Annotated in this window: 104 protein-coding genes and 10 pseudogenes; 80 read left to right on the forward strand and 34 right to left on the reverse strand. The window is 60.5% G+C overall.

The genetic code is table 11. The features are described 5' to 3' along the window. Window positions 1-145: 145 nt before the first annotated feature. From GGD62_RS41675 to GGD62_RS20395, 8 genes are all read left to right on the forward strand, one after another. Window positions 146-796, forward strand: a complete 651-nt coding sequence (locus GGD62_RS41675; RefSeq protein WP_183709814.1) for an HNH endonuclease signature motif containing protein — start codon at window positions 146-148, stop codon at window positions 794-796. 7 nt (window positions 797-803) lie between these two features. Further along, entirely contained in the window at window positions 804-1298 is a 495-nt protein-coding gene (locus GGD62_RS20365) for a hypothetical protein (protein WP_183709816.1), read from the forward strand. A 205-nt stretch (window positions 1299-1503) separates the two neighbouring features. Beyond that, a complete protein-coding gene (locus GGD62_RS20370; RefSeq protein WP_183709818.1) occupies window positions 1504-2187 on the forward strand; it encodes a hypothetical protein in 684 nt (227 codons plus the stop codon). 147 nt (window positions 2188-2334) lie between these two features. After that, on the forward strand, window positions 2335-3279 hold the full coding sequence (locus GGD62_RS20375) for a hypothetical protein (protein ID WP_183709820.1): 945 nt from the start codon (window positions 2335-2337) through the stop codon (window positions 3277-3279). A gap of 287 nt (window positions 3280-3566) precedes the next feature. Then, entirely contained in the window at window positions 3567-4172 is a 606-nt protein-coding gene (locus tag GGD62_RS20380) for a recombinase family protein (protein WP_183709822.1), read from the forward strand. Further along, complete coding sequence (locus GGD62_RS20385) at window positions 4169-4393, forward strand: WGR domain-containing protein (RefSeq protein WP_183709824.1); 225 nt, start codon at window positions 4169-4171, stop codon at window positions 4391-4393. The genes GGD62_RS20380 and GGD62_RS20385 overlap by 4 nt, the downstream gene beginning before the upstream one ends. 86 nt (window positions 4394-4479) lie before the next feature. Beyond that, a complete protein-coding gene (locus GGD62_RS20390) occupies window positions 4480-5448 on the forward strand; it encodes a hypothetical protein (RefSeq protein WP_183709826.1) in 969 nt (322 codons plus the stop codon). 144 nt (window positions 5449-5592) lie between these two features. Beyond that, window positions 5593-7002 carry a DUF6035 family protein gene (locus GGD62_RS20395; protein ID WP_183709828.1) on the forward strand — a complete coding sequence of 470 codons (1410 nt, stop codon included), beginning with the start codon at window positions 5593-5595 and terminating at the stop codon, window positions 7000-7002. 65 nt (window positions 7003-7067) lie between these two features. Here the strand turns inward: GGD62_RS20395 and GGD62_RS20400 are convergent, their stop codons facing one another. Both GGD62_RS20400 and GGD62_RS20405 read right to left on the reverse strand, forming a co-directional pair. Continuing rightward, window positions 7068-7967 carry a hypothetical protein gene (locus tag GGD62_RS20400; protein WP_183709830.1) on the reverse strand — a complete coding sequence of 300 codons (900 nt, stop codon included), beginning with the start codon at window positions 7965-7967 and terminating at the stop codon, window positions 7068-7070. An 8-nt stretch (window positions 7968-7975) separates the two neighbouring features. Next, window positions 7976-12037, reverse strand: a complete 4062-nt coding sequence (locus GGD62_RS20405; RefSeq protein ID WP_183709832.1) for a helix-turn-helix transcriptional regulator — start codon at window positions 12035-12037, stop codon at window positions 7976-7978. A gap of 146 nt (window positions 12038-12183) precedes the next feature. Here GGD62_RS20405 and GGD62_RS20410 point away from each other — a divergent pair, with 146 nt between their 5' ends. Beyond that, the gene (locus GGD62_RS20410; RefSeq protein WP_183709834.1) at window positions 12184-13290 is read left to right on the forward strand and encodes a Fic family protein; all 1107 of its coding nucleotides are present in this window, start codon (window positions 12184-12186) and stop codon (window positions 13288-13290) included. A 32-nt stretch (window positions 13291-13322) separates the two neighbouring features. Continuing rightward, window positions 13323-14204, forward strand: coding sequence for a TIR domain-containing protein (locus tag GGD62_RS20415; RefSeq protein WP_210317890.1), 882 nt, complete (start codon window positions 13323-13325; stop codon window positions 14202-14204). 132 nt (window positions 14205-14336) lie between these two features. Here the strand turns inward: GGD62_RS20415 and GGD62_RS20420 are convergent, their stop codons facing one another. Further along, on the reverse strand, window positions 14337-17267 hold the full coding sequence (locus tag GGD62_RS20420) for a DEAD/DEAH box helicase family protein (RefSeq protein WP_183709838.1): 2931 nt from the start codon (window positions 17265-17267) through the stop codon (window positions 14337-14339). 313 nt (window positions 17268-17580) lie between these two features. Between GGD62_RS20420 and GGD62_RS20425 the strand changes: the two genes are divergently transcribed. After that, window positions 17581-17910: a DUF3768 domain-containing protein gene (locus GGD62_RS20425; RefSeq protein ID WP_183709840.1), complete on the forward strand. Its 330-nt coding sequence runs from the start codon at window positions 17581-17583 to the stop codon at window positions 17908-17910. 11 nt (window positions 17911-17921) lie between these two features. Next, window positions 17922-18191, forward strand: coding sequence for a hypothetical protein (locus GGD62_RS20430; RefSeq protein ID WP_183709842.1), 270 nt, complete (start codon window positions 17922-17924; stop codon window positions 18189-18191). Between the two features lie 31 nt (window positions 18192-18222). On the opposite strand, the gene GGD62_RS20435 is transcribed toward GGD62_RS20430, so the two are convergent. Next, window positions 18223-19035: an NYN domain-containing protein gene (locus tag GGD62_RS20435; protein WP_183709844.1), complete on the reverse strand. Its 813-nt coding sequence runs from the start codon at window positions 19033-19035 to the stop codon at window positions 18223-18225. Window positions 19036-19309: 274 nt separating this feature from the next. Between GGD62_RS20435 and GGD62_RS20440 the strand changes: the two genes are divergently transcribed. Next, window positions 19310-19783 (forward strand): hypothetical protein, encoded by a 474-nt coding sequence (locus GGD62_RS20440; RefSeq protein ID WP_183709846.1) that lies wholly within the window; start codon window positions 19310-19312, stop codon window positions 19781-19783. An 89-nt stretch (window positions 19784-19872) separates the two neighbouring features. On the opposite strand, the gene GGD62_RS20445 is transcribed toward GGD62_RS20440, so the two are convergent. From GGD62_RS20445 to GGD62_RS40860, 4 genes are all read right to left on the reverse strand, one after another. Further along, window positions 19873-21750: an FtsK/SpoIIIE domain-containing protein gene (locus GGD62_RS20445; RefSeq protein WP_183709848.1), complete on the reverse strand. Its 1878-nt coding sequence runs from the start codon at window positions 21748-21750 to the stop codon at window positions 19873-19875. A gap of 1 nt (window position 21751) precedes the next feature. Further along, entirely contained in the window at window positions 21752-22255 is a 504-nt protein-coding gene (locus GGD62_RS20450) for a hypothetical protein (protein WP_183709850.1), read from the reverse strand. Between the two features lie 339 nt (window positions 22256-22594). Further along, entirely contained in the window at window positions 22595-22957 is a 363-nt protein-coding gene (locus GGD62_RS20455) for a hypothetical protein (RefSeq protein WP_183709853.1), read from the reverse strand. 54 nt (window positions 22958-23011) lie between these two features. Beyond that, the gene (locus GGD62_RS40860; protein WP_183709855.1) at window positions 23012-24292 is read right to left on the reverse strand and encodes a protein rep; all 1281 of its coding nucleotides are present in this window, start codon (window positions 24290-24292) and stop codon (window positions 23012-23014) included. Between the two features lie 124 nt (window positions 24293-24416). Here GGD62_RS40860 and GGD62_RS20465 point away from each other — a divergent pair, with 124 nt between their 5' ends. The 4 genes from GGD62_RS20465 (at window position 24417) to GGD62_RS20480 (ending at window position 27086) form a co-directional block, all read left to right on the forward strand. After that, window positions 24417-25016: a hypothetical protein gene (locus GGD62_RS20465; protein WP_183709857.1), complete on the forward strand. Its 600-nt coding sequence runs from the start codon at window positions 24417-24419 to the stop codon at window positions 25014-25016. Window positions 25017-25127: 111 nt separating this feature from the next. After that, window positions 25128-25418: a hypothetical protein gene (locus tag GGD62_RS20470; protein ID WP_183709859.1), complete on the forward strand. Its 291-nt coding sequence runs from the start codon at window positions 25128-25130 to the stop codon at window positions 25416-25418. A gap of 92 nt (window positions 25419-25510) precedes the next feature. Continuing rightward, window positions 25511-25678 carry a hypothetical protein gene (locus GGD62_RS20475; RefSeq protein WP_183709861.1) on the forward strand — a complete coding sequence of 56 codons (168 nt, stop codon included), beginning with the start codon at window positions 25511-25513 and terminating at the stop codon, window positions 25676-25678. A 628-nt stretch (window positions 25679-26306) separates the two neighbouring features. Next, entirely contained in the window at window positions 26307-27086 is a 780-nt protein-coding gene (locus GGD62_RS20480) for a hypothetical protein (RefSeq protein ID WP_183709863.1), read from the forward strand. Between the two features lie 235 nt (window positions 27087-27321). Here GGD62_RS20480 and GGD62_RS20485 read toward each other — a convergent pair whose 3' ends face one another. The 6 genes and pseudogenes from GGD62_RS20485 to GGD62_RS20510 all read right to left on the reverse strand — a co-directional run. Beyond that, window positions 27322-27786: a hypothetical protein gene (locus GGD62_RS20485; RefSeq protein ID WP_183709865.1), complete on the reverse strand. Its 465-nt coding sequence runs from the start codon at window positions 27784-27786 to the stop codon at window positions 27322-27324. A gap of 18 nt (window positions 27787-27804) precedes the next feature. After that, on the reverse strand, window positions 27805-28611 hold the full coding sequence (locus GGD62_RS20490) for a hypothetical protein (RefSeq protein WP_183709866.1): 807 nt from the start codon (window positions 28609-28611) through the stop codon (window positions 27805-27807). Window positions 28612-28631: 20 nt separating this feature from the next. Further along, on the reverse strand, window positions 28632-30191 hold the full coding sequence (locus GGD62_RS20495) for a hypothetical protein (protein ID WP_183709867.1): 1560 nt from the start codon (window positions 30189-30191) through the stop codon (window positions 28632-28634). 42 nt (window positions 30192-30233) lie between these two features. Continuing rightward, on the reverse strand, window positions 30234-30587 hold the full coding sequence (locus GGD62_RS41865; RefSeq protein ID WP_183709868.1) for a plastocyanin/azurin family copper-binding protein: 354 nt from the start codon (window positions 30585-30587) through the stop codon (window positions 30234-30236). Between the two features lie 638 nt (window positions 30588-31225). Beyond that, window positions 31226-32270: pseudogene (locus GGD62_RS20505) on the reverse strand (IS110 family transposase). A gap of 82 nt (window positions 32271-32352) precedes the next feature. Next, a pseudogene (locus GGD62_RS20510) lies at window positions 32353-32715 on the reverse strand (transposase); the annotation flags it as partial. 16 nt (window positions 32716-32731) lie between these two features. Between GGD62_RS20510 and GGD62_RS20515 the strand changes: the two are divergent. Continuing rightward, window positions 32732-32893: a hypothetical protein gene (locus GGD62_RS20515; protein ID WP_183709869.1), complete on the forward strand. Its 162-nt coding sequence runs from the start codon at window positions 32732-32734 to the stop codon at window positions 32891-32893. Between the two features lie 38 nt (window positions 32894-32931). On the opposite strand, the gene GGD62_RS20520 is transcribed toward GGD62_RS20515, so the two are convergent. After that, entirely contained in the window at window positions 32932-33231 is a 300-nt protein-coding gene (locus GGD62_RS20520) for a hypothetical protein (protein ID WP_246800187.1), read from the reverse strand. Window positions 33232-33289: 58 nt separating this feature from the next. Between GGD62_RS20520 and GGD62_RS20525 the strand changes: the two are divergent. The 3 genes and pseudogenes from GGD62_RS20525 to GGD62_RS20535 all read left to right on the forward strand — a co-directional run bounded on the left by GGD62_RS20525 (window position 33290) and on the right by GGD62_RS20535 (window position 35458). Beyond that, a pseudogene (locus tag GGD62_RS20525) lies at window positions 33290-34211 on the forward strand (Ku protein). 282 nt (window positions 34212-34493) lie between these two features. Beyond that, a complete protein-coding gene (locus tag GGD62_RS20530) occupies window positions 34494-34997 on the forward strand; it encodes an NUDIX domain-containing protein (RefSeq protein ID WP_183710225.1) in 504 nt (167 codons plus the stop codon). Further along, window positions 34994-35458, forward strand: coding sequence for a metallophosphoesterase family protein (locus tag GGD62_RS20535; protein WP_183709870.1), 465 nt, complete (start codon window positions 34994-34996; stop codon window positions 35456-35458). Before GGD62_RS20530 ends, GGD62_RS20535 begins: the two co-directional genes overlap by 4 nt. 81 nt (window positions 35459-35539) lie before the next feature. On the opposite strand, the gene ligD (GGD62_RS20540) is transcribed toward GGD62_RS20535, so the two are convergent. Beyond that, window positions 35540-36487: a non-homologous end-joining DNA ligase gene (ligD, locus tag GGD62_RS20540; protein WP_183709871.1), complete on the reverse strand. Its 948-nt coding sequence runs from the start codon at window positions 36485-36487 to the stop codon at window positions 35540-35542. A 152-nt stretch (window positions 36488-36639) separates the two neighbouring features. On the opposite strand from ligD (GGD62_RS20540), the pseudogene GGD62_RS20545 reads away from it, so the two are divergent. After that, window positions 36640-37254 (forward strand): annotated as a pseudogene (locus GGD62_RS20545) (cell envelope biogenesis protein TolA). Between the two features lie 172 nt (window positions 37255-37426). On the opposite strand, the gene arsC reads toward GGD62_RS20545, so the two are convergent. From arsC to GGD62_RS20560, 3 genes are read right to left on the reverse strand one after another with little or no spacing between them, the layout of a single operon-like run. After that, entirely contained in the window at window positions 37427-37852 is a 426-nt protein-coding gene (arsC, locus tag GGD62_RS20550; protein WP_183709873.1) for an arsenate reductase (glutaredoxin), read from the reverse strand. Further along, the gene (locus GGD62_RS20555; protein ID WP_183710227.1) at window positions 37849-38535 is read right to left on the reverse strand and encodes an MIP/aquaporin family protein; all 687 of its coding nucleotides are present in this window, start codon (window positions 38533-38535) and stop codon (window positions 37849-37851) included. Before GGD62_RS20555 ends, arsC begins: the two co-directional genes overlap by 4 nt. Beyond that, the gene (locus tag GGD62_RS20560; protein WP_183709876.1) at window positions 38535-38891 is read right to left on the reverse strand and encodes a helix-turn-helix transcriptional regulator; all 357 of its coding nucleotides are present in this window, start codon (window positions 38889-38891) and stop codon (window positions 38535-38537) included. The genes GGD62_RS20555 and GGD62_RS20560 overlap by 1 nt, the downstream gene beginning before the upstream one ends. A 49-nt stretch (window positions 38892-38940) precedes the next feature. On the opposite strand from GGD62_RS20560, the gene GGD62_RS20565 reads away from it, so the two are divergent. Beyond that, on the forward strand, window positions 38941-39471 hold the full coding sequence (locus GGD62_RS20565; protein ID WP_409333955.1) for a DUF6428 family protein: 531 nt from the start codon (window positions 38941-38943) through the stop codon (window positions 39469-39471). Window positions 39472-39869: 398 nt separating this feature from the next. Beyond that, complete coding sequence (locus GGD62_RS20570) at window positions 39870-40037, forward strand: hypothetical protein (RefSeq protein WP_183709878.1); 168 nt, start codon at window positions 39870-39872, stop codon at window positions 40035-40037. 275 nt (window positions 40038-40312) lie between these two features. Here GGD62_RS20570 and GGD62_RS20575 read toward each other — a convergent pair whose 3' ends face one another. Together GGD62_RS20575 and ligD (GGD62_RS20580) are read right to left on the reverse strand one after the other, a co-directional pair. Further along, entirely contained in the window at window positions 40313-40492 is a 180-nt protein-coding gene (locus tag GGD62_RS20575; protein ID WP_183710253.1) for a hypothetical protein, read from the reverse strand. Further along, on the reverse strand, window positions 40489-41409 hold the full coding sequence (gene ligD, locus GGD62_RS20580) for a non-homologous end-joining DNA ligase (protein WP_183710231.1): 921 nt from the start codon (window positions 41407-41409) through the stop codon (window positions 40489-40491). Before ligD (GGD62_RS20580) ends, GGD62_RS20575 begins: the two co-directional genes overlap by 4 nt. 104 nt (window positions 41410-41513) lie before the next feature. Here ligD (GGD62_RS20580) and GGD62_RS20585 point away from each other — a divergent pair, with 104 nt between their 5' ends. Then, the gene (locus tag GGD62_RS20585; RefSeq protein ID WP_183709880.1) at window positions 41514-41702 is read left to right on the forward strand and encodes a DUF3606 domain-containing protein; all 189 of its coding nucleotides are present in this window, start codon (window positions 41514-41516) and stop codon (window positions 41700-41702) included. Between the two features lie 31 nt (window positions 41703-41733). On the opposite strand, the gene GGD62_RS20590 is transcribed toward GGD62_RS20585, so the two are convergent. Continuing rightward, window positions 41734-41997 carry a hypothetical protein gene (locus tag GGD62_RS20590; RefSeq protein ID WP_183709882.1) on the reverse strand — a complete coding sequence of 88 codons (264 nt, stop codon included), beginning with the start codon at window positions 41995-41997 and terminating at the stop codon, window positions 41734-41736. A 1387-nt stretch (window positions 41998-43384) separates the two neighbouring features. Here GGD62_RS20590 and GGD62_RS20595 point away from each other — a divergent pair. The 30 genes and pseudogenes from GGD62_RS20595 (at window position 43385) to GGD62_RS20740 (ending at window position 76095) form a co-directional block, all read left to right on the forward strand. Then, complete coding sequence (locus GGD62_RS20595; RefSeq protein WP_183709884.1) at window positions 43385-44347, forward strand: ArdC family protein; 963 nt, start codon at window positions 43385-43387, stop codon at window positions 44345-44347. 103 nt (window positions 44348-44450) lie between these two features. Next, window positions 44451-46567: pseudogene (locus GGD62_RS20600) on the forward strand (ParB/RepB/Spo0J family partition protein). A 186-nt stretch (window positions 46568-46753) separates the two neighbouring features. Beyond that, on the forward strand, window positions 46754-51076 hold the full coding sequence (locus GGD62_RS20605; RefSeq protein WP_183709886.1) for a strawberry notch-like NTP hydrolase domain-containing protein: 4323 nt from the start codon (window positions 46754-46756) through the stop codon (window positions 51074-51076). After that, a complete protein-coding gene (locus GGD62_RS20610; RefSeq protein ID WP_183709888.1) occupies window positions 51076-52137 on the forward strand; it encodes a toprim domain-containing protein in 1062 nt (353 codons plus the stop codon). The genes GGD62_RS20605 and GGD62_RS20610 overlap by 1 nt, the downstream gene beginning before the upstream one ends. Before the next feature lie 370 nt (window positions 52138-52507). Next, the gene (locus GGD62_RS20615; protein ID WP_183709890.1) at window positions 52508-53431 is read left to right on the forward strand and encodes a DUF2493 domain-containing protein; all 924 of its coding nucleotides are present in this window, start codon (window positions 52508-52510) and stop codon (window positions 53429-53431) included. Between the two features lie 131 nt (window positions 53432-53562). Then, complete coding sequence (locus tag GGD62_RS20620) at window positions 53563-54012, forward strand: hypothetical protein (RefSeq protein WP_183709892.1); 450 nt, start codon at window positions 53563-53565, stop codon at window positions 54010-54012. A 576-nt stretch (window positions 54013-54588) separates the two neighbouring features. Beyond that, the gene (locus tag GGD62_RS20625) at window positions 54589-54909 is read left to right on the forward strand and encodes a DUF736 domain-containing protein (RefSeq protein WP_179734561.1); all 321 of its coding nucleotides are present in this window, start codon (window positions 54589-54591) and stop codon (window positions 54907-54909) included. A gap of 713 nt (window positions 54910-55622) precedes the next feature. Next, window positions 55623-55898: a DUF2285 domain-containing protein gene (locus GGD62_RS20630; RefSeq protein WP_183709894.1), complete on the forward strand. Its 276-nt coding sequence runs from the start codon at window positions 55623-55625 to the stop codon at window positions 55896-55898. A gap of 165 nt (window positions 55899-56063) precedes the next feature. Further along, window positions 56064-56258: a transcriptional regulator domain-containing protein gene (locus tag GGD62_RS20635; RefSeq protein ID WP_183709897.1), complete on the forward strand. Its 195-nt coding sequence runs from the start codon at window positions 56064-56066 to the stop codon at window positions 56256-56258. A 303-nt stretch (window positions 56259-56561) separates the two neighbouring features. Further along, window positions 56562-56834 (forward strand): annotated as a pseudogene (locus GGD62_RS40865) (DUF2285 domain-containing protein). A 133-nt stretch (window positions 56835-56967) separates the two neighbouring features. Further along, entirely contained in the window at window positions 56968-57249 is a 282-nt protein-coding gene (locus tag GGD62_RS20645; RefSeq protein ID WP_092295092.1) for an AlpA family transcriptional regulator, read from the forward strand. Window positions 57250-57271: 22 nt separating this feature from the next. Continuing rightward, on the forward strand, window positions 57272-58153 hold the full coding sequence (locus tag GGD62_RS20650; protein WP_183710233.1) for a replication initiator protein A: 882 nt from the start codon (window positions 57272-57274) through the stop codon (window positions 58151-58153). Window positions 58154-58442: 289 nt separating this feature from the next. Then, on the forward strand, window positions 58443-58919 hold the full coding sequence (locus GGD62_RS20655) for a DUF2840 domain-containing protein (RefSeq protein WP_183709899.1): 477 nt from the start codon (window positions 58443-58445) through the stop codon (window positions 58917-58919). After that, window positions 58904-59416: a S26 family signal peptidase gene (locus GGD62_RS20660; RefSeq protein ID WP_183709901.1), complete on the forward strand. Its 513-nt coding sequence runs from the start codon at window positions 58904-58906 to the stop codon at window positions 59414-59416. Before GGD62_RS20655 ends, GGD62_RS20660 begins: the two co-directional genes overlap by 16 nt. Beyond that, entirely contained in the window at window positions 59413-60249 is an 837-nt protein-coding gene (locus GGD62_RS20665; protein ID WP_409333956.1) for a lytic transglycosylase domain-containing protein, read from the forward strand. The genes GGD62_RS20660 and GGD62_RS20665 overlap by 4 nt, the downstream gene beginning before the upstream one ends. Before the next feature lie 418 nt (window positions 60250-60667). After that, window positions 60668-62431, forward strand: a complete 1764-nt coding sequence (locus GGD62_RS20670; RefSeq protein WP_183709903.1) for a DUF3363 domain-containing protein — start codon at window positions 60668-60670, stop codon at window positions 62429-62431. Between the two features lie 35 nt (window positions 62432-62466). Then, a complete protein-coding gene (locus GGD62_RS20675) occupies window positions 62467-64455 on the forward strand; it encodes a conjugal transfer protein TraG (RefSeq protein ID WP_183709905.1) in 1989 nt (662 codons plus the stop codon). Between the two features lie 6 nt (window positions 64456-64461). After that, window positions 64462-64887 carry a CopG family transcriptional regulator gene (locus tag GGD62_RS20680; protein WP_183260349.1) on the forward strand — a complete coding sequence of 142 codons (426 nt, stop codon included), beginning with the start codon at window positions 64462-64464 and terminating at the stop codon, window positions 64885-64887. A 134-nt stretch (window positions 64888-65021) separates the two neighbouring features. Further along, window positions 65022-66350 carry a nitrate/nitrite transporter gene (locus GGD62_RS20685; protein WP_183709907.1) on the forward strand — a complete coding sequence of 443 codons (1329 nt, stop codon included), beginning with the start codon at window positions 65022-65024 and terminating at the stop codon, window positions 66348-66350. Between the two features lie 229 nt (window positions 66351-66579). Then, complete coding sequence (gene trbB / locus GGD62_RS20690; protein WP_183237137.1) at window positions 66580-67494, forward strand: P-type conjugative transfer ATPase TrbB; 915 nt, start codon at window positions 66580-66582, stop codon at window positions 67492-67494. A gap of 1 nt (window position 67495) precedes the next feature. Then, window positions 67496-67819, forward strand: coding sequence for a TrbC/VirB2 family protein (locus GGD62_RS20695; protein ID WP_183710237.1), 324 nt, complete (start codon window positions 67496-67498; stop codon window positions 67817-67819). Then, window positions 67819-68082, forward strand: coding sequence for a VirB3 family type IV secretion system protein (locus tag GGD62_RS20700; protein ID WP_183709909.1), 264 nt, complete (start codon window positions 67819-67821; stop codon window positions 68080-68082). The genes GGD62_RS20695 and GGD62_RS20700 overlap by 1 nt, the downstream gene beginning before the upstream one ends. Window positions 68083-68092: 10 nt before the next feature. Further along, window positions 68093-70534 (forward strand): conjugal transfer protein TrbE, encoded by a 2442-nt coding sequence (gene trbE, locus GGD62_RS20705; RefSeq protein ID WP_183709911.1) that lies wholly within the window; start codon window positions 68093-68095, stop codon window positions 70532-70534. After that, window positions 70531-71259 carry a P-type conjugative transfer protein TrbJ gene (gene trbJ / locus GGD62_RS20710; protein WP_183709913.1) on the forward strand — a complete coding sequence of 243 codons (729 nt, stop codon included), beginning with the start codon at window positions 70531-70533 and terminating at the stop codon, window positions 71257-71259. Before trbE ends, trbJ begins: the two co-directional genes overlap by 4 nt. Further along, window positions 71259-71627 carry a putative entry exclusion protein TrbK-alt gene (trbK-alt, locus tag GGD62_RS20715; RefSeq protein WP_183709915.1) on the forward strand — a complete coding sequence of 123 codons (369 nt, stop codon included), beginning with the start codon at window positions 71259-71261 and terminating at the stop codon, window positions 71625-71627. Before trbJ ends, trbK-alt begins: the two co-directional genes overlap by 1 nt. After that, the gene (gene trbL / locus GGD62_RS20720; protein ID WP_183709916.1) at window positions 71624-72835 is read left to right on the forward strand and encodes a P-type conjugative transfer protein TrbL; all 1212 of its coding nucleotides are present in this window, start codon (window positions 71624-71626) and stop codon (window positions 72833-72835) included. The genes trbK-alt and trbL overlap by 4 nt, the downstream gene beginning before the upstream one ends. A 93-nt stretch (window positions 72836-72928) precedes the next feature. Further along, window positions 72929-73612, forward strand: a complete 684-nt coding sequence (gene trbF, locus GGD62_RS20725; RefSeq protein ID WP_183260363.1) for a conjugal transfer protein TrbF — start codon at window positions 72929-72931, stop codon at window positions 73610-73612. After that, window positions 73609-74643: a P-type conjugative transfer protein TrbG gene (gene trbG / locus GGD62_RS20730; RefSeq protein WP_183709917.1), complete on the forward strand. Its 1035-nt coding sequence runs from the start codon at window positions 73609-73611 to the stop codon at window positions 74641-74643. Before trbF ends, trbG begins: the two co-directional genes overlap by 4 nt. Next, complete coding sequence (locus GGD62_RS20735) at window positions 74640-75848, forward strand: TrbI/VirB10 family protein (protein ID WP_183709918.1); 1209 nt, start codon at window positions 74640-74642, stop codon at window positions 75846-75848. The genes trbG and GGD62_RS20735 overlap by 4 nt, the downstream gene beginning before the upstream one ends. Window positions 75849-75852: 4 nt before the next feature. Next, window positions 75853-76095, forward strand: a complete 243-nt coding sequence (locus GGD62_RS20740) for a DUF2274 domain-containing protein (RefSeq protein WP_179734517.1) — start codon at window positions 75853-75855, stop codon at window positions 76093-76095. 187 nt (window positions 76096-76282) lie between these two features. Here GGD62_RS20740 and GGD62_RS20745 read toward each other — a convergent pair whose 3' ends face one another. From GGD62_RS20745 to GGD62_RS20755, 3 genes are all read right to left on the reverse strand, one after another. Continuing rightward, the gene (locus GGD62_RS20745; protein ID WP_179734515.1) at window positions 76283-77188 is read right to left on the reverse strand and encodes a TauD/TfdA family dioxygenase; all 906 of its coding nucleotides are present in this window, start codon (window positions 77186-77188) and stop codon (window positions 76283-76285) included. Window positions 77189-77241: 53 nt separating this feature from the next. Then, window positions 77242-77691 (reverse strand): hypothetical protein, encoded by a 450-nt coding sequence (locus tag GGD62_RS20750; RefSeq protein ID WP_183237008.1) that lies wholly within the window; start codon window positions 77689-77691, stop codon window positions 77242-77244. A gap of 269 nt (window positions 77692-77960) precedes the next feature. Continuing rightward, complete coding sequence (locus tag GGD62_RS20755) at window positions 77961-78590, reverse strand: FMN-binding negative transcriptional regulator (RefSeq protein WP_179734511.1); 630 nt, start codon at window positions 78588-78590, stop codon at window positions 77961-77963. Window positions 78591-79910: 1320 nt separating this feature from the next. Between GGD62_RS20755 and GGD62_RS20760 the strand changes: the two genes are divergently transcribed. From GGD62_RS20760 to GGD62_RS20800, 9 genes and pseudogenes are all read left to right on the forward strand, one after another. Then, window positions 79911-81113, forward strand: coding sequence for a cytochrome P450 (locus GGD62_RS20760; RefSeq protein WP_183709919.1), 1203 nt, complete (start codon window positions 79911-79913; stop codon window positions 81111-81113). Between the two features lie 95 nt (window positions 81114-81208). Beyond that, entirely contained in the window at window positions 81209-82807 is a 1599-nt protein-coding gene (locus tag GGD62_RS20765; protein ID WP_179734507.1) for a cytochrome P450, read from the forward strand. After that, window positions 82794-83639: an SDR family oxidoreductase gene (locus GGD62_RS20770; protein ID WP_183709920.1), complete on the forward strand. Its 846-nt coding sequence runs from the start codon at window positions 82794-82796 to the stop codon at window positions 83637-83639. The genes GGD62_RS20765 and GGD62_RS20770 overlap by 14 nt, the downstream gene beginning before the upstream one ends. After that, window positions 83639-84982 (forward strand): cytochrome P450, encoded by a 1344-nt coding sequence (locus GGD62_RS20775; RefSeq protein ID WP_183709922.1) that lies wholly within the window; start codon window positions 83639-83641, stop codon window positions 84980-84982. Before GGD62_RS20770 ends, GGD62_RS20775 begins: the two co-directional genes overlap by 1 nt. Before the next feature lie 134 nt (window positions 84983-85116). Then, a complete protein-coding gene (locus tag GGD62_RS20780) occupies window positions 85117-86109 on the forward strand; it encodes a polyprenyl synthetase family protein (RefSeq protein ID WP_183260673.1) in 993 nt (330 codons plus the stop codon). A 232-nt stretch (window positions 86110-86341) separates the two neighbouring features. After that, entirely contained in the window at window positions 86342-87889 is a 1548-nt protein-coding gene (locus tag GGD62_RS20785; protein WP_183709925.1) for a hypothetical protein, read from the forward strand. Next, a complete protein-coding gene (locus tag GGD62_RS20790) occupies window positions 87886-88788 on the forward strand; it encodes a terpene synthase family protein (protein WP_179734499.1) in 903 nt (300 codons plus the stop codon). Before GGD62_RS20785 ends, GGD62_RS20790 begins: the two co-directional genes overlap by 4 nt. Further along, window positions 88775-89199: pseudogene (locus GGD62_RS20795) on the forward strand (type 2 isopentenyl-diphosphate Delta-isomerase); the annotation flags it as partial. The gene GGD62_RS20790 and the pseudogene GGD62_RS20795, both read left to right, overlap by 14 nt. 935 nt (window positions 89200-90134) lie before the next feature. After that, a complete protein-coding gene (locus GGD62_RS20800; protein ID WP_179734497.1) occupies window positions 90135-90383 on the forward strand; it encodes a hypothetical protein in 249 nt (82 codons plus the stop codon). Window positions 90384-90426: 43 nt separating this feature from the next. On the opposite strand, the gene GGD62_RS20805 is transcribed toward GGD62_RS20800, so the two are convergent. Then, complete coding sequence (locus GGD62_RS20805; RefSeq protein WP_183709927.1) at window positions 90427-90582, reverse strand: hypothetical protein; 156 nt, start codon at window positions 90580-90582, stop codon at window positions 90427-90429. A gap of 677 nt (window positions 90583-91259) precedes the next feature. Between GGD62_RS20805 and GGD62_RS20810 the strand changes: the two genes are divergently transcribed. The 6 genes and pseudogenes from GGD62_RS20810 to GGD62_RS20840 all read left to right on the forward strand — a co-directional run bounded on the left by GGD62_RS20810 (window position 91260) and on the right by GGD62_RS20840 (window position 98625). Continuing rightward, entirely contained in the window at window positions 91260-91544 is a 285-nt protein-coding gene (locus tag GGD62_RS20810) for a hypothetical protein (protein ID WP_183709929.1), read from the forward strand. 570 nt (window positions 91545-92114) lie between these two features. Then, a complete protein-coding gene (locus GGD62_RS20815) occupies window positions 92115-92384 on the forward strand; it encodes a hypothetical protein (RefSeq protein WP_183709931.1) in 270 nt (89 codons plus the stop codon). A gap of 615 nt (window positions 92385-92999) precedes the next feature. Next, complete coding sequence (locus tag GGD62_RS20820) at window positions 93000-93500, forward strand: hypothetical protein (RefSeq protein ID WP_183709933.1); 501 nt, start codon at window positions 93000-93002, stop codon at window positions 93498-93500. Between the two features lie 1773 nt (window positions 93501-95273). After that, window positions 95274-95787, forward strand: a pseudogene (locus GGD62_RS40600) (IS3 family transposase); the annotation flags it as partial. 239 nt (window positions 95788-96026) lie between these two features. Continuing rightward, a pseudogene (locus GGD62_RS20830) lies at window positions 96027-97341 on the forward strand (IS30 family transposase). Window positions 97342-98028: 687 nt separating this feature from the next. After that, window positions 98029-98625 (forward strand): hypothetical protein, encoded by a 597-nt coding sequence (locus GGD62_RS20840; protein WP_183709937.1) that lies wholly within the window; start codon window positions 98029-98031, stop codon window positions 98623-98625. A gap of 776 nt (window positions 98626-99401) precedes the next feature. Here the strand turns inward: GGD62_RS20840 and GGD62_RS20845 are convergent. Continuing rightward, window positions 99402-99737: a hypothetical protein gene (locus GGD62_RS20845; protein ID WP_183710255.1), complete on the reverse strand. Its 336-nt coding sequence runs from the start codon at window positions 99735-99737 to the stop codon at window positions 99402-99404. Window positions 99738-99945: 208 nt separating this feature from the next. On the opposite strand from GGD62_RS20845, the gene GGD62_RS20850 reads away from it, so the two are divergent. The 3 genes from GGD62_RS20850 (at window position 99946) to GGD62_RS20860 (ending at window position 101628) form a co-directional block, all read left to right on the forward strand. After that, window positions 99946-100203, forward strand: coding sequence for a hypothetical protein (locus tag GGD62_RS20850; RefSeq protein WP_183709939.1), 258 nt, complete (start codon window positions 99946-99948; stop codon window positions 100201-100203). 591 nt (window positions 100204-100794) lie between these two features. After that, window positions 100795-101010 (forward strand): hypothetical protein, encoded by a 216-nt coding sequence (locus tag GGD62_RS20855; protein WP_183710256.1) that lies wholly within the window; start codon window positions 100795-100797, stop codon window positions 101008-101010. 459 nt (window positions 101011-101469) lie between these two features. Next, window positions 101470-101628 (forward strand): hypothetical protein, encoded by a 159-nt coding sequence (locus tag GGD62_RS20860; RefSeq protein ID WP_183709941.1) that lies wholly within the window; start codon window positions 101470-101472, stop codon window positions 101626-101628. A gap of 328 nt (window positions 101629-101956) precedes the next feature. On the opposite strand, the gene GGD62_RS20865 is transcribed toward GGD62_RS20860, so the two are convergent. Further along, entirely contained in the window at window positions 101957-102880 is a 924-nt protein-coding gene (locus GGD62_RS20865) for a hypothetical protein (RefSeq protein WP_183709943.1), read from the reverse strand. Window positions 102881-102991: 111 nt separating this feature from the next. Then, window positions 102992-103852 (reverse strand): BRO family protein, encoded by an 861-nt coding sequence (locus GGD62_RS20870; protein ID WP_183709946.1) that lies wholly within the window; start codon window positions 103850-103852, stop codon window positions 102992-102994. A 1619-nt stretch (window positions 103853-105471) separates the two neighbouring features. Between GGD62_RS20870 and GGD62_RS20875 the strand changes: the two genes are divergently transcribed. Next, window positions 105472-105657: a hypothetical protein gene (locus GGD62_RS20875; RefSeq protein WP_183709948.1), complete on the forward strand. Its 186-nt coding sequence runs from the start codon at window positions 105472-105474 to the stop codon at window positions 105655-105657. Between the two features lie 42 nt (window positions 105658-105699). Beyond that, the gene (locus GGD62_RS20880) at window positions 105700-106950 is read left to right on the forward strand and encodes an SDH family Clp fold serine proteinase (RefSeq protein ID WP_183709950.1); all 1251 of its coding nucleotides are present in this window, start codon (window positions 105700-105702) and stop codon (window positions 106948-106950) included. Between the two features lie 20 nt (window positions 106951-106970). Here the strand turns inward: GGD62_RS20880 and GGD62_RS20885 are convergent, their stop codons facing one another. From GGD62_RS20885 to GGD62_RS20900, 3 genes are all read right to left on the reverse strand, one after another. After that, window positions 106971-107147 carry a hypothetical protein gene (locus GGD62_RS20885; protein ID WP_183709952.1) on the reverse strand — a complete coding sequence of 59 codons (177 nt, stop codon included), beginning with the start codon at window positions 107145-107147 and terminating at the stop codon, window positions 106971-106973. Between the two features lie 622 nt (window positions 107148-107769). Then, window positions 107770-108393: a hypothetical protein gene (locus GGD62_RS20895; RefSeq protein ID WP_183709956.1), complete on the reverse strand. Its 624-nt coding sequence runs from the start codon at window positions 108391-108393 to the stop codon at window positions 107770-107772. 55 nt (window positions 108394-108448) lie between these two features. Beyond that, window positions 108449-108637: a hypothetical protein gene (locus GGD62_RS20900; protein WP_183710257.1), complete on the reverse strand. Its 189-nt coding sequence runs from the start codon at window positions 108635-108637 to the stop codon at window positions 108449-108451. 593 nt (window positions 108638-109230) lie between these two features. Between GGD62_RS20900 and GGD62_RS40870 the strand changes: the two genes are divergently transcribed. Next, complete coding sequence (locus GGD62_RS40870) at window positions 109231-110031, forward strand: effector protein NopP (RefSeq protein ID WP_283813310.1); 801 nt, start codon at window positions 109231-109233, stop codon at window positions 110029-110031. A 506-nt stretch (window positions 110032-110537) separates the two neighbouring features. Here the strand turns inward: GGD62_RS40870 and GGD62_RS20910 are convergent. Both GGD62_RS20910 and GGD62_RS20915 read right to left on the reverse strand, forming a co-directional pair. Then, a pseudogene (locus tag GGD62_RS20910) lies at window positions 110538-111117 on the reverse strand (IS630 family transposase); the annotation flags it as partial. A 344-nt stretch (window positions 111118-111461) separates the two neighbouring features. Beyond that, entirely contained in the window at window positions 111462-111893 is a 432-nt protein-coding gene (locus GGD62_RS20915) for a hypothetical protein (protein WP_183709958.1), read from the reverse strand. Window positions 111894-112716: 823 nt separating this feature from the next. On the opposite strand from GGD62_RS20915, the gene GGD62_RS20920 reads away from it, so the two are divergent. The 4 genes from GGD62_RS20920 (at window position 112717) to GGD62_RS41680 (ending at window position 114009) form a co-directional block, all read left to right on the forward strand. After that, a complete protein-coding gene (locus tag GGD62_RS20920; RefSeq protein ID WP_183709960.1) occupies window positions 112717-113016 on the forward strand; it encodes a hypothetical protein in 300 nt (99 codons plus the stop codon). A gap of 161 nt (window positions 113017-113177) precedes the next feature. Then, window positions 113178-113339 (forward strand): DUF2934 domain-containing protein, encoded by a 162-nt coding sequence (locus GGD62_RS20925; RefSeq protein WP_179739311.1) that lies wholly within the window; start codon window positions 113178-113180, stop codon window positions 113337-113339. Then, window positions 113336-113521, forward strand: coding sequence for a hypothetical protein (locus GGD62_RS20930; RefSeq protein WP_020508686.1), 186 nt, complete (start codon window positions 113336-113338; stop codon window positions 113519-113521). Before GGD62_RS20925 ends, GGD62_RS20930 begins: the two co-directional genes overlap by 4 nt. A 209-nt stretch (window positions 113522-113730) precedes the next feature. Beyond that, the gene (locus GGD62_RS41680) at window positions 113731-114009 is read left to right on the forward strand and encodes a DUF2934 domain-containing protein (protein WP_183236980.1); all 279 of its coding nucleotides are present in this window, start codon (window positions 113731-113733) and stop codon (window positions 114007-114009) included. The last annotated feature ends 1334 nt before the right edge of the window (window positions 114010-115343 follow it).

Raw genomic sequence — 115343 nt, forward strand, 5'->3', positions numbered from 1 at the left:
GTCGTCCGTAAATGACCGACGTTGACGTCCTTCCATCCGACACCTCCTGGCTCTTCGAGCCTACTACAGGTGTCCATCAGTTCGGAGGAGGTTCACTGCCCAAAAGCTGGGGCGCCCCAAAAGCAACGCGCGGACGGTTGCGCAGGTGTGCGACTTACTTGACGCGGCCGCAGCTCTGGCTGATGTGCCGCTTTTGGCGCTAACAACAGTTCTCACCGCCAATTTGCGCGTCAACCCGGAAGCTTGGGCCGACATCGAGCCCGAAATACGGACGGCGATCATCAATCGTTCGAAGAACCACATCTTTACTAGGACCGATATCGCGGCCATTGGTGCAGCGCTTGAACAACTAAAAGGGCTGAGTAACCGCAAGGCTTGGCCATATTTGGCGACGTTGCTCCCGCCTGGTGAGCGGCGGCTGCGTCTCGCTGGAGTTGGCACGTTCGCTTATTCTGATGCAGTTGACGATCTTGGGACGGACAGCCCTGGGGTGACGACCTATTTCGGCAAGCGGTACGCGCGGGATCCGAGGGTCAGGGCTGCCGTCATCGAGCGCGCCGGTGGCAAATGTGAGTACTGCGGTAAACTGGGATTCAAATGCGCCAACGGATCGCGGTACTTGGAGTGTCACCACATCCTGGCGCTCGCGGATGACGGTGCTGACCGTATGACCAATGTCATCGCTATTTGCCCGGGGGAGCATCGCGAGGTTCATTTTGGTGAGCGGCGAGAAAAGATGGAAGCCGAGATGATTGTGAAGGTGGCGGCGGCAGAATTGAGCCGTAGAGGCAGATAGGCGTAAAATGTCCGAGGAGGCTAATCTTTCCCCGCATGACCGTACACTCTACGAAAAGCTCTACGCGTCACACGGTGACATCACCATAGCAAGTTCCTGTGCTGCATTCATCCTCAAGAAGGGGTGGCACTCTTATTCGTTCTTTCGCCGCGGCAGCGTTGTTATCCAGCAGATCGCTTTCACGACAACGATGATCGTTGCTTATGCCCGGCCATTTGCCGGAGGACGCGGAAATATCGATTTTCCCAAGCGGCTGCTGCAATATGATGAGGATGAAAAGGCGTTGCATGCGAGGCTGCTTCAACTCAGAAATCAGGAATACGCCCACTCCGACGCATCAACGATTTCGGTGCGACCGCTCAAAGGTAGTCTAGTCACGAGCATCCATACGATGAGGGATATCTCGTTTCAGCCGCCCGAATTGAGACTGTTTCTCGAGATGACAGCTGGGTTGGGGGCGCGAATTCAGCAACGGCTCGAGGAAATACGCTTGAAGGGCTAAGGGCGCAGCTGCCGAAGCTGGCCGCGGGGACTAAGGACTCAGGCTAACGACGACGGGATCGAATAAACCGCTGAGGTGATGCGGACCAAGCGCGGATAACCCTAGATTTTTCTTGCAGCTGCAGCAGCTGTGGGCATACTCGCAAAAGTTGAGCCGATCGTTGAGGTCCGCTTCGTAGTTTTCCGTGCCTTGGGGACCGCACTCCATGAGTCCTTTCGTCAGCAATGTTTTATTCTTAAGCGTGCTTACGGCCTTACTTGTACCTGTCAAAAAATGGGCCGAAATGAACCCGTACAGAATCGAAGACGGCCCATCGTGGGTTATGGCTTCGGTCAGTGCTCTGTACACAATGGCTTTATTTGTGCTTGCGATTGCGTCCGAAGCGCAAGGAAGCACTAGGGCGGCTGCCTTTTTCGGTTCGTTTGCTTTTGGCTCCGCAATAGGCGGGTGCTTCCTAACCCAGTTCAAGCGAAGTCCTGATGAGGTGCCAAATCCGCTCCTTCGTTGGTGGATGAGCAAGCTCGATGGAATGGCAGACGGGTTGTTCAAGTCATTTTTCGTCGTCCCGGCAGGATGGCTGATCTCTTGGCTAACTCCATTTAACGGGCGCTTCTGGTCGGCGAGCGTTCTGGCCTTGGCACTGGTTTCCGCTAAAACCGGGGTGGCTATGTTGACGCTGCATAGCGAAACGTCTGATGCCTTACGCAAGGCCCGCGAGCGAATGCTAATTGGCGGCAGCATTCTGCTGACCATGGTTGTTGGAATTGTTTGTCTTCTTTTTTGGTTGGGCCTGGCCCGATCAATCATTCAGAGCTTCCCTCCGTTCGAGGCACACGATTGGATCGGACTTTTCGGCTTTGTGTTGGGCGTCATGTTTCACTCCCTATAGACGGTGATTGATCGCCAGATGTTTGGGCCGGATCCAGCTTGGCTAATTCTGAACGCTTAAGGCATGGACTTGCCGACGTCTTGCCGCCGGGAGTTCAGTCTACATCTAAACTGACAATCGGCGTGCCTGCTTGGGATGGGAGCATCAGTGGATATTACATACGCCAACACGGAAGCATTGCTTCGTTTTCACCGGTTTCATGAGCGGCTCAACAGATCAATCAAGGTACAGGTTATCGGACTACGGTTGCTCGCGGATAAAATCGAGGAGCAGAGGCCGCTCCAAGAGATTAAAGACACTCTGACCTCGCACAACGAGTTCATTGGAGCTATGCCGGACTGGACGGACCCAATTGGCCTCGTGCGGAGTGCTCGGTTTGATATCGGGCGTGCAGGGATCGTTAGTGCGTTCTCAGCATTTGACCTCTTTTTGGACGAAATCTCCGCAGCGGTTAATCGTTGGCGGGCCTTTCGCGAACTGCCATCGATTGCGGACAGGACAGCTGACAAGAAGAGCCAAGATAGCGGCGACGCCGATCGCCTTGACAAGATGTATCGTTGGCTTGGAGCAAAACTTCACACGGTTAGCTCTATGTGGCCCGTCTATAGATATTTTCGCTTGTCCAGAGATTGCATTGTACATCGTGATGGACGTGCAAGTGCCGCGTTGGCCGAACAGTCTGTCGCAAGCGATGTTCAAGCAGCAATTGGGCAGTGGGTGCTAAAAACCGGAGAGCAACTACCACCTGACATTTTGCGGCTATCCAAAGGGGACACTATCGATTTTACGAGTCGTCATGCGATCGCTGCATCATCGATCCTCCGTTTGGCAGCATTGGACCTGAACCGCCAGGTGATCCAGGAGCTTGGTAGATCAGGATTCGTCTATCTAACCGCTCACGAAGGCTTTCTTGCCCCAGAGCCGTTATTCGATCGGCAAAGAGGGGGCACAATGCTACGGGCGCTAAACTGGTTACTCGCGGATCGCTACAGGGTACGCGACGTGCGCGAAGTGGAGACTGCTAGGACCCTCCGCGCATTGGGATTGACAAAGCGTTGCAGCAAAGCGTTCGAAGAATTGCGGGCGAGCTAGGGTCGATTCCCAGCTCGCCTCTTTCATGCTGACCCTCGCCGGACTCGCCTGAGATACGGTCTGCTGCGAAGCAAATAGGGCAGGCAGCACGCCCATTCACGGCTTCGATGCGCCGCGCTTTGCTGATCATTCTAAAAATGTGTCGCCCCAGAATCGATTTAAGCGTGTATTTGGGGTGCACCCAATTGCCACCCCCCACACTGTGTCACACAGATCTTATTTCGGAATTTCTTGACACATGTTGCGCTACCTCTCAGGCTTCTTGCCACACAATGAAAGCGTAGGAGTTGACGGGGCAGGTTGTCGGCTATGTGCGAGTGAGCACACTCGATCAGAAGATCGATCGACAGCTCGTTGACATGCGTGTTGATCGCACTTTCACCGAGTTCGCCTCTGGCAAAGATACTGACCGCCCTCAACTGGCGCAGATGATTGCCTACGTCCGGGAAGGGGACACGGTCGTTGTCCACTCGATGGACCGCCTGGCCAGCAACCTTGAAGATCTTCGCCGCCTGGTCCGAGAGCTGACCGGGAAGGGTGTTCGTATTCAATTTTTGAAAGAGGGCCTGACGTTTACAGCTGAATCCTCACCGATGTCGCAGCTTCTGCTTAATGTCATGGGCTCCTTCGCAGAATTTGAGCGCGCGCTCATTCGCGAGCGGCAACGCGAGGGCATTGCGATCGCGAAGAAGAAGGGGGCGTACAAGGGGCGCAAACGAGCACTGACAGCTGAGCAGGTGGAAGAAGTTATTGCGAGCGTCAGAGACGGGGCCAAGAAGGCGGCTCTAGCGCGAAAGCTCCGCGTTAGTCGGGAGACCGTCCACCGCTACTTGCGCGAGGCTAAGGCCTCCGCGCGCGCCCCCGAAAAACAAAAAGAGGAGGAAACCGCATGACTGCACTCATGCTTACTCGTATCGACGACCGCCGCAACATGGCTCGGTTCTACAAGCTGGATATCCAGCCGACCTTGTTCGGCGAATGCTCGCTGGTGAGGGAATGGGGACGCATCGGCCGAGCCGGCACGGTTCGTATCGAAACCTACCGGAGCCGGGGTGCGGCCGACATTGCCATGGTCTCTAATTGGGCGCGAAAGCTAAAACGTGGATATCGGTAAAGACCCTAAGCTCCGAAAGCCCAATAGTATGCGCTGATTGTGCCTGGTCAGATATATTCAGCCGAGGTGATTCTTGGACATCGGACATGAGCGTTCGCCCACCGGTCATAAAGCGTCTTTTTGCGCAATCGAGTAATCGCTGCGCATTTCCAATGTGCACGGACCCCATTGTAGATGGGGAGCTAGTACTTGGCGAGATTTGCCACATCGCAGCCGCCAGTGCGCAAGGGCCGCGATACGACGCAAGGCAGAGCGACGAGGTTCGCAATGGGTTCGACAACCTGATCCTGCTCTGCCCCACGCACCATAAAGTCGTGGATGCCGATCTCGAAGCGTACACGGTCGATCGGTTGCTGAAGATGAAGGCCGACCATGAGAAAGCTGCCACAGCGGTTCCAGATCAGCAGGCTAGCGATGGCGCGCTTCTTATCCTCGACAATTCGGTGCGCAGCCATAATCAATCGGGCGGCGTGACAGCCCAGACCGTAAACGCGGGCACTATCAATCTCTCCAGCAGCTCCGCCGCTGACGATCGGACGACAAAGGCTGTGGAACGGCTATGGCAGATCATCCTTGATCTCAAGTCCGCCTTCAGCGATTTGACGTTTGTCGACAGCATTCTCACGCCTGACGAACTTAATCGGTATTTCTCCGGTGCAGATTCGCACCCGCTGTTCGATAGCGCACGCCTTTATCGGTCGCAGGATGTAATCATAGAGAAGATGAAGGGCGCGAACTTCGCCAAGGGTGAAATGGAGCGGCCGTTCGTGTCGCCGCGGCTTTGGGCGATATTCTGGTGTATCCAGGCAATCTATGGCCGCACGGCCATGCTCTACGCCTTGTCCTTTAAGAAACGAAGCTATGACGACTGGCGGAGCGATCATGGCATTGATCAGCACTTGCGCGCGGTTCTGCCCATCAAGACTGTCGATGAGGTCAGACAGCAGACGCACAGCCTGCAGTCCCTTCTCGGATTGCTGGAATCGCTTTTTACGGATGCAGCCCGACCGAGCCGGTCGCCTTGGCCGCCCAACATTCCGTTGCCCCTCAAATGAGCCATCTATCTCGGCGCAGCATGGGGCTTTCTACGCGCTGGGCGGGATTGCGGCGCACCGTCTAGACGAAGAAAATAGACCATTCTAGCGGCGAATCGGCCAAAGTCGTCGCCCGTTCGGCCTCCCGTCAGGGCATTCCGACCAATGACCTACTCCAGCCATAACGTCACCATTGATGCGCTCGACTTCGCGACGCCAGTGGATGATCCCGAGATCGCAGAGGTTATCGATCTCATCTCAGGCGAGGTACTGCGCGCAACGACATTCATTGCGTCGCACCGCTACGACGAATTCGTGAAAGTGATGCGCGTAGCCATGCGCGAAGCGATGAAAAAGGGGAAGCCAAGGCATGTATGTGCGCTTTGCAGCACGCCGGTTCACCTGGTCGGCAATAAGCAGAAGCGCTTCTTCTTTCGCCATAAGATTGAAGACGGCTCATGCCCCGCGGTAACGCGGAGTGTGTTGAGCGAGGAGGAAATCCGCGCGCGAAAATACCACGGCCTGCGCGAAAGCGACGCTCACAAGCGGATCAAGGGGCTTATCGAACGCAGCTTGCGGGCCGACCCGTCATTCGACACCGAGTCAATCGTTCAGGAGAAGCGCTGGAATGCGGCAGACGATCCTAAGACGTGGCGAAAGCCGGATGTGCAGGCCACGTCGGTCCAAGGGCGGTTTGCCTTTGAGGCGCAGCTATCGACGACATTCCTGGACGTCGTGGTCAGCCGCCGAATGTTCTATCGCGACGTTGGAGCCCACCTAATCTGGGTCTTAGCGAATTTCTCGGAAGACTACAGGCGCATGACCACTGATGACCTGTTGTTCTCCAACAATTCGAACGTGTTTGTCGTCGACCAGGAAACGGTTCGCCTATCGGAGGAAACCAAACAATTCCACCTGCGGTGCCATTATCGCATTCCGTTCGACGACGCGGGCACGATTAGGGACAAATGGCAGGAAACCATCGTTCCCTTTAGCGCGGTCAAAAAGGAAATCGAGCAGCAACGCGCCTATTTCTTTGACTACGAGGCGGAAGAAGCGAAGATCTCAGACAGGTTATTGCGTGACGAAGTTATTGCCTATTGGGCGGAGAATATGACCCGGCAGAGGGAAGGGAGCCCGGACCATCAGGATCGTTGGCTCGCTCTCAAGAAAAACCTGGCGGCGAGGAATATCGCTGTCCCAGACCGTCCGGCATGGGATAGCGGCTTCAGGGGCATGATGCATGCCGTTTTGAGTGCCTTGAAAGGCTACGGTGTCGGATGGCAGTTCGATACGTTGATCCAGTGCGCGCACCAGACGGCCCAAGTTCATCCGGAAAGCATGCTGGCGTTCGGCTTTGCTGTCGAGGTGGCGGGGCACAAGGAGTTGCTGAAGAGCCAGGACTCGACGGGGAAATGGGCTTCTCGGTGCGAGGTGATGCGTAGCCAGTTGCGCAAGGGTGATCCAAAATACACGCCGCCCCAGGAATGGATGCCCGCGTTGTCGTTTTTGTTTCCTGAAGTAGGTGCGCGCCTTGCAGAGTTCGTGCGGCGCAACAGCATGCCAACGGGTTAGCTCAATTGTCGCACAATCGCATTGCGATTTTTCAGAGTGCTAAATCCTGGAGAAACTGTCGTCGATTACAGATAGCTTTCCCGCTTCCGAGAGGGCGTCAGTTCGACGATATCCAGGAAGTCGCTGAAATGCTTGCTCGCTTTGTCGAGCTGCCCCACGAGAAGCCTTACTTCCTCATCCGGCTCCCGCGGTCGAAGCTTTTCTCGATGGGCGGCGTCGAGATGGTTGAACTGTGATTTGAATACGCCTTCATCCTCCGTGCCGATCGGGTGCAGGTGAAGGCTGTGTACGACGAGATTTCGACGTTGGAGTAGCCATTTTAATCCGTCTTCTTTCTCGGACGTTTGAAAGGAGCGCAGCCGCTTCCAGCTGGTGCTGAATTTAAGCCGATTATTCATCGGGATCGCATTTGTGTGTATGCGATCCATCACAGCCGTAAAGCCGTTCTGGTCGAATTTGCGGATATTGAAGAACGTGAAGTCTAGCACCTGGCCGATCCGGTCCCAAAACGAGTAGAGCCGTATGTAGGCTGCCTCCGCATGTTCCCAGAAGGCGCTCTGTGCCTTCTTGAGGAATATAGCTTTTGCTTCTTCGTTCGCATCGATCAGGTCCGGTTGCTCGGCGAGAAGTGAAGAACCGGCCATGAACAGGTGTGCCCGCAGCACCGATGTTCTAGCCCGGTAAAATACTTCGAAGGCCTCTCGCAGAACCGCCTCGGGGTAATTATCCGCAGGAGGCGGCTCCTGGTCATTTCGCAACAAATAGAATTCAGGCGGCCCACCCAGATGTTCAACAACCCGGTTCATCCGTTTCTCAAAGGCGTCGCCGTCACCTGTCGGCACCAGCCTGCCGAATTCCTGCTGTAGGACCGCCTCATACCTTATGAGCAGGTGAGTCTCTTTGAATACGAAAGAGACCACATCGGTTAATACGGAATCCAGGGAGTTCGGGGACGGCTCGCTCATGTCTTAGGTTATCGCCAATCCAGCCGCTCTGCATCCTCATCGTGAGCCTTTGCCTCACGCTCATAGTCTTTCGCAAGGTTTTCCAGGATTCCTGAGGTGCGGTGCCAGTCGAACGCGGTAGCCTTCGACCACTCACGATACCGCTTGGCCAATTGTCGCTCCTGCTCACCGCCGGCGCCGTAGGCCCGCGATGTCACACCGCGCCGGTTGAGCTTTCCGATCAGGACGCCGGTTTCTAGATCACGGCTGCGGACCGCCTCGATGACCTCCCGAACCTGCACGGCTGGCCAGATGCCGTCTGCATCGACCTTGGAAGCGGAGAGCAGCTCGCCGATTTTCTGGTCGGCGACGCTATCCCGGCCTTTTTCATGGGCGAGCTTGCGTGCTTCCACGATCCAAGCCTCAAGCTCGGCGCCGTCGATCGTTCCGTCGCTGCGCGTGCCTGGGATAACATCCCACAGCCGGAGCAACCTATACGCTTGATTCGCAACGTTCCGGGCCTGGTCCTCATTCTCAACGGGTGGATCAGTCACGCCGCTGTCTGGGCTGGGCTTATAGACCGCACAAAGCATCTCAACGAAGAGCCCGGGCTTCGAGGTGAGCTCCTTTATGATCGCTGTCGCCTTACGCTCTGAATGTTCGAAAAGCGGCAGGTACTGCCATTCAAGCTGGGCGAGCGTAACGGTCGGGAAGTCTTCCGCAGCATCAAGCTGGCCGAAAATCTCTTGCGCATAGTGCTGGAACATCGTGCGCTCATTCATCTCCAGCTCACCTTGAACCGGTTGCCGCGCAGCCTCAAGCAAAGCCCTGGAGAGCAGATCGGGGGCGAACTTCGTGCCCCCATGTAGGTACATACCGATCAGGTTGATGCTCGCTCGGGCGCGTCCGGCCTTGATGAGCTGCTCCACGGCATACGCTGGTTCAAAATCCGGCTCGCGGGGCCACTGGAGGTGCGTACGCTTCCAGTAGGCACTCTCTGTGTTATCACCAGCGTGCCGGGCCAGCTCCCAGACCCATCCAGACCAGGGAAGCGCCAGCAGGATAGTCAATAGCGCCTTCTCGCCCCAGGCGTCGCGCAGTGCCTCATCAAACAGCTTTTCAGCCCATTCGCGGCCTGCGCTGCCGTGCCAAGTCGCGACAAGACCGCGGGCAAACAGCTGATGCTTGTCATCCTCACTCTTGAGCGCCCGCACAAGGAGCTGTTTGCGAATGTCTTCGGAGAGATTGGACTCGGCGACCGATCGCCCCAAATAGCCGGGTTCACGGACAGCGTCGATGAGCTCGAATAGCTTTTCAGGGCCATGATCCCGCAGGAATGCTTCCGCAGCGGATGTGCGCTCCGACTGCAGTAAGTCTTCGTCCCCGTCCCAATCGCCTGTGGGGTTGGGTAAGGAGACCGATGTCTCAAAGAGCCATGCGATGCTTTCAATTGGATCCAGGGGAGCCAAAGTGTCGTAGATGCGTTGGAGAAGGGCGATGTCCTCAGCAGGCAGCGCCCAATCGGCGTCGCTATAGCTGCGGTGATGGTGCAACACGTTTCTGAGCTTGGCCCGAAGCTGCTCCCGGTCCTGCCTGATGAGTTTACCTTGAGCGACCAGCTCCAGCTGGCCCGCGGCCTTCTCGCGCCTGTCGCCAAGATCACTCCAGCGGTCCAACAAGGTGATCCAACGATCTGTGTCGCTGCCAACGTCTTCCAGGAGGCGATCGAGTAACGCTTCAGCGCCTTTGCCGATCAGCTGATAGGTGACGACTTCTTTCTTGTCCGTGGAAAAGTCTCGCCAGCGCGTGGAGGGAGTAGGCGAGAAGGAATCATGGCCAGAGGGCAAGATTCCGAGCATCAGCTTCCACGCAGGCTTCGGGTACCTCTTCCTAACCCGGTCCAGAACTTTGAGACGCTGGCCATATGTAGCGTTGGTTTGCGGGTTCCAGAGCAGAAATGCGGTGCGGAGGCTGGCAGCCGGTCGGTTCAGATAGCGGCCGCCGCGGTCAAGCTCGTCGAGACGGGCGAGCACGAGAGAAACGTGGGGCAGGAGCTGCGGTGACCAAGCGAGTGATTCCAGAGCCCAGAGAAGGTCGGAGAGATGTTCGCTACTGCCGAAGATCGGGTTTTCATCGGGCTTGAACAGCGCCGCGATCGCCGGATCGTCGTTATCGAGACTGTCGTCTACCGCCGACAGGAATTCATCAGGGGAGGCTTCGGCAAGCAGCTGGAAATCCCGCGACAGCGACCACCAGCGTTGGCTGTCAGCACCGCGAAGCACTTTCCGGACGACCATGTCGGGATATTGCGTGGCATTAGGCACCATTGCCGCCTTGTCGCCGAACAGCGCAAGAAGGATCAGTGTCTCGCCGAGACCATGACGCAAGTAGGCTGAGTATTCCGGCTCTATGCCCAGTATCGACGCATTCCAGCGCTCTTCCGGGCTTAACGTGTACCGGGGATCAGCAGCGCTCAACACATCGATCACGGCGGCGCGGTACCGCTCGATATCCGCAACCGTAAAATGGGGCGCGATAAGCAGCCACGCATCCCGAGGGGACGCCACCTTCCAGACCGGGCCCACTTTACGAAGCGGGCTATCGAACTCCCCAACATAGGGCGCGATGCTGGCGACGAAGGCCTCATACGGCATATCCGACAGCCGCGACAGGACTGCCTTGTCGGCTTCCTTGCCGTCATCCCACATGCCGGCCAGCAGCGCGGCCAGTAACGATCTTGAAATCGTGCCTTGCGCCCAATGCGGCAGCCGGCTCGCAACCCCGGGCATCAACCGGCGCAGAATGGCTAGGCTGCGTGCTGAATCCCGCGCAAAGGCCTTGGCCTTCTCCTCCGGAAGGCCGCTGTCGATCAGGGCTGCTTCGATTCCTTCACGAGACGGGCGGCTCAGCTTCCGCATTTGGCCGAGTGAGCCCGGGTTCTGGCCGAACGCGGCAAGGACATGATGGCCTTTTGCTGCGATGGACTCGGCGACCCCTGCTTCCGGTTCAAGGATGACGATGATCAGTGGCGTGCGGCTGCCGGCAAGCTCCCTCGCCGCCTCCGAATTGGAGGCAACAACGCAGCGTGCGAAATAATGCTCGGCGACGTCGGGCGGTAACTGGCTGATCGTGGCGTAAGCGAACGCTGCCACTTCCTCAGAGCTTTCGCCCTGGAAGGCGATCGCTGCATGGCCATCCCGCAGCCACTGAAGCAAGACCGCGCTGTCTTCACTGCGGTCACTGAGAACCAGGTCCGGAGGAAGTGGCCACTGCGTGGCCAGCGACCATTCCTCCCACACTTCCTCCAGCTGGCGCACACCCGCTGGACGCTTGCCCAGCGCCGTCGCTAACCATTGGCCCACTGCCGGGTACTGCTCGATCCAATGTACCAAGTCGGTACCGTCGTAGGCCTTGACCTCTTTCCAGATGCCTTCAGCCCGCTTTTGCTGAGCCCATTCATCTTTCTTGGGCCAGGGGCGCGGAGTGACGAACACAAAGGTGGTGTCGCTTTGCGGAAGGCCGAGCGCGTCTTTGCTCCGCTTCGCGTAATCTCCGTCTGCCTTGCCGGCAATTCCCTCGCGCTGTGTACCAATCTCCCATCCCGCTGATCCGGCCGGAACGTATTCAGACGCGGTGGCCGCCTGCGTTGTGCCGTCCCAACCTGCGAACTGGACGCCCTCATCGGAGGGGAAATGCAGCGAGGCGCCACCGCTGGCCCGGACCAGCTTGGCGATCAGGGTTGGCATCGAGGCTTGTCCGTGACGGCGCTCCGCCCATTGGGCGAGATCGGTGCCGTTCACATATCGAATGGGCGCCCCACTCTTAGTAAGATCAGCGAGCTTCGGAAGGGCGGGTCCGCGCACAGCACCACCCGTCGGGAACGAGATGCCGGCGCGCTCAAAGGCTGCCCGCATGGCCTGGGCGTTCTGCGGCACTGGCGTTCGGCGGCCCCGCTCGAAGTCAGCGACGGTCGAGGTGGCAATGTTGGCGTGGGTGGCCAAGTCCTGTTGCGACCATGCCAAAAGAGCCCTAGCGGCCCGGGCTTGGGCAGCGCTGAGATCGGTCGAAGCGGTTGGGCTTGGCTTTTTCATGTCATATGTTTTATATGACCTCGCTTGTAAAAACGCAAGACCTTGATCATGAAGAGAAAAATGCCCCTATTCCGATCATGAAATGATTGGAATGGCTTGAAGATGAAGAGATTAGCCCCATACTCCGGTCAAGAGGAGTGGCGGCTATGGTTTATATTCATGAAAGGGCGGAGTGGCCGGAATTCGAGTGGAACTCCGAAAAGCTAGCCGAAGCCCTTATCCAGGTCCGCCACCAGCAGGGGCGGCTGTTAGGACGGATGGAAAGCCTGGGCTTCCAGCTTAAGGCGGAAGCATCGCTCCAGACCCTGACCGAGGAGGTCGTTAAGTCCAGCGAGATCGAGGGGGAGATCCTCGACCGGGACCAGGTGCGTTCGTCCATCGCTCGGCGGCTCGGGATTGAAATCGGCGCCTTGACGCCTGCCGAAAGAAACGTGGAGGGCGTGGTTGAGCTCATGCTCGACGCCACCCAGAAATACGACCAGGCCTTGACGGCGGATCGGCTGTTTGGCTGGCACGCGGCTCTTTTCCCAACGGGACGCAGCGGCATGCAGAAGATCACTGTCGGCGGTTGGCGCACCGAGGAGGCTGGCCCTATGCAGGTGATATCGGGGGCGTTCGGGCGGGAAAAGGTTCACTTCGAAGCACCCGCCGCGAAGCGGCTCTCGGCTGAGATGAAGGCATTTCTGGATTGGTTCAACGCCGACCGGGAAAAGGACCCCGTCATCAAGGCTGCCCTTGCGCACTTGTGGTTCGTGACCATCCATCCGTTCGAAGATGGCAACGGACGTATCGCGCGTGCCATCGCCGACCTGGCGCTCGCGCGGTCCGAGCATAGCCCGCAACGCTTCTACAGCATGTCCGCGCAAATCCGAAAGGAACGCAAGGCCTACTACGACATCCTGGAGCGCACGCAACGCGGTACGCTCGACATCACCAATTGGCTCGACTGGTTTCTCGGTTGTCTCGGGCGCGCCTTCGAAGGAGCTGACGCCATCATCGGCAACGTTCTGCAGAAGGCGGCATTCTGGGAAAAGCATGGCGCGAGTGATCTCAACGATCGCCAGAGACTTATGTTGAATCGCCTGCTCGAAGGCTTCGAGGGAAAGCTGACTTCATCGAAGTGGGAAAAGATCGCCAAGACCTCGCAGCCGACTGCAACGCGCGACATCAATGACTTGATCAAACGCGGCATTCTGCAAAAGGATGCTGCTGGCGGCCGCAGCACCAGCTATTCACTCATACTAAGCGAATGAGCGCACTTGAAAGAGTCTTGGAGAACCCTGCAATGGCTGTCGCAAATCGGCATGTTGACCTTGTGAGCGCCTTCAAGGAGGCTCGAGCTTTGGTCGAAGCGGCTGGCAATCTCGAGTGGGTCAGTGCTGCCTCCGCAATAGCTCGCCTGAAGCCGCATTTTAAGAACTCGGCTCGCGCGGCGCAGATGCAGATTTGTGAGCATGCCTATGCCAAACTAGTCCGCGCCAAAGCGCGCCGGTATATGGTGGGAGAAAAATCCCACGACGATTCTGTCGTTCCGCACATCTTGTGGTGGGCCAAAGGACACGCAGCCCTAAACCAGGATTGGATGACCGGTAGCTTCAGTACCTACATCAATGACATCGAACACAGAGCTTTCGGTGTCTCTTTTGTACGAGAGGATATTGATCTCATGATCCCCGCCGACGCCCCGTCCGATGCGCCCCAGCCGGCCTCTGACAGCAAGAAAATCTTTTTGGTTCACGGTCGCAATGAGGGGGCTAAAAATCAGGTCGAGCTTTTTCTCCGCGCTATCGGGTTGGAGCCGATCATCTTACACAAACGGCCTAACGCCGGCCGGCATCTTTTGACCAAGTTCAGGGAGGAGTCGGAGGGAGCAAATTTTGCAATCGTCTTGATGACGCCGGATGATATGGGAAGGGTTGACGACGAAGACGCAGATTTTCAACCCCGGGCTCGTCAAAACGTTGTATTCGAACTTGGCTTCTTCATCGGAAAGCTGGGACCCGCCAACGTAGTCGCGTTGATGGCGCCAGAAGTGGAAAAGCCCTCCGACTTCGACGGTATTGCCTATGTTCCTTACAGCCTTGGCGGTTCATGGAAAACGGAGTTGGCGCGCGAATTACATCACGCCAAGGTTCGTTTTGATGCTGCGGCCGTGCTGACGGCGTAAACTTTATCTAGGGCCCTGTTTAAAGAACGTTTCGACATCTTGGCACTGGGTCAGTCCTCTGGGGCAAAATCGAGACGCTCGGCGACTTCTCAGCCGCGGTGACATTGCGCCAGCGTAATCTGAAACAATTGCTTAGGCGCTGGCCCAAACTTCCAGCTCTGCGTGTCCGGCTCGCACCAGGTGATAGTTGGCTGCAGCAAGCACTTCGGCCAAACGAGCCTCTAAAGCTCCTTTGGTAACCCCCCGCTGAACTACGACCATGCCGAACCTAACGGGACGGCACTTCGCCAGTTCGTACATGGTGTCAACGTCGCCCCGCACAAGCTTTGCGACGCCCTTCCTTCGCTGCAGCCGATCGACAAGCCTATCGACGAGACGGGGCAGATCGCACCAGATTATGGACTTTACTGCCTGCGCGCAAACCTCGTACACGTCCCCAACGCGATTGCCGGGAGCGTCGCCACCTGCGCCCTTGCAGTGATACAACGTAACGCTCGCGCCGCCATCCGCGGTCTGCTGTATCACTATAAAATCAGCGGCTTCTCCGCTTCCGTGATCCCAAAACACGACGGTATGCTCGTCGATATTGAGTTCCCGCTCCAGGAAAGCCTGAATCGAACTCGGCACCACCCGCCCGCCTTCGACAGCATACTCGATGTTTATATCGACCCCGCCGCCCAGCCAGTCGATCGCTTTGATACGATCGCGATTGAACGGATCATAAGGCTCAGCAGGGGCACGATAATGCTCCTCACCGCAAATCCTGGACCAGTCGGCCAGCATTAGATTCAAGGGATTGTCGTTCAGATAATCGACAATGTCTTCACCGCTGCGGCCGAAGGTCAGCTCAACCCGCGTTTCATTGTCTGACGCGTAAGAGAACTGGGGGCTTTCGGCGATCTTGAACAATATCCTCGTCTCCAGGCTGGACCCTTCCAGCACGAACCGGGCGCCGCGTTCGTCGGAGTGCTCGACGAGAAGGTCGAACTGGGTCAAGGCGTCACTATAAAGCCGCCCCCCGATCTCGTATTTCGCTGCCGGCGGGTCGATATAGATGTCCTTGTCCCACTCTGCCCACAGCGCCTTTGCTGGGATTCGGTCAACAATCTCTCCCATCTGAAGGAGATCGAGATTGCTGCCTGTTATGGCTGCCCGATCATCAAGGATTTTACCCGCCAAGCTTTTGCACCAGGCCAGGAGCTCCGGCAGGCTAAGCGACGTGTTGCTCCAGATCTTCGAGGCGCTGCTCAAGCCAATGGTGATTTCATTGCCGTTCTCCAGGGCGCTGCCGAAGCAATGGCCCCGGTGAAACAGCCGCGCATCTTCGGCACGTATTGCCTCATCGACATGAGAGCCCGTGAGCATCCGATAAGATTCGACCAGGCTCGAATGCTGGCGGTTCCGCATGCCAACGTTGAAGAAACGCGCTTGTTCAAGTCCTTTGAGAGCCCGATTAATCTCTGAAAGCCCCAATATTTTCGGATCATAGCCAACCAGATCACGAACGATTCGCCGATAAAGGCCATCGCCGCGAGACGACGCGCATATGAAAAGCAATGATGAGGCCGGATCGAAGTAGAAAATAAAAAGATCGTACTCGACGTCGACGAGGGCGTCATCGGTTGACCATGGTACGGGCGAGACCATCCGCGTCACGTAGACGCTTGAATCCTTGTCCTCACTTACCCGCCCGAAGATCAATTCTCGGGTGGGTCCGAAGTTTGGTGTAGCAGTGATGTCAAAAGCCTCGCGCAGGCGGTAGATCTTCACATGCGCATAAGGCGACAGCGAATACAGCGACATATCCGACAGATCTGGAATCGTACAGACATCGCGCTCAAAGGTCTCGATAAACTCGCGGGTCTCGACCTCGCGTTGAACGCGCGCGGCGCTTAGGTTAGGAATGATCTCCGCCCACACGGCGCCTGCCGAATAAAGCTTCTCCGCTTCGACCTTCACGCCAGATGCTGTTGATAAAAAGGTCGCTTCGCCAAGCCGTTCTCCCGCTGTCCTTGCAAAACGACCAATGAACTGCAAGGTGACCGCTAAAGAGCGGTGCGGGGAATGCACGGCAGCGACTTTCAGGCGAGGCATGTCAAAGCCCTCGCCAAGCATGTTTACGCAAATAATCCCATCAAGTTCGTTCGCAGCTAGTGCCCCAAGAACTTTGCGGACGTGCGTTAGGGAGTGTGTTCCCTGGACGAGCCTGAGCCGCAGCCCGGTATTGTTCTTGTAAAGTTCAACAAGTTCGCCCGCCCGCTTCTTGCTGTCCGTTCGGACCATGAGCAAGTGGTCAAAGCCGGCAGCTCTATCGGCAACTAGCTTACGCTCGGCTGCCCGCGCGATCGCAATATCTTCCAGCTCCTGTCTGTTTTCGCCGTCCTGGATATCGTCCACAAGTTCAAACTGGATGTGTCCGAATATCCCGTCTTGGTAAGCTCGCTTCAGATCGTAAGTGTAAGCAAACCGCCCCAGAATCTCGCGATCATCGCGCCGGAAAGGTGTTGCCGTAAACAACACCCTGCGCGCATTCGGAAACATATTGAGTGTGGCTGTCCAGGTCACCGCAGGGCTGTGGTGCGCCTCGTCAACGAGTATCAGATCAAACAGGTCTTCCGGCGGTTCGGGCACCTGATCCAGGTGTGGGCTGACACTAGGCACGGTGGCGACAACGACGTCGAACTCCCTTAGCCCCTCCCACTGGAGAGGGTCTGTGATACGACTCGCAGTAGCCGTGACGCGGGGCTCCGGCAGATCAGCGGGGAGCGCGCCAAGCCGCTTTAAGACGCCTAGCTTCTGGAAGTCCTCGGCTATTTGCTCGCGTACCAGTCGGCTGGGTGTCAGAACGAGCACACGACCGGCTTGCAGGAGAAATGCGCTAGCTTGGAGAACGGCAGTTTTGCCCGTGCCCGTAGGCATGGTGATGATCGCTGCATCCTTGCGGCCGCTGAAATGCGAACCGATCGCGAAGAGCGCGCCCCGTTGCGCTTCGCGAAATCCAGGCCTTTCACCGATCGCAAGCGGAAATGTCAGCCTTAGATAATTGTCCGAGAAATACGACACGATTCTCCCCCGGCGCAGTTTGCGGCAAATGCCGGGGCAACTCAACCAGCGGATGCGAGGTGATTGGTCGTCCCTTGGTTGCAGTGCGGGAAGTCATTGGATCAAGACCGGTGCGCCGCTTTGAGCCATCTCCCGGTTGATGGCCCGCGACCACCCGGCCGGCAAGGTCGGGTGAATAGGTCAGCAGCGCAACCCGTCAAGGCATCCACGCGGCGTTGCACGCGGAGCCTCCTTGACTGGTCGCTCAGGCCTGCTGCCCTCGAATTCTCCCGACCGGCCGCGAATGGCGCAGCCGAAAAAAGGGAGATCTCACATGACCGACACCATCAAAATCCGCAGCTTGAACGACAGCTTCCGCCAGATACTGGTCTTCGGTGGCACAGTCCTTCTCACGCCCGGTGTCACCAGCCTGCCGATTGAGCGCCAGGCTCAGTTGCTAGAGCTGGTTCGCAAGTTCGACCGGTTCACCTTGGGCAACGATCCTCACGGTGAGCACGACTTCGGGAGCATTGAGCTAGACGCGACCAGGTACTTCTTTAGGCTCGACTATTACGATGAGACCGGCAGATTTGCATCGCCCGATCCGGCTGATCCGACCGTGACCCAGCGCGTGATGACGATCATGCGGGCCGACGAGTACTAGGAGGCCGTGACATGACCAAAATACTCGACGTCAACGACCTTTGCAGCGCAATCGTAGGGTCAACGCTCGACGAGACCAGGCAGCGTGCCCTGATCGATGATCTGGAAAGCGCCGTAGCGCGTGTCAGCAAGGTTCTGGCCGACCATTACGGTATCCTCTCTGACCACGCCGAGTACGAACAGGACTGCGGCGGGCTGTGCGTGAATTTCCGACCCGCTTACGATGGCCAGGAATGCCCTGGCGTCATCGACGAAGGCGATGAGGGTGGGGACTGGCCGTGAGCCAGCGCCCCCCGTTCAATTGGATTCGCCCCTATTCCTTCCAAGCCAGCGTACGGTTCTCTATCGGCTCGACCTTCAGCTTGCAGACCTTTTTCAGGAGCTGACTTAGCGAAGGCGAACCAAGCCAGCCGGGCGCAATGCCCGGAAACTGTTTGATCAGCATGTGGCCCAGTGTCGCGACATTCACGCGGTGACCGGGCTCCGACTCCGCGAAATACTGATTGATTACATCGAGGACTTTTTCCGGAGTTGCCTGCGCACTGCTAATGGCGGGCGCCGCTGATACTTCCTCGCCTGCCGGCTCGTCATCCTGCTCCAGGATTTCCAGCAGCGACCGCTCATCGATGATGGAATCGCAGGCCGCGCGGTAGGCCACCGACGTCGCCATGGCAGCGTAGACGACGGTGATTTTCAGGTGTTTGCGAAGCCTGATGACGAGCGGCGTGTAATCAGCGTCCGCTGCCATGATCACGTACTCTTCGACGTGAGGGTAGTGGGCTACGGAATCCAGCACATCCATGACGATATGCGTGTCTGCGCTGGTCTTGCCCTGATTGGTCAGCGGCGGCGTGTCAATGACCTCCCAACCGTCGCGGACGAACGATTGACGATACGTCGAAAAATATTCGCTGCCTGCAATCCTGCCCGACGGGTTCATGTAGCACCGCCGGATGACGAAGTTGTGCGAGGTCTCTTCGGTCTCCGAGCCTCGCATTCCCTGAAAGGCCCCCAGCCAGCGGGCTGGGTCCGACGCGAATTCTTTGGCTGCCTCGCGGGACTGCTTGAAGAGCGAGCTGAAGACGTTGTCAAAATCGAGGAAGATGCCCGAGATGTATTTTGGCACGGTGGCCTCCAAAGAGATTGCTTATGATTGCTGCCGAAAACGGGAGCTGAAGTGCAAAGTGGGTGCGACCAAAACAAAGCCCCGCTCAGGGCGGGGCTCGCGGTTCTGCCACAACGCAAAACCTGTCCGAAGCATATGCCACTTCCCGAAGGTCGCCAAGACCGATGTTCGCGCCATCATCGAGTGAAATGCCGCCGCGTGCGTGCGTGCGCTTACGCGCCCGCCCACCCGCACGGCTGACCTCGCGACCATAACCAACGAAAGACACCGCGCCATGAACCACAACACATGGACGACCCGCCTGACCCTGACCACCGACGAGCAAACCTTCGCGGATGTCCGGGACTGGCTCCAAGAGCACGACACCGGCAGTATCCCGCCACGCCGCAACGATGACGCGCTGGCGAAGTACCTTCGCTGCGTCCTTATCAGCAACACCGAGTGGGACAAGGTTGGCCTTGGTGTCAGCCTTGACCGCCCGCGCCCCCAGTTGATGCCCTGGCAGTTGGGCTATCAAGCCGAAACGCCTCCACCGCCGGCTCTCATCCGCGACGAACGCGCCGCTGCACGCCGCCGACAATTCGCGGTCGATTGCTTCGCACTGCTCATAATGCTCATTGTCGGGGCTTCCGCCTTTGTTGCCCGCTCTGTGCACAACCGCCACCAGACATCGTCGCTTCCGGGCTACACTGCCAGTCACGATGTAACGGAATCGGCTCAGGCAGAGCTTGCAGGAGACGCGCATTGACCCGCTGTTTCTATACATCGAGTGAAATGGATCGCCCCTGCGCGCGGCCGCTTCGCGGCCGTGCTCGGGGCTTCGCCGGATACCCATGATCAGAAATCCTCTGCCAGTTCGAGCCCTGGCTTGATCTGGCCCTGGAGATGCTCCACCACGCCGCGGCTGGAATCGTAGTAATAGAAGCGACCAATCTGCATGTCGGAGGGGCGTACCCGGGTCTCAATGCCGTCCAGCACCGACGATGCCATGCTATTCGCCATGCGGAAGCACAGCCGCAAATTCAGGTTGGCGCGAACTGCCGATGACATCGCGTCCAAAGTCGGCTTTTGAAGAGAGCAGACCAGGACCACGCCCAGCGCCCTGGCTCGCCGCGCAATAGCTTCAAGATTCACCGAAAGCCGCTCGGCAATGGCTTTCGCTTCCTTGCTCCTGGCCGTGTCGATTTTGCCTTGGAGCTCGGCGTATTCGTCGATCACGACGAATACCCTGCCGAGCTTCCAATTTTTCCAGCGGTTCTCGCGCATAATGCGTTGGCGTTCGTCTAGAACGACCATGACGCGATCGATCAGCGCGACGACATCGTCGTATTCGCTGATGATTTCCGCCTTCGGGCAGTCGATATAATCGACGAACTCCACGCCTCCTTTCAGGTCGACGAGGAAGAGCTTCTCGACGCCTGGCATGCTCTCCAGTTGCCAGAGCAGCGAATGAAGCATGACGCTTTTCCCGCTCCCGTTAACGCCCGTCACCAGCGTGTGCTGCAAATGCCGTAATGGGACCACGAAATCAGACCCGTCCCAGACGTTGGTGCCCATCACGATCATGTTTTCGCCTTCCGGAATCGCGAGGGGGATCCCCCCTTCCAGCCGCTTCATGCGCGCCGCTTCCTCGGCTTGCTGCGCGGCGCGTTCGGCGTTGAGCCGTGCGTATTCGAGCGCTCGTTTGGCGTCCTCTTCGGCCTTTAGTGCTATCGAGCGCGCATGCTCAGCCTCCTGCGCTGCGCGATGGGCCGCTCTCTCCGTCACCTTCTTCGCCTCCACTTCCGCACGCAGGGCTTTCTCCTGGGCGACCAGAAGGGCTTCTGACGCGAGCTGGCCGGTGTAATTGGGCCAATGGGACGCGCCGAGAGCCGCAAGTACCTGCGGCTCTGGTTTCATTTCGTGCAGCCAATTGCGAAGCTGCGCATGCCGGCCGCCCTGAAGTTCAGCTACGACCCTGTTGGTGTCGGCCTCGACCGCTGTCCGGAAAGCAATCGAGAATTTTTCCAGCTGGCGCGCGGCCCAATATCGCGTGATGGCTTCGGTGATCTGGCTGGCAAATCGTTGGGCGGGGATATTGGTGACGCGGGCGAAGATCGCGTGGCGCTCTTCCCCACTTTCGTGTCCGGTGGCGCCCCGGTTCAGGGTCAGGATGACCTTTGAGCCACCCAGAGGCAGGTAGCACCGAAACTGATACGGCGGTCGTGAACCGTCGTCTGGCCATGTGAAATACGCCTGGAAGGATACTGCCGCGGGCTGCGGCGCAAAGTCTGGTGACCAATACTGATCTATGGTTACGGGGCTACCCGGCAAGGGCGGCGGTGGTACGGGTCCAGCAACGGCATGCAGGCCCTGACCGGTCTCATAGACCTTGCGCTGCCAGGACAGGATTGCATCGATCGTTTGCCTTTCGTACCGGGCTCGCGCGAAGCGCTGCGCTTCTCTGGCGGCTTCCTGAATGGCCGCTGCTGCGGTAACCTTTCCGCCACCGCCGACGCGGATTACCGAGGGGCGGTGCATCAGGAACGGCAAACAATAAAGAAACTCGATCTTGTCGTACCCCGACCGGATCGAGAAATTTTCATTGAACTCGTGATTCCCCCAAACGCTAGGGGCATCGCCGCCCTGGTCCCAATAGACGTGAGGCAGGAGAGGGTGATCCCCTGCCTCACTCCCGGTGACCCCGGCTATCCAGTTCTGGAAAGCCTTGATCATCTTAACCCCAGCGCCGCCAGGCCTTGATCAGCTCAAGCATTCGCGGTGTCGGCTTGAGGTCGCTGTCATAGTGCGGCGCCGTCCCGAGCGGCTGGGGGCGAAGCCGGTCAAGCTCCGCATCGGTCAGCTTCGCGCCGACGCCGAGCTCGTACTCGACCTTCTGCTCGAAGGTCTCGACGAGGCCGCGATGCACGAGCCGATAAAGCCAGGGCGCGCGGTCGGGGTAGTTGGTCGGCTTGGGCTCGAAAAACTCGCCAACCTCTTCGAGCTGGAAGACGGTACGTCGCGTAATCGTACCGATCTTCATTTTCGGCATCGGCGGCGGTTCGCCCTTTGCCTGGTAGTAAGACAACACACACTCGTTGTCGAACAGCCCTTGTGGTGCAAGCCGGGCGCCGATGGGGTGCTCGTTGTGCGCGTTGGCGCGGTGTACGTCGCGAAGGAACTCCTTGCGCGAGATCTCGCCGCTGCCGACCTTCGCCACATAGTCGCCGTAGTCGCTCATCTTTCAAGTCTCCTGGTTTTAATGGCAGCCGGGCGCCATCGCCCGGCCGTAATGTTTTGCCGAGGACGTCAGGTCGCGACATTGGGAGTCGCGCTGATGGCAGAGGCATCCACGGGCGCCAACGGCGCCACGCGGAAAGATATGGCCGCGCCCCCTCTCGACACTGCGCGCCGCGCTGGCAGCTTCAGCACTTTCGCGCCGGTCGTCCGGGGCAATCCGAGAGCGAGGCTCAATCTGTTCGTGACGATCCGGTCGTTCGTGGTTTTGGGCATGAGTGCTCCGTTGGGTGTGGCGGCAGGGCGTCGGCGTCCTGCCGTACCATTTGAAGAAATGGCTTACTCAGAGCTTGGTGCTGCTCCGTAGGGCGTCTTCGCTGGCTGAACGCGGCTGGCCGGCGCCAGGCCCGCTCGGTTCGGAGGACGGTACTTCGCGGTAGTAGATCCGCTTGCCGTCCTTCGAGGCGCTGACGCGCACAGGGATCTTGAGCTTGGCTCCGACCGGGTAGCGCTTCATGTCGAAGCCTTCAGCCAGGTTGATCTCGTACGTTTTGACCGAGGTCCCGTCATGCCCGACCATCTGGATCACGCCGTATGGCTCGTCCTTGCCGCCGTTCTGTCCCTTGAAGATTCCTTCGCGGCCACCCGAGCGGGTGCCCTCAAGGTAGACGATGGCGTCTGCGACGATTTGGGTTGCTTGTGGCATCGTGTTCTCCTTTGTTTGTTGAACGTTGTTGGGTCGGCTCGTCGTCGGAGGCCGTTAGCTAGGTAATGCGCTGGTCATGACCGCCTCCCTGGTTTCCGACGGTTGGCGCCAGGGCAGAAAGTCGACGAGCACGTAGCGGCTCTCCGCCGACGTCTTGCCTCGCCGCCAATGGTAGATTTCCCGGCCTTCCAGGACGGCGCCTTCAGGCAGCCGGGCGTTTACCGGAATGAATTCTTCCGGCTCGTTCTCTGGGAGGCTCTGCTCGTCCATGATTCGCTGCAGGTTGGCGGACATGCCGATGAGGCGTCGGCCATGAAGCGCGTCATGCAGTTCGATGAGCGGGAAGTCTTCGAGGTCATTGTCCTCGAAGAACATGCCGGGCTCGCAGACGTACTTGCAGGCTTCGAAGAGGGACTTTCGCCCCAGGTCATCCAGTGGTGCGCCGCCACCTACGCCCGGCATGGCGCGGATGTCGCACACGGGCGTGTAGTCGACCTGCAGGGCTTTCTTGAACATCGCGGCCCATTCGGGCTGGGTAATGAAGAGGCCCTTCGCCCGCTTGAAGTACTCGGGCGGACAGAACAGGACGATGTGCAGATGAGGGTGGAAGTCGCCGGTCTCGGCGTTTTGGGTGATCTCAGTCGTCCGGTACCAGGTCGGAACCGCGTTCTTTACGCGCTTGTAGCGCATGAGCTTCCAGAACGCCCTGAACAGCCGGCCAAGCCAGTCACGAAGTTGATCGACTGGCATATTCCTGACTGTCAGCGTGAGCAGGAGTGCCTGGTGCAGCGGGTTTGCGCGAAGGTAGTGTTCGACGGCCTTGCTGAGCCGGACATGCTGCCAAGCGCTGTTGCGCTTCATGCAGGTCGGGCATAGCCGCTCCCGACAGAAAGAGCCGTTCGCCAAAACCCGAAAGCGCTCCTCGCGATCGCCGATGCGATAGCGGTCGAAGGCGAGGGTTTTGCCGCATTCGTGCATACGCGCGGCGCGCTGCTTATGCTCCTCATGTTGGGCGTAGCGGGCGGCGATGGTGTCGCGGAGGGGGCCGAGGTGGTTCAGCTTTGAGAGGTTCGCGTGTGCTTCGCACAGCTGCGCCGGGAGCTCTTCGAAAAGCTCGGCAATCTCTAGCGATGACGGAATGGGCTCGAAGCATTCGAAGTCATGGGGTGCCGGCTTTTCAGCCCAACGCTGCTCCGCGTTCTTGAATTCGCCAAGGTCTGGGAGCGGCCAGTCCCATTCGTGGGCCCATGAAGCTGGGCTCGTGTCCTTTTTTAGACATCGCTCGATAGGGGGCTCGAAACGACCGTCGATCTTGGCTGGGTCGAGGTGGGGCACTATGCATAATTCCGGCTCGTCGGCACATTGTTGCCGATAAGCCGATCGTGCCTGCTGGTGCGCACCCGCAGAAGCCGTTATTACCTAACGCCACCCGTTATTAGATAACTAGGGAGCGTTGCGAGTGAGCGACGAGCAGAAGCAGCCTGAGATGCGCATGCGGACGGCCGAAAAGACTCAGTCTCGCGGGTCGGTCGCGATCGCTATGGAAGACTCAATTTGGAACTTCTTCGTTCAACACATGGCCGTTACTGGCCTGACTAAGAACGGTGTGATTAGGAAGGCGTTATCGTATCTAAAGCGGGCCGTTGAAGAAGAACATTCGCCGGCACATCTGGAGATCCAGTCCTCGTCAGAGGCCCGTGATCCGCTTTCCGGGTCGCCGCAAGATGCGCATACGAACGTGGACAGACATCAAAGTGTTCAAGACGTAATCGCTAAAATCGAGCGGATCAAACTCTTCAATACAATCATGACTGGCGAAAATCTTCCGCACGATGTTGTAGCGCAATACCACGCGCTGCGGATAGAGACCATCGAATCGATCATGCCGCTGCTAGATCAACTGGCGAAAGCAGGGCTGCTTGTTTCGGTAGTCGAAATTGATGAAATTGAAGATATTCAAAAATATTCCTCGGTATATGGAGACGCGACCGCCACCTTTTCACGAACCAGAATATTTATAGAAAGCAAGCATGGAGGCGGGTTTCGCTATCGCCATTGAAATTTGATGGCTTTGGCGTAGAATCGATGTCGTAACCGTTATGTTTGGCCCTCGCCGGCCGTCCAAAGTTTCGCCCTCACGGGGCGAGACCTGGGGCCAGCGAGATAAATCATGCTAATCAACGACTATTTGACGATTGCAGGTATCGCGTATCGTCGGAAGCTCGAAGTCGATTCCACAATTCAAGCAAACCCAGGTGCATTTCCCTCCGGGCCCGATGACACCCAGTGGACCGGGGAATTGTCAATCTGTGAAGCCATCATTGCAAACGTTAGGGCGCTGCTCAGCGTGCAACTGCTTCAACTTGAGTTCACCTCCGAAGGCAGAGCTCGTGCAGTAACTCCCGACGCACTAAAGGGTGGCGATTACGATCAAGGGGCTCACGACGAGCCTTTCAAATAAAGTTGAGGGACGCTTCGGCGTCCCTTGTTTGTCTATGCCCCCACGCCGAATCGGTCCTTATTAGCTCTCAGGGACTTCATGGGAGCTGCCGCATGGCACAACGGGAAAAGATCTCGGTGAGCAAGTCAGGAGTTCACGCTGAAGGGGTGCTTACCAGCCTCACAGTCGCGGTTGGTGGTATTGGCCTGTTGGCCATAGGCTTTTTCACCGGACAATGGAGCGCGCTCATCAATGCTTGCCTGGGCTTCAAATTCAAATAGCGCAGGTTCGGTTAGCCAGCCTCGAAACAACCCAAGTCCTTAAAGAACAAGGGAAATTACCAGCGCTGCTAGTCTGTGGAGGCGTCTGTTGCGGGTCCCCGCAACCAAATAAGCCTCTGATTCATGAGGTTTTTGAGAGCCGCCCTTCGGGGCGGCTTTCTTGTTTTGGGGCCGTGTCGCCACCGTGTCGCCACGCGATGAGCGTCGCATTCAAAGGTCCTAAACGGGAGATAGCGTGATTGGATGAGGTCGAGAGTCCGGCTCGCGCCGCTCGACACAAGCAGCATCAGCGCCATGCCAGTCGAGCGACGGATCATCCAAGGTCGATGCACTAATCGACGATGGCAACAGCGGCGCTCTCGACGAACCACTCCGGATCACCAGCCCGAAATACCAACCAGAGTGCTTGCTGGAAGCCTCCCATCCAGAAGAAGGGTGCTCGCGATTCACAAGCAGGCGGTCTCCGTCTCCACTGTCTTCATCAAGCGCTGCGATGATGGCGGTGGTCGATGCGCCTTGCGCGAACCTAGCAGCCGAATGTCTGGACTGGAGCGCGCCTATGAGCTTCTGTATGCGTCGAGAAATGCAGAACAAGAGATGGTGAACGGGGCAGGAGCGACTTCAACTGTTGACTGATCCGGGTCAAATCCGTGAAGCCTTCTCCATTTGGCGCAACGCGATTGAGCAGCATGGACGCAGGCGCGGTAGCATCTGGTGGCTACCCGAAGGCAAGATGTACTTCGGCATCAAAGGAAGCGATTTCAAACTCGGCTTGGACCCTACTGGAGAGAACTGGACCGTCGAGTTGAATGAGCCGGGGCAAGGAACGGAAAATCCTCTATCGGGCCTCGCGCGAGATTCAGCCGGGCGACCTTATCTGCTTAGACAGGGTATATTGCACAAGAATGCACAATCTCCCCGCATAGAGAACGACGAGTTTGGAGACCGAACCGGCCTTAAACCTGCTGACGTAACGAGAAACGGTGAGCCAGCTAGGCGCTCGTGGTTCATCGTGACGGCGCTCGACATTCCGGCAGCGGAAATTTATCAGAACACAGCAACGTTCGTGGATCGGTGCGGCCTCGCCAGGGATCGAGATGCTGCGGTGATGGCAAAGCATGACGATGAGCGCCTCACCGAACTCTTCGGCAAGCCGGAGCAAGGTGGCCAAGTCACGGGACATCCCACCATCAATCTCAATCAGCGGCGTCGTATTCAAGGCGAGGTCTGGCAAAAGCTGAATGCCCTCCTTGTGGCCGATGGACGTTGTCTCGATAAGCCCAAGCACGCCCGTGGCTATGAGGTTGATGGTGAAATCGAAACCCCAACCGAGAGGCTGCTCCTTGAAATTAAGACCGATACTACAGCCGTAGATGTCTACACTGGCATAGGCCAGCTAGTCGTTTAACCTTCACGAAAAACTTGAGTTGACGCCGGGGGCCTCATCTAAGGGACAGCTCAATGTCGTCGGACTCGGGGTAAATCCATGGGATCATGCCAGTCTTAAGGCTCTACGGTGCATCCGAGCGGCAAAGGTGCTATTTTGCGTTCCAATGCATGAGCAGTTCGTCAATTTCCATAAAGATCCCTCTGCGCGAGTATGCACTTTGGTGGCGCATTAGGTCTGCGTCCGCCCGAGCCGATTAGGGCGGATATAGTCGGATTGATGAAGAGTTCTGCCCTTCCGGAGCCGCAGCATTCGGGGGTACAAGATCGAAGCGAGTCTTGGGAGCCTTCTTGCAACTGTCGCCGTCCGGGTTCACTTCGCACAGCCTAATCGCGTCGGCCAGTTTCTTATTCTCTGCCCGCGTCGGGCACTGCTTGTTGTCTGAATCGCAAAAGCACCAGGTCCGCAACGTCATCGTGGATGCGACGTTGGAGTTCGCAATCAGCACATCCTGCGTTTTCACGCAGGTTTCAAGGGATGAAAATTCGAGCTGTGAGCTTGATTGCAATGACCATACATGCCTGCCCTCAAATCTGGGGCGGCAGTCGATGATCTTTAGGATCTGGCCGACATCCTCATACGCGAGGCAATCCCTATCCGCCTTATTTGTGACGTTGGCGGCGGGGGTAGTGAACAGCATCACGTAAAGAATCCACTTCATGACCGCCCCAATCATTAACTACTGCGTCCGCAGCTGCCGGATTGCCGTTTCGATACTCTGCAGGTCCAGGCGTATCTGCGGAGATTCGACCACTACCCTCGAAGTCACTGGTTTGGTGTATTGCTGGCTACTTGGAAGAGAAGTGACTTCGAGGGTTTGTTTGTCGGGGATGGGGGCCATGCTGATGTTCAACTGCTCATCAAGTGAATAGTAGCCGCCGAACGTCGCGAGGTCAGTTCCGGCAGGAAAGGTGTAGGTGTACGACCCGTTTGCCTGCAGCTTGATGGTGATTTGACTGTTATATGAAGGCTTGTCGGGCGAAAGGGATGAGGCAACGGACAATGCGTCGGCTGATCGGAATAACCATCGGCCCACGCCGAGATGCTGGGCAAGCACGTGGATTGATGGATAATCGGGAGGACATTGCAAGGTCCTATCCGCCATAAGGTTCCCTGAAGCAAAGTTGAAGTAGATTGCACTGCTGCGAATACCTTTATCGTCAATCTGAGCGCCTGGCCCGCTGAGAGTCCAGCTCGTGAAACGGATGGGGCTGCTCAGGCTTCTTCGTGACAAACCACCGCTTACATTGAGGTCGGCCTCGGTCCTCGGCAGGAGCGCGATGGTCACCAGCCATTGCTTTGCCTTGAATCTCTTGAATTCGGGCGCTCTGTCGAGGACGATAAATGCGTCCCGTAACTCGCAGGCGGTCTGCGCGACGATAGCTCTGACAGGAAGAGCAAAATCCGGTGGAATATCAGGGATAACTGCGCATCCGCCCAAAGCAGAGGCAAAAAGCGCAGCATAGACGCTACGTGATGCACACAAGGCGTCCTCCCCTTCAAGTCTTACGGAAACACTTTCGTCAGCAGCTGTTCAATTTCCGTCTTCTCGTTTGATGAAAGCACGCGGCCTTGGGGCATAAAATTGCCAGGTAACGGCGTTCCGTTATCCTGCAATTGTATATTCAAAAACCGAATGATCAGCTCCTTGCGGTTTGCAACCGCCTGCTTATCGAAAACGTTGTATCGGAGCGAGCTATGACATCTGAAGCAGTGATTGTCCAAAAGCCGAAGCAGTTTCATTTCATCAGGTTTAGTCGCATCCCACGAGACTGCCCCGATGCTTCGTACAGAGTATGGTTTCCGCGCATCCGATAGCTGATGCAACTCAAGCCATTTTCGCACGCCAAGAGTTTGAAACGTCGGAACGTTAGGATCAGCTTCCGCTGCAACCGATTCCCTTTCGATATTAGTATTCAATTTGCGCATAACATCGAACGCGCGAACATATGCGGAGGAACTTACGTCTCGACCGCCGTCGAACACGACGTCATTCAAACTCCCGGAAACACCGCGGTAGTCGAAATCCTTCCAGTCGTACCATTGGTCCGTATCGAGGTAGTTAGGTTTCGCAAACCGGTAGATCCCAATCGTAAAATCTTCGGTTGCCTGTCCATTCGGATCAACAGGCTGTCCTTGTAGCACTGTGCCTTTTGAATCGGTCGCTGAATGCCCGTGACATTCCGCACAGGCACGAGGAACAAAGTATTCGCTATCTTTTGCACCCGTACCTATACCAACGTGACCCGGCAAGTCGAAGTCTGCCTTCAGAAAAAGACCAATCGGATATCCGCGACTTTTTTCCCGGTAAACGCCGAAGAAAACTCGATCTCCCGCTGAGGAATCCTTCGGCACGATTATTATTTGATTATTTCCTGACTCCTTGCCCAGAAAAGGGTCCGCGTTCGGATCGGCCTCTTTGAAGTTGAACAGAATATACACATGAGCAATCTTGCCATCCCTTTGCGCTTGCGAGCCGGAGCGAGGGGTCACTCTCACCAATTTTCTCCAACCGGGGACGATATTATCAGGGTCGATTGGAGCAAATGGATCGCCCGCATTGGCTGGGTTGTAATAAGTTGCGATCTTTGGAGCAAAAAAACGACTGACCAAGATGGCGTCATTTTGGAAGTCTTGCAAAGACAATAGGGCACGGAACGAAGCTGGGTCCGCGACTGCATCGGCCAAATTATTGAACTCGGCGAAATTGCGCGGCATGAGCGCAAACGATGGTAATTCTTCAAGGTTGGTCGCGGTCAAACCCTTGAAAACAATCTTACCACCAACGACTTGCGGTTCGGTATAACCCAAATGAGAGACGAGGATATCGAGAGTAGAATTTAGGAAGTCGAAACCTAAGACCCCTCCGATCCGCTGATAGTAATCTGTAGCCTCTTTCTCCGATCCGGGTCTAATGAATATCCCAATGTCTAAACGCGATGTCTTCGGGACACCCTCAGTGTAGCTGAATAAGCCGGGCGAGAGCGAACCCTTCGCGATCCACTTTTCAGCGATGGCCACTGCGATCCCAAAATAGAAAATTGCACCGGCGACTACCCAACGCATTTGACCACTCGCCCTTAGCTCGTGGAAGCCTATTCTCCTTCGTCAGGGCCCCTTGTGCTTCCCACCAGGTGCCTGAGAGTGTTGCTCAAGCGCTGCGCTGCGCGAGTACGATGCTCGATTTGAACCGGGTAGCGTTACAATGATTTTGCCCTGCATGAATGGATGGGGTGTGCATATGTACGCAAAGCCACTGCTGTCACTTGCATCAGTGAAAACTATATCCCCGGATGGGTTACCCCCCGGAATGGGGCCAGTGTCAAAGGTTGGTGCCTGATTTCTGGTGGCCGTGTGTGGTGAAGAGTCTTTGTTGGCCCACTTGACGCTGTCCCCAACCACAATCACTAGAGTACTAGGGTTATAGGCAAAATCCTTGATTTCGACCGTATGCGCTGCCATTCCGCTCTCCCATCTCTAGGGGCATCTGCGGCTAATCGTTAGCGTGGCGAGTGTGCAAGGTAGTCGTTGAAGATCGAATTGTAACCACAAATTGAATGAAAATCGAGTTGCACCGATTGAAGGACGCTGCGTCAATTCGCAGCAGGTGTGGTTTGCATCGCACCAACCGGAAAGTGAGGCTGAATGTGGTGCCGCTTGGGAGGTAAACGTTCGATAATACCGAACGAGTCTGCACTATAATAAGGTTTTCACCCGAAGCTTATCATTCAAAGGCGTGCCAGGAGCTAAACCTATAGCGCCGCGCGGCATGTTCCTTTCATCATACCGCGCGGTGCATCAGCGCTATCGTCGGTGGCCCTGACCTTGCCCCCATATGTGGAACGGCCCGCGAGGCAAGAGCTTTTTCAGTCGATTTCACACATTGGGACGGTGCGGTCATATGTCCGGCCTTTGCGCGCGGCACAATATGGCCGCTGGCCTGGATGAGATCCGCGGAACGAGGAGCCAAATCAAGTTTACGCGCTTGAGCGCATTGGGGGCAGTAGCTTCACTCGTTTCGGGATTTCGTCCCAAGGGTTCATCACCTGTTGTTGCACCTTGCCCTCTGCCGGCCTGCGCCGGTCAGATCGTTTTGGTGGTCACTGCGTCACCGCGGTAAGCGCCAATGGGTCGGGACGCCGATAAATTCCGCCCTTGTTCAGGAGCGCCCAGATGATCCGCGCCGTCTTATTGGCCTGCGCGACGGCGGCAACCTTGAAGGGCCGTCTGGCGAGAAGGGCCTTCAGCCACGGCCGCGCCCGAGCGTCGTTTCGGACGACCCGCAAGACGGCCGTTGCCCCGACAACGAGGAGAGAGCGGAGTTCCGGATTTCCCATCTTCGATATTCGTCCCAGCCGCTCTTTGCCTCCGCTTGAATGAGACCGCGGCGTCAATCCCAGCCAGGCGGCAAAGTGGCGAGCCGACTTGAACCCGCCGGGATCCGGCACAAGCGCCTTGATGGTCGCCGCCGTAATGGCGCCGACGCCAGGGATTGTGGTCAACCGACGCATGTCCTCGCCGCGCTTGGCCTCCACGACTATTGCGCGCTCGAGCCTCTCGATCTGGTCGGCTGAAGCTTCAATCTCGTCGGCAATAGCCATCAGCGCGAAGCGCGCTGCTGCGGGCAGGCGAGCATTTGTCTCATCCCGTATGATTGCGACCAGCGCCTCAACCTTTGCCAGGCCGGCGGTGGCGATGATCCCCAATTCTGCCAGATGCGCGCGCAACGCGTTGACGCGCCTGCGTTCGCTGCCGCACTAGAAGAGCGCGGGTCTTCAGCACCATCGCGGCAGCCTGTTGCTCAGCCGTCTTAATCGGCACGAAGCGCATGGTCTTTCGTGTCACCGCTTCGCTGATGGCCTCCGCGTCCGCCGCATCCGTCTTACCACGCTTGACGAAGGGTTTGATATAAGCCGGCGGAATGAGCCGGACCTCATGACCGAGAGCTGCGATCTCGCGTGCCCAATAGTGGGCGCTACCGCATGCTTCCATTCCCACCAGGCATGGTGGCAGCTTCTCAAAGAAACGCAGAACTTCGCTGCGCCGTAGCTTCCGGTTGAACACGGGCGAGCCCTCGGCATCCGCCCCGTGAACCTGGAAAACGTGCTTGGCCAGATCGAGCCCGATGGTGATAAGCTGTTTCACGGAACGGTCCCTCCTTTGTGGCGTTCGAACAACGACCACGTTCTAGCACTTTGATGCTGTTGGAGCGGGCCGTTCCACCACATCAAGTTTTATCCAATCCTGAGTTCGCTCCGGTCGTTGGATTGCCCGGTTGGGCGGTGGGAGCGACGGGAGCTGGCGCGGAGCCTTCGGCATAGCGCAGCGCCAGATCCCGGCGCGGGTGACAGGTGAAGGCGAACTCGGAGGGCGTTTTCCATCCGAGCTGCGAGTGGGGTCGGGCATCGTTGTAATCGGCCCGCCAGCATCCGAGTGCGACGCGAGCCTGGGTCACTGACGTGAACAGCGTCTCGTTCAGCAATTCATCCCGCAGCCGGCCGTTGAAGCTCTCAATGAACGCATTCTGCATGGGCTTGCCCGGCGCAATGTAGTGCCAGGCGACGGGGCTCTGATCCGCCCATGTCAGGAGGCGTTTCCACAACCAGATGCTGGCCTTTGACCTGTCGTACCGGCTGTGCTGGGCATATGAGCCCAAACCCCGCGACTACGATTTCGGCTACCTCTACAACGTGTGCCATTACCTGAAAAAGAACCGAGACCTGACGGTCGACTCTCTTTCGATGCTGTTCCGCTCCCTGATGCACTAGGGAGCGGGTGTCCTAATCCGCCTCTGCGGGTGTCCTAATTAGGACAGCCGCTGCGCGACGTCCTTCCAGAGCGCGTTGCTGCCATACAAGCGGACGGCATCAGCGGTCTGGATTTCCACGGTCCGCTCGCAGCGGCGGCAGGAGATGCGCAGCACGTGGCCCTTGATTTCTGAAAGGCGTCGCGATCGGGCCTGGGCCACGGTCAGGCCGGCGCGAGGGTCTTTAAGGACCGATTCCCAATATTCGGCCGGGAGCGGGGCATCCGGACCCGCAGGAGACGGCGCTCCTCTACGGTCGGCTTCAGCGGCCAGTTTTTCCATCTGCTTCGGGGTCGGCATGCGCCAGCTCGCGGGTCGGTTGTTCATGCCCGGTATCAGTATCGGAGTTCCCCCCGCGATGGCCCCCCGCGCTAACCGGAAAGGCTTCCTGCGTCTTTCCCTCGTCACCTGTCCGGTCGCGCACCTCGGAATCCGAAAAGGTCTCTTTCAACCAGCTGAACCGAAAGACTGGCCATCGGATCAAGTACGCCAAGGTCGACGCCGACACCGGCGAGGAGGTCGACAACGAGGACATCGTTAAGGGCTACAAGGTTGATACCGATACCTTCATCGAGGTGACCAAGGAGGAGCTTGAGAACGTCGCGCTGGAATCGACGCGAACCATCGAGATCGACGAGTTCGTCGACCGCAGCGAGATCGATCCGCGATATCTGATCCGCCCCTATTACCTAAGCCCCGATGGCAAGGTCGGACATGACGCCTTCGCCGTCATCCGTGAAACCATCCGCGAAATGAACAAGGTTGCAATCGGCCGTGTGGTGCTGACCAATCGCGAGCACATCATCGCGCTCGAACCGCTCGATAAAGGTCTCATGGGCACGCTACTGCGCTATCCCTATGAGGTGCGTTCTGCGGATGAGTATTTCGACGACATCCAGGATGTCAAAGTGACGAAGGACATGCTCGATCTCGCCAAGCACATCGTCAATCAGAAGGCGGGCCATTTCGAGCCGGACAAGTTCGAAGACCAGTACGAGACCGCGCTTATCGATCTCATCAACCGGAAGCGCGCCGGCAAACCCATCACTGCGAAAGCGCGCCCTCGAGGCGAGAACGTCGTGGACCTGATGGACGCGCTGCGCAAGAGCATCGGAAGAGAGGGGGCGACCGCGACAGAGGCACCCAAGAAATCAGGCAAAAAGCCGCGCAAGGCCGCCGCTGGGCAGAAGGAAATGCTGATGCCGATCGCAGGCAAGAAGCCGGCGAAGGAGACCGGGGCGAAGAAGCCGGCGGCCAAGCCGCAGCGGAAGTCGGCTTAGGTGTCGTGAAGCATTCCGGTGACGCCGGACGGCCCTATTCGTCGTCCGCGGCTGGCTCTGGCGAATGGAAAATCCCATCTCGACGAGGTCACGCGAGATCTCGTCGGCCGCCTACTGGCGGCCCGGCGGGTCGGTGCGCGCGCTAGGAAGGCGGCCGACCGCAAGGCCGAAGTAACGGTGCATAGGACCGTGGACGAGGTTAAGCAGGCGCTCGGCGAGCGCGGTCCGGTATGGCGGGACGACGGCTCGCCGGCTCTCGATTGCTCTGCAAATAGGAGCGATATGACTGCGGTGAAAAAGACTTCCAGGAGATCAACCTCGAGTGCGGGCATTCTCGCATATCGCAAGGGCGCTCGGGGGCTCGAGGTTCTGCTCGTTCATCCCGGCGGTCCATTTTGGCGCAACAAGGATGATAGCGCCTGGTCCATTCCTAAGGGCGAAATCGATGCCAATGATGCTCCGGAGAACGTCGCTCGACGCGAATTTGCCGAAGAACTCGGCCCGAGCGCATCGATTGGTCCACTCAAGGCGCTGGGAGAAGTCCGACAACGAGGAGGGAAGCGCGTCATCGCATTCGCCGGCGAGGGCCACTTTGATCCGGCAGCGCTGACCAGCAATACCTTCGATATCGAATGGCCGCCTCGAAGCGGTCGACGGCAGAGCTTTCCCGAAGTCGACCGCGCGGAATGGTTTGATATCGAGCTCGCGCGGACCAAGATGCTGTCCGCTCAGGTTGAGTTTCTCGATCGTCTAGTGGCAATCTCGATTGAGAGCGCCGTCAAATGATGTTCAAGATCGGAATCATTTCGGACACGCACGGTCTGTTGAGGCCCGAGGCGGAACGAGGCCTGACAGGCGTCGATCACATCATCCATGCCGGCGACATCGGACGCCCCGAGATCGTGGATGCGCTTCGCCGCATCGCACCCGTCACGGCCATTCGTGGAAACGTGGACAATGGCGAGTGGGCTCGCGACTACCCCGACACAAACCTTGTGCGCCTAGCGGGAAAGTCGATCTACGTTCTGCACGACTTGAAGGCGCTGAAGGCCGATCCCGGCGCCGGCATCGACGTCATCGTCTCCGGGCATTCCCACGTGCCGAAGATCGACACGGTCGGTGGCGTTCTCTATTTAAATCCCGGCAGCGCGGGACCCCGGCGTTTCAAGCTGCCGATTACGCTTGCGACGCTCGAACTCACGCCTAACGGCATGCGACCGGAAATCCACGACCTTGGAGGCGACTGAGTGCCACCGCGGAGGGAATTCACACCGGAGGAGGCGAGTGCGTCAATCGTTCCGCTTGCCGGGTTACGCCGAAGGGAAGCTCTACTTGCGCGGACGTTCTCGCTCACGCACGACGTCCTTCGCCCGCTTGTCGGACCTGAGCCCGAGGTAGACGGGCTGGCGCAGTTCGCCCTTACTCGTCCACTCCGCGAATTTGACCTCGGCAACCAACGAGGGCCTGACCCAGGTCGTGGCGGCCTCGTCCTTCACTTTGGCAAGGAAGGGTGATTTAGGGGTCGTCAGCTTCACGAGCTCGGCATGGAGGTCTTCCAGGACCTTGTGGCTGAAGCCAGTGCCGACATGTCCGATATAGCGCCACGTGTCGTCTTCCCGCACGGCGAGGACCAGGGCGCCGAAGAACGGCCTGGTGCGCTTGGGCGCTGTGAAGCCCGCGATCACTACTTCCTGCCGCTGTGCCGTCTTGATCTTCAGCCAATCCGCCGTCCGGCTTCCGGACGCATACGCGCTGTCGGCGCGCTTCGCCATGATGCCTTCCAGACCCTTCCGCTCGGCCTCGGCGAAGAATTTCGTGCCGGTCGCTTTGCGGTGACGGCTGAAGGCGATCAGCCGGTGGCTCGGCAGGATCGCTTTCAGCCGCTCCTTGCGCTCGAGAAGAGGCTGTTTGCGCAAGTCAACTGCGTTCTGAAACATGAGATCGAAAGCGCAATACAGGAGCTTCGCTTCATGACGCAGCGCGTTTTGAAGCAGCTGGAAATGCGAAACGCCGTCCTTTCCGATCGCGACGAGCTCGCCGTCGATCACTGCGTCGCCCTTCACGCCCTCCAGCGCTTTGGCGACCTCGATATAGCTGCGGCTGATGATCTTGCCGTTGCGGCTGTAGAGCGCAATCTTGCCCCGCCGGATTTCCGCGATCATCCGGAAGCCATCGTACTTATCCTCGAAAACCCAGCCGGGGTCGTCGAACGGCGCGTTGGTGAGCGTCGCCAGCATCGGCTGTAAGCGCTTGGGCAGGGTCGACGCCCGGCTCATTCAAGGGCCAATCCTTCAGAGCGTGTTGCGTAATGCACGGACGTCCTTCAAGAATGAGTGAACGCTGAAAGCCATGGCATGTTCCGTCAGACGCCGCGGCAAATCCCGGGGCCCGCGGCGTTGACTATCGAACGGAAGGTCTGATTAGGCCGATGGCCAGAAAACTGAAAACCTACCAGACTTCGCTGGGTTTCTTCGATCTGGCGATAGCCGCTCCCTCCATGAAGGCGGCTGCAAGCCTGGGGCGCCGACAGCAATCTCTTTCATCAGAGCGCGGCGAAGGAAAGCGACGATCCGGACGTCATCGCAGCGGCCATGAAGAAGCCTGGCGTCGTTCTCAGGCGCCCGGTTGGATCCGACGGATCCTTCAGCGAGCATGCCGAACTGCCCACCGATCTTGGCGGCGGCAGAAGATCGACGAAAGCCGCGCGCAAATCGAAGCGCCCAATGGCGAAGAAGCCTTCCTCGCGTCCCGCCGACAAGGCGGCGGAGCGGAAGGCCGCGCGCGCTACGAACGGGAGGAGAGGCGTCGCGAGAGTGAGCGGGCGAAGGAAGAGGCCGCGAGGCAGAAAGAGCATCAACGCAGGCAGCAAGCGGTCGATCAGGCACAAGCGGCGTTGGACAAGGCCGAGCGAGAGCATGCGAAGAGGGCTGCAGCCATCCAAGCTGAGGTGGAGGCTCTCGAGAAAAGATCCCAAGCCGAAGATGCGCGCTGGGGCGAGGAGAGAGAAGCATTGAAAGCGGCGCTGCAGCGCGCGCGGAGTTAGGGCAGGCCATTCTGCCGCCGGGCACGCCTGACACCTGCCTGTCCTCCGCAAAATCGACAGCGCAAAATAATTGCAGGAGCGCGGGCTCTACGTGCCTATTACGCTCAAATTGAGTTTTGTCGAGTTTGACCCTCAGCGGAAATTGAGCGCGAGTCTGGAACGTGTAGGCGGTTCACTCAGCGTGTCTACCGGGCCTCTTAGGCGAAATGACTTGCCCGTCTTCCTTGACGAATTGGCCAATGTCGGCCACGGCGAGGAGACCCAGCACGGTCTCGGACGGCCGGCACAACTTCACGCCCTTTGGCGACACCACGATCGGCCGATTGATCAGGATCGGGTGCGCCATCATGAAATCGATCAGGTCGTCGTCGCTCCATTTTGGATTGGCAAGATTGAGCCCGACATAGGGCGTATCCTTCTGGCGGAGCAGCGCCCGAGGCGTAATCCCCATGGTAGCGATCAGCGAGATCAGCTTGTCACGCGGGGGCGGATTCTTGAGATATTCGACGATCTCCGGCTCTTCCCCGCTTTGGCGGATCATGGCTAAGGTGTTGCGCGACGTCCCGCAATCGGGATTGTGATAGATCGTTATCGTCATCGGATTGCTTTCTTTGTGGTTTCAGTGCCCCGCAGGAGCCATGTCATGAAACCCGCGGCGACCACGGCACCCAAAACTTCGGCGACGATGAAACCCGGCAGATCCGGCGCGCGGATGCCGGAAAACGTGTTGGTCAATGATCGCGCGATGGCGACCGCCGGATTGGCGAAAGACGTGGACGCGGTGAACCAGTAGGCGGCCGTGATGTAGAGCCCGACCAGCCAAGGAATTGCGGCTTCGCGAAACCGGAGGCCACCGACGATCGTTGCGACAAGACCGAACGCGGCAACGAATTCTGCAAACCACTGCGGAAATCCTGTCCTCACCTTTGCAGAGAACTCCAGGAGGGGCAGGCCGAACATGGCATGCGCAACCATCGCGCCCAGCATTCCCCCGAGCACCTGCGCCGCGATGTACTGCGCGGCGTGATGCGGACGGAGTTCGCCCCTGACCGTGAATACCAGCGTGACCGCCGGATTGAAGTGCGCGCCGGATATTGGCCCGAGGATTGTGATCAGCACCACCAGAATGGCGCCGGTCGGAAGGGTGTTGCCGAGCAGCGCCAATGCCACGTCTTTGGTCAACGTCTCGGCCATGATGCCGGAGCCAATGACGGTTGCGACCAGAAGCAGGGTGCCGAGTCCCTCTGCCACAAGGCGCCTTGGCAGGTCGAAGCCGCGCATCATGCACGCGCCTTCTTGAGTTTGGAGGGCAGGCACTGGGCGGCGACGAGCGCCGGCGCGCAGATCTCCGGGTGGCCCGCGCAGCAGTCCTTCATGAGGAAGGCGGTGAGATCGCGTAAGCCGGCGAAATCCGCCGAGTAAATGATCGAGCGCGCCTCGCGGCGCGGCACGATCATGCCCGCATGCTCGAGATCCTTCAGATGAAAGGACACGTTGGATGGCGACACCTCGACCGCCTCCGCTACTGCCCCCGCAGCCATTCCCTCGGGACCCGCCTGGACAAGCAACCGCACGATCCGCAGCCGCGTTTCCTGCGATAGCGCCGCGAAAGCGGTTCGAGCTTGACGCTCCTCCATATTTCGATAATCCTACAATTCAATGATCATTGAAATGAGGATAGCAGCCATGAACACGCTTGCCAATACCCGCTCGATGGTTGGCGCTCTCCTTCCGGTGGAAGAGCTCTCATCTGCTGCGCTCCTTTCCGGCCTCGAGGCACACAAGGACAAGTCCCTGATCTTCAATTACGACGGCAGGGACATTCGCCCCAGCTACCACGTAACCGAAGTCAAAACCGGTTCATTCAGGGCGCTCGATTGTGGCGCGAACCCGGAGAGCTGGAGCGAGACCTTCATTCAGCTCTGGGACATCGAGGAGGAAAACCGCGGCCACATGCCGGCCGGAAAATTTCTTGCGATCATCCGCAAGGTCGAAGTGGCCGTCGGCTTCGATGCGCAAGCCAGGCTGACCTTTGAGGTGAGCGACGGTGTTCGGCCGATGCAGATCTATCGGGCGGAGCGTCTGATTACAGAGGAAACCGCGGTGCGCGTTTATCTCTCAGCCCGTCCGTCAAGCTGTAAACCGCGCGATCGATGGCTTGCAGAGCAGCAATCCTGCTGCGCACCGAAGACCAAGCAGCCGTGCTGTGGATCATGACCTGTAAAGGTGCAGTCGCGCCGCACGTGGCCTGATCCTGCCTAGCTTGATTTTGCGGTCTAAGCGCCGACCGTTGCGTGTAGACCCTGAGGGGCTGGTTCACAAATCCGATTAATCCCGAACGGACGTATCTGGCGGGCGGCACTCATTGGCCAGTGGATGGAGCTCGAGTGTTGATGTCACGAACCCGTGGCATGTCCATTGCATACTGGGAAACACTGAGATTTCAGTGCTCAGTTAGAGAATATGGCGCCGCCGGGACGCTTATTTCGAGCCCGGCCGCGTTTCTTCTAACAACCATGCTGATCTCGCGTCGTCATAAATCCGTAATTTTCGGTGCCCGAACCTTGGCGCCGTCTCCCGATTTGTCTAGGAGTGGGACCGCGAGAGGACCTGTCATGACCGACAATACGCAGCACGATGCAGCCAGACGCAATCGCCTGCTTGAAGCAGCACAACAGGAGATGATCAAGTTCGAACGGAAAGAAAACGAGTTCCGCAAGATGGATCGCGCGGAAAGAGCAGCCGAACTCCATTTGCCGCTCGATAATCTCAATGGTCATTAGTTCCGACGCCGACTAGTTTCACCGGACTGTCAGGACAATTGCTGCTTTTTCCCAGATGCAACGGATCGTAAACGCTGCCGCAGCTACTAGTTGTAGGAGGGAAGATGATGTTGCCGACCCAGTTAGGCGCGTGGCGTCGTAGTCTCCAGCGCCTCACTGCTTGGAATGGTGCGTGGAAACAGAATCGAGGAGCCGTCGCGGCCGACCGTTGCAACGATGGCGTCGGCGCCGACCAGAATTGAAGCGCCGCCGCGGCAAACACCTCCGCCGCGCCCCTAGGGCCTCACTGGAAAATCCTTCTTCGCATGCGCCGCCGCATCGTTGACCTTTTCGCGGTCCCTCCGGTCATCCGGAGCGAGCTCCATGACCGCTCGATGCAGCTCGGCCGGAATCGTCAGCGGATTTTCGAGGGGTTTGTCCGCCCATTGCCAAAAGCGATCGAATGCATCCATCATAAATCCTCCCGCAGGCCCCGGAAAAACGGGTGCCTGACCTTTCCCTCGGCCGACTTCGCGCGATACTCGATCTCGGCCAGAAGCTTGGGTTCGACCCAGATGCCCTTGTGAGCGATGCGCTTGGCGTAGGGCTGAGTCCTTCGGATGAGGGGTTTAAGCCGCTTCTGCAGATCGGCGGCCGAGACCTTGTCGAAGCCGTGGTCGACTTTGCCGGCGTAGACGAGATCGTCGCCCTTGCGCCGGGCGACATAAAGCCCGTCCCACTTCGTACCATCGAGTGCGAAACCGGCAATGGTCAGCGTCTCTCGCTGCACGCAGGTCTTCTTGACCCAGTCATTCGTGCGTCCTCTCGGATAGGCACTGTCCCGTACTTTCGAGACAACGCCTTCGAGGCCGAGCTTGCAGGCGTGCGCGAACACCTCGCGGCCGTCGATCTCGAAGCTTTCGCTGAACTGGATGTCGGTGCCGCTCAGGATCTTCTTGAGTTCGGCCTTGCGCTGATAGAGCGGTAGCTTCCTTATATCTCGGCCATTCAGATAGAGCAGATCGAACGCTACAAGCACGATGCTCTCCGATTTGCCCTTGAGCTCGTTCTGCAGGACCGAGAAGTCGGTCGTGCCGTCGGCGGCCGGTACCACGATCTCGCCATCCAACACCGCCGAGCTCGCCTTGATCCGCCAGGCGTCATGAGCGACCTTCTTGAACCGATGCGTCCAATCGTGGCCGCGCCTTGTGAAGATCTTCGCCGTCTCGTTGGCCAGCTGGACCTGAACACGGTAGCCGTCAAATTTGATTTCGTGAATCCAGCGCTCTCCGGACGGCACCTTCTCGATCGAGGTGGCCAGGGCCGGTTCGATGAAGCCGGGGAGAGGCGCCTTGACGCCGATAGCGGCCGGGCTTTTACGCTGAAACGCCACTGAAGAACTCCACGCTACAGCCGATTCAAATTGGCACAGTTCGAATCGTTCCGGAACCTGCGAATCCTTGTCGCGTTGCTTCGATGTCACAACAGGAGGCACCGATGGCGGTAGCGAAGAAGAGCAAAACGGCGCGCGGACGAAAGCAGGACCGGGCGCGGGTGGCAGGTGGGCAGGACTACGAAGTGCAGTACGAGGCAAAAAAGACCGGAAGGTCGGCGCCAGCGGTGAAGAAGGCCGTCAAAAAGGTCGGCAACGCGCGCAAGCGGGTGGAGAAACGGCTGGGCCGCTGAGTCGGAGAGACGGGCTGGCGTCCGAGGGTGGCTAGTCAGAGGGGCATTCAGGGCAGGTATCACCGATCGAGTCCAGCACGTCGCGAACCGCGGCCTCCGCTGCTTGAGGGGATACGTCTGCTGGCGGATCTCGACGGGCGATGCCGAAGGCCCGCGCTCGTGCATGCGGATCGGCGCGGTCCTGCACCCAACCGTGCTCCTCGCACTCGCGGATGGCGCCCGCTTCGTTCAGCACGTTGATCGCCCAACCGCGCAGGGTGCGGGTCGCCGGCCGTCTCTGCTTGGTCATCAGCATTGAAAGGTTCTCCCGCGCTGAGACGAATCGTTTAGTCCCGCAGACGTTCCCCATCGCTAACACACGACTGGGATTCCGGATTGTGGGATCTCGGGTAGTTTCCGCCCGGCCAGGTGCTAGGGTGGGCAAGAACGAACTGAAGAAGCCGTTTTCTGATGCTTCGGACTTCCGAGCTCAGGTTGTTGCTCCTTGTCCGTTTGGCGCGTGCGGCTGTCGCCGCACCGGGCTCTCGTGAACCGAGCCGCGCAGCGTCTCGGCCTTGCGGCTTCGATCCCTCGCGCACGAGCAATCACGCCCTCGCGGGGCAGAAACGAAAAACCGGACCTTTATGCAGCAGCCACCTGCACAAAGGTCCGGCCTTATCTCAGCTTGCCGCGATACCAAACGGCTGCAAAGGACGCTTCATATCCTTTGGGAGGTCTCGCTTTTTATCCGGGTTGCGACCCGGAGGCGGCAATTTATCAGTAGCCGATACGACTACTTCTTTTTCTTTGAAGTCTTCTTTGCCACCTTCTTGGTAGCTGCCTTCGCGGTCTTCTTTGCCTTCTTCGCTTTCTTGGCCATGTCGTCCTCTGTAAGAATTGGCTCTCAGTGAACATGCCCACGCCGTGCATAGACATGCGCACGAGTGAGACGTTATCACAAAAGCAAAATTGATACCAACCAGACGTGAAGCCGCATTGAGTCGGCTCGCCGGAGGCACTCGCCCTCGGGCCCGCCGTCATTGGCATGCCGGCGTCGCTATCACTGCCCTTCGGGTCGGGTGCCTTTTTAACCGGTCTCGCGACTGCACTCGGTCCCGGGTCCCGCCGCTACGCGTCGGCGCTATGCTGACCCTCCTGCGGGTGCCTCTTTTGCTGCGTCCCGCGAGTGGTCTTCGCTTTCGGTCCGCCCACAGGCCTCTCTTCCATAATTGCGAGACTCCCTGTGAAAATGCCGCGCGGTTCTCGTATCATTGCCTGCATCCCGTTCGCTCAGGTTTTGGCGCGTGCGGCAAGAGCCGCACCGGGCTCTCGTGAACCGAGCCGCGCAGCGTCTCGGCCTTGAGGCTTCGATCCCTCGCGCTAGAGCTATGGTGCTCCTCGCCGGGGGCACTCGGGAAAGGGGCTCGCCTGCGGCGATCGCTATCACTGCCCCGTTCCCGGGTGCCGCTATTGAACCGGTCTCGTCGCTGCACTCGGACCCGCGTGCCCCTTCGGGTCGCTATGCTCGCGCTCTCCGGGTGCCATTTTCCGTTGAGGCGATGCGCCGCTGGCGCACGCCTGATCGGGCCTGCGGCCCTCAAGCAGATTGCGAAAAGGCTGAGAGTAAGAGTGCAGGCTGGGTTTTTCCGTGACGGGTTACAAGCTGCGAGAGAGGCTCGCGGTGCCCGTCGCGGAGACCCGCGATGTCAAATTCTAAGGCTTGCGCGCGCGCCGGCAAGGACCGGGCGAACCTCTATACCGAAATCACCGACAAGATCATTGCCGAGCTCGAGGCCGGCCGTATCCCTTGGGTGCAGCCATGGGGAACCGCGGCGATCAAGGCGCCGCTCGCCATGCCGCGCAATGCTTCGACGCTGCGCGGTTATTCGGGAATTAACGTGCTGATTTTATGGGGTGCCGTTATCGAGTGCGGCTTCTCCAACCAGAGCTGGCTGACCTTTTGTCAGGCGCTCTCGCTTGGCGGCCACGTTTGCAAGGGAGAGCGCGGTACTACTGTTGTTTACGCAGATCGTTTCGTGCCGAATGACGAAAAGCGCCGCGCCGCTGAAACCGGTGAAGACGCGCTGGCGATTCCATTCCTCAAACGATTTACCGTTTTCAACGTCGATCAGTGCGCAGATCTGCCTGACGAGATTACCACCGCTGCGCCACCACCGCCGGCTGGCCTCATCGAACCCAGGGTCGACGCCCTGATCAAGGCCAGCGGAATTTCATTTCGGATTGGTGGAGATCGCGCGTTCTACGCAACAGCCGAAGACTACGTTCAGGTCCCGCCGCCCCAGGCCTATTTCGAATCCATCAACTGGCACCGCACGGCTTTGCATGAACTCGGTCATGCGACCGGGCACCCCTGGCGTCTTAATCGGGACCAGAGCGGATCCTACGGTACCAAGAAATATGCCTTCGAAGAATTGGTCGCCGAGTTGAGTTCCGCGTTCAGCTGCGCGTCGCTCGGGATCGTCCCGACCGTGCGTCATGCCGACTATATCGGCTCCTGGCTTGAAGTCCTGCGCGAAGACAATCGGGCCATCGTGCGTGCAGCCTCACAGGCAAGCAAGGCCGCCGACTATTTGCTCGGCCTCGTTCCCGAACCCATTGAGCTCGCGATGCTGGACTCGGTTGTCGCCGATCACGATGCGGCGTGATGCTTCGCCTCGTGGCCGCGCGAGAGTGAGAGGAGGGGAGGCTGTTCGCGACGGGTTGGAAGCCGAGAGAGAGTCTCACGGCCGCCCGTCGTGGAGAGCTAAGATGACGAAAGCCGTACAAAAGATCACGCTATCGCCTTCCCGGGATATTCCCTTCAACAAGCTCGTGCTCAGCCAGTCGAACGTTCGCCGCGTCAAGGCCGGTGTCTCGATCGAGCAGCTAGCCGAGAGCATCGCGCAGCGTACGCTTCTGCAAAGTCTGAGCGTCCGGGCAGTCGTTGATGCAGATGGCAACGAGACCGGCATGTTCGAGGTGCCAGCGGGCGGCAGGCGCTATCGCGCTCTCGAGCTCCTGGTGAAACAAAAACGCATGTCAAAGACGCAGGCGGTGCCGTGCGTTGTGCGTGAAGGGGTATCGCCGCGGACGATTCGGTGGCGGAGAACGATGAGCGAGTCGGCCTGCATCCGCTTGATCAGTTTCGGGCCTTCCAGACACTCCGCGATCTCGGCATGAGCGAGGAAGACATCGCCGCCCGGCACTTCGTGAACCCAGCGATCGTGAAGCAGCGGCTGCGGCTGGCGTCGGTGTCGCCGAAAATGCATGAGGTCTATGCCGAAGACGGCATGACTCTCGAGCAGCTCATGGCGTTCTCGGTCACGGCTGATCACGCCCGCCAGGAGCAAGTCTGGGAGAACGTCAGCCGTTCCGGCTATGATGAGCCTTACCAGATCCGCCGGTTGCTCACTGAGAACACCGTGCGCGGGTCCGATCGCCGGGCGCAGTTTGTGGGCCTCGATGCCTATCAGCGCGCGGGTGGTGGCGTTCTGCGGGACCTGTTCGAGCACGACGACGGCGGCTGGCTTCAGGATGCCGTATTGCTCGACCGCCTCGCAACCGAAAAGCTCAAGGCCGAGGCTGAGACGATTGCCGCCGAAGGTTGGAAGTGGATATCGGTCTCCGTAGAGTTCCCCTACGGTCACACCCAAGGCCTAAGAGAAATCGAGGGCAGACCTGGCGATCTCTTGCCTGAGGAGCAGGTCACCATCGATGCGCTGAACGCCGAGCAGGCCAAGCTTGAAACCGACTACCAGGATGCCGACGAATTGCCGGACGAGGTCGATCAGCGTCTCGGCGAAATCGAGTCGGCACTGGCGGCATTCGAAGACCGGCCGATGCTTTACGAACCGACGGAGATCGCTCGAGCCGGTGTCTTCATCAGCATCGATTCCGAAGGACGACTCTCCGTGGACCGGGGTTACGTCCGGCCTGAGGACGACGTGCCGGCAACCGATCCTGATAGCGTGCAGGCCGCCGATCCGACGTCGACCGAAGGGCAGGAGCCTAGCACTTCAGTCCAGCGCACGATCATCGCGGTCGCAGGTGGCACTGCCGATGCCGAAGAGGATGATGAGGACGCGACCAGGCCTCTGCCGGATCGGCTGATTAACGAGCTGACAGCGCATCGAACGCTGGCATTGCGCGATGCGCTCGCAGAAAATCCTGCGGTCGCGTTTCAGGCGGTGCTGCACAACTTCGTGCTGACGGCCTTTTACCGGTTCGCATCGTCCGGGAGCTGTCTCGAGATCGGTCTTCGCACGCCGAATTTTCCAGCTCAGGCTCCGGGGCTGAGGGACAGCGTCTCCGCCAAAGCTGTCGAGCTGCGGCATGAGGCTTGGAAGGCGCAGTTGCCGAAGAGCGAGAACGATCTCTGGGATGCGCTGACGGCTCTCGATGGTGGTGCACAGGCATCGCTCTTCGCCCACTGTGCTTCATTTGCGGTCAATGCCGTCTATGAGCCGGCCAACCGCTACAATCAGGGCCGTGTCTCCGCTCACGGTGTCCGCACCCGTCTCGACCAGGCTGATGTGCTGGCGCGCGCGGTCGAGCTCGACATGGTGCAGGCCGGCTGGCGACCGACCGTCGACAACTATCTCGGCCGTGTCACCAAGCCGCGAATTCTGGAAGCGGTGCGGGAAGCCAAGGGCGAGTCGTCGGCGCAGCTGATCGACCATCTGAAGAAGGCCGACATGGCCAAGGAGGCCGAGCGCCTCCTGGATGGCTCAGGGTGGTTGCCGGAGCCGCTGCGTCTCGTCGATCCCGATGCAGCGCCAGTGGGGCAGGAGGGCGAAGCGGGCCCGCTGCCTGAATTCCTCGCCGATGAGAAGGATCCGGAGAACGCCGGCGACGATGATCCGCAACAGCTAGACGCGGCTGAGTGAACATCATCGATCGGGATGGCTCGGGTCGTCCCGCAGTTGCTTGGGGGCCGGTGTACAGCGCCGGTCCCCATTCTTATGGGCGAGCGCTGAGAGGGAGAGTCGGGCCGGGAAGGGTTTGAGCCGTCGGGGGCAGAGGAGAGCGCCTGGTGGTTCGACCCATTCCTGCTCTCCGAAAGACATCCTGCCATGACCGAATCTCTCGCCGGCGGCGCTGCCGCCGCGCCGCTCTCGATGCGTGCCGCTGCAAGTCTCACCTCTGCTGCTGTCAGGGCCGCGCGACAGCTCTTGACCGATCTCGAGCGGGGCCGTCGCATTGATGCCGCTGCCCTGCGTTGCGCCATGGAGGCTGCCTTCGGCGCCTCCGACGCAGCCGGGGTCTGGAACTGGAAGACCGCCTATGACGTCTGCGAGGTGGCGACCGTCCTGTTCCTCCGCAAGTTCGGCTCGGGCATCCGCGCCAGGGCCGGCTCGCCGCCCGCCATGCTGCCGATGCTGGCGAAGATCGCGAGCCTGCTTCCGAGCCATACAAGGCGTTCCCTGGAGAGCGAGGAATTCCAGCAATTCTCGACGCCGATCCCGCTCGGGCTGGCGGCATGTACCGCAGCCGGCATTACGCCTGCCGATCGCGTTCTGGAGCCATCCGCGGGGACGGGCCTGCTCGCCGTCTTTGCAGAGCTCGCCGGCGGCGCCTTGGTGTTGAACGAGTTGGCCGAGGCGCGCGCAGAGCTGCTCGGCCATCTCTTCGCCAACGTTCAGGTCACGCGGTTCGACGCCGCCCAGATCGATGATCACCTCGATACGAGTGTCGTACCGAGCGTCGTCCTGATGAACCCGCCGTTCTCGGCGGTGGCGAACGTCGATCGACGGATGGCGGACGCGGCTCTCCACCACGTCGCCTCGGCGCTCGCGCGTCTTTGCGACGGTGGACGCCTCGTCGCCATCGCCGGCGCAAGCTTCGCGCCGGACAATCCGGCATGGCGAGATGCCTTCGTTCGCCTCCAGGAACGCGGACGGGTGGTGTTTTCTGCGGCCATCGACGGGTCCGTCTACGCCAAGCATGGCACTCAGACAGATACGAGGCTGCTTGTGATCGACAAGCTGCCCGCTGCCGATCCGACGGCTTTTCCCACCTCGCCAGGCATGGCGGGCGATGTCGCCACCTTGCTTGACTGGGTAAGCCAGCATGTGCCTCCAAGGCTGCCCGTCGCCCAGCCATCGGAGATCGCCGCTATCGGACGACCAGCGATGTCGCGATCGGTCAGCGCCGTTGCACCACGCATCTCGTCCACTTCGAGCGACGCCGCGCCAGTAGGCGCAGAACTGATCTACGAGACGGTCGAATGGTCCCCGCCGGAAGGCGCCCGGCTGACGGATGCGCTTTATGAGGAATATGGACTACAGTCCATCTGCATTCCCGGATCATGCGCACATCCGACCAAGCTCGTGCAGTCTGCCGCGATGGCGTCCGTTGCGCCACCGAAGCCATCCTATCGTCCGCACCTGCCGGCCACTGTCATGGCCGACGGAGTTCTGTCGGATGCTCAGCTCGAGAGCGTTATCTTTGCCGGCGAGGCGCATTCCGAATTCCTTGCAGGTTCCTGGACAGTCGATGCGACTTTTGACGTTGTGGCTGCAGCACGCGACGATGCAGAGAATGCTGTCCACTTTCGCCGCGGCTGGTTTTTGGGCGATGGCACCGGTGCGGGCAAGGGACGGCAGGTCGCCGGGATTCTGCTCGACAATTGGCTCAAGGGCCGCCGACGTGCCGTCTGGGTCAGCAAATCCGACAAGCTGATCGAGGACGCGCAGCGCGATTGGTCCGCGCTCGGGATGGAGCGCCTGCTCGTTACGCCCTTGTCCCGGTTTCGCCAGGGCACCCCGATCCGGCTCTCGGAAGGCATCCTTTTTACCACCTACGCCACGCTACGGACCGACGAGCGCGGCGAAAAGCTTTCGCGTGTCAGGCAGATCGTCGAATGGTTGGGTTCGGAATTCGACGGAGTGATTGTCTTCGACGAGAGCCACGCCATGCAGAATGCGGTTGGGGGCAAGGGCGAGCGCGGTGAACAGGCGGCCTCTCAGCAGGGCCGTGCGGGCCTGCGGCTCCAGCACGCGCTGTCGAATGCCCGCGTAGTTTATGTGTCGGCGACGGGCGCCACCACGGTCCACAACCTGGCTTATGCCCAACGCCTCGGCCTTTGGGGCGGCGCTGACTTCGCGTTCGCCACCCGTGCCGAGTTCGTCGAAGCAATCGAGGAGGGCGGCGTCGCGGCGATGGAGGTGCTGGCTCGGGACCTCAAGGCGCTCGGTCTCTACGCGGCCCGTTCATTGTCCTACGAGGGCGTCGCGTACGAGCTCGTCGAACACCAGCTGACGCCCGAGCAAGTTCGCATCTATGACGCCTATGCCGATGCGTTCGGTATCATCCATAACAACCTCGACGCCGCGATGCGGGCCGCCAACATCACCGGCGAGACCGGACCGCTGAACGGACAAGCGAAGTCCGCGGCCCGGTCCGCCTTTGAAAGCGCCAAGCAGCGCTTCTTCGGGCACCTCTTGACCTCGATGAAGACACCGTCGCTGATCCGTTCGATCGCGCGCGACCTTGAGGCTGGACACGCTGCGGTCATCCAGATCGTGTCGACGGGCGAAGCGCTGATGGAGCGCCGGCTCGCTGAGATCCCCACCGAAGAGTGGGGCGACGTCCAGGTCGACATCACGCCGCGCGAGTATGTACTCGACTATCTCGCCCACTCCTTTCCGGTCCAGCTCTACGAGCCCTTCACCGACTCGGAGGGCAACCTCTGCTCCCGGCCTGTCTATCGCGACGGCCAGCCCGTCGAGAGCCGGGAAGCCGTCGCACGACGCGACCGCCTCATCGAGAAGCTTGCATCACTACCGCCGGTACCTGGCGCGCTGGATCAGGTCATCCAGCGCTTCGGCACCGAACTGGTCGCCGAGGTGACGGGCCGCTCGCGCCGCATCGTTCGCGAGGGCGACCGGTTGGTCGTCGAAAACCGAGCCGGTTCGGCCAACCTCGCCGAAACCTCGGCCTTCATGGATGACGTCAAGCGTATCCTCGTGTTCTCCGACGCGGGCGGTACGGGAAGGAGCTACCACGCCGAACTGTCGGCCCGGAATCGGAGGCTGCGGGTCCATTACTTGCTCGAGCCGGGCTGGAAGGCCGATGCCGCGATCCAGGGCCTCGGCCGCACGAACCGGACCAACCAGGCGCAGCCACCGCTATTTCGTCCGATCGCGACAGATGTGAAAGCCGAAAAGCGCTTTCTCAGCACCATTGCACGCCGGCTCGACACACTGGGCGCCATCACGCGGGGCCAGCGGCAGACCGGAGGGCAGGGCTTGTTCCGCCCCGAAGACAATCTCGAAAGCCAGTACGGGCGTGATGCGTTGCGTCAGCTCTACATCTTGCTCGCGCGAGGCAAGGTCGAGGGATGCTCGCTTGGGAGGTTCGAGGATGCGACCGGTCTGAAGCTGAACGATACCAATGGGCTGAGGGACGACCTGCCACCGATCACGACCTTCCTGAACAGGTTGCTCGCGCTCACCATCGAACTCCAGAATGTGCTTTTCACCGCCTTCGAGCAGCTCTTGACCGCTCGGATCGAGGGCGCGGTCGCGTCGGGTACCTACGACGTCGGGCTGGAAACGCTCCGTGCCGAAAGCTTTGTCGTCACCGACCGGCGGACGATCTATGACCATCCGGGCACCGGCGCCAAGACCCGGCTGCTCACGGTCACCCAGCGCCAGCGCAATCATCCGGTGAGCCTGGATGACGCTCATGCTCGTCTTTCCGATCGTCAGGCCGTCCTGCTGGTCAATGAGCGATCGGGACGAGCCGCCGTGCAGGTCCCCGCGGCGAGCGTCATGCTCGACAACGGCGAGATCGAGCGGCGCGTCCGTCTGATCCGGCCGATGGATCAGCACACGGTCCCCTTGACCATCATGGCCGAAAGTCATTGGGACGAAGCGGATCGTGAACGTTTTGCCTCGACCTGGCTGGCGGAGCTTGCCGAGGTGCCCGAGTTCACGGAAAGCACGATACACATCGTCGCGGGCTTGCTGCTACCGATCTGGAAGCGGCTGCCGAACGAATCGACCCGCGTCTGTCGGCTTCAGACCGATACGGGCGAACGCGTCATCGGCCGCAGGGTTTCTGCGGCGTGGGTCGCAAACGTCCTTGCGACGGACGCGCCCGCGCTGACGCCGGACGCTGCCTTTGCCGCGCTGATGGAAGGACGCACCGTCCTCGATCTTGCGGAGGGGCTCCAGCTTCGCCGCGTCCGGGTGATGGGTGCATATCGCATCGAGCTGTCGGGATTCAACGACACGATGCGTGATCGCCTCCGTGTTTACGGCCTCTTTGGGGAGATCATCTCTTGGAAGCTGCGCATGTTCGTGCCCACAGACGCGAGCGGCATCGAGGTCCTGTCGAGGGTGCTCGACACCTATCCGGTTGCAGGCATCAGTGAGCGGGAGGCCGCGTGATGTCCCGCGATGCCTCCGAACTGGCACACCGCCTCGCGCGTGACGCGGAGGCGGTGTGCAGACACTATCTCTCCCATGGCAAACGGGCGGGGCGGTACTGGGTGGTCGGCGACGTACACAACACCCCTGGTCGCTCGCTATTTGTGCGGCTCCAGGAATCGTCGAAGGGCCCAGCCGGCAAGTGGACCGATGCCGCGACCGGGGAGCATGGCGATCTCCTCGACATCATTCGCGAAAGCCTGGCCCTGCGAGACTTTCGCGAGGTCGCCGAGGAGGCGAGGCGGTTTCTAAAGCTGCCTCGTTCAGAGCAGCAATTCGCTGCGAAACCCATTCGTTCAGTCGCGCCGGCCGGATCGCAGGAAGCCGCTCGTCGGCTTTTTGCGATATCCAGCCCGATTGAAGGGACGCTAGCCGAGGCGTACTTGCAGCGTCGCGGGATTACTTGCATCAACCATGGTGGCAGCCTCCGCTTCCACCCGCGTTGCTATTACCGGCCGGACGAGCTCTTGCCGACCGAAACCTGGCCGGCGATGATAGCCTCTGTCACGGACCTCGAGGGACGGATCACCGGTGTGCATCGCACCTGGTTAGATCCACACGGCTTTGATCGTGTGCGGCTCGGCAAGGCTCCGATCGACACACCACGACGTGCGATGGGCGACCTGCTCGGCAACGCCGTTCACTTCGGCGCGGTGGACGATGTGCTCGCGGCCGGCGAGGGCATCGAGACCATGCTGTCACTGCGGTACGCACTGCCGACCCTGCCCATGACCGCTGCGCTCTCGGCAAATCACCTCTCAGCCATGTTGCTGCCTTCTGGCCTACGCCGACTCTATATCGCCCGCGACGCAGATGCCGCCGGAGATGCTGTACAGGCTATTCTCACCCAGCGCGCGGAAGACGTCGGCATTGAAGCGATCGCTTTGTCGCCCCGGCTTGGCGACTTCAACGAAGATCTGCACACCTTCGGGTTCAGGGCCCTCCGAGAAGCATTGCGGCTGCAACTCGTACCAGAGGACGTCGTCCGCTTCCTGCATTCGTCGACGGTAGCCGCGGAATAGCCCGGGTCATTCGATCGGCGTCGACAGGTCAGTAGTGACGAGGCCAATGCCGGAAGAGGACGCGACCACGGCCTTCTTGAGGGCGATCGGACGGCAAGCGGTTCGGGCCGGCAATGGCTGCGTCCGGCCATTTTCCGCCGCGCGCCGGCGATGGGAAGACACATTATTTATGTGGCCGGCGCGCTTTGCATCGCGAAGCAAAATAGCCAGCCTCCGCCATCCTCCGCTGCGCTTCGGCCCTCCGCTTCCGCCTACGCCCTCCGGGCTTCGGCGGACAAGCCGCTCCGGGTTCTGGCCCGCTCCGCCTGCCTCTGAGTGATCGCCACGAAGGCCGCGATTGTCGCGGCCGATCCGGCAAAGGATCGCCTCCATGACCGACCATGATGACATCGAACTGCCGCACGTCTCTTCTCCGACCGATCACGTTCTCACCGAACTGCAACTTTTCGGCTATCGCCCGTTCGACGATCAGCCTGATCCACGGCCGCTCCCCGAGGGCAGGATCATCGCCGGCGCCGTCGCCGATATATTCGATGCCCTGGTCGCGACGTTGAGCGACACCCGGCTTGAACCAGACCTCGACGATCTGCTCTGGTCGACCGTCAACCTGTTCCACCGAGCCGTCGACCGCATCGGACGCCAGCTCGACGACAACGAACAAGCGCAGCAGAAGCGCCAGCGCGAGCAAGACGGCTCCGAAGTTCGATCGGTCGAACTCGAGCGCGTGACGGCGGAAGGCATCTCTCTGATCGAGCGCCGCAACTGCCTGGAGCTCTTCCGTGACCAGGCCATCGAGCGCTTCGAGACCCAGACCGGCTCATTCTGGCGTCCCCGATCGGGATCACTGGTGAACCATCGCACGCTGACGGCAGCTATGATCGACTCCCGCGATTTTATCGCGGCCAAGCGCCGCGCCGAAACCGAGGTCATGTTGCCGGCGGGCCCGAAGATCGCACTCACCGGCGGGCTTGACTTCAACGACCATCATCTGATCTGGGATCGCCTCGACAAGGTTCACGCCAAGCATTCCGACATGGTCCTGGTCCACGGCGGCTCACCGAAGGGGGCTGAATTGATCGCCTCCAAATGGGCAACCAACCGCAAGGTGCCTCAGATCGCCTTCAAGCCCGATTGGACGAAGCACGCCAAGGCAGCACCCTTCAAGCGCAACGACGCCATGCTCGAACTGCTGCCGATCGGCGTCATGCACTTCCCGGGCACGGGCATCCAGGACAACCTCGCCGACAAGGCGAAGCGACTCGGTATCCCCGTCTGGAGGTTCGGCGGCGGGTGAGCGCCATCCAAGCCATCGAGGCGGAATTGCTCACGCCGCAACTCCGCCCCTTTTCGGTCTCATATCCAGAGTTGCGCCGTGGTGGTGGTGGAAGGCGCGACTGGTAGATCTATGCACATGGAACCACCACCATGCTCGCCCTTGGGCTTGTTTTCAACACACTCGGAATTGGCTTGTTCTGCTGGGCAATCTTTGCGCTCGCTGTGTATGCCCTGCCGTTCTTCGTCGCATTGAGTATCGGGATGACGGCGTTTCAGAGCGGTGCTGGCCTCATCGGCGCGCTGCTTATCGCCACGGCTGGCGGCGCGCTGACGCTCGTCCTCGGCCAGGTCGCCGTCGCTATTACTCGGTCCTTGGCCTTGCGCATCGCGATTGCGACAGCATTCGCTTTTCCCGCCGCCGTCGCCGGCTATCATGTGGTGTTCGCTGTATCGCAGATCGAGGTGCCTTCGCTGGCTTGGCGTGAGGTCTTCGCTTGCCTCGGCGCAGTTTGCATTGGCGTTACGTCATGGACGCGCTTGATGGTTTTGGTGAAGACCGGCCCGTTCGAGCCGGGCGGGGTGGTGGAGAACCCGTCCTAACCAGTTCTTACGGCCGCATGGCCCGAGGGATGACCTTTTACCGCCTTCATCGTCAGGACAGGTTCGCGTAGTTCGGCGCGCTGAACGGGTGATGATCGAAACCTGAGCGCGGGAGAGGCAGTCCTCCTCGGAACTCCTCGATCAAGCTGCCGACATTCGGTCTGGCCCACGCAGCCGCGGCAGAGCGGTTACCTCGATCGGTTCTTGGCAGACGATGCCGCCCTTTGCAGGAGATTGTTTCTCTTTCCGCGCTGAATCGTTCCGACCTCTTGTTCATCAAAACCGAGATAGCCACGCTTCTCCAGAGATTGTGGTTCAGCACGCGGACGCACGTGGCCTCGTTGATGGCTTGATCTGGCCGAAGACCGGCTTCGCCTCGATCGTCTGAGCCGCAACGCCGTTGATGCGACTTTCTTCCCCTGGGCTTCGCCCATTCCTCGCGAGACAAGAAAGTCGCCACAACGACGTCCTCCGCTGCGCTCCGGCCCGAGCGGGTGCGTCGCCGATCGTCCTCGGCCTTAGATCGCCATCGAGGCCGCGGTGGTCGCGGGCTCGAAACACAACAGGAGAAGTGACATGGCTAACATCGGTTCTTTCAAGAAGGTCGGCAATGATTTCCAGGGCGAGATCGTCACCCTGAGCCTGCAAGCCAAGGGCGTCCGCATCGTCGCCGAGACCAACCGGTCCAACGAAAACGCTCCCAGCCACCGCATCTACGTGGGCCGGGCCGAGATCGGGGCCGCCTGGTCGAAGCGTTCCGAGGAAGGCCGCGACTACCTCTCGCTCAAGCTCGACGACCCCTCGTTCAACGCGCCGATCTACGCGAACCTGTTCGATGACGAAAGCGGTGAGGGCTACACCCTCCTGTGGTCGCGACCGCGCAAGAACGGCGAGTAAGAGCGTCCCACCAAGCCCCGTCCGGTCCGCTGGGCGGGGCTTTCTAACTCTCCCTCGGCCGATGGATCGACCGTTGAACCATTGTTCTAAGTGCTTGCTACCGATCTGAGCGACATTTCGTTTGACGGCGTGCCCGGCGCGCCCTCTGAGATCGCCTGTTCGAGACCTGATCGCCGCCACTCCAGCAAGCTGGATCGGCAGTCGTAACGCGTGTCCACATCGGGACTCCCGGGTCGCGAGCCCGGCTCGCGGAAGCTCAGGACCGAGCTTTGGACACCTTCTCCTCAAGCAGATCTGCCGGCCTGACCCCCAACGCTTGGGCAATCTGCCAGATTGTGAGCAGTGTCGCGTTTTGGAGCCCTCGCTCCATGCTGCTTACAAAGGCCCGTCGACGCCCATGCGTTCCGCTACGGCCTCTTGGCTCAAGCCAAGGGCCAGTCGAAATCGACGCGCGTTTGCTCCAAAGACCTTGCGAATGTCCATCCGCAGGATAGGAAGCAATCGCGTATTTTGGCGCTACGTGTTATAATACGCGGAGCTGGTTGTTTAGGGTCTCGGACGGAACCTCAATTAAGGAAAATATGGGAAATGCAGCTTCTTGAACGCTCGCCCGAACAGGTGGCATTCCATATGCTACAGCAGGGAATTGTTCGAGCCGGCGAGGCTGGTGCCTCGCCATTTGATTTTGAATCTCGCGCATATTGTCGTCTCTGATGTCGAAGCCGCCGCTGGATCCTGACGTCGCGGATGTCGCGCCGAACGAGCCGGCGCTGACGGTCTATGACGAACAGCATGTCGTCACATACATGCGTCTTCTGCAGGCTGAAAGTGAGGGGGCGGACTGGCGCGAAGTGGCTCGAGTGATCTTGCATATGGACCCAGAGCGAGAGCCGGATCGTGCGCGGCGCGCATATCAGAGCCATCTTGCGCGTGCCAAATGGGTGACGGAGCAAGGGCGCCGCCTCTTACGCGGCGCTGGTTCGAAATAGAAGAAAATCGCTGGCTGGCGACTTGCAGGCAGAACGATTTTCTTTTGCTGACCAGTGGTCATTCCTGTGCACCACGTGGTGCTAAACTAGGGGCTTCCTACAACTGCTTCGTTCATACCTATTGCACCGCAGTCGTTGTTAGCTGCGTGCAATGGGGCGGAAGCAATGCCTGAATTTGACTGGCGGTCGCCGGATTCCTACAAGAGCCTACAAGGCGCGGAAGTCACCGACATCGCCTGGGAATGTCTTCGTCGTAACGCCGACTATCGGCGTGAGTACGAGGTGATGATTGCCAACAATCAGAACGGCGAAGTGACTGACGAATTCAGGAGGAAATGGGGTATCTGCTTTCGCCCATGACCCGCAGAGGTCGTTCGACGAGCAGACGATCTTTTGGGCGCCTGAGGTTCTAGCGGCGGTCGTTCCGGTCAAGGTTGCTTGGGCCGCCGATCGCAGTTCGGCATCTCAACCGCTGCTTGACCTTGCAGCAGGTCAGGTGCGGCGCGCCGCCGACGGCTGGCACGCCGTGCTGCGCATCGGCGTGGTAGATCACCATGTTGGTCCAAAGAGCCGCCGGCGCTCGGCGCTTCATACGTAGCCGAATTGCCGTTTGATGGCGATTTCGAAGCGCGCGCGTATGCAGCGCGCCGGCTGTGGCGCACGATGAATGGACGCGCGCCAGGTCCTGCATTTCATCAACTATCTAAACAGCGGCGCGAACGTCTGAGCGCCGCGATCCGCGCGCTCGATGCGCACAGCGCCGGAGGCAGTTATCGCGTTGTCGCCGAAGCACTGTTCGGCAAAAAGCGCATCCCCGATCGCGCCTGAAAGACGCATGATCTGCGCAATCGAACGGTCCGCCTGGTGCAAGGCGGCCTCGCGTTGATGCGCGGTGGTTACCGCAAACTCCTGCGGCCCGTGCGCAAGGACGAGTAGCGCAGTCCCCGAGAGGTGCCGAAAATCTTACCCCTAACATTCGGCATCCCCCTCCGAGATCCTGCTTCTCCATGATGACCGCACACACGCCGGCCTAGCCAGGCGTAGTGCGCTGTCCTCCTGGAGTCCTCAAATGCCCGATCCGATGGCCGGTCTTCCCCCGCGCTTCCTGCGCACACCTGAGGCCGCCCGTTATCTTGGCCTGTCCGGTCGCACGCTGGAGAAGCACCGCACATACGGTACTGGGCCGACGTATCGGAAAATTGGCGGACGTGTCGTTTACGCCGTCGATGACCTGAAAGCGTGGGCCGACCGGGGCGCCAAGACGTCGACATCCGATCCCGGGAAGGGGACCGTACTACCCGCCAAAAAGCATCCGGTTCTGCGCCCGTATGCGGGCCAGGAACGTCGCTGATTGCCGCGTGAAAGCAGCGAACATGCGGCGCAAACACCATTCCGAGCGCGAGCAGCTTGAGCTTTTTCGGGCGCTACCCGGCGATCTTGCGCCTCGCGATGCGCAGGATCTGATGGCGTATCCGTTCTTTTCCCTCGCCAAGACAAAGCGTGTGGTGCCGATCGATTTTTGCGCCGGCGCGATCGCAATTCGGGTCGAAGCCGTTCCGGAACACGGCATGGCGACCATCTGGGATGCGGACGTTTTGATCTGGGCCGCTTCCCAGATCGTCGAAGCTCGTGACGCCGGCTTGAAGACGTCGCGCCTGATGGCTGCAACACCATACGAGATTTTGACGTTTGTCGGCCGCGGCACCAGCGCGCGTGACTACGACCGGCTGAAGGCGGGTCTCGACAGACTTCAGTCAACGACCGTGCTGACATCGATCCGCCAGCCGGCAGAGCGGCGACGGCACCGCTTCTACTGGATCAACGAGTGGAAGGAAACGGCCGATGCAAACGGCCGTCCGTTCGGACTCGAGCTGATCTTGCCAGATTGGTTCTACGCGGGCGTAATCGATGATGCACTCGTGCTGACGATCGACCGCGCCTATTTCGATCTGACGGGCGGGCTTGAGCGTTGGCTCTACCGGCTTGTGCGCAAGCACGGCGGACGCCAGGATGGCGGCTGGAGCTTTGACCTTGTGCATCTCCATGCCAAGTCCGGCATCCTCTCGCCGCTCAAGCACTTTGCTTACGACGTGCGCCAGATCGTCCAGCGCCAGACATTGCCTGGCTATCAGCTCGTGCTCACGCGCGACCCGAACGGCATCGACCGGCTGAACTTTACGCCAACGCCTGTTGCTCCCTTAACGGCCCGCCTGCGCCGGCGCGGTCTCATTCTAAATTCGAAGGACAACCTGTGAATCAGCTCGTGCTATTGGGGACCGCAACCCTCGTGCTATCGGGGACCCGATCCTCGTGCTATCGGGGACCGGAATCGGACTTATGCGCTTGTTTCTCCGCGCTTTCCGGCCGCTCTAACTTTACTAACCAGAAATCCTTCGGATTTCCTCTAACGGACCAGACCGCAACTTGCATGACGCGTGACCGGCAACGCCGGACCGCCGCTCATGCTGACGTTCACAGACCGCACACGCACTTCACCGCTCCCGAAGCGCGTGGCTCCCAGCTCGAGCTTCAGGGAGCGGCGGCATGAGCGATCTCACCGAAGTGGAAGTGCTGTGGCTCGAGAAGCGCATCGAAAACCGCGTTCGGTTCGGTCGCATTGTCGATGAACGGAAGCTTGATCGGCACAGGCGTATCCTGTCATTTGCGCCCGGTAGCATCTTTGCCTTCGTCCGTTGGACCTCCAACGACTTTGGGACGATCATTTCGCGCATCGACATCTTGCGCGCGGTCGCGCCGGGACAGCGCTGCTCGACTGTACCGTATGTGAAGCCCGGCGGAGAGATTGTGCTACGGCTGTCAGGTTGGCCGAAGGTCGAGCGCGTGCTGCAGATGATCGATGCCGTTGAGGCGCTCGGCATCGATCCCGCCGATGTCGCGCCTGATCATTGGCATCACGTTCATAACCGCCTGTCCGTCAACGAAAACCCGCGCCGGTACACGAAGGCGCGCCATCAGGCCTGGCTCCATCGCCAAAGGGTGATGCGATGGCAGGCTCTCTGAAGATACTCACCGCGACGTTTGGAACTGCTGCTGCGATCGTCACGACAATCGTCCTGGAGCCGCTTCCGCTTTACATCTGGAATGCATCGGTGAGCGTGCCAATAGGTCTCTACAGCTTACGACCGGCGAAGCACTTCCATGTGACCGAGCTTGTCGCCGTTCTGCCGCCGGAGCCGCTTGCGACCTTTCTTGATTTGAACGGCTATCTTCCGGTCGGCGTTCCCATGCTCAAGCGGGTCTTGGCGCTTCCGGGGCAAACGGTCTGCAGAAGCGGGCTCACGATTTCAGTCGACGCCATCGCCGTGGGTGAGGCGAAGGATCGCGACGGACGCGGCAGGCCGCTGCCGAAATGGCAAGGCTGCCGCGTCGTCGGCGACGGCGAGCTGTTTCTGATGAACTGGCAGTCGGACGACTCTCTTGATGGCCGGTATTTTGGACTTCTTCCGGCATCTAGCGTGATCGGCCGTGCGATGCCGGTGTGGACCTGGGAGGAGTGAGCGTGCGTATTGGACGGGTTCTCATCGCCATTCCCTTGTTCGATCGATTGCTGGATCATTCCTCCGTCTCGATCGATGTCTGCAAGGCTGGCGCGAGCGCGACAGCACGCTTGGCTCAGTTGGGCCCGCGCGTTTGTGCTGTCGTACCCCTGATGCTTCTTTTGACTGCGTTCGACAGTGCTGCTTCGGCCCAGGGCGGATCAGCCGCCCAGCCGGCGATCAGTCAGACCGCTCGCTCATTTGCCGGCTTCATCAATGAGGCCTCACAACGCTTTGCGATTGCACCGAACTGGATCCGATCAGTCCAAAGCATCGAGAGTGCTGGTGACGTGCACGCCAGATCGCCAAAAGGCGCAATGGGCCTGATGCAAATCATGCCGGCGACTTGGGCGGAACTTCGCGAGCGCTACAATCTCGGGAACGACTCCTACGACCCGCACGACAACATTATGGCCGGCACGGCTTACTTGCGCGAACTGCTCGATCGGTATGGCTTCCCTGGTGTGTTTGCCGCGTACAATGCGGGACCAACTCGCTACGAAGAGCATCTCGCAGGCGGCTCTCTGCCAGACGAGACGCGAGCATACGTCGCAAAGCTTGCAAATCTGCTTGCCATCGAACTGCCGCCGAGGTGGACGTCCAGCGGACAGTCATCAGCGGCCGCGACGCTGTTCATCACGCGATCCGATCTCATGAAAACGCGCGATCGGTTGCTGGCGCTGATGCCATCGAGCGGTGTCACGACCGCAATCTCGGCGCCCGATGTTTCGCCGATGGTCCCTCGGCCTAGCGGCGTGTTCGTCCCTCGATCGGATTCGGGAGCATCGCAATGACCGAGTGTGCGGGTTCGCAAAGCTTGGTGTGCTTCACCAAGCAAGTGGGGCGTGTTGAGGACGTACGGGCGATGCCTTCGGCCCGCGCTCTATTCGTCGCTTCGCTCCTCACCGAGCCACCCTCCGGGTGTCTCGGCCCTTCGGGTAACGATCGCTATCGCAAGTGCGCGGAAGCAGTGGGGGCTTCGCGAGTTGGCTGCCAAGTCGCGCCGGCTCTGTCGGGAACCGGCCACCTGGAGACCAGGACGGCAGGACGGCGAGATAAAAGGGGCTCGCCGGTCGAACCGCAAGCCATTGGCATGGCTTGGGTTCTGGCGTGCCGGTCGGTCGGGGCGCGTGCCGCGCTTTACATTTTTACCAATGCAATCAAAGGCGTTTTCGGCACCGTATGTGTTTTTGATCGTTGGGGGACCCTGCCGTGAGCGTGGGCGACAGCGATCTGCGTATCCGGCCCGGGCGAATCCGCAGTACACGCGCGCCGAAGCCCAAGAGCTTCATCAACCAGGTGCTGCGGGCGGCGAAGAAGGCCGGGCACACCTCAGGGCAGGCTGCGGCTGGCAGGCGCTCTGCGGCCTATGGGCGCTCGACGTTTGGCCGCGGGCGCCTGTCCTTTAGCCGCGCCAGATTATTCAGCCCGAGGCGGCGCGTTGTGGTGAAGGCGCGCGTGGTTCGTCATAAAGGGCGAGCCTTCCGTTCAGCGCCACTGACCGCCCACCTCTCATATCTGAAGCGCGACGGCGTGACCCGGAGTGGTGAGCGGGCCGAGATGTTCGATGAGGGCTGCGACCGAGCCGATAGCGCGGCTTTCGCAGAACGCTGCAAGGACGATCGGCATCATTTCAGGTTCATTATCTCGCCCGAGGACGCCGGCGACATGACCGACCTCAAGGCCTTCACCCGCGATCTCGCCAGGCAAATGGAGACCGACCTTGGAACGCGACTCGATTGGGTGGCCGTCGATCATTGGAATACCGACAACCCTCACGTCCATCTTCTCGTTCGGGGAGTAGATGAGGAAGGGGCGGATCTCGTGATCTCCCGCGACTACATCAGCCAGGGTCTGCGCTCACGCGCCGAGGAGCTGGTCGCCATTGAACTGGGTCCAAAACCGGAGCACGAGATCCGCAATTCGCTGGAGAGGGAGGTCACGGCGGAACGATGGACGCGGCTCGATCGGGAGATCCGGTTGGCGGCAGATGAGACCGGCTTTATCGATCTGCGCCCAGAGGTTCCCGGCCAGTCCGATCCTGAGATTCGGCGCCTGATGGTTGGCCGCCTTCAGCACCTGGAGAAGATGGGCCTTGCCGCATCCGTCGCACCAGGGGAATGGATGGTAGGGCTCGAGGCCGAGCGTAGCTTGCGCGATCTCGGCATGCGCGGCGACATTATCAAGACCATGCACCGTGCCTTTACCGAGCGCGGGGAAGCGCGCGGCGTTGCCGACTTCGTCATCGAAGGGGGGCCGCCGACGTCCCAGATTGTCGGACGGCTGGTCGACCGTGGATTGCACGACGAACTGACCGGCGAGGCCTATGCCGTGATCGACGGAACAGACGGGCGCGCGCATCATGTGCGCTTCCGAGGGGTCGAGGCCTTCGAACAGGCGCCACCGGTCGGTGGCATCATCGAAGTCCGACGCTTCGGTCAACCCGGCGATCCACGGCCAACCGTGGTGCTGGCGATCCGCTCCGATCTCGACCTTGGTGGTCAGATCACGGCACGAGGGGCCACTTGGCTCGACCACAGGCTGGTCGAACGCGAATCCATGCCGCTCGCCATGGGCGGATTCGGCCGCGAGACTCGCGACGCCATGGAAGCCCGTACCGAGCATCTGATCCAGGAGGGTCTGGCGCGGCGGCAGGGCCAACGCATCATCCTGCAGCGCGACCTCCTGAACACGTTGCGCCGACGTGAGCTGGACGAGGTGGCCGCAAAGGTCTCGGCCGACACCGGCCTGCCTCATGTGAAGCCTGATGCCGGGGAGCATGTGGCGGGCACCTATCGCCAGCGTCTGACGCTCGCCTCGGGACGCTTCGCCATGATCGATAATGGGCTCGGCTTCCAGCTCGTGCCCTGGTCGCGCGAACTCGAAAAGAAACTCGGCCAACACGTCACCGGCGTCGTGAAGGACGGCGGCGGCATCGAATGGGGCTTTGGTCGGAAGCGCGACCTCGGCCTCTAGCATCTCTCCAGTTCAGTTGCGGAAGGACGTTCGGGATGTCCGGAACCAAAATCCTCTGGGGTCAGGTGATCGTTGTTGGCCTGATCGTTTTGCTGGCCATCTGGGGAGCAACCGAGTGGACGGCTTGGCGGCTCGCCTGGCAACCGGAACTTGGGCGGCCCTGGTTCGAGCTATTGGGCTTCAAGGTCTACTATCCGCCAGTCTTCTTTTGGTGGTGGTTCGTCTACGACGCCTATGCACCTCAGGTCTTTGTCGAAGGGGCCTTCATCGCGGCGTCGGGAACCTTTGTTTCGATCGCGGTGGCGATCGGCATGTCGGTGTGGCGGGCGCGTGAAGCCACGAACGTCGCGACCTATGGTTCGGCGCGCTGGGCCGATGCGAGGGAAGCCAGAGCGGCCGGTCTTCTCGGTCCGGATGGCGTGGTGCTGGGCAAGCTCGACCGCGACTACCTCCGCCATGATGGACCGGAGCACGTCTTGTGTTTTGCGCCCACCCGGTCCGGCAAGGGTGTCGGCCTCGTCGTTCCTTCGTTGCTGGCCTGGCCTGGCTCGGCCATCGTTCACGACATTAAGGGCGAGAACTGGCAGCTGACCGCCGGCTTCCGCTCGCGGCATGGACGCGTCCTCTTGTTCGACCCGACCAACCCAAAATCCTCAGCCTACAATCCGCTCCTCGAAGTCCGGCGCGGGGAATGGGAGATTCGCGACGTCCAGAACGTGGCCGATGTCCTGGTCGACCCCGAGGGCTCGCTCGACAAGCGGAACCATTGGGAGAAGACCAGTCATTCCCTCCTGGTCGGCGCCATCCTCCATGTCCTCTATGCCGAGGCGGACAAGACCCTGGCCGGCGTCGCAGCTTTCCTGTCCGATCCGAAGCGGCCGATCGAGGTGACGCTGAAGGCGATGATGACCACTGCGCATCTTGGTGAGCAGGGCGCTCATCCCGTGGTCGCCTCGACCGCGCGCGAACTCCTCAATAAATCCGAGAATGAGCGTTCAGGCGTTCTGTCCACCGCCATGTCGTTCCTTGGGCTTTACCGGGATCCCGTGGTAGCCAAGGTGACCTCCCAGTGCGACTGGCGGATCGCAGATCTGATCGCAGATAGCCGCCCAACGACGCTTTATCTCGTGGTGCCGCCTTCCGACATTTCGCGGACCAAGCCCCTGATCCGTCTGGTGCTGAATCAGATCGGCCGGCGCCTAACCGAGGACTTGCACGCTCGCGACCGCCGGCACCGAGTCCTGATGATGCTCGATGAGTTCCCGGCTCTTGGGCGGCTTGATTTCTTCGAGTCTGCACTCGCTTTCATGGCGGGGTACGGCATCAAGAGTTTCTTGATCGCGCAGTCGCTCAATCAGATCGAGAAGGCCTATGGGCCCAACAACGCCATCCTCGACAATTGCCACGTCCGCGTCAGTTTCGCGACTAACGACGAGCGGACGGCCAAACGCGTGTCCGACGCCTTGGGTACGGCGACCGAGATGCGGGCCATGAAGAACTACGCCGGTCATAGATTGAACCCGTGGCTGGGGCACCTGATGGTCTCGCGTCAGGAGACGGCAAGGCCGCTTCTAACCCCGGGCGAGGTCATGCAGCTTCCGCCGATGGACGAGATCGTCATGGTGGCGGGGACGGCGCCGATCCGGGCGAAGAAGGTCCGCTACTACGAGGATCGGCGATTCACCGAGCGGGTTCTGCCGCCGCCCGATCCGGCGACGGCCCCCCGATCATTGCGAACGGACGGATGGTCAGCGCTCGGAACGCCGATGCCGACGGGAGGTCCAACTGACAAAGCCGCGGAGGCCGGGGAAGACACGGCGAACAGCGGGCTCCGTCGTGAGCCCGAACTCCCCGATCACGTCGCGATCGCCAAGGAGACAACCGAACCGACGCCGGCAGAGGAATTTGCCGCGGTTCTTGACGATGATGAGGATGCGGTCCGCCAGTCGCGACTTATGCGTCAGCAGATGCGCGGTGTCGCCCGTCAAGTCGCCCTAGACCCGAATGACGGTATGGAGCTCTGAGGCGATATGCGCGACCGGATGAACGTCTACTTCCCGCCAGAACTGCTGAAACAGATCTCGGACCTGGCCGATCGCAAGAAACTTTCCCGGTCTGCCATCGTGGAAGCGGCCGTCGCTTCGTTTCTGTCTCCGGACGGTGCGGACAGGCGGGAGGCAGCGTTTACCCGTCGCCTGGATCGGCTGTCGCGTCAGATGCAGAGGCTGGAACGAGACGTGGGTTTGACGGCCGAGACCTTGGCTTTGTTCATTCGTTTCTGGCTGACGATCACGCCGCCGCTACCCAACGATGCGCAGGCGGCCGCGCAAATAAAGGGCAGGGAACGCTTTGAAGGATTTGTCGAGGCGCTGGGGCGCCGTCTGCAAAAGGGGCAAAGTTTTCTCCGCGAAATTCCGGAAGATATCCGCTATCACGAGCCGACCGACGACGCCTGACTGAGCGTCCTGGATACGCTTTTGCGCCGTCCCTTCTTTTTCTACGCCAGTCTACGACCGCAGCAATTCAGCCGATCTGACAAAAAGCTGGACACGCTATCGGCTCGCACGAGCTGAGAGCAAAAGGGGCCAGCATGCAAATCTCAACAGCATGGCGTCGAATCGCGTTCGTTTTTCTCCCTTTTGCTGCCGGATACTATCTTTCGTATCTATTTCGAACGATCAACGCTCTGATCGCCGGTCATCTAAGTTCGGATACCGGGCTTGGGACTGCCGACCTCGGGTTGCTTACGTCGGTCTATTTTCTTGTTTTCGCGGCCGCTCAGATCCCCATCGGGGTATTGCTTGACCGCTTTGGCCCGCGGCGCGTCCAAAGTGTTCTGCTCTTGCTCGCAGCTGCGGGCGCTGGGCTGTTCGCGGTATCGACCAGCTTCCTGTCACTTTTGATCGCGCGCGCAATGATCGGGCTCGGCGTGGCCGCGGCACTGACGGCAGGACTGAAGTCCATCATCCTTTGGTTCCCCAGGGAACGAGTTACCTTGCTGAACGGCTACATGATCATGCTGGGATCGCTAGGAGCGGTGACCGCTACGACTCCCGTCGAACACCTGCTCGCTTGGATGGGCTGGCGGCCGCTCTTTGAGATCCTGGCAGCTGCTACGGGTGTGACGGCCATTCTCATCTATGTCGTCGTGCCTGAACGACCCATTGTCCCATCAACCGCGCACGCAACCCTTGGCTCCGTTTTCGGCGATCGGCGCTTCTGGCGAATCGCACCGTTGTCGGCGACTTGCATTGGATCAGCCTGGTCTCTGCAAGGTTTGTGGGCATCGCCATGGCTGACAGACGTCGAGGGGCTTGATCGCGCAGGTTTGGTCCGACAGCTTCTTACGATGTCGATCGTCTTGAGCTGCGGTGCCTGGTTCTTCGGTACGACGGTCCATTACATCAAACGGAGGGGAATCGGGACGGAGACGATTCTAGTGATGGTATCAGTTCTGTTTGTCGCAGCTGAGTTGGCCTTGATCTTGCGAGCGCCTCTGCCGTCCATTGTGCTCTGGTCCGTTGTCGCCATTGTCGGAACGGCAACTGTGGCCAGCTTCGCGGTGATAGCGGATTACTTTCCGCCTGAGCTAGCTGGTCGCGCCAATGGCGCCCTAAACGTCCTGCACTTCGGTTGGGCATTTTTGGCTCAATTCGGGACTGGCCTGATCCTGGAGCAATGGTCTGCGAATGGTGGCCATAGGCCCGTCCAAGCCTATCAAGTCGCGTTCGGTCTCAACGTAGCACTTCAGATCGCGGCGCTGCTCTGGTTCGCGCTGCCTTGGGCCGGATACCTAGCTTCGCGGATGAGGCCGATTCCGTTCTTGGTGCCGGCTGATGTTTTCGATCTTGTCGTTTCGGTAAGCTCGTATGAGGATTCGCTCATCCTCCTTCCCGCGGATGACGATGCGGAGTGGTGAGTGGTAGCTCGCCGAGTACAATACGGTTGAGTAGGCCTCAAACATCAGTTCTCAGTCTTTCTTTTTCTACGCTAGTCTACGATCACTGAAGCCGCTTGTTGCGCCAAGTCCGTCGGTGCCTTTTCTAATCATCCCCATATGAGGACGCTCGTTGGACGTCCTCATTCGGTGGGGGCGAACGGTGGCAATCCATTCCATTCAATCGGAAGCGAGTTCGCGCGGCGCGCGAATGCTGCGCAGCGCGCTTGGCTCTGCGATTGCCGGCTACCTCGAAGACGAAGCGATCATCGAGGTGATGCTCAATCCGGATGGGCGGTTGTGGATCGATCGGTTGTCGAATGGCCTGATCGACACAGGCGAAACTCTGTCGGCGGCGGACGGCGAGCGCATTGTTCGTCTGGTAGCGCACCACGTAGGTGCGGAGGTGCATGCCGGCTCGCCGCGGGTCTCGGCCGAATTGCCCGGGACCGGCGAGCGATTCGAAGGTCTCTTGCCTCCGGTCGTTGCGGCACCGGCCTTTGCGATCCGCAAGCCCGCTGTCGCTGTGTTCACGCTCGATGACTACGTCGGCAGGGGGATCATGACCTCGGAGCAGGCCAAGTTCCTGCAGAACGCGGTCGCCGCACGGAAGAACATTCTGGTCGCCGGTGGGACATCGACCGGCAAGACAACATTGACGAATGCGCTCCTGGCCGAGGTGGCAAAGAGCTCCGATCGGGTCGTGCTGATCGAAGATACGCGTGAGCTTCAGTGCAAGGCGCCCAATCTAGTGGCTTTGCGGACCAAAGATGGTGTGGCCACGCTATCGGATCTCGTTCGCTCCTCGCTGCGACTGCGTCCTGACCGCATTCCGGTCGGCGAAGTTCGTGGTGCCGAAGCACTCGATCTGCTCAAGGCATGGGGCACAGGCCATCCCGGCGGCATCGGCACGATTCATGCGGGTAGCGCGCTCGGTGCGCTGCGGCGGCTCGAGCAACTCATCCAGGAAGCCGTCATCACGGTTCCCCGCGCCCTGATCGCCGAGACCATCGACCTCGTCGCTGTCCTCGCGGGTCGCGGCGCTGACCGTCGTCTCGCTGAGCTCGCCATCGTCACCGGGCTCGGGGCCGCCGGTGATTACAACCTTTCATCAGCAGGAGACTGACATGCGTCAGAAATTTCGCTTTCTTCGAGGTGCATCGTTGGCCGCCTTCGGCGCGGTGCTTTTGTCGTCGGCACCGGCGTGGGCGGCTGGCTCGAACATGCCGTGGGAGCAGCCACTCAATCAGATATTGCAGTCGGTTGAAGGTCCGGTCGCCAAGATCATCGCCGTCATCATCATCGTCGTGACCGGGCTCACGCTCGCGTTCGGGGACTCGTCAGGTGGTTTCCGCAGGCTGATCCAGATCGTGTTCGGTCTGTCGATCGCATTTGCCGCCTCAAGCTTCTTCCTGTCGTTCTTCTCCTTCGGCGGCGGCGTGGTGATCTGATGGATGATCAGGTCACAGGCTTTATCGTGCCCGTCCACCGCGCGCTCACTGAGCCAATCCTGATGGGCGGCGCGCCGCGATCCGTCGCGATCGTGAACGGAACGCTTGCCGCGGCCCTTGGACTTGGATTGCGGCTCTGGATCGCGGGTCTCGTCCTCTGGTTCATCGGCCACATGGCCGCCGTCTGGGCCGCCAAACGCGATCCCGCCTTTGTCGATGTGGTGCGCCGGCATCTGCGCATTCCCGGTCATCTCAATCTCTGAGTTCTCGGTCATGATGAACCTTGCCGAATATCGTCATTCCAACGCGCGTCTGGCCGACTTCCTGCCCTGGGCAGCCCTCGTTGACGAGGGAATCATCCTGAACAAGGACGGCTCGTTCCAGCGGACGGCAAAGTTTCGGGGGCCTGACCTCGACAGCGCGGTGCCGGCCGAACTCGTCGGCGTCGCCGGCCGTCTGAACAACGCACTTCGTCGCCTGGGATCCGGCTGGGCCGCCTTCGTTGAGGCGCAGCGTCATTCTGCGGGCGCTTATCCGCCCAACAGCTTTCCGGATGTCGCGTCTGCGCTGGTCGACGCCGAACGCCGTGCGCAATTCGAGGAGGCTGGTGCCCACTATGAGTCCAGCTATTTCCTGACCGTCCTCTTCCTGCCCCCGGAAGAGGGCGCTGCCCGGGCAGAGCGGTTGCTCTATGAGGGCCGGGATCGAACAGTCGGAGCAGACGCGCGCGAGGCGCTCCGCGGGTTTGTCGATCAAACCAACCGTGTGCTGCAGCTATTTGAAGGGTTCATGCCCGAATGCGCCTGGCTCGATGATCAGGACACGCTGACCTACCTGCACTCGACGATCTCGACCAAGCGTCATCGGGTTCGCGTGCCCGAAATTCCTATGTACATCGATGCGCTGTTGGCGGACCAGCCGCTGACCGGCGGGCTTGAGCCGATGCTGGGGGCAGCCAACCTGCGGGTTCTGACGATTGTCGGCTTTCCGGGCGCGACGACCCCGGGAATTCTGGATGATCTGAATCGCCTGCCATTCTCTTATCGTTGGTCGACCCGAGCGATCATGCTCGACAAGACCGATGCCACCAAGCTGCTGACCAAGATTCGTCGGCAGTGGTTTGCTAAGCGAAAGTCTATTGGCGCCATCCTCAAGGAGGTCATGACGAACGAGGCGTCGACGCTGCTCGATACCGACGCTCACAACAAAGCGCTTGATGCCGACGCGGCGTTGCAGGAGCTGGGGTCCGATCAGATCGGACAGGCCTTTGTCACGGCAACCGTTACCGTCTGGGATCGCGATCCCAGTGCTGCCGATGAAAAACTGAGGCTGGTCGAGAAGGTCATCCAGGGCCGCGATTTCACCTGCATGATCGAGACGGTGAACGCCGTTGAAGCCTGGCTCGGCAGTTTGCCGGGGCACGTCTACGCCAACGTGCGGCAGCCGCCGATCTCAACTCTCAACCTCGCCCATATGATTCCGATGTCGGCCGTGTGGGCGGGCGAGGCGAGGGACCTCCACTTTAAGGGGCCCCCGCTTCTGTTCGGTAAGACCGAGGGATCAACGCCGTTCCGATTCTCGCTCCACGTCGGTGACGTCGGCCATACCCTTGTGGTGGGACCGACAGGCGCCGGCAAGTCAGTGCTGCTCGCGCTGATGGCGCTACAGTTCAGGCGTTATCCGAACTCTCAGGTCTTTGCGTTTGACTTCGGTGGCTCGATCCGGGCGGCCGCCCTTGCCATGGGCGGTGACTGGCATGATCTCGGCGGCGCATTGTCCGACGGAGGTGAACAACCCGTCGCCCTGCAGCCGCTGGCCTGGATCGATGATCCTTCCGAACGCGGATGGGCCACGGAATGGATTTGCGCAATCCTTGCTCGGGAAAAGGTCGAGATCACCCCAGAGGTCAAGGATCATCTGTGGTCGGCGCTGACATCTCTCGCTTCGGCGCCGAGGGAGGAACGGACCATCACGGGCCTGTCCGTCCTGCTTCAATCGAACCCGCTGAAACGCGCCTTGCAACCCTATTGCCTCGGCGGTCCGTCCGGGCGCCTGCTCGATGCCGAATTCGAGCGCCTCGGCGAGGCCTCAGTCCAGGCGTTTGAGACCGAAGGTTTGATCGGAACGAGTGCAGCGCCGGCCGTGCTCGCGTACCTCTTCCATCGTATTGGGGACCACCTCGACGGCCGGCCGACACTCCTGATTGTCGATGAAGGTTGGCTTGCCCTCGACGACGAGGATTTTGCGGGGCAACTCCGGGAATGGTTGAAGACGCTTCGGAAGAAGAACGCGTCCGTCATCTTCGCCACCCAGTCGCTCTCGGACATCGATGGATCCGCGATCGCGCCCGCGATCATCGAAAGCTGCCCAACGCGATTGTTGCTGCCGAACGAACGGGCGATCGAACCGCAGATCACTGCCATCTACCGCCGCTTCGGCCTCAATGACCGCCAGATCGAGCTTCTGAGCCGGGCCACGCCAAAGCGCGACTACTACTGCCAGTCTCGTCGCGGCAACCGGATGTTCGAACTTGGTCTTGGTGAGGTTGCGCTCGCATTCACCGCAGCCTCTTCCAAGACAGACCAGGCTGCCATCACGCAGCTCATCGCCGAACATGGACCCGACGGCTTCGTGCCTGCCTGGCTCCAGCACCGTGGCGTCGCCTGGGCGACAGATCTGATCCCGAATCTCGTCAATCTGGAGAAATCGCTATGAGACCTCTTGGCCTGTTGGCGACCACGGCCGCCTTCGCGCTGTTGCTTGGCGTTACGCTGCCCGCACGGGCGCTGATCGTCTTTGATCCCACCAACTACGTCCAGAATGTTCTGACGGCCGCGCGGGAGCTCCAACAGATTAATAATCAGATCACCTCGTTGCAGAACGAGGCACAGATGCTGATCAATCAGGCAAGGAATCTGGCAAACCTGCCGTATTCATCATTGCAGCAACTGCAATCTTCGATCCAGCGCACCCAGCAATTGCTGGCCCAGGCCCAGCGCATTGCATACGACGTGCAGCAGATCGATCGTGCCTTCTCGACCAGCTACGGGCCGGCGACCGGCAGCCAGTCGAACCAGTTGCTGATCTCCAACGCTCAATCGCGCTGGCAAAATACTTACTCGGCAACGCAGGACGCGCTTCGCGTCCAGGCCGGCATCGTTGGCAACCTCGACACCAATCGTATCCTGACGTCCGCACTCGTAACTTCGAGCCAGAGTGCCAGTGGCGCCTTGCAGGCTACTCAGGCCGGCAACCAGATCCTCGCGCTTCAAGCGCAACAACTTGCCGATCTCACAGCGGCCGCGGCGGCGCAGGGCAGGGCGCAGAGCCTCGAAGCGGCTCAGCGCGCCTCGGGTCAGGATCAGGGGCGAGAGCAGCTCAGGCGTTTCCTGACACCAGGACAGGGCTATCAATCCTCCAATGTGCAGATGTTCCACTGATGACCGACGTAAGAGCATTCAAGGCGCTGTCGCTGCTTACGACAATCGTCCTAGTGGCCGTCGCGGCCTGCACGATTCAGCTGCGTGGCCGAGACGAATCTGGGGCGGCGCCGAAGGCGGAGCAGAGGACCGATGCCGCCAACGCCGACCTTGTACACTGCCGGGGCGTCACTCCGGAGGAGACGGTAGGCTATCGCCACTGCCAGCAGATTTGGGCTGAAAACCGGCGTCGCTTCCTTGGCAAGAAGGACAGCGCCACAGCTTCCGGACGCGATGACGCAACCAGCTCGATACCTGTCCCAAAGGATCAAAGCCGGATTCCGCAGGGATATCCAAACCTGATGTCACCTGAGGCGAACAAGCCATGAAGGGTACGGGGATCATTGACCAGTTCCTGGAAACGTTCACGCGCTATATCGACAACGGCTTCGGGCTGCTCGGTAGCGACGTTGGGTATCTCGCAGCGACGCTTGCCGCAATCGACATCACGCTTGCTGCGTTGTTTTGGAGTTGGGGGCCGGACGAAGACATCATCGCGCGCCTCGTCAAGAAGACACTCTTCGTGGGGGTCTTCGCCTACCTCATCGGCAACTGGAATAGCCTCGCGCGCATCGTCTTCGAGAGCTTTGCCGGTCTCGGGCTGAAAGCATCGGGTGCAGGCCTGTCCGCTGCAGATTTCCTGAGACCTGGAAAGATCGCTCAAGTCGGACTCGACGCCGGCCGGTCGCTGCTCGATTCGATCTCCAACCTGATGGGCTACATCAGCTTCTTCGAAAACTTCGTGCAGATCGTCGTTCTCCTGTTCGCATGGGTCGTGGTGCTACTCGCCTTCTTCATTCTGGCGATCCAGCTCTTTGTCACCCTGATCGAGTTCAAGCTCACGACGCTGGCCGGCTTCGTGCTCATTCCGTTTGGCTTGTTTGGCAAGACCACCTTCGCGGCAGAGCGGGTCCTGGGCAACGTCATATCGTCCGGAATCAAGGTCTTGGTGCTGGCCGTCATTGTCGGGATTGGATCGACCCTGTTCTCGCAGTTCACCGCTGGCTTTGGCGGCAATCAGCCAACCATCGAAGACGCGATGACACTGGTGCTTGCGGCGCTCTCCTTGCTTGGCCTCGGTATCTTCGGTCCGGGTATCGCAAACGGCCTGGTATCGGGCGGACCCCAGCTCGGCGCGGGTGCCGCGATTGGAACAGGCCTTGCTGCCGGCGGCATTGTTGCGGCAGGCGCAGGTGTCGCCGCCGGCAGCGCTGGTCTCGCTGGCGGCGCGATTGCAGGCGCCGCGCGCGGTGGCGGCGCTGTCATAAGCGGAGCATCGGTCGCCTATCGAAGCGGCGGCCTTGCTGGCGTCGCGGAGGCTGGCGCTTCGGCGAGTCCTTTGCGTCGAGCAGCGGCTGCCTTCGGGGGTGGGAAAGCGGGCGAGCAACCCTCGGCCGAAGGGCAGCCTGATTGGGCGCGCCGCATGAAGCGTGCTCAGACCATTCGGCATAGTGCCTCGGCTGCTGGCCACGCCGTCCGCTCGGGCGATCATGGTGGCAGCGGCTCCTCCGTCGATTTGTCCGAAGGAGAGCGCTGAGACGCACCACTGCACCTCGGCCGCATAGCAGAGCCTCAAACCCTTCCATCGCACGACTTGAAACCGATCGCTCGATACCAGGGGCAACCATCGATGTTTAAACGAAATTCCGTTCATTACGGGCGCATGCCCGAACCGGTCACACCGTATCAGAAAGCAGCGCAGGTCTGGGACGAACGCATTGGATCAGCGCGCCTGCAAGCCAAGAACTGGCGCCTGATGGCGTTCGGCTCCATGATGCTTTCAGCCGGTCTCGCAGGTAGCCTTGTCTGGCAATCGAACCAAGGCTCGATCACGCCTTGGGTCGTCGAAGTCGATCATCTCGGCCAAGCTCAAAGGGTTGCGCCGGCAAACATCGATTATCAACCTACTGACGCTCAGATCGCCTACCATCTGGCGCGATTTATCGAAGATGTCAGAGGCCTGCCCGCGGACGGCATTGTTCTGCGCCAGAATTGGCTCCGGGCCTATGATTTTACGACTGATCGCGGCGCCGCTGTGCTCAACGACTACGCGCGTAACAATGACCCCTTTGCCAAGCTGGGCAAGGCGCAAATCTCCGTGGACGTATCGAGCGTCATTCGCGCGTCGCCGGAAAGCTTTCGCGTCGCGTGGACCCAGCGCGTCTACGACAACGGCTCGCTGAGTTCGACCGAGCGCTGGACTGCGATTCTCTCGATCGTGATCGAGACACCCCGCGATGCCGAACGCCTGCGCAAGAATCCACTTGGCGTCTACGTCCGCGCCATCAACTGGTCAAAGGAGTTGGGTCAGTGACCAAGACGCCGTCTGACGTTCATTCGATACGTTCCCTCCCGCAAAGCAGGCTCAATTCGCCTCGGTCCGAGTTCGTGGGCTCAAAGCGAGCGCTTCTGTCCGTGCTCTTGCTCTGTTCATCGGCGCTCGGCGGGTGCGCGACTTATATACCGCCGGAGATCAGCTATGACGCTGAGATTCCTCCGCTGCCGGCGACGCCAGTGGCTCTCGACGACAGATCGCGACCGCTTCACGTTCCGCCTCTCTGGAAGCCGGCTCTGGGCGGCAAGTCGGGAGGGAAGGAAGACGCTGAGCCCGTGAGCCGGGTTGAGACCGCAAACAGCGCAGCCCGGGTCGAACCGCGCAAGCGGGGGTATTTCAACGCAGCGCAGATTTACGCCTACAGTCCTGGAGCACTCTATCAGGTTTACGCCGCACCGGGGCAGATCACGGATATCGCGCTCGAGGAGGGAGAGCAGTTGACGGGATCAGGGCCGGTCGCGGCCGGAGATACCGTTCGCTGGGTCGTAGGCGATACTGAGAGCGGGAACGGCGACACGCGACGCGTCCACATCCTGGTCAAGCCGACCCGCGCGTCCATCGAGACCAACCTAGTCGTCAATACCGACCGGCGCACCTACCTTATCGAACTCCGCTCCCGGGAGCGGCCATACATGCCGTCTGTTGCCTGGTACTATCCGGAAGCAGCACGCGAAGGATCCCGTTCAGTCGCTCTGAAACCCGTTCTTCCGGATCCGGCGCAGCGTATCTCCCGCTACGCCATCGAAGGGGACAGTCCTCCGTGGCGGCCGCTCGGCGCATATGACGATGGCCGTAAGGTCTATGTCGAATTCCCGCAGGGCATTGTGCAGGGCGAGATGCCTCCACTCTTTGTGATTGGCCCAGACGGCAAAACCGAACTCGTCAACTACCGCGCCTACGGCAGTGTGCTGATCGTGGATCGGCTCTTTGCAGCCGCCGAACTCCGGCTCGGCGGTGAGCACCAGCAGAAGGTCAGGATTGTCAGGACGGACGGGAGGCCGTCGTCATGAACAGCGGGAATGGAAACGATCACGAGCAATCTGTCCCGCCGGCGACACAAGAGGACAGGTCCGGGAGCTTCCGCCTGAGAGCGGAGCATCCGCGCGTGACACGATTGTCGCGGAGGGTCCTGGCCGGCGGCAGCGCGGTTGCCCTGCTTGTCATCGGCGGAGCGGTGCTATGGTCGCTACAGAACAATCGATCCCGAAACCAGGTGGCCGATGAGCTTTACAGTACCGACCATCACAATGTTGCCGACGGCATTACGACCCTGCCGAAGGATTATGCTGGCGTTCCACGCCAATCAGTTCCGCAGCTAGGTCCACCGCTTCCCGGCGACCTCGGTCGACCGATCCTTGCCGCTCAAGGCCAGTTGCCGACGAGCGGCGCTGATCCAGACCAGCAGCGGAGGGACCAGGAGACCGAAGCAGCTCGCATCAGTCATCTGTTCGCTTCGACCAATGGACGAGAATTGCGTCCGTCCGCCGCTGCTGCTGGCAGCGAGCGCGTCGTGCCGCCGAACGCAACGAGCACCGGCGACGATGGATCTGCGCAAAACGGTCAGGACCGCAAGCTTGCCTTCGTGAACGCCTCTGTGGATCGTCGTACTGTAAGTCCTGACCGTATCACGAGGCCAGCTTCACCATATGTCGTGCAGGCTGGAACGGTCATTCCGGGAGCTCTGATCACCGGGATCCGATCAGACCTTCCAGGCCAGGTCACAGCGCAGGTAACCGAGAACGTCTATGACACGCCGACCGGCCGTTTTCTGCTTGTGCCTCAGGGAGCGCGTCTAATTGGTATGTACGATAGTCAGGTCACCTTCGGCCAGTCCCGTGTCCTGCTCGTCTGGACACGGCTGATCATGCCGAATGGACGTTCAATCGTTCTCGAGCGGCAGCCTGGCGCTGACACCGCAGGATACGCCGGCCTCGAAGACCAGGTCGACAATCACTGGGGCGAGCTGTTTAAGGCTGCGGCACTATCGACGTTTCTGGCGGTCGGTACCGAACTAGGGGCAGGTTCGGACACAAATAGCAACGACAGCGCGATCATCCAGTCATTGCGACACGGCGCCTCCGACTCACTAAATCAAACTGGACAGCAGGTGGTTCGACGCAGTCTCAACATCCAGCCTACTTTGACCGTACGACCGGGCTTCCCTGTTCGTGTTCTTGTCAATCGTGACCTCATACTTACGCCGTATAGAGGCTGACAACATGCCAAGACTCAAAATAGGAGAGCTTCCAGACGAAAAGCCCGTCAAAGTGAGTACGGAGTTGCCTGCGGCCGTGCATCGTGATCTCATTGCATATGCAGAAGCGCTTAAGCGTCAGGGTGGTCAAGTGGTCGATCCGACTAAACTCATCGCCCCCATGTTGGCGCGCTTTATGGCCACAGATCGAGGATTTTCTAAACTGAAACGTCAAGGCCACGTTCCTGCCGCTGAGGAAGGACAGTGACGCTCAAGGTTTTCCGAAGCGGTTGGTTGACGCTAAAATAGTTGCGTAGATCAAACCTGGGCGCTGCCGAGTTGGCGCTAAGAGCTGAGATATCGTGTCGGAAAGTGTGTTCCCGCGTCTGCCGAAACAACTCCGATTACCAGGTTTTCTCATTTTCAGACGCGAGAGCGTTGGCGTCGACGTGCAATTATTTGGTCACCTTCAGCCGCGTTACACTGCTTCGGCCACCGACGCTGACAGGCACGTCGCCCTCGATCGTAGCCCGACGTACGACGCGATGCTGGTCCCCGTAATCGTTGACTGCGTAATGCTGCGTTGCGCGGTTATCCCATATCGCAATATCGCCCTCTAACCAGTTCCAGCGCACAGTGTTTTCGGGCGCGGTGATGTGAGACTGGAGCAGATCGAACAGCTTTTGTCCGTCGTATTTGGGGATCCCAACAAAGTGCTTCACCAAGGCGCCGAGCACTAACGTCCGCTCGCCTGTTTCGGGATGGACGCGTACGACGGGATGCTCGGTCTCAAAAACCGTTCTGGTGAACACCTCGTCAAAGTGTTTCTTGTCGACCTCGCGGACACGCGCGATCCCGGCGTAATCGAAGACGTTGCTGTGAACGGCCCACAGGCCCTCGGCAAGCCTTTGTAGCGGCGGCGGCAAACCAAGATAAGCGGCAGCTGTGTTCGACCACAGGGTGTCGCCTCCGAACGTTGGCATTACAACGGCCCGCAGCACCAAAATCTTAGGATAGGCGTCGGCGAAGGTTCCATCCGCATGCCAAACGTCGGCGCGACCGCCGCCGCGCGTGGAGTCCAGTTCGAGCAGCGACGCCATCCCCTTGGTAGCACCGAGCATCGGATGTGGCACTACCTTTCCGAGACGAGCGGCAAAGCGCTCCTGCTCGGCGTCATTGAGATGTCCTTGATTGCGGAAGAAGATCACCTTGTGCTCGAGCAATAGGCTGTTGATCGCGGCGATCGTGTGATCCGGTAGTTCGCCTGATAGCTTGACATTTTTGACTTCCGCACCGATGCGCGCTGCACGTTTCACAACATCGGTGCTCGGAATGACGCCAATTAAAGCGTTTGTGCTCATCTTGCTTTTCCAAGCCCTTGCAGTTCTTCCTCGCCCATTGGAGCAGATCATCTTCAGCAAGCATCGTGCCAAGCGGAAGACAAACATGTACTCGACAATGGGCAGCGATCGAATGGTGGCATTTGGCGCGAGTACTCGAACTGAGCCAGTGGTTGGGCCGAGTGACGAAAGAACTCGATCACCGACTCACCCCTTCGAATGTCGATTAGCGATGGACAGCAGGAGCGCGCCTCGTAGGTGTCGTGAAAAATGGCGCCATCCTTGCCATGCATGAGCTCGATTTCATTTTTCGACATATCCAGGTTGCGGAAAAGAATGGAGAAAGGGAGCTCAAACTCCTCTCGAAACCTATCCATATTGATGATCGCGCGGCTGAAGCCGCTCAACATAGCTTTGACGGTTTGCAACACCGCACTGGCGTCATCGAGTATTGTGCGACAATGGCGAATCTCATGCGTGAACCTGGGGCACGTCATCGTGCGGTAATCAATTTGTTTCAGCAATGGCCATCCCAGGCGGTGCCGGGAAAGTCACAAAGCCGAATGGGCTTTCGAAAGTCTCAACGCTTACTATGTGCGTTGTTCTGGGCCTGACACGAGATTGGGCCTCTGTCAGGATACTGACAAGTGCAACCAGTGCGGCAAGCCCGACTGTTCCGTTCGTGAATTTCGCGAGGTAATTGATGGCCCAACCGCTGAAGTCTGTGAGAGCTGTAGATGTAAGATCGCCCTCCGTCGAGCGGCGCTGTTGGCGGGTCATGGACATCATCGTCTCAGTCCTGAACCAAGATAAGAGCTGCAACTTCCTGGTCCCGTGCCAGTTTGCTCGCTGCCAGTCCGGCGGCGATACCAATGCGATCAGGCGCGGGGCGGTTTTGGCTCATTTTGCGTTTGCCTTCGACCGTGGTGATCCGGATGCGCACGCCGACGATTTCACGCAACTGGGCGGCGATGAAATCCGCGGGAGCATCGCTGACGGCCCAGGGCGTCGCACGTGACGTCTCATGGATATTCGTCAGACGCGTTACAATCTCAAGCAGGCGAGTGGGATCCTCGAAGAACTCAATCGGCCCATGGGCGTGGACCGCGATGTAGTTCCATGTCGGCACCACACGTTCAGCTTGTCGCTTGCTGGGAAACCAGGATGGCGTCACGTAAGCCTCTGCGCCAGTAAAGATCGCCAGAGCTTCTCCGATCGGGGCCGTGCGCCATTGCGGATTGCCCTTCGCCAGGTGCCCGTACAGCGCACCGTGTTCGCCTTCGCGCTCATCGAGGAAGAGCGGAAGAGGCGTCGCAATTGGCCCATCTGATGTCGCTGTGACCAGGTTGGCCAATCGGGCGCAGCGGATTGTTGCTCGAATGTTCTCGATGTCGTCGTCTCGAAAGTGGAGTGGTATGTACATGGAGGTTCTCCGCTGGCGGTCGTCGAGATAAACCCAAGTCAATAGGCTAGAAAACTGCCAATCTTAGTCGTTCCCGTAGAGGTTCTCCGCTTCCTCTTTTGACGTGACGATTTCGAAGTTACCTGGGACCCGGCGATTTCACTCAGCCGCTTCAATCCGTCGAGCTGCTGTTGGGTTGGTGTTTCCGTAGCTATTCTCCTGCGGGCTGAGCTAGGCATTCATGGACCTTTAGAGATCTCACCCCGGCGGTGCCTGTATGAGGCGATCCGGCAGCTCTCCTTACGCGCACCGAGTCGCGTTTGGCGATCTAGTCGTTGATCTCGGCAATGTCGCGGCCGACCTCAAAAGCCGTCTTCATCGTTTCGATGAACGCCGCCGATGGGTACAAGTCGGAGGTGATCGTAACGAACCCATGTAAAACACCAAGATTCTCGTCTACATGGTGGTCGCCCTCGCCCGTGTGCAATCGCCGAGGAGATTGTCGACGATTTTCCATCGCTGACGCGCGATCAGGTTGAGGCCGCGGCCGAACAGGCCAAGGCGTATCCCGAGCGAGAGTGCCTGTCCCCCTGAGTCTGTATCGGGTGCTGGCGAGCTAGCCGACCTTGGGTTCGATGACGAAGCCGTACGGGCGAGGTTGCGCCGCGCCGGATTCCGTGACCGCGTATTTGATCGACGAGAATGTGCTTCGCGAATTTGGCGTACGTGGCAACGTGAACGTGCGCGAGTGGCTTGCAACGCGCTCCTGGATCAAAGCGCGCTCATACTGCGCGAGCGCGCCGCACCTGGAACAGGAATTCGCCCGGGCGCGTCGTGGTGTCCAGGTTCTCGTTCAGGGAGCGGAACGCCACTCGATTGTCCGAGCGAGCTCACGATCGCGATCAGGTGCGACAGCGAGCGCCCGCGCCAAGCCGGTGCGGTCATCCTTCGCCCGAGGCGTGATCCTCGAACAGGGGAGGGGATCAATGCTGGCGGCGAGCAGCGCATCGCGCTGCAGTCGTGTTCTGACGGTCGGAGTCCGGTCGACACGCGCATGTAGCCAACCAACATAGGCGGATACCCATCGAAATAGGTTTCGTATGGTAGCGCGTGGCGAGAGAGTTTTCCGCATATTTTTTGAACCACCAGGCGTTTAGCTCACGGGGGCTACTACAAGATTCGGTAGATGGCTAAAGCCGACTTGAGGCCCTAGGATTCGGCCGCCTTCCCCGCCGATCATCATCGACGAACAGAAGTAAACGCAAGCGCACGTGAAGCCGCTGCCCGCAGCGCCTCCGGGCAGCTTCCGCCCTTTCATCGCTTAGAGAGTGAAGTGCCACCGTGTCCGAACAACCCCTACCGACGCTGCCGATGTGGCGCGTCGATCACATTGAGCCCTCGCCCGAGATGTTGGCGATACGCGCCAACGGTCCGATCCACCGCGTGCGTTTCCCGTCAGGGCACGAAGGCTGGTGGGTGACTGGCTACGACGAGGCCAAGGCGGCGCTGTCCGACGCAGCGTTCCGGCCGGCGGGAATGCCGCCGACGGCGTTCACCCCGGATTCGGTAATTCTCGGTTCGCCGGGGTGGCTGGTCTCGCACGAGGGGGGCGAGCATGCCCGGTTACGCAGGCTCGTGGCGCCGGCCTTCAGCAGCCGCAGGGTGAAGCTGCTGGCGCCGCATGTCGAGGCGATCGCTGCGCAGTTGTTCGACAACCTGGCGGCCCAGCGCCAGCCCGCCGACTTGCGGCGCCACCTCTCCTTTCCGCTTCCGGCCATGGTCATCAGCGCGCTGATGGGCGTGCTCTACGAGGATCACGCCTTTTTCGCCCGGCTGTCCGATGAGGTGATGACGCACCAGCATGAAAGCGGCCCGCGCAGCGCATCGCGCTTGGCCTGGGAAGAACTGCGCGCCTACATTCGCTGCAAGATGCGGGACAAGCGCCAGGATCCGGGCGACAACCTGCTGACGGATCTGCTCGCGGCGGTCGACCAGCGCGAGGCGACCGAGGAAGAAGCGATCGGCCTGGCGGCCGGCATGCTGGTGGCGGGGCACGAGAGCACCGTCGCGCAGATCGAATGCGGCCTGCTGGCCATGTTCCGCCATCCGCAACAGCGCGAACGCTTGGTCGGCGATCCGTCCCTGGTGGACAAGGCGGTGGAGGAAATCCTTCGCATGTACCCGCCGGGCGCGGGCTGGGACGGCATCATGCGCTATCCGAGGACCGACGTGACCGTCGCGGGCGTGCATATTCCCGCGGAGAGCAAGGTGCTCATCGGCCTGCCGGCAACGTCGTTCGATCCGCGCCATTTCGACGACCCGGAAATCTTCGACATCGGACGCCAGGAAAAGCCGCACCTGGCGTTCTCCTACGGGCCGCACGCCTGCATCGGCGGGCCGCTGGCCAGGCTGGAACTCAAGGCGGTGTTCGGTTCGATCTTCCAGCGCTTTCCCGCGCTGCGCCTGGCCGTGGCGCCCGAAAAACTGAAGTTGCGCAAGGAGATCATCACTGGCGGGTTCGAGGAGTTCCCGGTGCTCTGGTGAGGTGCGGACGCCGCTGGGGGATCGCGATCGTCTCCGCGATTTGCCGGCGCGCCTGCCGCGCACCGGTCAGATCAGCCAGCCAACAGGTAACCAAGATGGACGTGCAAGAAACAACGGCAGCATGCCGGGACGCCTTCGCCGAACTGGCGTCGCCGGCGTGCATCCACGACCCGTATCCGTTCATGCGGTGGTTGCGCGAGCACGATCCGGTGCATCGCGCGGCGTCGGGCCTCTTTCTGTTGACCCGCCACACCGACATCTACTGGGCGCTCAAGGCCACGGGCGACGCGTTTCGGGGACCGGCGCCAGGCGAACTGGCGCGCTATTTTCCGCATGCGGCGACCAGCCTGTCGCTCGATCTGCTGGCCTCCACGCTAGCGATGAAGGACCCACCAACGCATACGCGTCTGCGTCGGCTGATCTCGCGCGATTTCACCATGCGCCAGATCGACAATCTGCGGCCGAGCATCGTGCGCATCGTCGCGGCACGCCTTGACGGCATGGCACCCGCGCTGGAGCGCGGGGAGGCCGTGGACCTGCATCGGGAATTCGCGCTGGCCTTGCCCATGCTGGTCTTCGCCGAACTGTTTGGCATGCCCCAGGACGACATGTTCGGGCTCGCCGCCGGCATCGGCGCCATTCTGGAAGGCCTGAGCCCGCACGCCAGCGATCCCGAGCTCGCCGCAGCGGACGCGGCCAGTGCCAGAGTGAAGGCCTACTTCGGCGATCTCATACTGCGCAAGCGCACCGATGCCCGCCACGACATTGTGTCAATGCTGGTCGGCGCACACGACGATGATGCCGACACGCTGTCGGACGCGGAGTTGATCAGCATGTTGTGGGGCATGCTGCTGGGCGGCTTCGCCACTACGGCTGCGACCATCGACCATGCGGTCCTGGCGATGCTTGCGTATCCCGAACAGCGGCACTGGCTGCAGGGAGACGCCATGGAGGTGAAGGCATTCGTCGAAGAAGTCCTGCGCTGCGACGCACCCGCAATGTTCAGCTCCATTCCGCGTATCGCCCAGCGCGACATCGAATTGGGCGGCGTGGTGATCCCGAAGAACGCGGACGTGCGCGTGCTGATCGCGTCCGGCAATCGCGACCCCGACGCCTTCGCCGATCCCGACCGCTTCGATCCCGCGCGGTTCTACGGCACCAGTCCTGGCATGTCGACCGACGGGAAGATCATGCTGAGCTTCGGCCACGGCATCCACTTCTGCCTCGGTGCGCAACTGGCCCGGGTACAGTTGGCCGAGAGCTTGCCGCGGATTCAGGCGCGCTTCCCCACCCTGGTATTGGCCGAGCAGCCGACCCGGGAGCCCTCCGCGTTCCTTAGGACGTTCCGCGCGCTGCCGGTGCGGCTGCGTGCGCAGAGGGCTGAGATGTGCGTCGTGGTCGACCAGGATCTGTGCGGGACCAGCGGGCAGTGCGTGCTGACGCTACCGGGCACCTTTCGCCAGCGCAAACCGGACGGCGTGGCCGAAGTGTGCGGGGCGACAGTCCCGCAGGCGCTGCACGCCGCCGTGCGGCTCGCGGCCAGGCAGTGTCCGGTCGCCGCCATCCGGGTCATCGAAAGCGAAGCTAGCGATGACGAGCGCGCCAGCGCCGACAGTGCGCCTTCTCAGGCGGAGGCGGAGCGGCATGCCGCGAGAGACCAACGCAATCCAGGAGGACACCATGGGACGGTTTGAGGGCAAGGTGGCCGTGGTGACCGGCGCCGGGGCCGGTATCGGCAAGGCATGCGCCCTCGCCATCGCGCGCGAGGGCGGCAGAGTGGTGGTCGCCGACATCGATGGCTCGGCGGCCATGGCCTGCACCGCGCAAATCGCGGCCGAGGCGGGCCACGCGCTGACCCTGGCCATCGACATCGCCGAGGCGCAGGCGGTGGCAGCGCTGTTCGAGACGGCGGAGCGGCACTTCAGTGCGGTCGACCTGCTCGTGAACAACGCGGGCGCCATGCATCTGACTCCGCGCGACCGCGCGATCCTCGACCTGGACCTGGCGGTCTGGGATCAGACCATGGCAACCAATCTGCGCGGCACGTTGCTCTGCTGCCGGCAGGCCATCCCACGGATGATCGCCCGCGGCGGTGGCGCGATCGTCAACATGTCGTCGTGCCAGGGGCTCAGCGGTGACACCGCGCTGACGTCCTACGCCAGCTCGAAGGCGGCGATGAACATGCTATCGGCCTCGGTCGCCACCCAGTACGGTCATGCGCAGATCCGCTGCAACGCGGTTGCGCCGGGTCTCATCATGACCGAGCGTCTCCTCGCCAAGCTGGACGAGTGCATGCAACGGCATCTGCGCCGGCACCAGCTCCTGCCGCGCGTCGGCCGCCCCGAGGACGTGGCCGCGCTGGTGGCGTTCCTGCTCTCCGACGATGCAGCGTTCATCACCGGCCAGGTCGTGTGCATCGACGGCGGCATGCTGGCGCATGTGCCGACGTACGCCGACGGTGGCAACAGCCGCGCCGCGCGGCCTTCCGGCGAGACCGCCGAAGCGGCCGCGTCGGCGCGATGCTAATGGGCATGCTGCTCAACCCGCTGAACCGTCGGCATCGGCTGCGGTACGACATCCCGGTCGTGCCCGGCGCTTTCCCCTTGGTCGGGCATCTTCCCGCCGTCGTCTGCGACCTGCCGCGCCTGCTGCGGCGCGCGGAACGGACGCTGGGCAGCCAGTTCTGGCTGGACTTCGGCCCTGCCGGACACATGGTGACCAGTCTGGATCCGGATGCGTTCGCACTGCTCCGGCACAAGGACGTGTCCTCAGCGCTGATCGAAGAGATCGCGCCCGAATTGTTTGGCGGAACGTTGGTCGCCCAGGATGGCGGCGCGCACCGGCAGGCGCGCGATGCGATCCAGGCGGCGTTCCTGCCTATGGGGCTGACCCAGGCCGGCATCGGCGAGCTGTTCGCGCCCGTCATCCGGGCGCGGGTGCAGAGGTGGCGCGACCGCGGCGACATAACCATCCTGCGCGAAACCGGCGATCTGATGCTCAAGCTCATCTTCAGCCTCATGGGAATCCCCGCGCAGGACCTGCCGGAATGGCATCGCAAGTACCGGCAACTGCTGCAGTTGATCGTCGCGCCCCCGGTCGACCTGCCCGGACTGCCTTTGCGGCGCGGCCGCTCCGCCCGCGACTGGATCGATGCGCGGTTGCGCGAGTTCGTCCGCGATGCGCGTGAACATGCCGCGCGCACCGGGTTGATCAACGACATGGTGAGCGCCTTCGATTGCAGCGACGATGCGCTCGCCGATGAGGTCCTGGTCGCCAATATCCGCTTGCTGCTGCTTGGTGGCCACGACACCACCGCCTCAACGATGGCCTGGATGGTGATCGAGCTGGCGCGGCAGCCTGGGCTGTGGGACGCCCTGGTCGAGGAGGCGCAACGCGTGGGCGCGGTGCCGACCCGGCACGCGGACCTGGCGCAGTGTCCGGTCGCCGAGGCGCTGTTCCGCGAGACGCTGCGCGTGCATCCACCGACGCCGCTCCTGGTGCGTCGCGCACTTGGTGAATTGCGACTCGGCCAACGGCGCATTCCTGCGGGCACCGATCTGTGCATCCCGCTGCTTCATTTCTCCACCTCGGCGCTGCTGCACGACGCGCCTGATCAGTTTCGCCTGGCGCGGTGGTTGCAACGCACCGAGCCGATCCGGCCGGCGGACATGCTGCAGTTCGGTACCGGCCCACACGTCTGCATCGGCTACCACCTGGCATGGCTGGAACTGGTGCAGTTCTGCATCGCCTTGGCGCTGACCATGCACGAGGCCGGGGCGCGGCCGCGGTTGCTGAGCGGCGTCGAAAGAGGCCAGCGCTATTACCCGACCGCACATCCGTCCATGACTATCCGCATCGGATTCTCCTGAGCTGGCATCGCATGCCCCTGTGACGAGGCAGCGGCGCCGGCGACGCGCGGCATTGCTGCACTCGGCCCGCGCGCACGGTGCGACGCCGACAACACCGCGGCGGCTCGCCTGTCGGGGACAAGGACATGAAGAACATGCAGACCGGTTCCACGCCACAGAACGACAGAACTGGTGATTCCGCGCTGGGCGAATTGGGCGCTCAGGCGCGCGGCGCATCCGGCGGGCTGCTGCCCGAGATCTGGATGCAGGACGGCGCAAAGCGGGTCGAACACGTGCTGGCGCGTCTTCTCCGCGCCGAACATGAGGCCGAGCTGATGGCGGCGATGCGCTACGCCACCTTGCATGGCGGGAAGCGCAACCGCGCCTTGCTCTGTCTGGCTGCCGGCGCACTGGCCGACACGCCGGCGCACATGCTTGACGACGTGGGCGCCGCCATCGAGATGATGCACGCCTGTACCCTGGTCCACGACGATCTGCCCGCGATGGACGACGACGTGCTTCGCCGCGGCCTTCCGACCGTGCACGTCAAGTTCGGCGAAGCTACTGCGATCCTGGTCGGCGATGCGCTGCAGGCGCACGCCTTCCTGACCTTGGCGAGCCTGGATGCGCCGGGCGACAACCGTATCGCGCTCGTGCGCGAACTGGCACAGGCAGTGTCAGCCGAGGGTGCCGCAGGCGGGCAGGCCATGGATCTGTCGCTGGTTGGAAAGCACGTCGAGCTGGACAAGATCGTGGAGATGCACCGGATGAAGAGCGGAGCGTTAGTGCGCGCGTCCGTTCGCATGGGCGCGCTATGCGTTATCGCGGAGGATGCCGCGCACGCTGCGCTGTACTGTGCGCTCGATCACTACAGCGCCTGTTTCGGCTTGGCGTTGCAGGTGATCGACGACATTCTCGACGTGACAGCGGATACCGCAACGCTGGGCAAGACCCCCGGCAAGGACGCGGCGGCGCAGAAGCCGACCTGCGCGTCGATCATGGGAGTGCAGGCAGCACGTCAGTTCGCGCTGGATCTGTTGCGCGATGCCGGGGAGGCCATCGCGCCGCTGGGGCCGCGTACGGAACGGTTGGCGCAACTCCTACAGCGGGCCAACGCGTATCTGTTCAGGCACGCGCCATGCGCATGAGCGCGCCGGTGTCACCCTGTGCCGCTGCGATGAGTCCGCGGCGTTTATTGCAGCGGTTGCCTGCCGCGGCGCACTGTGCGCAAGCCTATGCGGCGGACCGGCGCCAGCATCGGGTCGCCGCGCCGAAGCACGGTGGCCGTCCGGCGCTGCCTATGCGACGGGCCTGCGGCGGCATGCGCGGCGTCTGCCCAATTTTGGTTCTCGTCGACCGTGTGCAAAAGGAACATCCCGCGTGAACGCGCTGTCCGAACAGATCCTTTCCGACTTGCGCGGCCTGCTGAGCGAAATGAGCGATGGCGGCAGCGTCGGTCCGTCTGTCTACGACACGGCGCAAGCGCTGCGCTTCCACGGCAACGTCGCCGGTCGGCAGGACGCATACGCGTGGCTCATCGCGCAGCAACAGGCCGACGGCGGATGGGGAAGCGCGGACTTCCCGCTGTTCCGCCATGCGCCCACGTGGGCTGCGTTACTGGCATTGCAGCGTGATCCTGTTCCTGGTGCTGCCGACGCGGTCCAAGCTGCAACGCGGTTCCTCCAGCGCCAACCCGATCCCTACGCGCATGCGGTGCCGGAAGACGCGCCCATCGGCGCGGAGCTGATCCTGCCACAATTTTGCGGTGAGGCCGCATCCTTGCTGGGTGGCTTAGCGCTTCCGCGCCATCCAGCGCTGTTGCCGTTGCGTCAAGCGCGCCTGGTCAAGCTAGGGGCGGTGGCGATGTTGCCGAGCGGCCATCCGTTGCTGCACTCCTGGGAAGCCTGGGGGACGTCGCCGACCACCGCATGCCCGGATGACGACGGCAGCATCGGCATCAGTCCGGCGGCCACTGCCGCCTGGCGTGCGCATGCCATGACACGGGGGCGCACGCCGCAGATATGGCGCGTCGACGCGTATCTGGAGATGGCATCACGGGCGACGCGCAGCGGCATCGAAGGTGTCGTCCCCAACGTCTGGCCGATCAATGTGTTCGAGCCATGTTGGTCGCTGTACATCCTGCATCTGGCCGGGCTGTTCGCGCATCCCGCGCTCGCCGAGGCGGTCCGCGTGATCGTCGCGCAGCTCGACGCCCGTCTGGGCGTGCGCGGCCTGGGCCCCGCCTTGCACTTCGCGGCCGATGCGGACGACACCGCCGTTGCGTTGTGCGTCCTTCACCTTGCAGGCCGCGCCCCGGCGGTCGATGCGTTGCGCAGTTTCGAAATCGGCGAGCTGTTCGTCACCTTCCCCGGCGAGCGCAATGCCTCGGTGTCGACCAACATCCATGCCCTGCATGCGTTGCGACTCTTGGGAAAGCCCGCCGCGGGCACCAGCGCGTACGTCGAGGCCAATCGCAACCCGCACGGTCTATGGGACAACGAAAAATGGCACGTTTCGTGGCTGTATCCCACCGCGCATGCGGTCGCTGCGCTGGCGCAAGGCAAGCCCCAGTGGCGCGACGAGCGTGCGCTGTCGGCGCTGCTGCAGGCGCAGCGTGACGACGGCGGCTGGGGCGCCGGTCGCGCGTCCACGTTCGAGGAAACCGCTTATGCGCTGTTCGCGTTACACGTGATGGACTGGAGCGAAGAGGCGACAGAGCGCCGGCGCATCGCGCAGGTGGTGGCGCGTGCGCTGGAGTGGATGCTCGCCCGCCATGCGGCGCATGCATTGCCGCAGACGCCGCTGTGGATCGGCAAGGAACTGTATTGCCCCACTCGGGTCGTGCGCGTGGCCGAACTCGCCGGGTTGTGGCTGGCGCATCGTTGGGGGCGGCGCGTCCTGGCCGAGGGAGCAGGAGCGGCGCCGTGATCCAGACCGAACGCGCGCTGCAGCAGGTGCTGGAGTGGGGGCGTTCCCTGACCGGGTTCGCCGACGATCATGCCGTGGAAGCGGTCAGGGGCGGCCAGTACATCCTGCAGCGCATCCACCCGAGCCTGCGCGACACCAGCGCCCGCACCGGTCGCGATCCGCAGGACGAAACGCTGATCGTGGCGTTCTATCGCGAACTGGCGCTGCTGTTCTGGCTCGACGATTGCAACGACCTTGGCCTGATCGCGCCGGAGCAGGTCGCCGCGGTGGAACAGGCGCTGGGGCAGGGCGAGCCGTGCGCGCTCCCCGGATTCGAGGGCTGCGCTGTGCTGCGTGCCTCCCTGGCCGCGCTCGCCTACGATCGTCGCGACTATGCTCAGCTTCTCGAGGATACCCGGTGCTACTGCGCGGCGCTGCGCGCCGGACACGCGCAGGCGGCAGGGGCGGAACGCTGGTCCTACGCCGAGTACCTGCACAACGGCATCGATTCGATCGCCTACGCGAACGTGTTCTGTTGCCTGTCGTTGCTGTGGGGGCTGGACATGGCGACCTTGCGCGCGCGTCCGGCCTTTCGCCAGGTCCTGCGGCTCATCTCCGCGATAGGGCGCCTGCAGAACGATCTGCATGGACGCGACAAGGACAGGTGGGCCGGCGAGGCCGACAACGCGGCGATCCTGCTGCTGCAGCGCTATCCAGCTATGCCTGTGGTAGAGTTCCTCAACGACGAGCTGGCCGGCTATACGCGCATGCTGCACCGGGTGATGGCGGAAGAACGCTTTCCGGCGCCGTGGGGACCGTTGATCGAGGCCATGGCGGCCATCCGCGCGCAGTACTACCAGACCTCGGCCAGCCGCTACCGCAGCGACCCTGCGGGGGGAGGCCAGCATGCGCCGGCCTGAACGCGCGGGAGGCGGCGGCGTGCGCGCTGCCGCGGTCCGATCCGACGCAACGCCGTCGCCCGATGGGATGGAGCGAGCAGGAGCGACACCGCCCTGGGCCGGCGCAAGGAGTGCTGGATCGGCGAGTGGCCCCGGCCACGGTCGCAGCCGGCTGGGAGCACTGCGCATTGCCCGGGTGGACCTGACGCAAATCGACCTGCGCGCCTCGCTGCTGGGCAAGACCATGCGCCCGCCGCTGCTGATCAGCTCCATGACCGGCGGCATGCCACGCGCTGAGGCCATCAACCGGCATCTGAGCGAGGCAGCGCAAGCCTTGGGATCGCCATGGGCGTCGGTTCGCAGCGCGTGAGCTTGCAATCCCGCAACTCCCAGGGGTTAACGCGCACGCTGCGCCGCCTGGCCCCAGACGTGCAACAGCCTTCGCAGCCGTTGGGCGAGGACTATACCCGCACGCGAGCCGCGCGCTGGGCCGCTACGATGGCATTCTGCAACGACAATCGTCGACTCGAAATAGACCGCGCGGGTATGGCTCTCGCGCGTCGTTCATCGCAGCTCGGAGTAATGCTGGCCTTGCACCTTTACTGAGCCTTGTCCAGGATGGGGTTGCCCCGGGCGCCGAGTTCATGGGTTATCGTCAGCACCGCAATGCGACCGCGACGCCGCGCTCATTCGTTGGCCCTGCGAGCGGCCATGAATACGCGCTTGTCGCGGCGATGGACGCGCCGCACGTTGCTGCTGCCCTGGGAGAGCATCGCGAAGTGTTGGAAGCCAGCTTAGACCGTTTGACAGCACGCGAGATTGCCGCCGACCGCCGGGGCCTTCCGAAAGCAGGCCGAACGGGCGGTCGCCGCGCAGGATGCTGCACTGGCTACGCTATCGGCCATGGAGGAAAGGCTCGCGGCGTAGCATCACCACGGTCCGGCCCAATTTTGGACGGAAATCGCCGATCAATACCCCCATAGCGCTATATTGGGGAGCGGCGAGACGTGGTGAGCGAGCGGAAAAGCAACGTTTGCACCGGACAGATCTTGATTGATGGTAGCCCGCTGCGCTGCAAGGTCCGCCACCTCACCGCGTCCTCGGCGGTCGTCCAGACTCCTAACGCGCCTTTCGTGCCCGCAGCCTTCGGCCTGCGCGTTCCAAGCGCGGACGTCGATACGATATGCACGGTAGTTTGGCTTGATGCACACCGCCTTGGTGTGACATTCTGAACTAACCGCCAACTTTCTTTCTGGACACGCGTCCCCGCGCGCCGGTGGGACCGTATTGACATGTAGGGATGTGCTTATCTCGACGTGACGTGCAAAACTTTGGCGCGCCGGCCACCCAACCGGCGTCGCCACCTCTTGAGCCGTGAAGCCGCCAATCGGCTTATTATTTCCACCAACATTCGCAACTTGACATTTATGGAGGATGGCCAATTGGCCACGCTAGATAGCGTGCTCGACGCATCGAGCGAACCATTGGCTTTCGCCGATCGCGCGGCTATAGCGTCGCTCGGCGGCTGCAAGAAGCCGATCTGCTACCACTCGGTGGTCCTGGCTACGCACCAGAACTTGCTCAACGCGACGCCGGCCCCCTGCTTGCCACGCTGATGTCGGCTCCGAAATTGCACGAGGCGGCGGAGCACGCACGCGCCTATTCCGCCATGACGCCAGGCGGCGCGGTCTTGTCGACCGATGCACCCGACAGCATTCCGCGCTCGAATTTCTGGATTTGAAATCCGAGATCGCCGTCGGCCGGGCGCCCGAAGCCGTCGACGACATTCGCGGCCATCGTTTCGAGTTCGTGCATGGCTGGCGCGAGCTTTCAGCACATAGGCCGGAAGACAGTGTAACACGTTTCGTGTTGCCCGGCGCACTCGCGTCGCATCAACAGGCCCCGTATAGCATCGCTGGCCTCGTCAAGGGTGAGGTTTTTGCAAATCTCATGAAGGATCTATTTTAATGGCAATTTTGAAAAAGAAACCCGCCGACGCATTTGTCCTCCCGACGCTTCTGGACTCGAGCCCGGATACGCGGCGCTCTTTGCCAAACAGGCTGAACTCAGCGCCCTTCTTTCCGGCCTCCGAAAGGAAGCTGACGATCTAGACAAGAGGTTCGCCGAGCAGCCGAAGTCACCGCCTCTGCTGGAGTTCCGTGTCTCCTTGGGGATCCGGAGGATGCTGCGCCCCACCTCCGAATGCGCCGGGCAGAAGTTTCGGGCGAAATCACCGACGCCGAAACGGCGCTTGTGCATCGTGTGCACATCACGCCTGAGCAGTGGTGCTATTCCGGAGGGGTATAGAACTGCAGCGCGGCCCGCACGACCCGTACGAACTGAGCAACCTAAAGAACGCCCTGGCTGCTGCGCTGGGCCGCAGCAAGTTTGCCGCCAGTCCGCTAGATCGTCAGCCACGATTGAGGCTGCGACTGTGAACCGATGGAGGTCGTGCTCGAACTGCAGGCGCAACTCCGAAAGAAGAGTCGGACATGACGACCAGCAATAACGTCGTCGACACCCGCCCAGTTCTGCATGTCGTGATGCCACGCGCCGAGGTCGCGCGCGAGACGCCGCTGCCGCGCGAGACCGTGACAGCCTTCCTGCGCCGCTCTGATTGGGCTACGCGTGGCCGCAAGTATGGCTGGCAGTTCAAGAAAGGTTTGCCGACCATCCTTGAGATGAACGGCGAGGCGGTGCTGCGTCGTGATTGGCGACGTCGGGAGGCAACGGCGGCGCGAAGCAGGCTATTGGGCTGGTTGCGCTTGTCGCGGTAGCGGCGTTGCTCGTCCGTTGGGCGGTGCAATTGCGAGCGCGCTTGCCCTCCCAGCCATAGCCGGCACGGTTATCGGCGCGGGCATCGCCATTGGCGGTTCGTTCCATGTGAGCGCCGCACGGACAGTCAACTTTCAATTCAAGGAATTTGATAATGTCGGCAGCTAACCTCATCGTCGCCTCAGACGGTGCGCATCTCGTTTCAGACGCGCTAGTCTGGAATACGGCAGATCAAACGATTACCGCGATCTGCAACAGGGCGATCTTGCTCCCTCAGTTTCGGGCTGCGGCGACGGTTCGAGCGGAGGCGTTCGTCGTTTCCAGGCGGTCGGGCTCGCTCTATCGACGATGACCGCAGGCGGGTTTGCCGAGTTTAAGCAGACGGTTGGTCCAACGCTAATGGAGCTGAACGACCGGATGGACGCAATGGGCGCGGCGAGTCCATTCGAGGTGTCGGTCGCGGGAATTTCGGAACAGCATGGCCCGTCCGGTTTTCGGATTACGTCACTGGAGGCCGGTAGCGAGCACCTGGAGCCATGGCGAGCATTTGAGTTTCCGCGCGGCTTTAGTCCGTGCCGCAGCAATACCGAGGCGGACGAGCAAAAGATACGATCGGCATTGCCACCGCACCGGCAAAACTTGAGGGACACGCCATCACCGTGTTGGAAACTCAGCGTGATATCGCCGGGCGAGACTACGTTGCCGCAAGCGGCATCAGCACGCGGATCATTCATCGGTGGCATGAATCGTTGGGCCCGCCACCGGACGAACGCGGCTGGATTGCCTTCCAACCATCCACCGGCAAAGTCAGGTGGAAAATCGATGGCAAATGGCTCCCATAGAGCAGCAAGGATTTTACATTGACGGCACTTTCAGAGCGGTGCGCCGGCAAAGGGCTATGGCGGAACGTCGACCTCGCCACGCACGATCGGCACGGGGAGTAAGGATCTCGCCAGCCAGGCCGGTCTGGCCTATCAGATCGGCGCGCGCGTTCGGGCGACGTCGAATGGCGATACAACCAAGTGGGCGGAAGGCGTTGCGACCTGCTATGATGGTGCGTTTATCGCCATCAATGTCGACAAGATCAGCGGCAGTGGCACGCTGGTAGATTGGGATTTCAATGTTGCCGGTCAGTTCGGGGCCGGCGATCTGACGAGCGCGAACAACCTGTCTGAACTAACTGCAACAGCGGCGACGGCGCGCAGCAATCTCGGTATCAAACAAACCGTCCAGTTAGGCGCGTCGCAAGATTTCAATGCCGTTGTTGCTCCCGGCACTTATTATTCATCGGACTCGACCGGAACAAACACCCCGGCCGCAAGTGACTTCTGGTATCTGACGGTAGAAGCGTTCGGAGCAAGCACATACATCAAGCATTGGCCACGCGTGTTAATCTCCCGGCGAAACATATGTGCGCGTTTGCGTCGCAGGCACATGGGGGCTCATGGCGCCGCGTTATGACCGGCGACAACAACCTATCGGAAGTAGCGAACGCAGCAACGGCGAGGGACAATCTCGGCGTGCCGCAGACCTATGGACAGTGCCGATTGACACTGTCCGGCGGAAACCTGGTGCTGGCGCCTTGGAATGGAAATCTTCTAACGATCGCAGGCGCTCCGCAGATCGTTCCAGAGGCGGGCGTTTCGCTTGCGGCAACCGGCCTGATGCCGGGCACGACTTATCTCATTTGCGCTTATATGAATTCCGGCACGATGACGCTTGAAGCGTCAACGACCGCTCACGCGACATCGACGCGGGCCGGCAACAAAGGCACCGAGATCAAGAGCGGCGATGGTACGCGGTCGCTGGTCGGCATGGCGCGCGTCATCACTGGCCCAGCATTTGCGGACACAGCGGCGCAAACCGCTCGTTGCCTCGTGGTTCAACCGCGGCTGCCGGGACGTCACGGGTGCGATAGACGGAGTGTCCACGGACACCGGAGCGGGCGCCTACACTGAGAAGACAGTCTTCAAGGCTGAGTTCGTCGCTTTGGCCGATGAGGTCATTGACGCTAAAATCACCGGGACAGTGACAAAACTCTACAAATGCGGGCGCGTGCGGTTTCGCGATCTTCTTTGACGGCGCGGTCGGAGATAACTGGGACGTCAATCCTCAAGGAGCGATGTACCGCATCCCAGCCTCTGGCCTCGCGACCCAGAAGGCGGGAACGGACGGCTACCATCATGTGTCGTTCGGCTTGCGCGCCATAGGGGGCGGCGCAGCCTCGGCCGTCTATGGGCTGAAAGTATTGGCAACGGTTGGGTAGGGGCCGCGCGGGAAGACCAATGCCCAACAACGACTCCAACCGGCAGATCAGCCAGCTGCCGATGCCATCCCTTGGGGCGTTACCTCCAGCCCGATCCGGTCATCGGCTCAATACCAGCGGTTAGCAACAGTGTTTTGACAAATCCATGGTTTGTTCACAAAACATATTACGTGAGATTCTGAGCAGGCCCGCAGCGTGACGGCCATCTATAGCCGCCCGTCTTGTCAGCTTTCGGAAAGATAGTCCGCGTAAAACGCCTTTGAAGTTAGTGGCGAGTGGCAGGGACAGCGCAATGCACCAGAACGGTCAGCGCCGAGTCATGTTCCCGCTAACTTCAAATGGTAGTGCGGGCGGGGCAGGGACAGCGTCTGATCCAACGCAACCGAACAGCGCCGAGTCTCGCCCGCAAGGCCTGCCACCTGAGACTGATCGCCAAGTCACCGCCTTGTTTTGGTAGTTGCTCTAGGGCATTCGTCCTGAGAATACACCCCTGTCAGCTTCTTGCCCCCGCTTGAAGCTGATAAGTTAGCGGCACGTGGCAGGGACAGCGCTTTATCGGTCCACTTCAAAGCGCCGAGTCACGTGGCCGCTAACGTTCCCAAATGCGTCCGCTACACGGTTAAGTAAAGCGGGTGGCGTTGCGGGAAAATCTGTCCCCATCTCGCGCCTGAGCGCCTGAGCGCCTCGAACTCGGATAAGGTCGAGAGAGAGCAATCCGCCACCGCGTCCATTTTTGAGCCGATAACTTCAACCTGGGATCGCCAATCGGCCAGCTGTTCTTCAGTTCGCTGTGGCCCGTACGTGTCTTCCGGTGTATGGCTTGGCCCACGGGACGTAGTCCGTGAATGCTTGGATTGCCGCTACCACTTCGGTCCTAGGCACGGCGGTTACTGCTATGAAGAGCCAGCTCGAACAGTCGCAGGTCGAGGGTTTTACTATGAGAGGCACGCGGGGATGCGGCAACCCACCGGTGCTGGTAGGTGCTTTCCGGTAGGTCTCACGATACTCCTTGATCGCACCCCTTGAGAATTTGAGCCTCTCGGGAGCAAAGGTGGCCAGCCTCAGTCTTCGAGGACGGGCTGGCCACCGAAGTTTGTGGCGCAAACCCATAGAGCAGTACGGGCCAACGGATGCACATATTCGAGCGGCACATCACGTCCCTGCGGTCGCAAGCGCTTGCGGTGCTTGCAGCCAATCAGGCCCGCGCGGCCGATCAGTCTCTGAGCCCATTAGACCGCGAAGCCGCCACATCTAATGCCGCCGAGGCTCAGGCAATGGTGGACATACTCGTTGCGTGAAACCCAATCTCGGGCCGAAGGAGGCCCGGAAAATCGCTGCACGCATACGCGCTCTTCTAGGGGCGCCGCGTGAGTGCAACCGGTTCGGGTGGGATGCCTGTGAGACTTTCGCTAGCGCGCCGCGCCCGCACTGCTCCCGGTGTGAGACTGGGATCATCACGCGGACGGCCGGCTATTACGCTTGGCGCGAACGCCCGGAGAGCACCCGCGCAACCTCCAATTCTGCGCTGCTGGCCGAGATCCAGCAGGTCCATCGCGAGAGCGGCGAGCGCTACGGCAGTCCCCGGGTCCATGCTCTCCTGCGGACGCAGGGACGTGGTGCCAGCCGCGGCCGGATCGAACGGTTGATGCGGCGGCATGGCATTCGGGCGATCATGGCGCCGCCACGTCGGGTCCGCACCACAGTGTCGTCAGAATCTGCCGATCGCGCCGAACCTGATCGCACGCGACTTCACCGCCGCAGCCCCGAACCGGGTCTGGCTCGCCGATATCACCTACATCCCGACCGCTGAGGGTTCGTTGTATCTGGCGGCCGTCATGGATCTCTTCAGCCGGAAGATCGTCGGCTCGGCCATGCGCGATCATATGCAGGTCGAACTCGCATCCGCGGCACTGGCGATGGCCATCCAGCAGCAACGGCCGCAGGCCGGATTGATCCACCACTCCGATCGCGGTGTGCAAGGCGGATTTAAACGGTCGTCGCAACACCGTGAAGTTGGAGGTTGCGATGAAAGTTGTAATTCGACGTTCGGCGCGGTCAGGCGCGAGCGCCATTGCCAGGCCGGCCGTCTGTGGCCGGACGCGATGAACAGAATAGATTTTGGAAGGCGATTGCCACGGGGCAGAGCAGCGAAGATGCTGCACTTGAGGCCGGCTTATCGCAACCTGTCGGAAGCAGATTGTTCCGAAAGGCAGGCGGCATGCCACCAGCGATGTTCAGATCTTCGGCCAAACCTCTCTCCGGGCGCTACCTTTCATTGGCTGAACGCGAGGAAATCGCCCTTCTAAAGGTGCAGGGCCGTTCCATACGGGAGATTAGGCGCCGCTTGGGACGGGCTGCTTCGACGGTCTCCCGTGAATTGCGGCGGAACGCGGCCACCCGCGGCGGCGGGTTGGATTATCGGGCCACAACTGCCCAATGGCATGCAGACCGATCTGCCCGCCGGCCCAAGTCGACCAAGCTTGCGCTCAACGCAACCTTGCGCACTTATGTGGCGGAGAGACTTGCCGGCGGCGTTGTAGCCCCGAGCGGAGCTTATATTCCGGGGCCCCGCCGTTCGGTGGAACGGCCGCCGGCATGTGCCGGCGAAAGGATCGACGATGGGCCAAAGCATGGAGCCCTGAGCAGATTGCCCGACGCTTGCCGATCGACTTCCCGGACGACAAGACGATGCGCATCAGCCACGAAGCCATCTATCAGGCTCTCTTCGTACAGGGCCGCGGTGTACTACGCAGCGAGCTGACGGCCTGCTTGCGAACCGGGCGCGTGTTGCGCGTGCCCAGGGCGCGAGTACGCAGGCGAGGCAAGAACTTCGTCTCGCCGGCGATCATGATCAGTGACCGCCCCGCTGAAGCGGCCGATCGAGCAGCGCCGGGACATTGGGAGGGAGACCTCATTCTCGGTCTTGGCAGCTCGGCGATCGGCACGTTGGTCGAACGCACGACGCGCTTCACAATGCTATTGCACCTTCCCCGATTAGCGGGGCATGGCGGAAGCTCCGCGCAAGAAGAACGGACCTGGCTTGCGGGACACGGGGCGGAGGCCGTGCGTGACGCGATCTCGCGCACCATCATCACTTTGCCCGAAGAACTACGTCGCACGCTGACTTGGGATCAAGGAGCCGAAATGGCTCAGCAGACCGCCTCAAGATCGATGCGGGCATCCAAGTCTACTTCTTCGACCCGCAAAGCCCTTGGCAGCGCGGCACTAACGAGAACACCAACGGGTTGCTGCGGCAGTACTTTCCGAAAGGCACAGACCTGAGCATCCACAGCGCCGACGAGATATCCGCTGTAGCGGCGGCCCTCAACGCCCGACCTAGAAAGACACTGGGCTGGATGGAAAGCTTCTTCCATACCTTGAAGACCGAGCTCGTCCATCATCGCGATTACAAGACCCGCGCCGAGGCCCAGCGCGATATCTTCGCCTTCATCGAGGGCTTCTACAACCGAACCAGGCTCTATTCCGCCCTCGGGTATATCGCCCCGATCGAGATGGAGCTAAAAGCCGCCTAAACCCGTCTACGTTTTCGGGGGAAGATCATACTTTTCAATTTGGGACAATATTTCTTTGCGAGTGTCGATCGACAGCGCGGAGTCTTTCGCCAAAGAATTCATGGCGCGAATAACAGCGCCCGTCTCTTGAAGCATTTCAAGTACGACTTCGTATAATACCTGAACTGCCTTGTCTGTCGGTTTTTCCGCCACCCGGCTGAGCCTTTATAGTCTTTGCATTCAAGCTGACCAGAGCCGCGAAAGCAACCCGGTCACTCTGTCGCCCCGACTCAGGCGCGCACTTCTGCAGCGCAATTCTGCGCTTAGGAGAGGGTGCAATGGGTTTGAAGAATCCAGACGGGTTTATGGCCCGCCTCGAAGCTGGCTTCTCCCTGGCGGCGACCATCAACGGCAGGAACACTCCAGACGGGAAGAGGCGTCGCGGCCTTGGGACGGAGAGGGATCGTTTGTTGTCGTGAATTCCCCGAGTGGGGACAGAAAGCGCAGGCGCTTATTGTGCAGAATCCTAAGGCCGCTCAGAGGCGCAAGGGAGGCGCCAAAGGCGCCGATCAATCGTGCGGTCAGATCGTGATTCTAACCAGCCAGCGCGGCGCATCCCAGCCCATCGGGGAGTGCACCGAACTCGGAAGCATGTTCGGAGACTCGTTGAACGGGACTGGATCACCAACTCTGAGCAGGAGGCTCTTCATGAATATGCTCGTCTCGTCAGCAGCCATCGCCGCAGCGCCAGCCGTTGCCGCACCGCAGGAGTCGGCGCCGAGGACGTCGGAGATTGCGACCGATCACAAGGCGGTCTTGGAGCGTATGGAGCAAGTTGTCGACGTGCTCCGAACACGCCATATCCGGCCGGGCTGGACCTTGAGTGCAGATCGCGCTGCGGCCTACTTTCGTCGGCATGTCCGGGGGCCTAGTTTTAGAGACGAAGATGAGGACACGGAAGAATTTCACCACGCTGCGAAATTCTTACATGCCCATGGCCAGTCGATCTATTGGGTCCTGTTCGGCGACCCAAGTTTTTTGATCTGTGGGCTCGCGGCGTCATGTTGCCCGGCGGAACATCCTATTCGTCGAAAGCGGCGGCAGACCCGATCATCGACGCTATCGAGGCTCATAAAGAAAGCGAGTGCAGACTACTCGGCAGCAATTCGCGACCTGGTGCCGGGGACACTCGATCCCGATCCGGAGAAGGAAGAAACGTTCGGCGATCGAGAAGCCGAAGTCAGGCACGAACTCGCCACAAGCGTGCCGACGACGTTGGCCGGGCTGCTCGCTGTCCTCACATAAGTCGAAGAGGTCTCTACCGGAAAACACTCGGAAGCGGCCGGCCGACAATGCTTTTGATAGGGACGACCTGATGAACTTGCTCGTCAGCGCCCAAGATTGCGTTCGGACGATCTCTCAACAGTCGGTTTAGCTAAAGCGCCAATCGCCCGCCGGTGAGGGGCGGCGGGAGAGCGCTCACGCGAACAAATCAAGAAGCGCCGCGAGCGTCCGTGTTGCGTCAACTAGACGGGACAGAGCGGGACAGCCTGGAATTCAAGGGTTTTCGTCAGCATCAGGCGCAACATGCATTTCAGCAGCGAGAAACCGTGATGCTGTTGAAATTGCTGGCGATCCCAGCAGGACTGATAGAAATCAAGCAATTCAACAGCTTGATGCCAAGGTTAGGCAGTTTTCCAGCCATTGTTTCCCATAGGTAAATTCGGTGATTGCCTAACCGGGCTGGGCGCGGCTGGGGCGGTCCCTCGGGTCCAAGATACAATCGCACAACCAAATAAATCGCTTGTAAGTTGTGTATCCCCGTAGTTCTCCGGATAAGAACACCCGCGGAAATTAAATAGGTCAGCATTTGTTCCCCAGGCGTGTATTTATAAACGGAACACGTAGAAGTAAGGCCGTCTGAGTTGGGCGGCCTCAATCCCGCGGACAGCCCAGGAACGACCGGCAAGCGACTGGATTGGTGCTGTGCTCCGGCTCCATGCCCCCCGTGGCCCGGAGTAGTCCCAACGGTCCCAGTCGCTGCCAAGACGGCTGGGGCCGTTTTTTTCGAGATGGATTTGTTATTTGGGACCGAAAAGGCTGATGAGCCCGATCGCGACGGGTATCAGGGCGACGCAGGCCCACAAAGCCGGCGCGCCAGAGTTTAGGCCGGCAATGAAGATCCCGATGCCAAAGCCGACGATAAAGGCCGAGATCGCATAGGCAGCTACTGTGTCCATCGGTCGACCCACAAGCAACTGGATCGATATCTCAAGGACGCGCCGCGGCAACAAACGTTCCAGCGCGCCGTCCTTTACCGGGCCAGGCTTGGCTTCCTGGCTCCAGCAGATTTTGGGGTGCCCGTTTAGCAAACGGGTCCGCGGAAGCCCACTAGTCATCACCGGTTCAACCACCAAGCTGGGGAGACCTTCATGGGCAATCGCGCCGCTCGTCGTGCTTGGGATCTCGCGTTCAGTCGGATGCTCACCTAACGGATCTGGACAAAAGGCTAGCGATGACGATCGCAGACATGGACAGACGTGGCTTTTCGCTATGTCGGATGGGCGACGATTTTTTCTTCCAACCCAAACCGCAATACGCGGCTAGCCTTACCTGAGAGCAAACATGAACATCATAAACCTGCGGCCTGTCGCCAACCGTGGCGGCGGGCGATTTCGTGACGTCGCGATATTTGACGCTGAGGTCGTAGACGGACTTCGGATTAATGGCCTGAAGCTGGCGCTAGCGCCGGACGGCAAGCGCTTTGTGTTCTCGCCTGGCCGCGAGGGTGAGCGGTTCTGTACGTTCAAGGGCGACTATGCTCGCCTTCTAGCCGATGCCGCTTGGGAGAATGGGGGCCGTGTCGCCAGTGACAAGCGATAAAAAACACACACCGGATTCCCTGAAGTATCAGTGGAAGTTGCTAGGCCTTGTACAGCGTTCCGATTGGGCAACCGGCCTAGACAAGTCGGTCGCATACGAGGTCATTGACAACTAATATTCAAAGTTCGGCAACAGCCGAACTAGCCTTCGTTATCTGGAGAAGGCGACCGGGGCTGCCCGCCAAAATGTCATCGTGTCATTGCGCCGGCTTTGCGAAAACGGTCCTTTTAGCGTTGCGCGCAAAGGCTCCGGTGTCAGGCCCACCGAATACAATCTACACTTCGACCAAGTAGCCGAGAGCGCTAGTGGTCATGCTGACGTTACCACTGCCGGCGATTTCCCTAGCGGTCCTGCGCACAGGACCTCTAGTGGTCATGCTGACGTGACCGCTAGGGGCCTTAGTGGTCATGCTGGCGTAACCGAATCCGTCCTACATGTGGACGGCCTACAGGCCGACTTACATGATAGGATGAATGACACCCGCCCGCCTACGGCGCCGCTGCTCGGGGATGGCCTGGTGGCCACCCCAGCGCGCGGGTCGGCGGTGGAAGAGTTGCCGGCCTCCCAAGCAGAGCCAACCTTTGAAGCCCTATGGCTCGCGGCGCAGAGTTTCTGGGATATCGGCAGCACCGCAACAATACCGCGACCAAGGGCAGCTTCGATGGACCGGCGTGTGGCCCGGAGGACGCCCTTATTTCCACGCTAGACGCGCCACACGTTGCCGCTGCGCTCGGCGATCATCTCGCGGTATTGGAAGCCAGCTTAGACGGTCTGACCGCGCGCGAGATTGGCGCCGCGAACGGCTAGGGCGATGGCAAGGCAGGAGAGAGGAGGGCTGTGCGCGCTCAAGACAATGCTTTGGCTGCGTTGGCTTCGATGGAGAAAAAGCTGGCAGCCTAACAATGAAACCATGGTCCAGCCTCATTTGAGACTGGAATCGCCGATCAACATCCCCCGCGTTTATAAGCGGGGGGACGGCGAGACGTGGCAAACGAGCGGCGACGCAATGTCTATGCTGCGCAGATCTTGGTCGACGGCAGTCCTCTGCGGTGCAAGGTCCGCCACCTCACGAATTGCTCTGCCATAGTCCAGATCGATAACGCGCCTTTCGTGCCCGCGGCTTACCGAAGGTTGACGTTCGGAAGACGGACCCGATGAGGCCTCACGTAGGCACATGGGCTAAACCCGGCGAAGCACCGGTCATTGGGCCGCAGGAAGACCAGCAATTTCATGATAACGGTCTCCAAGTACCCGGGGATGAATGCGATGGCGGTACTGCATGACCATTTGTCCTATTCCATGAATTTCGATCCGGTCACGAACATCTGGACAATAGTGCCCGTAACGGCCGCGACTTACTACGGGACGGGGGCTCCGGCTGAGGATCAGATCCGTAAGGCTGCGGAAAAAGATAAAAAAGGCTAGGTTGGAGACACGCCTGAGTTGGTTCGGCGGCAACTCAGGCGCGTTTATGTAGCGGCAAATGTGTACCCGGCCGTTAGGCCGAAGCGACCGCCTGCTCGATCATCGGAAGGGCGTCTTGTCGGAGCACTCTGGTGGTCGCCCGCCCGCCCGAATACATGACTGATACCGCCACGGCTCGACGAAGCTGCCGCCCCACGTTCCGGCTCTTCTGTATTCTGCCAGCCGCTGTGCTTCGACGTATTCGCCTGCGGAGTATTGCGGCCAATCAAGCCCACGCCCATTTGAAGTCATCGTTGCAGCCGGCGATGAGCGATATTCCGCTCGAGAGCTACCCCGAAAGAACGGCCCGCAGTCGTTCGATCGCTTTCCGGTCGGGAAGAGCAAAGCTTGGCGGTATTTCGACCACCTCGCTTCGGCAGGTAAGCTTGAGCAAGCCGGCATAGTGGGTGGCACGGCGAGGCACTGCGTTATTGGCCGCCGTGCAGATCGTCGATAACACGGCGGGCTGAAAGAATAGCTCGACATCCGCGAGCCTAGCCATCGCAATCTCCGCGCGGCGGATGATGCCCTCGATGTCGGATCGGATTTTGCCAACAGACTTCATCGCTCGCTGATGATCTCCGGCCAAGGCTAGGGCTACGGAAGCGATTTCCTTCATGAGCCGCGCGAAGCTGTCCTCGAGATAGTTACCGTACTGAGCGCAGAGATGCCGAGGCATCACCACTCCGCCGATCCGGCCACCGCAATCGCGAAGGCTCTCGAATACGAACGGAAACCGCGACGAAATTTGACGTCGCAGTTCATCGTGGGCTTCCAGCACCTTTGATTTCACTACTGCGTCCGCCCACATGGAGAACTCCGTGATGGCCTCTCGTAACTCGCCTATACGTATAATCGCATGTCGTCGACTGACGGCTGCGTCGTAATCCGCGCGGCGTCCGGCGAGGCTTTCGCCATAGATCGTCTCTGCACACATCCATCCGACAAGAAAACGGGCTTCGCCGAGCCGCATGACGGCGCCATGGAGGTGTCTGTGATGCCCGTGCACGCAGGCGAATTCATCGTCACGCCCTGAGCCGCGCAGGTCGTAAGTGTATTCAATGAATGCGTCTTGGTGATTGGGCGGAATTTCAGTGACGACCCCTGGCAGCGCGCTCGGATCGTCGACGATGAGATCCATGCTTGCGAGCTGATCATCACTGATCTCCGCCCAGTGCTGTTTATGGTCTGTTCCCGACTTGGGTTTAAGCAATATCCGTCTCCGTTAAAGAGCAAAGTACATGCGGGTTTGGGAGAAGATGGGCGCGTGCCAATGAGTTGGAAGCCGGTGGCCGTCAGGCCACCGACCTCCGTAGGTTCGTCTTTAGCTAGCCTTGCTCATGGAGGCGGGCTGGCGGCCAGCGATTGAGACACGTGAAGCCACCGGTCTTGCCGAGCCTGGTGTCGGCAGGAGCTTCGGCAGATACGGGAGCGCAGCGACGTCTCTCGTCCGCAAGTACCGCTCCGAATGATCGGGGATCCATACCGTGTCGATGAACTCGATATAGAGAGGAAGCAAGGCCAACGAATATTGCCGAGCTTCTCCCTCCCATTCGGGCGTCTTGTGTACGTAGAAGGCGTAGTCGCTGCTGACAGACGGATGCTTTTTCTTCAGCCAGTCGGAGAAAAGCCTTCCCACACTGACGTCCGGGCGGATTTCCTTTCCGTCAGGGGCCCGGTCAGCCATGATATGGCCGACCATTTCCAGTCGCCCCCAAAGGCGAACAGCGAGTTCGTTGATGACGGAAAAATATCCCGTCGAAACGCGATCCCAGTTGTCGTTGTAGCGCCGGATAAAGGCGGGGGTCTCACCGCCGTAGCGACCGGTTTTCCGGATCGACGGCAGGACCTCGGCGGTCACCCAGCGCCGGAAAACCTTGGCGGCGGGCTTGTCCGATCGCAACACGAGCGTGTACATGCCGGATTCGCTGATGAGCGTCGCGGGGCGAGGGCCGTTGTAGAAGCCCGGGTCAGAACCGGGCATGCCGTTGGCAAAGTCCTGAGTGACCTTGCGCTTCTCGTCGTCTTCGAGCTTGGCGGCGTGCTCGGCGTAGCTGCGCTTGTGCGGCATCAAGCCGATCGCGTCGCAGACGTCGGAGAGATTGAACCAAATCTCGCCGTCGATGCTGAACGTCCGGAACTTCGAATGGTCCTGACGCTCGAAAATTTGTAGTGAGTACTGCATAAAAAGTCCCTGTTTCAAGGCGTTTGGCAGCGACTCGTAAAATTGGGGCTTGACAGGGTTTCCCCCATTCCTATTTAGTCCCCATGCGAATTACGAAGCCCGCTGCTCAGTGGGTTGGAGGGCCGACGGTGGTTGCACACCGAGCGGCCCAATTTTTTGCCTGCCGAGAATGGCAGGCCCAATCCATGTGGGAACGATTGGTTCCTAGTTCAAGGGCATTTGATCGGATAAATTTACACCTCATTAATCGATTGATTCTGCTCAATTTCTCCTGTCGTGGGCAGCGCATTCCGCTCCTGATCTGATGCACTGCGGCTGCCGACAGGCCCGACCCCGGGCGCTCCGGCGCCGGTCCCCGGAAAACCATCTCGCAGGTGAGTGGGGGCCCAGCCGTTGCCGCTGGTCTCGAAATGGCGCGACGAAGATACCGTCGGGGCGGCCCACCGCAGCAGGGAGGCGGGACAGGTCTTGAGCATGTCGAGCTGCACGACGAAACGGCGAGCTCGAGCGCGCACGACGTCGTTTCGCGTTGCTTCATCAGTAGCTTTGCTCCCAGCGTTCGCAGGCCACCACGCCGAAGGTGGTCGAGACCGGTTCGCGTTGGGTCCGTTGGGCTCGAGCTCGTGGATCAACGCTTCTTCGATAGTGGCATTGTCTGACAGTCTTGCGGCCCTTGGTTGGTGTAACGGCTGCGCATTCGCAGACTGTGAACAACATGTGCCCTGCGGATTTTCCGCATGGGGGTGAGACAATTATTCTCGTATGTTGATTGTCAACGTCCGCAAGAGAAAGGGGGCGGTCCCCCGCGAAGAGCACCGCCCCAAACCGACCCTCTACGGATCGTTCACCTTGGAAGCCGCCGCCCCCTAACGGGGTCGGCGGCGACCATAGGCGGAGCCGCGCGGACACCGCCTGACAGGAAATATAACCGGGTTCAGTTGTTGGGGTGTCCCGCCACAGGCAATTGTCGCTCGGTCATCAACACCTTTGTTTTTATCGGCGGATGAACGCGCGCGCTTTCACTACGCTCATTCGCCGCAAACCGCTTCACGCGCGCCGAATCGGTCGGATTTGGGTTCCACGCAGGGAAGAGGCCGACGTGGCCCCATTCATATAGACCGTTGGGCCCGGCCGGCACGCATACCGATTGGGCCGGGGCCACTCGTCGCGCTCGTGGCCGCTGCGGTCGCGCTGCAGCTCGTTGCGGAGATGGCGGCGGCGAAAAGTGTCAGCGTCCAACTTACTGATATTTTGTCGTGAAATGGCGCGATAGACGGGCTCAAACCCATAACCTCCGGCGTGACAGGCCGTGACACACGAGCTCCATCAATGGCAGCTGACATTTTACGCGTCGCAAGAAAGCGTCACGGCGAGGGCCGGCGTCAGCTCGGACGGCGACGCGGGTCACCAGCCTGGCGTAAGGCCAGCGGAGTACCAAAATGGCGCATTGCGGCCATTTATTAAGCATCCGTTAACCATGAATTCGAGATACTGTCGGCAACCGCGACCGTTAACAAGGCGTTTACTCTACTGGACACGACGCGAGTTCCCAGCTACCCACCGCCTCGTGGTTGCGGTTACAACGGCTCTACCGCGATTACCGTCAGGGAGGATCGGACATGGCGACAACGGAAGAGAAGCTCGACGCAGAGCTCGGTCGCATCTTGAAAGTCGCGGCCGACATGGCGCCCGTCTCAAATGAGCTGCATCAGCTGCAGCAAACCCAAAGCACCGCTTGGCCTTGGCGGGTTCCGCAGGCGCCGTCCTACACCTCTGATCACGCGCCGAAGCCGTTCCGCGACTAGCCATTTCATTACGCGTTCTTTGGCTTTGCGCGAGGTTCGCGCATGGCGACGTTTGGAAAAGTCCTAGAGCAAATTCAGTCCGAAAGCCGCGCCAGTCCCACGGACCGGGTGCGCCGTAGCTTCCTCAAGAAGCTCCACGACCTCACTGGCCGAAACGTCGTCGTCTACTATTCCGGATGGCTGCAAAAGCCGGGGCCGGAAAACTTCTCCAGCGTCATGATCAATGACGAAGACAAACACGGCTTCATGGCCGCGTTTGCTGGGCTTGATTTCACAAAAGGGCTCGACCTCGTCCTGCACACGCCCGGCGGCGACGTTGCCGCGACCGAAAGCATCATCGATTACCTCCGCAGCAAGTTCGGTCGCGACATACGCGCGATCGTGCCGCAGATCAGCATGTCCGGCGGCACGATGATCGCGCTGGCCGCGAGCGAGATCATCATGGGCCGGCATTCCAACCTTGGGCCGATCGATCCTCAAATCGGAGGCCGACCCGCAATCGCGATCATAGCCGAGTTCGAGAAGGCGAGAGCGGAAATCGCGGCGACCCCGCACCTCGCGCTGCTTTGGCAGCCTATCCTTCAACAATACGCGCCAACGCTCCTATCCACCGCCGAGCACGCCATAAGGTGGACGCAGGAGATCGGAGCGAAGGCGCTCCGAGAAGGGCTCTTTGCCGATCAAGAGGACGCGGAAGATAAGGCGCACCAGGTCGTTGAGTTCCTGATCAGCCACGACCTTCATCGTGCGCACGGCCGGCATCTGCACCGAAACGAGTTATCGCAGCGCGGCTTGAACATTTTGGATCTGGAAGGTGACGACGATCTGCAGGACGCGGTTCTCAGTGTGCACCACTCGTGCATGATCACCGTTGGCAATACGCCTGTGGCTAAGATCATCGAAAACCATCTCGGCATCGCTCACGTCAAGGCGATCCAGCAGCAGGTGCTGCTCGCCCAGGGACCGCAGATGCCAATGATGCCCATGCCACCGACGCCAGTTCCGATGCCGGCGCCGATGCCGCCTGCACCGGCGCCCGCCCCCGAAATGCCGGCTGAGCAAGCCGCGCCTGCAGATGTTTCGGCAGACCAGCCCAGCCCCCCACGGCGGCAGAAGCGACTAGTCGCGCGCAAGGTAGCGAAGAAGGCTGTGAAAATGCGCGCGACTAAGAAGGCCATCAAGGCCCGCGCGGCCAAGAAGGCAGTTGTCAAGCGACTGGCACGTAAAGCCGTCACGTCGCGGCTGCCACCTTCGAATGTCCGACCTCTGTCGGTAGATGATCAGGACGGGTGATCGACAATCAATCGATGGGGCTATCGCGAGAGCGGCTGCAGTAGAGGCGGCACGGGCGCCTGATCGTCTGGTTTGCCCTTCAGCACCTGCGCACCCTTCACCCGCGCCTCGTCAAACCGCCGCACCGACGCTGCGTTGACCGGGTTGTAGGTTTTGCGCAGCCGCTTGTTGTTGTTGTTGTCGATGGAGTTGGCCATCTTGTTGGCCTGGTCCGTGACCTCGGCGCCAGGCGCTGACTGCACCCAGTCTTTATGATCTTGCCGCCGAGTTGCGGGAAATCTCGGTAGATCGAACCGATGAAAAATAGCAGACACCAAACCGCGGCGCCGCCGGAGTTGATCGCCTGTCACGATTGCGGGGCGTCGGTCTCATTTTCCGCGGCGGCTTGCCCTACGTGCGGCTCCCGAGAGCCCGGCGGGCCGTATATCCAAAGCAGGCAAGAGCGGCGTCTACATCGTGGCGAACAGCGGAACGACGAGACGCTAGTCAGGGCAACACTGCTCTGCTGCTTCGTGGGTGTGGCTTACGGTTCAGTTATGATCGGATGGTGGGGTGCCGTCGGCTATGGCGTGCTGGGTGCGGTGATCGGCGTGCCCGCAGGCTTCATCATCAGTGCGAGCCGGCACCTGTTCGATTGACGGAAAGTCATCCCCGCCGACGCGGGCGCCACAAGCGCTTAAACTCGTTTGTTACCCACCGGAACAGAGGTTCTAAAAGGTGGGTAACTGGGGGGTGTTTTCGTGAGCGATTTCAAGCGTTGTTTTGAGGCTTGGCGATCCCAGCAGGACTCGAACCTGCAACCCGCGGAGTAGAAATCCGCTATTCGGCCAAGACGCCCCGTCTCCGCCAACTATCCGTTGACCACTGAAATCCCGTAAACAAACTCCGCCAAAGGAAGGTCAAACAAGCGCAAACTCCATGATTTTGTTGGTCCTTGCGATTGCTACTTACATTCGGGACGAAGGGGTCGCAGGTTCCGACCTTCATGCAAGCCGGGGGATTTCCTGTTGGGCCAATCGCAACAGTCGGGGTGTTGCGTGTCCCCGCAACCAACGATTCTTGCGAAAGCAAGGCACCCAAAAGCCCGACTTCCGAAAGGACGTCAGGGTTTTTCTTCGCCGCGAAGCGCAGAACCCCGGCCAGGTCGCCTCGCAGTACGATGACCAGCTCTTTCGCATCGGGCACGAGCGTCACCTGATCGACCAGCGTGCGGAAGACCTCAGCTGCCTCGGCCCTGCCGTTCTCGCTTTGTAGGCTCTCGTAGAGCGCGGCAATCCGCTGGCGATAGATCTCCGCCATGTTCGGGTGCAAGAGAGGCGGCGGCACCTCAGCGTTTACCAGCAGTTCAGTGAGCTCTGCCTTGCGGGCTTCAAGGCCACCAATCTTGTCCTTGAGCTGAGCGCCGGGCACGCCGTCTAGGATGGCTTGGATCGCTCGATCCAAGTCCCGCTGGACGCGCTCCAACTCTTTGCGTTGACTGACGATGTCAGCGCTGCGCTCAATGCGCAGCCGGCACCTCGCGGGTGAACTCGTCGCAGAATTCCTTGAATAGCTCGGGATCCATGAGATGCGTCCGCAGCCTGCCGAGCACCGACGCTTCCAACGCATCGCGCCGGATGTTCAGGCGGTTGTCGCAGGTGCCTTTGTTTCGCGACGTCGCGCAGCCAAGCAGATCCTTCGAGATCATTGTGTAGCCGATGTCCTCGCCCGTATTGCCGATCTTGGTACATCACGGCTGCACGAACTGCTGCCCTGGGAATGGAAGCTACTGCGCCAAACCGGCAACTCCGGCGATCAGCAAGCCGCCTGATCCTCACCCAACGCCATCATATAGCTCGCGCGCACGCGTCAATCCGGCGGCCTTCGTCGTAGGCGCACAGTGGTCCACCCATTGCGCAAGTAGCAGAGACGCCGCCTGCAGCGCAGATCGCCAAACTCATTCGACACCAATGGCGCAAAGGCCGGAGTGCAGTCGACGGAAGCGCCAGTAGATGCGACACAGCTCGCGAATAAAGGTTTGCTGACGCGGGCTATTCCTGATGGAGCGTCCATCGTGGGAACGGAGCTTCGCTCACGCTGATCTCAAGTTCGGCCGAGTTATGAAGACGCTCCGGAGAGCGCGGCGCCGAACTGCGCTCTCGCCGGCTCGCCCTATCGTTTCAGCGAATTTAGTATTCCGTTTATTTGTCGCCGTCAGCTTACGGACAGCCAAGCTACTTATCTGCGGAGTCAGGTCTAATGACCTGAACACAATGCAACAGCCATAGGAGTGTGGTCGTCATGGACGGTCGAATTAACAATTGGTCGGATGTTCCATCCGATGATGAGTATCATTACGCAAGCTCCTCGGAGCACAGGAATTCCGACGATTTCGCGGACGCGCTCGGTAGAATGGGATTGCAGGATTCGGGTGCCGGCTCATCCTCGCAGCCGAGTTATTACCTCACTTCAAGACCTCCCGTTATTGAGATCGACCAAGCCGAATTCCGGGAACGGGTGAGGAGCTTTCATGGTGAAGAAATCAATCATATCGCCAACAATCCGCAGGAATACTCAGAATTTGTGTCCGAAAGAGCTAGGCGCACCGCGGATGTCGCTAGCAGTTTCGGGATCCGAAGGGATTCTGATGCCGCCCGATATTACAGCTACCAACTAGGAAATAGGAGCGTCGGCCTCCAAAGAACGGAAGCCGGATTTCCTATGGCGACTGAGTTCACCAGCCAAGGGTGGCGAGAACAGTTCCCCGGACGAACTAACGTCACATCAATCGTGGATTTTCAGGTTGCTCATCCGCTCGTCGGCAACGCCGGCGATATTCTGCTCGAGCACCAACTACGGCAAGACGGCGAACGGCCGCTGGTGAACTGGCGTCCTGCTAATGACGAAGCGAGAGCCCGTGCAGAACAAATGGGCTTCGTTGATGTAGATCACAATGATATGGTACTTGATCCCACCCAGTCCAGACAGTGGAGATATAGGGATGGTGAATGGCAGCGCGCAACCAATTCTTCGGCGTATCTCTCCAAAGTCAGCGATGATGAACCTTCATCAGAGTCCGACTCGGATGGAGACTTTATGTGACGTGAGATCTCCACCAATCCGTTGAGGTGGAGCAGGAGCGCAGACCAAGCGACACCTGCGGCTTACGATCGAGCCTTGACGGAACGAAGCCGAAGCCAATTCGGCTCAATCGGTGAGGTGCACTGTACTGATCGCACCGCGGCTGTTTACGAGAGTTGGTGCCTATAATAGCACAAAAGAAAACCCAGGTTCCAGCCGGGGTTTTCGACTGCCGCCCGGGCGGGAGGAGCGGATTGCCTATGGCGGGCGCGAGCGTCATTGTGTCCTCGCCATCAGAATGGCTCGGGATCTTTCCGGGTTCGCTGGGTGAGGAGGGCTTCGTTGGCCGTTTTCTTCGTAGGCGGTAATCTCGAGAAGTGTCGGGCCAACTCATCGAGCAACGAGACCATCCACCCGGTCTCGCCGGCAGCGGACGCATGGCAAAGATCAAAAAAGGAGCAGATGTCAGCACACCCACCTCATTCTGCTTTAGTGTCCTGAACCAGAAATTCGCGACATTGCGATGCCTAGGCTTGAGTATTGTATCGGCAGAAGCGTTCGATGGAAGCGCGGATGTCGTCGGGGGACTTGGTCCATTTGAATGGCTTGGGATGGGCATTGTGATGACTGATGAAGTCCATAATGTCTGCGCGCAGGGCTGGACGCTGCGATAGATGCCGCGCCGGATCTTCTTATCGAGGAGCGGAAGAAGTGCTCGACCTGATTGAGCCAGGACGAACTGGTGGGCGTGAGATGGACATGCGAGCGCGGCCGTTTGGCGAGCCAGTAGCGGATCAGTGGGGCCTTGTGCGTGGCGTAGTTGTCCATGATGAGATGGACATGGAGACCGCGGGGGACGGCGGCCTCGATCTCGTCTAGAAACTTGCGGAACTCTGCGGCACGGTGACGGGAATAGCATTTGCCGATGACCTTGCCCGTCGCAATGTCGAGCGCCGCGAAGAGTGAGGTCGTGCCGTGGCGCGTGTAGTCGTGGCTGCGTCGTGCGGGCTGACCGGGACGCATGGGCAACATGGGCTGGCTGCTGTCGAGCGCCTGGATTTGGGACTTCTCGTCCACACACAGGACGATGGCATGCTGGGGCGGGGACCCGACGGGAGAAGCGGTCGAGGACGAGCAATGACTATCTTGGCGTTCTCGCGCTTCGCTAACCCGTTGCGCTCTGGGACGGCAATAAAGCGAGCATTCGGGAGGAATGCCGTTTGATGACGGCGGCCAATCGGGGGGGGCGTACTGGATCGTTCGAACCTAACTGGTCTTGAGGGCAGCAGTCTCACTCTTATTGAGATCGAGTTTGCGGCCGGGGCTCGGATGCGGATCACGGGCACGGTCGACACGGCGACGCTGAAGGCCGCCGTGGCGGCGCTGGCAGATGGACGCCCACGGTGATCCCCATCGCGTCGAGCGTGCGGGTGGCTGTTTGCGAGGATTCGCTACGTGCCGGCCGCGCCCTTGGGCTTGCGGGTCGGCTGAGCCGTAAATGGCTTTGCGGCTGCTGCGGACTCCTGCTGCTGTTTCTGCTGGGCAATAGCGGCAAGCTCCGCCTGTTTAGCCTCAGCCTGATCCTCAGGGACGAGCAGGTAGCCCTTTTCGGCCATGCAGCCACGTTGAACCGTGTCAGCCGCGTTGGACCGTTCGATAGACGCGGCGACGCCGGCTAGACCACCGCCAGAGACTGTGACACCCGACAGATTGGCTTTGTTGCGCTCACCTAGGCAGGCGGTGCCATCCAGCTCGAATTGCGTCCGAAGTGCTGGATTGTCCACTGCCTTTTGGCCATCCGCTCGAAGCCAAAGCATCTTAGGCTGAGTGGCACACCCGCCCAGCACGGCGCACAGCGCCCCCGCAGCAGTAAAAATACGCATGAAGTAGCCCCCGGAATATATGCCGAACCCAACAGCAACCGTAGCGCGAGATCAATAGAAAGTTCGTCGTCGCGCTCGGCCAAATTGGAATCGCTGGCCATTCCGAAGAACAGACCGCGAAAGCGCGGGGTGCCGTGTTGCGTGGAGTAGTTCGAAGTGCCGTGTAACACCTTGAATTTGCCGCGACCGATTTGGAGCGCCGCGCAACACGGTTTGCGCTCGCAGAGCGAAGCCACAACGTAGCCAAGACATTGATTTGATGGATAAATTATTGGCGAATCCCGGCAGGGCTCGAACCTGCAACCCGCGGAGTAGAAATCCGCTAGGCCAAGACGCCCCGTCTCCGCCAACTATCCTGTTGACCACTGAAATCCCGTAAACAATCTCCGCCAAAAGAAGGTCAAACAAGCGCAAACTCCATGATATTGGTCCTTGCGATTGCTACGTACATCCGGGACGAAGGGATCGCAGGTTCCGACCTTCATGCAAGCCGGGGGATTTCCTGTTGAACCAATTGCAATAGTCGGGTGTTGCGTGTCCGCGATTTGAACCTGCATCCGTCTAGGCAGGTTCCGATCAGGGAAGCGGGCCGCCCAACCTATGATAGCGGCATCGAATTGCGCTCGCTTTCGATCTTCCGCGACAGAAGTCGCTTTCGTCCGACTGGTAGCTCGAGGTCTTTCAACATTCTCTGTATGAGCGTAAAGCTTCGCCCCAGGGCTCACGAACTGCCTATGCGTAAGATTGGATCGAATATCGTAGAGTTGGGTGGTGTGTGGAAAGGCGGTAGCCCTCTCCCGCTACCAAAATCCCCGAGCTTCGCATGTCCATCCTCCAAGAGGCGTTGCACGACCTGCTGCGTGTCCTGACCTTTGCGGCCTGGGGATGTGCGGTCGTAATCTTGGCGATGGCGATACGACTGGCCTTCTTGAGAGCCGGGACGTTGCCCGAGTGGCGCGGCCTGCTGACGCTCAGGCGTCCGTTGGCGAGCGAGCTCTCGCCGGAATTCCACGCGGCCAATGGTCAGCTCATGCGCCTCATGCTTGCATTCGCCGCGGTGCTAGGCATCGGCGCCCTCCTGTTCTGGCTGGATACCCTGTTTCTTCCTGTCTCAAGTAATTGATGAGCGCGCTATCGCCCGGCGCGCGCAACTAGGAACTCCCGCGCACGATCGAAGCTTGAATCCGCGGGCCAGCCTCGCCGCCGATCGCTGGCCTGCACGGCCCGCCTCCAAGCCCCCCATACCCCCCAGGGTGGGCCGTGCTTCACCAGAGGAGACGAGAATTGACCGATCCGACCGAGCAAGAGATCAGAGAACGCGCGCACCGCTTGTGGGAGCAGGCCGGCAAGCCCGAAGGCCGTGAAGAAGAATTTTGGAATGCGGCCGAGCAGGAGCTGCGCAACGAGGAAAAGTCGAACACGCTGCGAACGCCGGATACGCTGTGACCGACAAGACCTGCCCATTCTGCCAGGGTCTGGGATGGGTCTGCGAAAACCATCCGCTCCGGCCCTGGAGCGAGAAGCTCGGCGGCTGCCGCTGCGGTGAGGGCATGCCCTGCACTTGCAACACGACTGAGGATCCGGAAATCAGAGTGGTGATCGTCGAAGCCGACACGACGTGGCACTAGCGGCGGCCCGCTCGGCTCGCAATGGTGCCGGGTAGGTTGGGTAGAGCGAAGCGAAACCCATCATGCATCTCCTTGCCCAGACCCCATGGGTTGCGCTCCGCTCTCCCATCCAGCGCGCCGTTGTCGAGGGAACAGACCATCCCGAAAGGAATTCAATCTCCGAACAGCACGGGCTCTGACAACATTCCTTTCCCACGGCAGTGTCGGCGGTGGACGAGCAGAAAAAGATAGAGCACCAGATCGAACTCGCCACGCGAGCGGCCGCGCTCGTCAGGGACGAAACCACCGGCCAGCGTTTCCGGAGTTTTGCCGAAGAGCTGAGGCGAAAGCTCCGCCGCATGATGCGGCGCGGCCAGGTGCGCGCACGCGCCTACGAGCTCTGGGAGCAGGCGGGCCGGCCGAGCAATCGTGACCTGGAGTTCTGGCTCGAAGCGGAACGGCAGGTGGAGGATGAGCGCGAGGATCGGAAGGGGGCGGGTGGTTCATAGGCGATAGATGCTGGCCCGATCGAGGAGCATAGCATTCGGATCTTTGCAAGGCTGTCACGCCCGGGCTCGTCCCGCCTGCGGCGCCGAAGGCCCTTCGGCGCGGCGAAGGTCCGGGCATCCACGTTCTCAGTGCTGCACGGCAACAAAGAAAAAAGCCGCCGGGCTCTTCACCCTGGCGGCCTCAAAAGTCCCTAGCTGTCGATCGCCTCCGCAGCCTCACGCGTACCGCCGTTACCTTGTTTGCGGCCATGCGGGGTGTTTGTAGGCGAGGGCGGATGATTCTGCTGTGACTTGAAGCACACAGTGGAAAAGAGGATGGGGACGGCTGGGATAATGTCGCGAGAGCGGGCAGGTAGAGAGTACTTGCGAAACCCGTCTTGCCCTCGCATTGGATACACCCAGATGGGTTTCGCTTCGCTAGACTGCGCCGCTGTATAGAGAATGCCTTCGCGCTGATTCCACCAATTGCCGAATAATACCTGAGAAGCGGGTTCTCACTGACGGTCAGATCAATGTGCAGGCGTTTCTTCGCAAACGTCTAAGTGTCTGACGAAGCCTGAGTGGAGGCAGTGCGTAGGATGGCGTCGGGCAGAACCCTACCCCTGTGTCGCCCCCGTCAACCCCTCCCCATAAAAATATTCCACTTTACCGAAATTCGGTTTCGGCGTATGTGTCGTCCATCCCGGCTCACCCAAGAGGGGCGACTATGTGTCGTCACTGTCGCGAGCCGGGCTTGCGGTGGACGCGGCAGCGTCGGCACGAGAGGTGCGGGCAGGGCGGGTAGTCCCTGTGAGTCCGTAACCGCGTGCGACGAGCGGCGCTGTTAGGTTCGTCTCGTCTGCAGGTCGACGGCAACGTGCACAACGTCGTCGAATCCTGCGGCGAACAAGCGGGCCGTGCGTACGGCAAAACCGTGTGGTCCTGGCCGTCGTTGCTACGGTCAAGCTGTCTGCGGAGATGCGCGCGAGCCCAACCGGGCAGACGGCATCGTCAATTCGCGGGGCGAGGGAGGCCAGAAGGAAAGGTCGGCTCCCGGGAGATCACGGCATAAGCCGTCCGACCATCGCGCAGGGAAGGCCGAGTGATCGGCGACACCTGTATGCTGCTGTGCGGTCTCCTTTGCGCATTATTCGCGCAGCAGACCGCGGGTGCCAGCTGGCACCCGGCCTTCCCTGCGCCCTCTTGGCTTTATGAGGGTGGAGCGACGAAGCAAAGCTCGGGTGGATTGAGCCGCGAGAACGCGAAGGCGTGTCTGTGAGCCGAGCTGCGTGCCACACGCTCGATCTCGTAGGGTGGGCAAAGCGCAGCGTGCCCACGCCTTGTTGCTCATGGAG

Source organism: Bradyrhizobium sp. ERR14, from assembly GCF_014198235.1.
GTDB lineage: Bacteria > Pseudomonadota > Alphaproteobacteria > Rhizobiales > Xanthobacteraceae > Bradyrhizobium.

Coding starts and splice junctions, on each gene's coding strand:
- GGD62_RS20365 (WP_183709816.1), top strand. CDS start 804: ATGTCCGAGGAGGCTAATCTTTCCCCGCATGACCGTACACTCTACGAA.
- GGD62_RS20370 (WP_183709818.1), top strand. CDS start 1,504: ATGAGTCCTTTCGTCAGCAATGTTTTATTCTTAAGCGTGCTTACGGCC.
- GGD62_RS20385 (WP_183709824.1), top strand. CDS start 4,169: ATGACTGCACTCATGCTTACTCGTATCGACGACCGCCGCAACATGGCT.
- GGD62_RS20390 (WP_183709826.1), top strand. CDS start 4,480: ATGAGCGTTCGCCCACCGGTCATAAAGCGTCTTTTTGCGCAATCGAGT.
- GGD62_RS20395 (WP_183709828.1), top strand. CDS start 5,593: ATGACCTACTCCAGCCATAACGTCACCATTGATGCGCTCGACTTCGCG.
- GGD62_RS20400 (WP_183709830.1), bottom strand. CDS start 7,967: ATGAGCGAGCCGTCCCCGAACTCCCTGGATTCCGTATTAACCGATGTG.
- GGD62_RS20405 (WP_183709832.1), bottom strand. CDS start 12,037: ATGAAAAAGCCAAGCCCAACCGCTTCGACCGATCTCAGCGCTGCCCAA.
- GGD62_RS20410 (WP_183709834.1), top strand. CDS start 12,184: ATGGTTTATATTCATGAAAGGGCGGAGTGGCCGGAATTCGAGTGGAAC.
- GGD62_RS20415 (WP_210317890.1), top strand. CDS start 13,323: ATGGCTGTCGCAAATCGGCATGTTGACCTTGTGAGCGCCTTCAAGGAG.
- GGD62_RS20425 (WP_183709840.1), top strand. CDS start 17,581: ATGACCGACACCATCAAAATCCGCAGCTTGAACGACAGCTTCCGCCAG.
- GGD62_RS20430 (WP_183709842.1), top strand. CDS start 17,922: ATGACCAAAATACTCGACGTCAACGACCTTTGCAGCGCAATCGTAGGG.
- GGD62_RS20440 (WP_183709846.1), top strand. CDS start 19,310: ATGAACCACAACACATGGACGACCCGCCTGACCCTGACCACCGACGAG.
- GGD62_RS20445 (WP_183709848.1), bottom strand. CDS start 21,750: ATGATCAAGGCTTTCCAGAACTGGATAGCCGGGGTCACCGGGAGTGAG.
- GGD62_RS20450 (WP_183709850.1), bottom strand. CDS start 22,255: ATGAGCGACTACGGCGACTATGTGGCGAAGGTCGGCAGCGGCGAGATC.
- GGD62_RS20455 (WP_183709853.1), bottom strand. CDS start 22,957: ATGCCACAAGCAACCCAAATCGTCGCAGACGCCATCGTCTACCTTGAG.
- GGD62_RS20470 (WP_183709859.1), top strand. CDS start 25,128: ATGCTAATCAACGACTATTTGACGATTGCAGGTATCGCGTATCGTCGG.
- GGD62_RS20475 (WP_183709861.1), top strand. CDS start 25,511: ATGGCACAACGGGAAAAGATCTCGGTGAGCAAGTCAGGAGTTCACGCT.
- GGD62_RS20485 (WP_183709865.1), bottom strand. CDS start 27,786: ATGAAGTGGATTCTTTACGTGATGCTGTTCACTACCCCCGCCGCCAAC.
- GGD62_RS20495 (WP_183709867.1), bottom strand. CDS start 30,191: ATGCGTTGGGTAGTCGCCGGTGCAATTTTCTATTTTGGGATCGCAGTG.
- GGD62_RS41865 (WP_183709868.1), bottom strand. CDS start 30,587: ATGGCAGCGCATACGGTCGAAATCAAGGATTTTGCCTATAACCCTAGT.
- GGD62_RS20515 (WP_183709869.1), top strand. CDS start 32,732: ATGCTGGCCTTTGACCTGTCGTACCGGCTGTGCTGGGCATATGAGCCC.
- GGD62_RS20520 (WP_246800187.1), bottom strand. CDS start 33,231: ATGCCGACCCCGAAGCAGATGGAAAAACTGGCCGCTGAAGCCGACCGT.
- GGD62_RS20530 (WP_183710225.1), top strand. CDS start 34,494: ATGACTGCGGTGAAAAAGACTTCCAGGAGATCAACCTCGAGTGCGGGC.
- GGD62_RS20535 (WP_183709870.1), top strand. CDS start 34,994: ATGATGTTCAAGATCGGAATCATTTCGGACACGCACGGTCTGTTGAGG.
- ligD (WP_183709871.1), bottom strand. CDS start 36,487: ATGAGCCGGGCGTCGACCCTGCCCAAGCGCTTACAGCCGATGCTGGCG.
- arsC (WP_183709873.1), bottom strand. CDS start 37,852: ATGACGATAACGATCTATCACAATCCCGATTGCGGGACGTCGCGCAAC.
- GGD62_RS20555 (WP_183710227.1), bottom strand. CDS start 38,535: ATGCGCGGCTTCGACCTGCCAAGGCGCCTTGTGGCAGAGGGACTCGGC.
- GGD62_RS20560 (WP_183709876.1), bottom strand. CDS start 38,891: ATGGAGGAGCGTCAAGCTCGAACCGCTTTCGCGGCGCTATCGCAGGAA.
- GGD62_RS20565 (WP_409333955.1), top strand. CDS start 38,941: ATGAACACGCTTGCCAATACCCGCTCGATGGTTGGCGCTCTCCTTCCG.
- GGD62_RS20570 (WP_183709878.1), top strand. CDS start 39,870: ATGACCGACAATACGCAGCACGATGCAGCCAGACGCAATCGCCTGCTT.
- GGD62_RS20575 (WP_183710253.1), bottom strand. CDS start 40,492: ATGATGGATGCATTCGATCGCTTTTGGCAATGGGCGGACAAACCCCTC.
- GGD62_RS20585 (WP_183709880.1), top strand. CDS start 41,514: ATGGCGGTAGCGAAGAAGAGCAAAACGGCGCGCGGACGAAAGCAGGAC.
- GGD62_RS20590 (WP_183709882.1), bottom strand. CDS start 41,997: ATGCTGATGACCAAGCAGAGACGGCCGGCGACCCGCACCCTGCGCGGT.
- GGD62_RS20595 (WP_183709884.1), top strand. CDS start 43,385: ATGTCAAATTCTAAGGCTTGCGCGCGCGCCGGCAAGGACCGGGCGAAC.
- GGD62_RS20605 (WP_183709886.1), top strand. CDS start 46,754: ATGACCGAATCTCTCGCCGGCGGCGCTGCCGCCGCGCCGCTCTCGATG.
- GGD62_RS20610 (WP_183709888.1), top strand. CDS start 51,076: ATGTCCCGCGATGCCTCCGAACTGGCACACCGCCTCGCGCGTGACGCG.
- GGD62_RS20615 (WP_183709890.1), top strand. CDS start 52,508: ATGACCGACCATGATGACATCGAACTGCCGCACGTCTCTTCTCCGACC.
- GGD62_RS20620 (WP_183709892.1), top strand. CDS start 53,563: ATGCTCGCCCTTGGGCTTGTTTTCAACACACTCGGAATTGGCTTGTTC.
- GGD62_RS20625 (WP_179734561.1), top strand. CDS start 54,589: ATGGCTAACATCGGTTCTTTCAAGAAGGTCGGCAATGATTTCCAGGGC.
- GGD62_RS20630 (WP_183709894.1), top strand. CDS start 55,623: ATGTCGAAGCCGCCGCTGGATCCTGACGTCGCGGATGTCGCGCCGAAC.
- GGD62_RS20635 (WP_183709897.1), top strand. CDS start 56,064: ATGCCTGAATTTGACTGGCGGTCGCCGGATTCCTACAAGAGCCTACAA.
- GGD62_RS20645 (WP_092295092.1), top strand. CDS start 56,968: ATGCCCGATCCGATGGCCGGTCTTCCCCCGCGCTTCCTGCGCACACCT.
- GGD62_RS20650 (WP_183710233.1), top strand. CDS start 57,272: ATGCGGCGCAAACACCATTCCGAGCGCGAGCAGCTTGAGCTTTTTCGG.
- GGD62_RS20655 (WP_183709899.1), top strand. CDS start 58,443: ATGAGCGATCTCACCGAAGTGGAAGTGCTGTGGCTCGAGAAGCGCATC.
- GGD62_RS20660 (WP_183709901.1), top strand. CDS start 58,904: ATGGCAGGCTCTCTGAAGATACTCACCGCGACGTTTGGAACTGCTGCT.
- GGD62_RS20675 (WP_183709905.1), top strand. CDS start 62,467: ATGTCCGGAACCAAAATCCTCTGGGGTCAGGTGATCGTTGTTGGCCTG.
- GGD62_RS20680 (WP_183260349.1), top strand. CDS start 64,462: ATGCGCGACCGGATGAACGTCTACTTCCCGCCAGAACTGCTGAAACAG.
- GGD62_RS20685 (WP_183709907.1), top strand. CDS start 65,022: ATGCAAATCTCAACAGCATGGCGTCGAATCGCGTTCGTTTTTCTCCCT.
- trbB (WP_183237137.1), top strand. CDS start 66,580: ATGCTGCGCAGCGCGCTTGGCTCTGCGATTGCCGGCTACCTCGAAGAC.
- GGD62_RS20695 (WP_183710237.1), top strand. CDS start 67,496: ATGCGTCAGAAATTTCGCTTTCTTCGAGGTGCATCGTTGGCCGCCTTC.
- GGD62_RS20700 (WP_183709909.1), top strand. CDS start 67,819: ATGGATGATCAGGTCACAGGCTTTATCGTGCCCGTCCACCGCGCGCTC.
- trbE (WP_183709911.1), top strand. CDS start 68,093: ATGATGAACCTTGCCGAATATCGTCATTCCAACGCGCGTCTGGCCGAC.
- trbJ (WP_183709913.1), top strand. CDS start 70,531: ATGAGACCTCTTGGCCTGTTGGCGACCACGGCCGCCTTCGCGCTGTTG.
- trbK-alt (WP_183709915.1), top strand. CDS start 71,259: ATGACCGACGTAAGAGCATTCAAGGCGCTGTCGCTGCTTACGACAATC.
- trbL (WP_183709916.1), top strand. CDS start 71,624: ATGAAGGGTACGGGGATCATTGACCAGTTCCTGGAAACGTTCACGCGC.
- trbF (WP_183260363.1), top strand. CDS start 72,929: ATGTTTAAACGAAATTCCGTTCATTACGGGCGCATGCCCGAACCGGTC.
- GGD62_RS20735 (WP_183709918.1), top strand. CDS start 74,640: ATGAACAGCGGGAATGGAAACGATCACGAGCAATCTGTCCCGCCGGCG.
- GGD62_RS20740 (WP_179734517.1), top strand. CDS start 75,853: ATGCCAAGACTCAAAATAGGAGAGCTTCCAGACGAAAAGCCCGTCAAA.
- GGD62_RS20745 (WP_179734515.1), bottom strand. CDS start 77,188: ATGAGCACAAACGCTTTAATTGGCGTCATTCCGAGCACCGATGTTGTG.
- GGD62_RS20755 (WP_179734511.1), bottom strand. CDS start 78,590: ATGTACATACCACTCCACTTTCGAGACGACGACATCGAGAACATTCGA.
- GGD62_RS20765 (WP_179734507.1), top strand. CDS start 81,209: ATGGACGTGCAAGAAACAACGGCAGCATGCCGGGACGCCTTCGCCGAA.
- GGD62_RS20770 (WP_183709920.1), top strand. CDS start 82,794: ATGGGACGGTTTGAGGGCAAGGTGGCCGTGGTGACCGGCGCCGGGGCC.
- GGD62_RS20775 (WP_183709922.1), top strand. CDS start 83,639: ATGGGCATGCTGCTCAACCCGCTGAACCGTCGGCATCGGCTGCGGTAC.
- GGD62_RS20780 (WP_183260673.1), top strand. CDS start 85,117: ATGCAGACCGGTTCCACGCCACAGAACGACAGAACTGGTGATTCCGCG.
- GGD62_RS20805 (WP_183709927.1), bottom strand. CDS start 90,582: ATGCACGAACTCGAAACGATGGCCGCGAATGTCGTCGACGGCTTCGGG.
- GGD62_RS20810 (WP_183709929.1), top strand. CDS start 91,260: ATGACGACCAGCAATAACGTCGTCGACACCCGCCCAGTTCTGCATGTC.
- GGD62_RS20820 (WP_183709933.1), top strand. CDS start 93,000: ATGACCGGCGACAACAACCTATCGGAAGTAGCGAACGCAGCAACGGCG.
- GGD62_RS20840 (WP_183709937.1), top strand. CDS start 98,029: ATGAATATGCTCGTCTCGTCAGCAGCCATCGCCGCAGCGCCAGCCGTT.
- GGD62_RS20850 (WP_183709939.1), top strand. CDS start 99,946: ATGAACATCATAAACCTGCGGCCTGTCGCCAACCGTGGCGGCGGGCGA.
- GGD62_RS20855 (WP_183710256.1), top strand. CDS start 100,795: ATGGCTCGCGGCGCAGAGTTTCTGGGATATCGGCAGCACCGCAACAAT.
- GGD62_RS20860 (WP_183709941.1), top strand. CDS start 101,470: ATGGCGGTACTGCATGACCATTTGTCCTATTCCATGAATTTCGATCCG.
- GGD62_RS20870 (WP_183709946.1), bottom strand. CDS start 103,852: ATGCAGTACTCACTACAAATTTTCGAGCGTCAGGACCATTCGAAGTTC.
- GGD62_RS20875 (WP_183709948.1), top strand. CDS start 105,472: ATGGCGACAACGGAAGAGAAGCTCGACGCAGAGCTCGGTCGCATCTTG.
- GGD62_RS20880 (WP_183709950.1), top strand. CDS start 105,700: ATGGCGACGTTTGGAAAAGTCCTAGAGCAAATTCAGTCCGAAAGCCGC.
- GGD62_RS20885 (WP_183709952.1), bottom strand. CDS start 107,147: ATGGCCAACTCCATCGACAACAACAACAACAAGCGGCTGCGCAAAACC.
- GGD62_RS20900 (WP_183710257.1), bottom strand. CDS start 108,637: ATGATCTCGAAGGATCTGCTTGGCTGCGCGACGTCGCGAAACAAAGGC.
- GGD62_RS40870 (WP_283813310.1), top strand. CDS start 109,231: ATGGACGGTCGAATTAACAATTGGTCGGATGTTCCATCCGATGATGAG.
- GGD62_RS20915 (WP_183709958.1), bottom strand. CDS start 111,893: ATGCGTATTTTTACTGCTGCGGGGGCGCTGTGCGCCGTGCTGGGCGGG.
- GGD62_RS20920 (WP_183709960.1), top strand. CDS start 112,717: ATGTCCATCCTCCAAGAGGCGTTGCACGACCTGCTGCGTGTCCTGACC.